Source organism: Rhizobium sp. FG113, assembly GCF_057809895.1.
In genome coordinates this window covers 57,672-171,467 of record NZ_JBMDKV010000005.1, presented here as the reverse complement: position 1 = coordinate 171,467, position 113,796 = coordinate 57,672, and the positions used below count along the sequence as shown (strand labels likewise).

At 61.9% G+C, this 113,796-nt stretch carries 105 protein-coding genes and 1 tRNA gene (2 of these 106 running past the window's edge); 60 read left to right on the top strand and 46 right to left on the bottom strand.

Features of this window, described 5'->3' with window-relative positions:
• On the top strand, positions 1-1,182 hold the 3' portion of the coding sequence (locus ACODTZ_RS15625; RefSeq protein ID WP_489026712.1) for an MATE family efflux transporter. The gene continues 207 nt to the left of window position 1, outside the view; only the last 1,182 of its 1,389 coding nucleotides appear in the window; its start codon lies off the left edge, out of view; the stop codon is at positions 1,180-1,182.
• A gap of 12 nt (positions 1,183-1,194) precedes the next feature.
• Here the strand turns inward: ACODTZ_RS15625 and ACODTZ_RS15620 are convergent, their stop codons facing one another.
• Positions 1,195-2,235: an acyltransferase family protein gene (locus ACODTZ_RS15620; protein ID WP_489026711.1), complete on the bottom strand. Its 1,041-nt coding sequence runs from the start codon at positions 2,233-2,235 to the stop codon at positions 1,195-1,197.
• Between the two features lie 168 nt (positions 2,236-2,403).
• Positions 2,404-3,609, bottom strand: a complete 1,206-nt coding sequence (gene carA / locus ACODTZ_RS15615) for a glutamine-hydrolyzing carbamoyl-phosphate synthase small subunit (RefSeq protein WP_489026710.1) — start codon at positions 3,607-3,609, stop codon at positions 2,404-2,406.
• A gap of 273 nt (positions 3,610-3,882) precedes the next feature.
• On the opposite strand from carA, the gene ACODTZ_RS15610 reads away from it, so the two are divergent.
• A complete protein-coding gene (locus ACODTZ_RS15610; protein ID WP_209191143.1) occupies positions 3,883-4,335 on the top strand; it encodes a GatB/YqeY domain-containing protein in 453 nt (150 codons plus the stop codon).
• Positions 4,336-4,339: 4 nt separating this feature from the next.
• Here the strand turns inward: ACODTZ_RS15610 and ACODTZ_RS15605 are convergent, their stop codons facing one another.
• Positions 4,340-5,218 carry a hypothetical protein gene (locus tag ACODTZ_RS15605; protein ID WP_489026709.1) on the bottom strand — a complete coding sequence of 293 codons (879 nt, stop codon included), beginning with the start codon at positions 5,216-5,218 and terminating at the stop codon, positions 4,340-4,342.
• Positions 5,219-5,870: 652 nt separating this feature from the next.
• On the opposite strand from ACODTZ_RS15605, the gene dnaG reads away from it, so the two are divergent.
• The 8 genes from dnaG to ACODTZ_RS15565 all read left to right on the top strand — a co-directional run bounded on the left by dnaG (position 5,871) and on the right by ACODTZ_RS15565 (position 17,729).
• Entirely contained in the window at positions 5,871-7,874 is a 2,004-nt protein-coding gene (gene dnaG, locus ACODTZ_RS15600) for a DNA primase (RefSeq protein ID WP_489026708.1), read from the top strand.
• Positions 7,874-9,730, top strand: a complete 1,857-nt coding sequence (gene recQ, locus ACODTZ_RS15595) for a DNA helicase RecQ (protein ID WP_489026707.1) — start codon at positions 7,874-7,876, stop codon at positions 9,728-9,730. Before dnaG ends, recQ begins: the two co-directional genes overlap by 1 nt.
• Before the next feature lie 91 nt (positions 9,731-9,821).
• Positions 9,822-10,652, top strand: a complete 831-nt coding sequence (locus ACODTZ_RS15590) for a DUF3800 domain-containing protein (RefSeq protein WP_489026706.1) — start codon at positions 9,822-9,824, stop codon at positions 10,650-10,652.
• Between the two features lie 291 nt (positions 10,653-10,943).
• The gene (locus tag ACODTZ_RS15585; RefSeq protein WP_113236392.1) at positions 10,944-12,131 is read left to right on the top strand and encodes a glycine C-acetyltransferase; all 1,188 of its coding nucleotides are present in this window, start codon (positions 10,944-10,946) and stop codon (positions 12,129-12,131) included.
• A 198-nt stretch (positions 12,132-12,329) separates the two neighbouring features.
• Positions 12,330-13,364 (top strand): L-threonine 3-dehydrogenase, encoded by a 1,035-nt coding sequence (tdh, locus tag ACODTZ_RS15580; protein ID WP_489026705.1) that lies wholly within the window; start codon positions 12,330-12,332, stop codon positions 13,362-13,364.
• Between the two features lie 15 nt (positions 13,365-13,379).
• Positions 13,380-13,727, top strand: coding sequence for a GFA family protein (locus tag ACODTZ_RS15575; protein WP_489026704.1), 348 nt, complete (start codon positions 13,380-13,382; stop codon positions 13,725-13,727).
• Between the two features lie 475 nt (positions 13,728-14,202).
• On the top strand, positions 14,203-16,257 hold the full coding sequence (gene rpoD / locus ACODTZ_RS15570) for an RNA polymerase sigma factor RpoD (protein WP_047505977.1): 2,055 nt from the start codon (positions 14,203-14,205) through the stop codon (positions 16,255-16,257).
• A 191-nt stretch (positions 16,258-16,448) separates the two neighbouring features.
• The gene (locus tag ACODTZ_RS15565; RefSeq protein WP_489026703.1) at positions 16,449-17,729 is read left to right on the top strand and encodes a DUF930 domain-containing protein; all 1,281 of its coding nucleotides are present in this window, start codon (positions 16,449-16,451) and stop codon (positions 17,727-17,729) included.
• 49 nt (positions 17,730-17,778) lie between these two features.
• Here the strand turns inward: ACODTZ_RS15565 and blaOXA are convergent, their stop codons facing one another.
• The gene (gene blaOXA / locus ACODTZ_RS15560) at positions 17,779-18,591 is read right to left on the bottom strand and encodes a class D beta-lactamase (RefSeq protein ID WP_489026702.1); all 813 of its coding nucleotides are present in this window, start codon (positions 18,589-18,591) and stop codon (positions 17,779-17,781) included.
• A gap of 106 nt (positions 18,592-18,697) precedes the next feature.
• Here blaOXA and ACODTZ_RS15555 point away from each other — a divergent pair, with 106 nt between their 5' ends.
• The 4 genes from ACODTZ_RS15555 to ACODTZ_RS15540 all read left to right on the top strand — a co-directional run bounded on the left by ACODTZ_RS15555 (position 18,698) and on the right by ACODTZ_RS15540 (position 21,249).
• Complete coding sequence (locus ACODTZ_RS15555) at positions 18,698-19,591, top strand: LysR family transcriptional regulator (RefSeq protein WP_489026701.1); 894 nt, start codon at positions 18,698-18,700, stop codon at positions 19,589-19,591.
• A 173-nt stretch (positions 19,592-19,764) separates the two neighbouring features.
• Positions 19,765-19,926: a hypothetical protein gene (locus tag ACODTZ_RS15550; protein WP_018897457.1), complete on the top strand. Its 162-nt coding sequence runs from the start codon at positions 19,765-19,767 to the stop codon at positions 19,924-19,926.
• A 34-nt stretch (positions 19,927-19,960) separates the two neighbouring features.
• Entirely contained in the window at positions 19,961-20,746 is a 786-nt protein-coding gene (locus ACODTZ_RS15545; protein ID WP_489026802.1) for an APH(3') family aminoglycoside O-phosphotransferase, read from the top strand.
• A gap of 122 nt (positions 20,747-20,868) precedes the next feature.
• A complete protein-coding gene (locus ACODTZ_RS15540) occupies positions 20,869-21,249 on the top strand; it encodes a DUF427 domain-containing protein (RefSeq protein WP_489026700.1) in 381 nt (126 codons plus the stop codon).
• A gap of 194 nt (positions 21,250-21,443) precedes the next feature.
• Here the strand turns inward: ACODTZ_RS15540 and ACODTZ_RS15535 are convergent, their stop codons facing one another.
• Complete coding sequence (locus tag ACODTZ_RS15535; RefSeq protein ID WP_047505956.1) at positions 21,444-22,472, bottom strand: porin; 1,029 nt, start codon at positions 22,470-22,472, stop codon at positions 21,444-21,446.
• 495 nt (positions 22,473-22,967) lie between these two features.
• Between ACODTZ_RS15535 and ACODTZ_RS15530 the strand changes: the two genes are divergently transcribed.
• From ACODTZ_RS15530 to ACODTZ_RS15510, 5 genes are all read left to right on the top strand, one after another.
• On the top strand, positions 22,968-23,933 hold the full coding sequence (locus ACODTZ_RS15530) for a LysR substrate-binding domain-containing protein (protein ID WP_111562176.1): 966 nt from the start codon (positions 22,968-22,970) through the stop codon (positions 23,931-23,933).
• A gap of 124 nt (positions 23,934-24,057) precedes the next feature.
• Positions 24,058-24,411: a DUF1428 domain-containing protein gene (locus ACODTZ_RS15525; protein WP_489026699.1), complete on the top strand. Its 354-nt coding sequence runs from the start codon at positions 24,058-24,060 to the stop codon at positions 24,409-24,411.
• Positions 24,412-24,492: 81 nt separating this feature from the next.
• Positions 24,493-24,915, top strand: coding sequence for a secondary thiamine-phosphate synthase enzyme YjbQ (locus ACODTZ_RS15520; RefSeq protein ID WP_489026698.1), 423 nt, complete (start codon positions 24,493-24,495; stop codon positions 24,913-24,915).
• Positions 24,916-25,016: 101 nt separating this feature from the next.
• Positions 25,017-25,331, top strand: a complete 315-nt coding sequence (locus ACODTZ_RS15515; RefSeq protein WP_489026697.1) for a hypothetical protein — start codon at positions 25,017-25,019, stop codon at positions 25,329-25,331.
• A gap of 165 nt (positions 25,332-25,496) precedes the next feature.
• Positions 25,497-25,892, top strand: coding sequence for a hypothetical protein (locus ACODTZ_RS15510; protein WP_047506436.1), 396 nt, complete (start codon positions 25,497-25,499; stop codon positions 25,890-25,892).
• A 107-nt stretch (positions 25,893-25,999) separates the two neighbouring features.
• On the opposite strand, the gene ACODTZ_RS15505 is transcribed toward ACODTZ_RS15510, so the two are convergent.
• Positions 26,000-26,956 (bottom strand): DMT family transporter, encoded by a 957-nt coding sequence (locus ACODTZ_RS15505; RefSeq protein ID WP_489026696.1) that lies wholly within the window; start codon positions 26,954-26,956, stop codon positions 26,000-26,002.
• Positions 26,957-27,148: 192 nt separating this feature from the next.
• A complete protein-coding gene (locus tag ACODTZ_RS15500; RefSeq protein WP_111562265.1) occupies positions 27,149-27,409 on the bottom strand; it encodes a hypothetical protein in 261 nt (86 codons plus the stop codon).
• Between the two features lie 386 nt (positions 27,410-27,795).
• Here ACODTZ_RS15500 and ACODTZ_RS15495 point away from each other — a divergent pair, with 386 nt between their 5' ends.
• Positions 27,796-28,284 carry a GAF domain-containing protein gene (locus tag ACODTZ_RS15495; protein ID WP_489026695.1) on the top strand — a complete coding sequence of 163 codons (489 nt, stop codon included), beginning with the start codon at positions 27,796-27,798 and terminating at the stop codon, positions 28,282-28,284.
• Between the two features lie 73 nt (positions 28,285-28,357).
• On the opposite strand, the gene cydX is transcribed toward ACODTZ_RS15495, so the two are convergent.
• The 7 genes from cydX to hemN form a co-directional block, all read right to left on the bottom strand.
• A complete protein-coding gene (cydX, locus tag ACODTZ_RS15490; protein ID WP_018897469.1) occupies positions 28,358-28,468 on the bottom strand; it encodes a cytochrome bd-I oxidase subunit CydX in 111 nt (36 codons plus the stop codon).
• 12 nt (positions 28,469-28,480) lie between these two features.
• Positions 28,481-29,635, bottom strand: a complete 1,155-nt coding sequence (gene cydB, locus ACODTZ_RS15485) for a cytochrome d ubiquinol oxidase subunit II (protein ID WP_489026694.1) — start codon at positions 29,633-29,635, stop codon at positions 28,481-28,483.
• 6 nt (positions 29,636-29,641) lie between these two features.
• Complete coding sequence (locus ACODTZ_RS15480; protein WP_111562172.1) at positions 29,642-31,222, bottom strand: cytochrome ubiquinol oxidase subunit I; 1,581 nt, start codon at positions 31,220-31,222, stop codon at positions 29,642-29,644.
• A gap of 74 nt (positions 31,223-31,296) precedes the next feature.
• Positions 31,297-32,988: a thiol reductant ABC exporter subunit CydC gene (gene cydC / locus ACODTZ_RS15475; protein ID WP_489026693.1), complete on the bottom strand. Its 1,692-nt coding sequence runs from the start codon at positions 32,986-32,988 to the stop codon at positions 31,297-31,299.
• Positions 32,985-34,673, bottom strand: a complete 1,689-nt coding sequence (gene cydD, locus ACODTZ_RS15470) for a thiol reductant ABC exporter subunit CydD (RefSeq protein ID WP_489026692.1) — start codon at positions 34,671-34,673, stop codon at positions 32,985-32,987. Before cydD ends, cydC begins: the two co-directional genes overlap by 4 nt.
• Before the next feature lie 4 nt (positions 34,674-34,677).
• Positions 34,678-35,256: a GbsR/MarR family transcriptional regulator gene (locus ACODTZ_RS15465; RefSeq protein WP_047506429.1), complete on the bottom strand. Its 579-nt coding sequence runs from the start codon at positions 35,254-35,256 to the stop codon at positions 34,678-34,680.
• 149 nt (positions 35,257-35,405) lie between these two features.
• Positions 35,406-36,749 (bottom strand): oxygen-independent coproporphyrinogen III oxidase, encoded by a 1,344-nt coding sequence (gene hemN, locus ACODTZ_RS15460; protein WP_489026691.1) that lies wholly within the window; start codon positions 36,747-36,749, stop codon positions 35,406-35,408.
• A 187-nt stretch (positions 36,750-36,936) separates the two neighbouring features.
• Here hemN and ACODTZ_RS15455 point away from each other — a divergent pair, with 187 nt between their 5' ends.
• The 3 genes from ACODTZ_RS15455 (at position 36,937) to ACODTZ_RS15445 (ending at position 39,455) form a co-directional block, all read left to right on the top strand.
• On the top strand, positions 36,937-37,584 hold the full coding sequence (locus tag ACODTZ_RS15455) for a Crp/Fnr family transcriptional regulator (RefSeq protein ID WP_081992950.1): 648 nt from the start codon (positions 36,937-36,939) through the stop codon (positions 37,582-37,584).
• Positions 37,585-37,676: 92 nt separating this feature from the next.
• On the top strand, positions 37,677-38,840 hold the full coding sequence (locus ACODTZ_RS15450; RefSeq protein ID WP_489026690.1) for an aminotransferase: 1,164 nt from the start codon (positions 37,677-37,679) through the stop codon (positions 38,838-38,840).
• Positions 38,841-39,116: 276 nt separating this feature from the next.
• The gene (locus ACODTZ_RS15445; protein WP_489026689.1) at positions 39,117-39,455 is read left to right on the top strand and encodes a hypothetical protein; all 339 of its coding nucleotides are present in this window, start codon (positions 39,117-39,119) and stop codon (positions 39,453-39,455) included.
• Between the two features lie 18 nt (positions 39,456-39,473).
• Here the strand turns inward: ACODTZ_RS15445 and ACODTZ_RS15440 are convergent, their stop codons facing one another.
• Positions 39,474-41,195, bottom strand: coding sequence for a sensor domain-containing diguanylate cyclase (locus tag ACODTZ_RS15440; RefSeq protein WP_489026688.1), 1,722 nt, complete (start codon positions 41,193-41,195; stop codon positions 39,474-39,476).
• Positions 41,196-41,398: 203 nt separating this feature from the next.
• Between ACODTZ_RS15440 and ACODTZ_RS15435 the strand changes: the two genes are divergently transcribed.
• Entirely contained in the window at positions 41,399-42,307 is a 909-nt protein-coding gene (locus tag ACODTZ_RS15435; RefSeq protein WP_112944355.1) for a DUF1003 domain-containing protein, read from the top strand.
• Positions 42,308-42,449: 142 nt separating this feature from the next.
• Entirely contained in the window at positions 42,450-42,710 is a 261-nt protein-coding gene (locus ACODTZ_RS15430; RefSeq protein ID WP_018897481.1) for a hypothetical protein, read from the top strand.
• 73 nt (positions 42,711-42,783) lie between these two features.
• On the opposite strand, the gene ACODTZ_RS15425 is transcribed toward ACODTZ_RS15430, so the two are convergent.
• Complete coding sequence (locus ACODTZ_RS15425; RefSeq protein ID WP_489026687.1) at positions 42,784-43,593, bottom strand: class I SAM-dependent methyltransferase; 810 nt, start codon at positions 43,591-43,593, stop codon at positions 42,784-42,786.
• Positions 43,594-43,997: 404 nt separating this feature from the next.
• Between ACODTZ_RS15425 and ACODTZ_RS15420 the strand changes: the two genes are divergently transcribed.
• The gene (locus tag ACODTZ_RS15420) at positions 43,998-45,299 is read left to right on the top strand and encodes a DUF2254 domain-containing protein (RefSeq protein ID WP_489026686.1); all 1,302 of its coding nucleotides are present in this window, start codon (positions 43,998-44,000) and stop codon (positions 45,297-45,299) included.
• A 210-nt stretch (positions 45,300-45,509) separates the two neighbouring features.
• Entirely contained in the window at positions 45,510-45,806 is a 297-nt protein-coding gene (locus ACODTZ_RS15415) for an HdeA/HdeB family chaperone (RefSeq protein ID WP_247750340.1), read from the top strand.
• A 164-nt stretch (positions 45,807-45,970) separates the two neighbouring features.
• Here ACODTZ_RS15415 and ACODTZ_RS15410 read toward each other — a convergent pair whose 3' ends face one another.
• The 6 genes from ACODTZ_RS15410 to ACODTZ_RS15385 form a co-directional block, all read right to left on the bottom strand.
• Positions 45,971-47,077: a Gfo/Idh/MocA family protein gene (locus tag ACODTZ_RS15410; RefSeq protein ID WP_489026685.1), complete on the bottom strand. Its 1,107-nt coding sequence runs from the start codon at positions 47,075-47,077 to the stop codon at positions 45,971-45,973.
• Between the two features lie 11 nt (positions 47,078-47,088).
• Positions 47,089-47,874, bottom strand: a complete 786-nt coding sequence (locus ACODTZ_RS15405) for a ThuA domain-containing protein (RefSeq protein WP_489026684.1) — start codon at positions 47,872-47,874, stop codon at positions 47,089-47,091.
• 74 nt (positions 47,875-47,948) lie between these two features.
• Positions 47,949-48,977, bottom strand: coding sequence for an ABC transporter ATP-binding protein (locus tag ACODTZ_RS15400; protein WP_489026683.1), 1,029 nt, complete (start codon positions 48,975-48,977; stop codon positions 47,949-47,951).
• Positions 48,978-48,989: 12 nt separating this feature from the next.
• A complete protein-coding gene (locus tag ACODTZ_RS15395; protein ID WP_018897486.1) occupies positions 48,990-49,820 on the bottom strand; it encodes a carbohydrate ABC transporter permease in 831 nt (276 codons plus the stop codon).
• Positions 49,820-50,806 (bottom strand): carbohydrate ABC transporter permease, encoded by a 987-nt coding sequence (locus ACODTZ_RS15390; protein WP_489026682.1) that lies wholly within the window; start codon positions 50,804-50,806, stop codon positions 49,820-49,822. Before ACODTZ_RS15390 ends, ACODTZ_RS15395 begins: the two co-directional genes overlap by 1 nt.
• 84 nt (positions 50,807-50,890) lie before the next feature.
• A complete protein-coding gene (locus ACODTZ_RS15385; protein ID WP_111562262.1) occupies positions 50,891-52,156 on the bottom strand; it encodes an ABC transporter substrate-binding protein in 1,266 nt (421 codons plus the stop codon).
• A 317-nt stretch (positions 52,157-52,473) separates the two neighbouring features.
• Here ACODTZ_RS15385 and ACODTZ_RS15380 point away from each other — a divergent pair, with 317 nt between their 5' ends.
• Together ACODTZ_RS15380 and ACODTZ_RS15375 are read left to right on the top strand one after the other, a co-directional pair.
• Positions 52,474-53,490: a substrate-binding domain-containing protein gene (locus ACODTZ_RS15380; RefSeq protein WP_489026681.1), complete on the top strand. Its 1,017-nt coding sequence runs from the start codon at positions 52,474-52,476 to the stop codon at positions 53,488-53,490.
• 361 nt (positions 53,491-53,851) lie between these two features.
• Positions 53,852-54,217, top strand: coding sequence for a hypothetical protein (locus ACODTZ_RS15375; protein WP_018897490.1), 366 nt, complete (start codon positions 53,852-53,854; stop codon positions 54,215-54,217).
• On the opposite strand, the gene ACODTZ_RS15370 is transcribed toward ACODTZ_RS15375, so the two are convergent.
• From ACODTZ_RS15370 to ACODTZ_RS15360, 3 genes are all read right to left on the bottom strand, one after another.
• The gene (locus ACODTZ_RS15370; RefSeq protein WP_489026680.1) at positions 54,214-54,603 is read right to left on the bottom strand and encodes a DUF779 domain-containing protein; all 390 of its coding nucleotides are present in this window, start codon (positions 54,601-54,603) and stop codon (positions 54,214-54,216) included. The two genes, ACODTZ_RS15375 and ACODTZ_RS15370, sit on opposite strands and share 4 nt — an antisense overlap.
• Positions 54,604-54,724: 121 nt before the next feature.
• Positions 54,725-56,233 carry an aldehyde dehydrogenase gene (adh, locus tag ACODTZ_RS15365; protein WP_018897492.1) on the bottom strand — a complete coding sequence of 503 codons (1,509 nt, stop codon included), beginning with the start codon at positions 56,231-56,233 and terminating at the stop codon, positions 54,725-54,727.
• Positions 56,234-56,380: 147 nt separating this feature from the next.
• Complete coding sequence (locus ACODTZ_RS15360) at positions 56,381-57,340, bottom strand: helix-turn-helix domain-containing protein (RefSeq protein ID WP_047505916.1); 960 nt, start codon at positions 57,338-57,340, stop codon at positions 56,381-56,383.
• A gap of 231 nt (positions 57,341-57,571) precedes the next feature.
• On the opposite strand from ACODTZ_RS15360, the gene ACODTZ_RS15355 reads away from it, so the two are divergent.
• From ACODTZ_RS15355 to ligD, 3 genes are read left to right on the top strand one after another with little or no spacing between them, the layout of a single operon-like run.
• Positions 57,572-57,838 carry a hypothetical protein gene (locus ACODTZ_RS15355; protein WP_489026679.1) on the top strand — a complete coding sequence of 89 codons (267 nt, stop codon included), beginning with the start codon at positions 57,572-57,574 and terminating at the stop codon, positions 57,836-57,838.
• A gap of 2 nt (positions 57,839-57,840) precedes the next feature.
• Positions 57,841-58,698: a non-homologous end joining protein Ku gene (gene ku, locus ACODTZ_RS15350; RefSeq protein WP_489026678.1), complete on the top strand. Its 858-nt coding sequence runs from the start codon at positions 57,841-57,843 to the stop codon at positions 58,696-58,698.
• A gap of 2 nt (positions 58,699-58,700) precedes the next feature.
• Positions 58,701-61,232, top strand: coding sequence for a DNA ligase D (gene ligD, locus ACODTZ_RS15345; protein WP_489026677.1), 2,532 nt, complete (start codon positions 58,701-58,703; stop codon positions 61,230-61,232).
• Positions 61,233-61,256: 24 nt separating this feature from the next.
• Here the strand turns inward: ligD and ku (ACODTZ_RS15340) are convergent, their stop codons facing one another.
• The gene (gene ku / locus ACODTZ_RS15340) at positions 61,257-62,060 is read right to left on the bottom strand and encodes a non-homologous end joining protein Ku (RefSeq protein ID WP_489026676.1); all 804 of its coding nucleotides are present in this window, start codon (positions 62,058-62,060) and stop codon (positions 61,257-61,259) included.
• A 685-nt stretch (positions 62,061-62,745) separates the two neighbouring features.
• On the opposite strand from ku (ACODTZ_RS15340), the gene ACODTZ_RS15335 reads away from it, so the two are divergent.
• Positions 62,746-63,666, top strand: a complete 921-nt coding sequence (locus ACODTZ_RS15335) for an MYG1 family protein (protein WP_489026675.1) — start codon at positions 62,746-62,748, stop codon at positions 63,664-63,666.
• Between the two features lie 67 nt (positions 63,667-63,733).
• Here the strand turns inward: ACODTZ_RS15335 and ACODTZ_RS15330 are convergent, their stop codons facing one another.
• Positions 63,734-64,216, bottom strand: a complete 483-nt coding sequence (locus tag ACODTZ_RS15330) for a hypothetical protein (RefSeq protein WP_209234912.1) — start codon at positions 64,214-64,216, stop codon at positions 63,734-63,736.
• A 200-nt stretch (positions 64,217-64,416) separates the two neighbouring features.
• Positions 64,417-64,492, bottom strand: a tRNA-Ile gene (locus tag ACODTZ_RS15325).
• A 152-nt stretch (positions 64,493-64,644) separates the two neighbouring features.
• Between ACODTZ_RS15325 and ACODTZ_RS15320 the strand changes: the two genes are divergently transcribed.
• Both ACODTZ_RS15320 and ACODTZ_RS15315 read left to right on the top strand, forming a co-directional pair.
• Positions 64,645-65,388, top strand: a complete 744-nt coding sequence (locus ACODTZ_RS15320; protein WP_489026674.1) for an SIMPL domain-containing protein — start codon at positions 64,645-64,647, stop codon at positions 65,386-65,388.
• Between the two features lie 250 nt (positions 65,389-65,638).
• Entirely contained in the window at positions 65,639-66,022 is a 384-nt protein-coding gene (locus ACODTZ_RS15315; RefSeq protein ID WP_489026673.1) for a BRA0787 family protein, read from the top strand.
• Between the two features lie 96 nt (positions 66,023-66,118).
• On the opposite strand, the gene ACODTZ_RS15310 is transcribed toward ACODTZ_RS15315, so the two are convergent.
• Positions 66,119-66,832, bottom strand: coding sequence for a GntR family transcriptional regulator (locus ACODTZ_RS15310; protein ID WP_245206025.1), 714 nt, complete (start codon positions 66,830-66,832; stop codon positions 66,119-66,121).
• Between the two features lie 267 nt (positions 66,833-67,099).
• Between ACODTZ_RS15310 and ACODTZ_RS15305 the strand changes: the two genes are divergently transcribed.
• The 6 genes from ACODTZ_RS15305 to ACODTZ_RS15280 all read left to right on the top strand — a co-directional run bounded on the left by ACODTZ_RS15305 (position 67,100) and on the right by ACODTZ_RS15280 (position 72,857).
• Positions 67,100-68,188: an ABC transporter ATP-binding protein gene (locus ACODTZ_RS15305; RefSeq protein ID WP_489026672.1), complete on the top strand. Its 1,089-nt coding sequence runs from the start codon at positions 67,100-67,102 to the stop codon at positions 68,186-68,188.
• Positions 68,189-68,222: 34 nt separating this feature from the next.
• Positions 68,223-69,530, top strand: a complete 1,308-nt coding sequence (locus ACODTZ_RS15300) for an ABC transporter substrate-binding protein (RefSeq protein ID WP_489026671.1) — start codon at positions 68,223-68,225, stop codon at positions 69,528-69,530.
• A 244-nt stretch (positions 69,531-69,774) separates the two neighbouring features.
• Positions 69,775-70,689, top strand: coding sequence for an ABC transporter permease (locus ACODTZ_RS15295; RefSeq protein ID WP_065693541.1), 915 nt, complete (start codon positions 69,775-69,777; stop codon positions 70,687-70,689).
• Between the two features lies 1 nt (position 70,690).
• Positions 70,691-71,512: an ABC transporter permease gene (locus ACODTZ_RS15290; RefSeq protein ID WP_209190900.1), complete on the top strand. Its 822-nt coding sequence runs from the start codon at positions 70,691-70,693 to the stop codon at positions 71,510-71,512.
• 4 nt (positions 71,513-71,516) lie between these two features.
• Positions 71,517-72,257 (top strand): aspartate/glutamate racemase family protein, encoded by a 741-nt coding sequence (locus tag ACODTZ_RS15285; RefSeq protein WP_489026670.1) that lies wholly within the window; start codon positions 71,517-71,519, stop codon positions 72,255-72,257.
• A 108-nt stretch (positions 72,258-72,365) separates the two neighbouring features.
• Positions 72,366-72,857 carry a heme-degrading domain-containing protein gene (locus ACODTZ_RS15280; RefSeq protein WP_489026669.1) on the top strand — a complete coding sequence of 164 codons (492 nt, stop codon included), beginning with the start codon at positions 72,366-72,368 and terminating at the stop codon, positions 72,855-72,857.
• A 53-nt stretch (positions 72,858-72,910) separates the two neighbouring features.
• Here the strand turns inward: ACODTZ_RS15280 and ACODTZ_RS15275 are convergent, their stop codons facing one another.
• Positions 72,911-73,180, bottom strand: coding sequence for an antibiotic biosynthesis monooxygenase (locus tag ACODTZ_RS15275; RefSeq protein WP_489026668.1), 270 nt, complete (start codon positions 73,178-73,180; stop codon positions 72,911-72,913).
• 165 nt (positions 73,181-73,345) lie between these two features.
• Here ACODTZ_RS15275 and ACODTZ_RS15270 point away from each other — a divergent pair, with 165 nt between their 5' ends.
• Positions 73,346-73,924 carry a hypothetical protein gene (locus ACODTZ_RS15270; protein WP_489026667.1) on the top strand — a complete coding sequence of 193 codons (579 nt, stop codon included), beginning with the start codon at positions 73,346-73,348 and terminating at the stop codon, positions 73,922-73,924.
• 41 nt (positions 73,925-73,965) lie between these two features.
• On the opposite strand, the gene ACODTZ_RS15265 is transcribed toward ACODTZ_RS15270, so the two are convergent.
• A complete protein-coding gene (locus ACODTZ_RS15265; protein ID WP_489026666.1) occupies positions 73,966-75,225 on the bottom strand; it encodes an AGE family epimerase/isomerase in 1,260 nt (419 codons plus the stop codon).
• Between the two features lie 173 nt (positions 75,226-75,398).
• On the opposite strand from ACODTZ_RS15265, the gene metH reads away from it, so the two are divergent.
• Entirely contained in the window at positions 75,399-79,172 is a 3,774-nt protein-coding gene (gene metH / locus ACODTZ_RS15260) for a methionine synthase (RefSeq protein WP_489026665.1), read from the top strand.
• A gap of 106 nt (positions 79,173-79,278) precedes the next feature.
• Here the strand turns inward: metH and ACODTZ_RS15255 are convergent, their stop codons facing one another.
• The 8 genes from ACODTZ_RS15255 to ACODTZ_RS15220 form a co-directional block, all read right to left on the bottom strand.
• On the bottom strand, positions 79,279-80,148 hold the full coding sequence (locus ACODTZ_RS15255) for a hypothetical protein (protein WP_489026664.1): 870 nt from the start codon (positions 80,146-80,148) through the stop codon (positions 79,279-79,281).
• Positions 80,149-80,224: 76 nt separating this feature from the next.
• Positions 80,225-80,530: an NIPSNAP family protein gene (locus ACODTZ_RS15250; protein WP_489026663.1), complete on the bottom strand. Its 306-nt coding sequence runs from the start codon at positions 80,528-80,530 to the stop codon at positions 80,225-80,227.
• A gap of 69 nt (positions 80,531-80,599) precedes the next feature.
• Positions 80,600-81,943 (bottom strand): MFS transporter, encoded by a 1,344-nt coding sequence (locus tag ACODTZ_RS15245; protein WP_489026662.1) that lies wholly within the window; start codon positions 81,941-81,943, stop codon positions 80,600-80,602.
• Positions 81,944-82,123: 180 nt separating this feature from the next.
• A complete protein-coding gene (locus tag ACODTZ_RS15240; protein ID WP_209190894.1) occupies positions 82,124-83,185 on the bottom strand; it encodes an ABC transporter ATP-binding protein in 1,062 nt (353 codons plus the stop codon).
• An 11-nt stretch (positions 83,186-83,196) separates the two neighbouring features.
• Positions 83,197-83,985, bottom strand: coding sequence for an ABC transporter permease (locus tag ACODTZ_RS15235; protein WP_018897520.1), 789 nt, complete (start codon positions 83,983-83,985; stop codon positions 83,197-83,199).
• A complete protein-coding gene (locus ACODTZ_RS15230; protein ID WP_111562140.1) occupies positions 83,982-84,878 on the bottom strand; it encodes an ABC transporter permease in 897 nt (298 codons plus the stop codon). The genes ACODTZ_RS15235 and ACODTZ_RS15230 overlap by 4 nt, the downstream gene beginning before the upstream one ends.
• Positions 84,879-84,955: 77 nt before the next feature.
• On the bottom strand, positions 84,956-86,059 hold the full coding sequence (locus ACODTZ_RS15225) for an ABC transporter substrate-binding protein (RefSeq protein WP_111562139.1): 1,104 nt from the start codon (positions 86,057-86,059) through the stop codon (positions 84,956-84,958).
• 179 nt (positions 86,060-86,238) lie between these two features.
• Complete coding sequence (locus tag ACODTZ_RS15220; protein ID WP_047505874.1) at positions 86,239-87,111, bottom strand: MurR/RpiR family transcriptional regulator; 873 nt, start codon at positions 87,109-87,111, stop codon at positions 86,239-86,241.
• A 180-nt stretch (positions 87,112-87,291) separates the two neighbouring features.
• Here ACODTZ_RS15220 and ACODTZ_RS15215 point away from each other — a divergent pair, with 180 nt between their 5' ends.
• The 9 genes from ACODTZ_RS15215 (at position 87,292) to ACODTZ_RS15175 (ending at position 97,037) form a co-directional block, all read left to right on the top strand.
• On the top strand, positions 87,292-88,062 hold the full coding sequence (locus ACODTZ_RS15215) for an N-formylglutamate amidohydrolase (protein ID WP_489026661.1): 771 nt from the start codon (positions 87,292-87,294) through the stop codon (positions 88,060-88,062).
• Positions 88,063-88,188: 126 nt separating this feature from the next.
• Positions 88,189-89,736: an amino acid permease gene (locus ACODTZ_RS15210; RefSeq protein ID WP_047505872.1), complete on the top strand. Its 1,548-nt coding sequence runs from the start codon at positions 88,189-88,191 to the stop codon at positions 89,734-89,736.
• Positions 89,737-89,883: 147 nt separating this feature from the next.
• Positions 89,884-91,251: a glutamine synthetase family protein gene (locus ACODTZ_RS15205; RefSeq protein ID WP_489026660.1), complete on the top strand. Its 1,368-nt coding sequence runs from the start codon at positions 89,884-89,886 to the stop codon at positions 91,249-91,251.
• Positions 91,252-91,330: 79 nt separating this feature from the next.
• Entirely contained in the window at positions 91,331-91,807 is a 477-nt protein-coding gene (locus tag ACODTZ_RS15200) for a helix-turn-helix domain-containing protein (protein WP_489026659.1), read from the top strand.
• Positions 91,800-92,213, top strand: a complete 414-nt coding sequence (locus ACODTZ_RS15195; RefSeq protein WP_289726821.1) for a type II toxin-antitoxin system VapC family toxin — start codon at positions 91,800-91,802, stop codon at positions 92,211-92,213. The genes ACODTZ_RS15200 and ACODTZ_RS15195 overlap by 8 nt, the downstream gene beginning before the upstream one ends.
• A gap of 16 nt (positions 92,214-92,229) precedes the next feature.
• Complete coding sequence (locus tag ACODTZ_RS15190) at positions 92,230-93,615, top strand: aldehyde dehydrogenase family protein (protein WP_489026658.1); 1,386 nt, start codon at positions 92,230-92,232, stop codon at positions 93,613-93,615.
• A complete protein-coding gene (locus ACODTZ_RS15185) occupies positions 93,612-94,763 on the top strand; it encodes an iron-containing alcohol dehydrogenase (RefSeq protein ID WP_489026657.1) in 1,152 nt (383 codons plus the stop codon). The genes ACODTZ_RS15190 and ACODTZ_RS15185 overlap by 4 nt, the downstream gene beginning before the upstream one ends.
• A gap of 241 nt (positions 94,764-95,004) precedes the next feature.
• Entirely contained in the window at positions 95,005-95,718 is a 714-nt protein-coding gene (locus ACODTZ_RS15180) for a ParA family protein (RefSeq protein ID WP_018897531.1), read from the top strand.
• 215 nt (positions 95,719-95,933) lie between these two features.
• A complete protein-coding gene (locus ACODTZ_RS15175) occupies positions 95,934-97,037 on the top strand; it encodes a helix-turn-helix transcriptional regulator (RefSeq protein WP_489026656.1) in 1,104 nt (367 codons plus the stop codon).
• 5 nt (positions 97,038-97,042) lie between these two features.
• On the opposite strand, the gene ACODTZ_RS15170 is transcribed toward ACODTZ_RS15175, so the two are convergent.
• Positions 97,043-98,404: a L,D-transpeptidase family protein gene (locus ACODTZ_RS15170; protein WP_489026655.1), complete on the bottom strand. Its 1,362-nt coding sequence runs from the start codon at positions 98,402-98,404 to the stop codon at positions 97,043-97,045.
• Positions 98,405-98,646: 242 nt separating this feature from the next.
• On the opposite strand from ACODTZ_RS15170, the gene ACODTZ_RS15165 reads away from it, so the two are divergent.
• The 3 genes from ACODTZ_RS15165 (at position 98,647) to ACODTZ_RS15155 (ending at position 100,328) form a co-directional block, all read left to right on the top strand.
• A complete protein-coding gene (locus ACODTZ_RS15165; RefSeq protein WP_489026654.1) occupies positions 98,647-99,486 on the top strand; it encodes a DUF4432 family protein in 840 nt (279 codons plus the stop codon).
• 84 nt (positions 99,487-99,570) lie between these two features.
• On the top strand, positions 99,571-99,909 hold the full coding sequence (locus ACODTZ_RS15160) for a protein tyrosine phosphatase family protein (RefSeq protein WP_018897535.1): 339 nt from the start codon (positions 99,571-99,573) through the stop codon (positions 99,907-99,909).
• A 77-nt stretch (positions 99,910-99,986) separates the two neighbouring features.
• Positions 99,987-100,328, top strand: a complete 342-nt coding sequence (locus ACODTZ_RS15155; RefSeq protein WP_112427250.1) for a RidA family protein — start codon at positions 99,987-99,989, stop codon at positions 100,326-100,328.
• Between the two features lie 89 nt (positions 100,329-100,417).
• Here the strand turns inward: ACODTZ_RS15155 and ACODTZ_RS15150 are convergent, their stop codons facing one another.
• Genes ACODTZ_RS15150 through ACODTZ_RS15135 form a run of 4 tightly spaced genes read right to left on the bottom strand, consistent with a single transcriptional unit; the run spans position 100,418 to position 105,220 of the window.
• The gene (locus ACODTZ_RS15150; RefSeq protein ID WP_489026653.1) at positions 100,418-102,076 is read right to left on the bottom strand and encodes a thiamine pyrophosphate-binding protein; all 1,659 of its coding nucleotides are present in this window, start codon (positions 102,074-102,076) and stop codon (positions 100,418-100,420) included.
• Positions 102,073-103,269, bottom strand: coding sequence for a succinate--glutarate CoA-transferase (gene caiB, locus ACODTZ_RS15145; protein WP_489026652.1), 1,197 nt, complete (start codon positions 103,267-103,269; stop codon positions 102,073-102,075). The genes ACODTZ_RS15150 and caiB overlap by 4 nt, the downstream gene beginning before the upstream one ends.
• 18 nt (positions 103,270-103,287) lie before the next feature.
• Positions 103,288-104,247, bottom strand: a complete 960-nt coding sequence (locus ACODTZ_RS15140) for a DMT family transporter (protein ID WP_489026651.1) — start codon at positions 104,245-104,247, stop codon at positions 103,288-103,290.
• Between the two features lie 34 nt (positions 104,248-104,281).
• Positions 104,282-105,220, bottom strand: a complete 939-nt coding sequence (locus ACODTZ_RS15135) for an alpha/beta hydrolase (protein WP_489026650.1) — start codon at positions 105,218-105,220, stop codon at positions 104,282-104,284.
• A gap of 154 nt (positions 105,221-105,374) precedes the next feature.
• Between ACODTZ_RS15135 and ACODTZ_RS15130 the strand changes: the two genes are divergently transcribed.
• The 5 genes from ACODTZ_RS15130 to metF all read left to right on the top strand — a co-directional run bounded on the left by ACODTZ_RS15130 (position 105,375) and on the right by metF (position 111,869).
• Positions 105,375-106,109, top strand: a complete 735-nt coding sequence (locus ACODTZ_RS15130) for a ribonuclease T2 family protein (protein WP_489026649.1) — start codon at positions 105,375-105,377, stop codon at positions 106,107-106,109.
• 74 nt (positions 106,110-106,183) lie between these two features.
• Positions 106,184-107,992: a hypothetical protein gene (locus ACODTZ_RS15125; protein WP_489026648.1), complete on the top strand. Its 1,809-nt coding sequence runs from the start codon at positions 106,184-106,186 to the stop codon at positions 107,990-107,992.
• Between the two features lie 134 nt (positions 107,993-108,126).
• Positions 108,127-109,776: an energy-dependent translational throttle protein EttA gene (ettA, locus tag ACODTZ_RS15120; protein ID WP_047505839.1), complete on the top strand. Its 1,650-nt coding sequence runs from the start codon at positions 108,127-108,129 to the stop codon at positions 109,774-109,776.
• Positions 109,777-109,942: 166 nt separating this feature from the next.
• Positions 109,943-110,968 carry an ArsR/SmtB family transcription factor gene (locus ACODTZ_RS15115; RefSeq protein WP_026282821.1) on the top strand — a complete coding sequence of 342 codons (1,026 nt, stop codon included), beginning with the start codon at positions 109,943-109,945 and terminating at the stop codon, positions 110,966-110,968.
• A gap of 1 nt (position 110,969) precedes the next feature.
• Positions 110,970-111,869: a methylenetetrahydrofolate reductase [NAD(P)H] gene (gene metF, locus ACODTZ_RS15110; protein ID WP_489026647.1), complete on the top strand. Its 900-nt coding sequence runs from the start codon at positions 110,970-110,972 to the stop codon at positions 111,867-111,869.
• A 524-nt stretch (positions 111,870-112,393) separates the two neighbouring features.
• Here metF and ACODTZ_RS15105 read toward each other — a convergent pair.
• Together ACODTZ_RS15105 and ACODTZ_RS15100 are read right to left on the bottom strand one after the other, a co-directional pair.
• Entirely contained in the window at positions 112,394-113,653 is a 1,260-nt protein-coding gene (locus tag ACODTZ_RS15105; protein WP_209234883.1) for a lytic murein transglycosylase, read from the bottom strand.
• Positions 113,654-113,735: 82 nt separating this feature from the next.
• Positions 113,736-113,796: the 3' end of a glycoside hydrolase family 25 protein gene (locus ACODTZ_RS15100; protein WP_026282822.1), read on the bottom strand. 737 nt of this gene lie beyond the right edge of the window; the window shows 61 of its 798 coding nt (coding positions 738-798); its start codon lies beyond the right edge, outside the window — the gene reads right to left on this strand; the stop codon is at positions 113,736-113,738.

The window sequence follows — 113,796 nt, the reverse complement described above, 5'->3', positions numbered from 1 at the left end:
ACGATCCTGGTTTTCGGCTCCGGTTTCTCGATCGCCGTCATTCCGATGGTGGCGCAAGCCTATGGCCGTGGCGACGTCGTCAGCGTGCGCCGGTCGCTGCGCATGGGCCTGTGGGTCGTTATCGCCTTCTGGGTGCTGATGCTGCCGGCCTTCTTCAATTCCGAGCACATCTTGCTTGCCGCCGGGCAGAAGCCCGAGGTGGCGGCGCTGGCGGATAGCTATATCGTCATCGGCCAGTTCGCCGTGCTGCCGGGGCTGCTCTACAACGTGCTGCGCGCGCTTGTGAGCGCCATCGGCAAGGCGGCCGTGATCCTCAACGTCACGATCGCCATGCTGGTGCTGAACGCCGTCTTCGCCTACGCGCTGGTGCTCGGCCATTTCGGCCTGCCGGCCATGGGGCTGCGCGGTGCGGCGATCGTCTCGGTGCTGGTGCAGACGGCGGGCTTCTTCTTCATCCTGGCTTACGTCCAGAGCCGGCCGGAGACACGGCGCTACGAGATCCTGGTTCGCTTCTGGCGGCCGGACTGGAAGGCTTTCTTCGAGGTCGTGCGCCTCGGGTTGCCGATCAGCGTCACCATCCTTGCCGAAGTCAGCCTGTTTACGATGGCGTCGCTGTTGATGGGCCGGATCGGCACGATCGAGCTTGCCGCGCACGGCATCGCGCTGCAGTGGGCGTCGATCGCCTTCATGATCCCGCTCGGCCTGTCGCAGGCGGCGACCGTCAGGGTCGGCGTCGCGCATGGGCAGGGGGATCGCGTGGCGCTGGTGCGCGCGGCCGTGTCGGTGTCGGTACTCGCCTGCGTCATCTCGGCTATCGGCGGGTTGCTGTTTGCGATCATGCCCGGTTTCTTCGCCGGCTGGTTCCTCGACACCCACTCGGCCGAGGCGCCGCAGGTGCTTGCCTATGCCGGACCGCTGATCGTGATCGCCGGGCTGTTCCAGCTGGTCGATGGTCTGCAGGCGATCGCCAACGGCCTGCTGCGCGGGCTGAAGGATGCGCGCGTCCCGATGATCCTGGCGTTGATCGCCTATTGGCCGATCGGCTTCTTCCTGGCTTGGGCGCTGGCGTTTCCGCTCGGGCTCGGCGGTATCGGCATCTGGCTCGGCTTCCTGATCGGATTGTTCACGGCCGCGCTGATGCTCTGCGCGCGGTTCTACATCTTGATGCGGCGCGAGGTTTAAACCTGGCGTCGCTCAGCTGCGGGTATTCGGCTGCGGATTGGCGAGGATCTTCGACCCGCGTTGATGCCAGAGCGATACCAGCGCCCGGCGGGCCGGGGTCTCGATGCACTCGTAGCTGATCCAGGCGATCAGCAGGGCGGCGGCGAGTGCCACTAGGACGACGATGTAAAGCGGCAGCGTTGATGACAGGGCGTTGCCCATCAGGAACATCACCGGCACGTGGAAGAGATAGAGCGAGAAGCTGATCTTGCCGAGAAAGCGCATCGGGGCGGCGGCGAAGACCGCTGCTGAAATCCGATGCTCCTGCGCCACCAATAGAACGGCGAGCGCGCCGGCGAAGGCGGGCGCCAATCCCCAGGCGTTGTCGGCATTGGGAAACAGGTGGTTCGATATCAGGATGAAGAAGGGCAGCGTCAGCGCCAAGATGCCCGTGGTGATGCCATCCAACCGGTTGTTCAGTAGCGGTTGGAGCCGGCCGACGGTGGCGCCGAGAAGGAAGAAAGCGAGCTTCGAGACCAGCAGGATGCCGGGACCCGGGAAGCCGTCTAGCGCGTCGAGCGCCAAAAGGCCTGCAAGCACCACGCCGATTGCCTGGTATCGCCTCATGTCGCTGAAGAAGAGCCAGATCACCGGAAAGAGCAGATAGAACTGGATCTCCGGCGGGACGGACCACAGCACGCCGGTGGACCCTAAGAGCAGGACATGGCGCAGGATTTCCTTGCCGCCGTGGATCGGGTTGATGAAGTCGAAGCCAGGAATGCTCGATAGAACCGCGACCACAAGAACCGCCACCAGGTAGACCGGATAGATGCGAGAGAAGCGGCTGACCAGGAAGTCGGCCACTGCCTTGCGGCTGATTGGCCGGTCACCGTAGAGATAGGCCATCAGGAAGCCGCTGAGGGCGAAGAAGATCGCCACGGCCCGGCCGCCGACGCCTGTTATCATGTAGGGCGCAAGCGAGGGGAAGATCAGATCGAGGTGCGAGAAGACCACTGCCGCGGCGGCCATGCCGCGCAAGCCGTCGAGACTGGCTATGTGCTTCTTTTCCTGCATCGATGGCACCTTCGGCCGGCGCTGCACGCGCCTGGGTGCGGATCATGAAATGCCGGCCTTAAATTGCTGTTAACAAATGACGGCAAGACCAGGCCCAAGGCCTGATATGAAGAGAGCGGCGCCGTGGTCTTCGGCGCCGCTCTCTTTAATTGATCTCTGTCTATCCGCTCAGCGTTCGGCCAGTGCCGCTTCGCCCTTCTTCTCGCGCACCATGTTGATGAAGCGGCGGAAGAGGTAGTGGCTGTCCTGCGGGCCGGGGGAGGCTTCCGGGTGGTGCTGGACGGAGAAGATCTGCTTGCCGGAAACGCGCAGGCCGCAGTTCGTGCCGTCGAAGAGCGAAACGTGAGTCTCCTCAACACCTTCCGGCAGCGACTTCGTGTCGACCGCGAAGCCGTGGTTCATCGAGACGATCTCGACCTTGCCCGTCGTGTGGTCCTTGACCGGATGGTTGGCGCCGTGGTGGCCCTGGTGCATCTTCTCGGTCTTGGCGCCGAGTGCCAGGCCCAGCATCTGGTGTCCTAGGCAGATGCCGAAGAGCGGGATATCCGTCTTGATCAGCGACTGGATGACCGGAACGGCGTATTCGCCTGTTGCTGCCGGGTCGCCCGGGCCGTTCGACAGGAAGATGCCGTCTGGCTGCATGGCGAGCACTTCCTCGGCGCTCGTCGTTGCCGGCATCACGGTGACCTTGCAGTCGAGGCCGGCAAACAGGCGCAGGATGTTGCGCTTGACGCCGTAGTCGAGGCAGACGACGTGGTACTTGGCATCCTCGGCTTTCAGTTCGCCGTAGCCTTCGTTCCAGACCCACGGGGTCTGCGACCACTGCGAGGACTGGCCGGAGGAGGCGATCTTGGCGAGGTCGAGGCCTTCGAGGCCGCTCCAGGCCTTGGCTTCGGCCTTCAGCGTGTCGACGTCGAAAACGCCGTTCGGGTCGTGGGCGATGACGGCGTTCGGGGCGCCGTTCTCGCGGATCCAGGCAGTCAGCGCGCGGGTATCGATGCCGCAAAGACCGATGACGCCGCGGGCCTTCAGCCAGGCGTCGAGATGCTTGGCGGCGCGGTAGTTGGACGAGTCGGTTATGTCGGCCTTGAAGATGACGCCGACTGCGCCGTGGCGTGCTGCCGGCGTCAGGTCTTCGATGTCTTCTTCGTTCGTGCCGATGTTGCCGATATGGGGGAAGGTGAATGTGACGATCTGGCCGAGGTAGGAGGGATCGGTCATGATCTCTTCGTAGCCGGTCAGCGCGGTGTTGAAGACCACTTCGGCCTGGACCTTGCCGGTCGCGCCGATGCCCTTGCCTTCGATCACTGTGCCATCCGCCAGAACGAGCAGGGCGGTCGGCTTTTCGGTTGTCCAGGGTGCTGTCGCGGTCATCTTCATCCCGTTTCCGGCCGCCAGACGTCCTTGGGCAACGTTGGCCGGCCATTTTGGTTCGCAAGCGTGTACGCGCTGCAAGGCGCGCGCTCTCAGGCCTGATCACGAATTTTGGTGCAGGTGGCGGTAAATAGCCACGCTATTTCCTGAGGTCAATCTTTGTACCGCAGATTCTAAGGGTTTTCTGCCGCTTTATGTCGCGCGTTTCGCAATTTATTTGATCCCACGCATTCGTCTGGTTTATGAAGCGGCATTCAAACAGGAGTGTTTATGATGTTGCGCGATCAACTCGCCGCCGCCCTCAAGGATGCGATGAAATCCAAGAATGCCGAGCGTCTTTCGACCGTTCGCCTGATCCAGGCCGCGATCAAGGACCGCGATATCGCCAATCGCGGCGCCGGCAAGGAAGAGGCCAGCGACGACGAAATCCTGCAGATCCTGGCAAAGATGGTGAAGCAGCGCGACGAATCGGCGAAGATCTACGACGAGAACAATCGTCCGGAACTCGCGGCCAAGGAGCGCGCCGAAATCAAGGTGGTGCAGGACTTCATGCCGAAGCAGCTCTCCGATTCGGATGTGCGCGCCAACATCGCGGCGATCATCGCCGAAACGGGCGCCGCGGGTCCGAAGGATATGGGCAAGGTGATGGCGGTGCTGAAAGAGCGCTATGCCGGCCAGATGGATTTCTCCAAGGCCTCGGGCGCCGTCAAGGAACTCCTGAACTGATCGATCAAGCCAGGCGCGCGGTCCTTGGGACCGCGGGCCCGAGCACGCTTGCCGCGGCCGCGTCGATGACGGCGAATTTCGCGGCCTGGTAGCCCCAATATTCCCGCACGAACTTCTTCGACATCCAGGTCTCGCCCTTGAACGAGGCCTCCGACCAGCCGATGCTGCCCATCTCGGCTGCCTGCGACAGCAGTCGCTTCAGATGCGTGTTGGAGATCATGAACTGGTCGCGGATTTCCTTCAGCGAGAGCCTTCCGATCGCGACGCGCTCCATCGACTGGTCGAACGAGGTTATGCGCGTCATCAGCAAGTCCATGACGAGGCCGCCGGAGTTCGCCCAGTTGAAGAGATTGTAGGTGGCGCCGGGATCGCGCACCGCGTCGCTGTCGATGATGCCCTTGGCGATCAGTGGCTGCATGCGGGCAAAAACCATCGGATCCTTCATCGCCGCCTCGAGACGATGGCCGCCATCGAGGTTGTCGAGGATCATCAGGTGGGCGGCGAGCCATTTGTGGAAATGCTCGAGCGCCGTTTCGGTCGGCTCCAGCAGGCGCGTGCGCTTGTCGGATGGGCTTTCGACGGGACGCAGGAAACGATAGGCGAGCATTTCCTGCATGAAGGCGGCGGCGGTGTTGCGGCTGGCGATCTTCTTTTCGATGGCGAATGCAATGAAGCGGCCGGAGTAGAGGCCACCCTTGGGATCATCAGGATAGCCGAAATAGAGCGCGAATCCGAGTTGCGCCATCAACCAGCGCTGCTGGGCGGCGAATATCGACGCGATGCGTGGGCTTTCGCGGTAGATCGCGAGCATTTCGCGCGCGAATTCCAGAACCAACGCGAAAAATGCGTCACTCTCTAAAAATTCTTCAACCTTATGTGGCATGCCTGGCAACCATCCGAAGTTGCCGCCTTCATTGGACTTGCGACCAACGACTGTCAATCAATTGCTGGTGGAATCTGCCTGTGATTGGCAGTCTAGATGCAAAATATAAAACGTCAGGTAGAAATTAAAGAAGGCAGGAACTGGGGGCGTTCCTGCCTTCTTGCTCTTTGCTCCGGCTGACGACGCAGGACCTGGGTCCTCATCAGCGGGTATTTGCAAAGGCACCCTTGCAAGGCGGCGCCGGGGGTAGGGATGGTGCCTTGCGAGGGGATCGCTTTGTTGAGACTGACGTTATTGCGATGCGGCATGAGATTCAAATTACAAAAAAATAATAATTGGCGGGAATCGTCGCCTTAAAGCGAACACCAGTTACGGTGTCCGGCTCGCAATCGGATTCGAGTCTCGGCCGTAAGGTATTGTTTTACTTATAGGGGGAGAGGTTGCTGCATCGCGGCTGGTCTCGTTCGTCCTGTTAAGCCAGCTCTTGGCGCGTGGTGAATGCCTTCGACAGTCACGCTTTGTTGAAAGTTTCAGGTGGCCGCGTTGTCGGGCATCGGTCATCGAAGCAACCTGTGTATAGCGTGGCTATCGGCCAAAGTTCGTGGCATGCGTCCGGGAACTTGCTTATATGGAGGATAGCCAAGAGGTAGAAATGCGCTTTTCAAACTCCTTTCTCGACGAGATACGCGACCGCGTCCTGATTTCGGACGTGATCGGCCGCCGTGTGAGCTGGGACAAGCGCAAGACCAACGTCTCGCGCGCCGATTACTGGGCATGCTGCCCGTTCCATGGCGAGAAGTCGCCGAGCTTCCACTGCGAGGACCGCAAGGGCCGCTACCATTGTTTCGGCTGCGGCGTGACGGGTGACCATTTCCGCTTCCTGACCGAACTCGAGGGCTTGAGCTTTCCCGAGGCGGTGCAGACGATCGCCGATATGGCCGGTGTGGCGATGCCCGTCGCCGATCCCGCCATGGAGAAGCGCGAGAAGGAGCGGACGACGCTTCTCGACGTGATGGAGATGGCGACACAGTTCTTCCAGGACCAGCTGCAGACGGCGAATGGCGCGCGGGCACGCGCCTATCTGCGCGACCGCGGGCTGACCGGCCGGACGATCGAAACCTTCCGTCTCGGCTTCGCGCCGGATAGCCGCAATGCGCTGAAGGAGCATCTGGCGGGCAAGGGGGCGTCAAAGGAGCAGATCGAGGCCTGCGGGCTGGTCGTGCACGGGCCGGAGATCCCGGTTTCCTACGATCGCTTCCGCGACCGCATCATGTTCCCGATCCTGTCGTCGCGCGAGAAGGTGATCGCCTTTGGCGGCCGCGCCATGTCGCCGGACGCGCCGGCCAAGTATCTCAATTCCAACGAGACGGAGCTCTTCCACAAGGGCAACGTGCTCTACAATTTCGCCCGCGCGCGACGCTCGACACAGGGCGCCAATGGCGAAGGCACGATCATTGCCGTCGAAGGCTACATGGACGTGATCGCGCTCTATCAGGCGGGCGTCGAGAACGCTGTCGCTCCGCTCGGCACGGCGCTCACCGAAAACCAGTTGGAGCTCCTCTGGAAGATGACGCCGCAGCCGGTGCTCTGCTTCGACGGCGACGGCGCCGGTATCCGCGCCGCCAACCGCGCGGCAGATCTTGCGCTGCCGCATATCAAGCCCGGCCGGACCGTGCGTTTCGCGCTGCTGCCTGACGGCAAGGACCCCGACGATCTCGTGCGCAACGAGGGGCGGGCGCCGTTCGACAAAGTGATGAGCCAGGCCAAGCCGCTGGCCGAGATGATCTGGGGCCGCGAATTGAAGACCGGCTCGTTCGAGACGCCGGAGGCGAAGGCCGAGCTCGAGGCGCGGCTGAGGCAGCTGGTCGCCGTCATCGCCGACGAGGATGTGCGCCGGCACTACCAGCAGGACATGCGCGACCGGCTGAACGGCTTTTTCCGGCCGCAGTTCCAGAACCGCGACGGCGGCGAGCGGCGCAATTTTGATCGCGGCGGTTTCGAGCGTGGCGGTGGCCAGGGGCGCGGACGCGGCAACGACGGCCCGCGCGGTGCGCGTGTTTCCGGCGGTGGTATTTCGGATCGGCTGGCTCGCTCCGGGCTGGTGCGCGGCCACCAGGAGACGCCGGCGCTGCGCGAGAGCGTATTGGCGCTGACCGTCGTCAACCACCCGGCGCTGATGCAGGACGAATATGACGAGATTGCCTCGATCGATTACGACAGCCGCGAGCTGCAGCGGCTCTGGTCGGGCATGCTCGGCGCTGCGGCGGCTGTCGCCGGTCCGCACCTGACGCGCGATTATCTGATCGAGCGCCTGGAAGAGCAGGGTTTTGGCGGGCTGATCCAGGCGCTGGAGCAGCAGATCCGCAATGCGCGGCTCTGGATCGCCACCGAGCAGGCGGCGATGGAGGATGCGCGCGAAGGCTATCGTCAGGCGCTTGCCTTCCACAAGCGGTCCAAGGCGCTGCGCTGGCAGAAGATCGAGCTGGAAAAAGAGATCGCCGAGGCCACCGAAAGCGGCAACGAAGAGGTGATCGACCAGCTGATGCGGGCGCTGCAGGAGGTTCATTTCGAGGGACTGCGGCTTGAGAACCAGGAAGCGATCATCGATGGCTTCGGCGTGCTCTCGGGCCGCGTCAAAGGGGCTGCGAGCCATTGATGGACGCGGCGGATACACGGTTTTCAGCGGGTGATGCGCTGTTTGGCGCCGAGCGCACGCCGCTCGGCATTCTCAACCACGTCTATGGCTATCCGGCCTTTCGCGGCAAGCAGCAGGCGGTCGTAGAGCATGTGGTCGATGGCGGCGATGCGCTGGTGTTGTTTCCGACGGGCGCCGGCAAATCGCTCTGCTTCCAGATCCCCGCACTCTGCCGCGATGGCGTCGGCATCGTCGTTTCGCCGCTGATCGCGCTGATGCGCGATCAGGTGGAGGCGATGAAGCAGCTCGGCATTCGCGCGGCCGCGCTCAACTCGTCGCTAACGCGCGAGGAGTATGTCGAGGTTCGCCGGGCGATCTCGTCGGGAAATCTCGACATGCTCTACGTGACGCCGGAACGCATCCTGATGGAGGGGTTCCGCGATATCATCGGCAATGCCAGGATCGCGCTCTTCGCCATCGATGAAGCCCACTGCGTCTCCCAATGGGGCCATGACTTCCGGCCTGAATATCGCGAACTCGGCAAGCTCGGCGAGCTTTATCCGGGCGTTCCCCGTATCGCGCTGACGGCGACCGCCGATCCGCATACGCGCGACGATATCGCCGCACGCCTGGGGCTGAACGGCGCGAAGATCTTCACCACCAGCTTCGACCGGCCGAATATCAGCTACGAAATCGTCGAGCGCGACCAGCCGCGCCAGCAGCTCCTGCGGTTTCTCGCCGGCCATAAGGGCAATAGCGGCATCGTCTATTGCCTGTCGCGCGCCAAGGTCGAGGATACGGCCGAGTGGCTGAACGGTCAGGGTATCCGGGCGCTCGCCTATCATGCCGGCATGGATCGCGCGGTGCGAGACGCCAACCAGGATGCCTTCCTCAAGGAAGAGGATCTCTGCCTTGTCGCCACCGTCGCCTTCGGCATGGGGATCGACAAGCCGAACGTGCGCTATGTCGCGCATCTTGACCTGCCGGGTTCCGTCGAAGCCTATTATCAGGAAACCGGCCGCGCAGGGCGCGACGGTCTGCCATCCGAGGTTTGGATGGCCTACGGCATGGCTGACGTCATCCAGCGCGGGCGGATGATCGACGAAGGCGGTGCCGCCGACGAGATCAAGCGCGTGGAACGTTCCAAGCTCAACGCGTTGCTGGCCATCTGCGAGACGGCATCGTGCCGGCGGCAGGCGATCCTATCGCATTTCGGCGAAAGCCACGCCGGCAATTGCGGCGGATGCGACACCTGCCTGAAGCCGGTCGAGACCTGGGATGGGACGGATGCGGCGATCAAGGCGCTGGCGGCGATCTATCGCACGGGCGAACGTTTCGGCACGGGTCATGTGGTCGATGTCCTGATCGGCAATGTCAACGAAAAGACTGAGCGCTTCGGCCACACCGAAATGCCGGTTTTCGGCGCCGGCAAGGATATCGCTGCGCGCACCTGGCAATCCGTGTTCCGGCAACTTCTCGCGATGGGACTCGTGCGCGTCGACCATGGAGCTTTCGGCGCGCTGAAGCTGGAGGAGGGCGCGCGCGCCGTGTTCAAGCGCGAACGCGAGGTGTTCTTCCGCAAGGACCGCCCGGCCTCCGAACGGCGGCCGAAGAGGGCAGCGCAGGCCGAGCGACGCTCGGTCTTGTCAGGCTCCGACGACGCGCTGTTCGAGGCGCTGCGCGCCGAGCGCACCGCGATCGCCCGCTCACTCAGCGTCCCACCCTACGTCGTCTTCCCCGACACGACGCTCATCGCATTCGCCACCGAGCGGCCGCGCACGCACAAGGAACTGCTCGGCATTTCCGGCGTCGGGCAGTCGAAGCTCGAGCGGTATGGGGATGCATTTCTGGAGGTGATTTTGGGGTTTGACGGGTGAGGTCTATCGCATCGCTTTGAACGTTGCTGCCGAATATAGATATCTGTACAACTTCAGATATTGTTTTTGGTGATTGCACGGCGCCGAGGCGGTGGCTGATTTGAAGCGATTTATTGCTTATGTTGACGAGGCCGGCGATGAAGGCTTCGGAAAATTGGGAAGCGATGAGCCGACTGCTCAATCGCAGTGGTTTTCGATCGGCGCCTGCATTGTGAGCGAGGACAATGATCGGCTGATCGTCGGTTGGCGCGATGAAATCATGAGCGCCTTCAAGAACAAGAACAACAGAGATTTGCATTTCCGCGATTTGAAGCATGACCAGCGCGTCCATGCCTGCGCTACAATCGCAAAGAAACCCATCGGCGCCTGCATCGTCTCATCCGCAAAGAAGACCTTGCTGGAAGCAGGTGAGCGCGACGTCTTCAAAACGAAGCAGCATCTCTACAACTATCTGACGCGGCTCCTGCTTGAGAGAATTACTGACGCCTGCAGCAAGCGCGCCGCCGCCATCGGCGAACAGGCTCATTTGCGCGTGGTGTTTTCGCGACGCAAGGGCACCGATTACGAGCAGATGCGAGATTACCTGAGGTTTCTTCGCGACGGCCGCGAGAAGCTGCAGCCTGTTCGATCAATCGATTGGTCTGTATTGGATCCAGAAGATATAGCCGTGGAGAACCATAAGGTGAGGGCCGGCTTGCAGGTGGCGGACCTCTTTACCAGCGCGGTCTGGAAAGCCCTTGAACCGAATGGTTACGGGCGCTGCGAGGATCGCTACGCTCGCGAGATTGCCTCCCGGCTTATTAAATCGGACGGAAACGCGCTGAACTACGGCTTCACACTCATCCCGCCATACTCGAAATGTCCGTTGAACCTCGAACAGCGGAGTTTCGTCGATTGGCTCATCGATCGAGCAAGGCATTGATTGTCGGGCGAAGATAAGATGTGGGCCCCCGGTCCCCTGTCCCACACTGCGAAGAGTGCTGCCACCTTTCGGCAACTTGGGGATTTTCCGACGCTTGCCCACGACCCTGATAATAGGGATTTCGCTTTATAATAGCAAATGAACTTTTCGACACACCCTTCGGCGTTCGAATGATGTTGGTACTGGTCCGAGCTCTGTCGTGTACCATCTATTCGACGGTTGGCGCTATCTTCATGATGGCTTACAAAGCAGTTGCTTCGTTTACCCGGATGAATACGAGAAGGGCCACCAATGACCTCGCAGTTCCTCTCCCATTTGCGTACAGAGCTTGCCGGCCTGAAGGAGGCCGGGCTTTATAAGGCGGAGCGCGTCATCACCTCGAAACAGGCGGGTGAGATCGCGATTGCTTCCGGCGAGCGGGTGCTGAATTTCTGCGCTAATAATTATCTCGGCCTTGCCGACAACGCGGAGCTGGCGGAAGCCGGCAAGAAGGCGCTTGATCGCTATGGCTATGGGATGGCCTCCGTGCGTTTCATCTGCGGTACGCAGGAGGAGCACAAGCAGCTTGAAGCAAGGATTTCGTCGTTTCTCGGGATGGAAGACACGATCCTTTATTCCTCCTGCTTCGATGCCAATGGCGGCTTGTTCGAGACGCTGCTTGGCGAGGAGGATGCGATCATTTCGGATGCGCTGAACCATGCCTCGATCATTGACGGCGTGCGGCTCTCCAAGGCCAAGCGTTTCCGCTACGCCAACAACGACATGGCGGCGCTCGAGGAGGAGTTGAAGAAGGCCGAGGGCAGCCGGTTCAAGCTGATCGCCACCGATGGCGTGTTTTCGATGGACGGGATCATCGCCAATCTCCAGGGCGTCTGCGATCTCGCCGAGAAATACGGCGCGATGGTCATGGTGGACGACAGCCATGCGGTCGGTTTTGTCGGCAAGCATGGGCGCGGCTCGGCGGAGCATTGCGGTGTCGAGGGCAGAGTCGATATCATCACCGGTACGCTCGGCAAGGCGCTGGGTGGCGCTTCGGGCGGCTATACGTCGGCGAAGGCCGAGGTGGTGGAGTGGCTGCGGCAGCGGTCTCGGCCCTATCTGTTTTCCAATACGCTGGCGCCTGTCATCGCGGCGGCATCACTGAAGGTCTTTGACCTGATCGATCATGGTGACGCACTGCGGGCGCGGTTGTCCGCCAATGCGGATCTGTTTCGCTCGGAGATGACGAAGCTCGGCTTCACGCTTGCGGGCGAGGGGCATCCGATCATTCCCGTCATGCTGGGTGACGCGAAGCTGGCGCAGGACATGGCGGCGCTGATGCTGAAGAAGGGCGTCTACGTGATCGGCTTCTCCTTCCCTGTGGTTCCCAAGGGGCAGGCGCGCATCCGCACGCAGATGTCGGCGGCGCATTCGGTCGAGGATGTCGAGCGGGCGATCGAGGCGTTTGCCGAGGCTGGGCGGGAGTTGGGTGTGATTTAGCCCGCGAGCACCCCTCTTCTCCCCGGCGGGGAGAAGATGTCCGCAGGACAGATGAGGGGGCGAGCGGAGCGAGGCTCTGAGCGAAAGCGAAGAGCAGTTGGTCTGGTTTAGGGCGTGCCGTGTGGCCCCCTCATCCGCCCTGACGGGCATCTTCTCCCCGCGGGGAGAAGGGGGAACGCGGCAATTGGGAGGAATTGAATGTCGAACATGATGAAGGCGCTGGTGAAGTCGAAGGCCGAGGTCGGGCTGTGGATGGAGCAGGTGCCGGTGCCCGAGGTCGGGCCGAACGATGTGCTGATCAAGGTTAAGAAGTCGGCGATCTGCGGCACCGACGTGCATATCTGGAACTGGGACCAGTGGGCGCAGAAGACCATTCCTGTGCCGATGGTGGTGGGGCACGAGTTCTGCGGCGTGATCGCCGAGGTGGGCTCCGCCGTCACCAAGTATCATGTCGGCGATCGGGTCTCGGGCGAGGGGCATATCGTCTGCGGCAAGTGCCGCAACTGTCGCGCCGGGCGCGGGCATCTCTGCCGCAATACACTGGGCGTCGGCGTCAATCGGCCGGGTTCGTTCGGTGAATTCGTTTGCATTCCCGAAGCCAATGTCGTGCCGATCCCCGATGATATTCCCGATGAGATCGCGGCGATCTTCGATCCGTTCGGCAATGCGGTGCATACGGCACTCTCTTTCGATCTCGTCGGCGAGGACGTGCTGGTCACCGGCGCGGGTCCGATCGGCATCATGGGGGCGCTGGTCGCCAAACGGTCGGGGGCGCGCAAGGTCGTGATCACCGATATCAATCCGCACCGGCTCGATCTCGCCCGCAAGCTCGGCATCGATCATGTCGTCGATGCGTCGAAAGAGAACCTCTCCGACGTGATGACCTCGATCGGGATGACCGAGGGCTTCGATGTCGGGCTGGAGATGTCGGGGGCCGCACCTGCCTTTCGCGACATGATCGACAAGATGAACAATGGCGGCAAGATCGCCATTCTCGGCATCGCGCCCGCCGGTTTCGAGATCGACTGGAACAAGGTGATCTTCAAGATGCTCAATCTCAAGGGCATCTACGGCCGCGAGATGTTCGAGACCTGGTACAAGATGATCGCCTTCGTGCAGGGCGGGCTCGACCTTGCGCCTGTGATTACCCACCGCATCGGCATCGACGATTTCCGCGAGGGCTTCGAGGCGATGCGGTCGGGCAACTCAGGCAAGGTGGTGATGGACTGGTAATGGGAGGAGAATGACATGAACTATGAAGGAAGCTGCCACTGCGGCCAGATCGCTTTCGATGTCGAGGGCGATTTTACATCGGCGATCGATTGCAACTGTTCGCTCTGCCGACGCCGCGGCGGGTTGCTCGCTTTCGTGCCGCGCGACAAGTTCAGCCTGAAGACGCCGCGCGAAGCACTATCGACCTATACGTTCAACACCCGTGTGATCCAGCATCACTTCTGCAGCAATTGCGGCGTCGGCCCGTTCAGCGAGGGCAAGATGCCTGACGGCACCGAGATGGCCTGCATCAATCTGCGCTGCGTGCCCGCCGTCGATCTCGCGACGATCGAGATTCAGCCATGGGACGGCAAGTCGCATTAGTCTGTCGGTTGGCTGGAGCCTCGGGGTGACCGCAGGTCGCGGCGGGGAGGTGTGGGTGATGTGTGCGACAACTGGTCGTTTCAGAAGAATGCGGCACGCTCTTGTCTTCCCGTGGTGACATCCTATCTATGCTTGGCAACCGCTTCGGCGGCTTGTGGCCTGTGGATAAGGCCTTTTCCAAGTTTTCTCGCGCTTTTTTGCTGGAAAAGCTTGACGAGAACTAAAATTGTGGGAATCACCGTTCGACTTGAATAGCGGTGAACTGGGTCAAGGGCAGATCGCACAACCATGGCCGGACATTTGGTGACATATGAACTCTGTCGTCCGGCGCCGGCAATCGTGGTTAATCAGGCATTAAATGTCATCCCGTTATCTGGGATCAGGTGATTCGAGACGGCCGTTTGCGGCGCGCCGGCTTTGATAGGGCCGTTTTACCGCAGCGAGTTTGAATAGCGTCAGGAAGGCGACGATATACATGGCAACGAAGGTCAAAGAGAACGAAGAAGCGGAAGTCGAACGCGACGGCGGTACCGACGGCCCTCTTCTCGATCTTTCCGATGACGCGGTCAAGAAAATGATCAAGGCCGCCAAGAAGCGCGGCTATGTGACGATGGACGAGCTCAATGCCGTTCTCCCGTCCGAGGAAGTGACATCCGAACAGATCGAAGACACGATGTCGATGCTGTCGGATATGGGCATCAACGTCATCGAGGATGAAGAAGCCGAAGAAGCTGGCGGCAACGACGGCGGCGACGACGATTCCGGTTCGGACGACGAAAGCGAAGGCGGCGAGCTTGCTCCCTCCGGTGGTACCGCACTTGCGACCGCCAAGAAGAAAGAGCCGACCGACCGCACCGACGACCCCGTGCGCATGTATCTGCGCGAAATGGGTTCGGTGGAGCTTCTGTCGCGCGAAGGCGAAATCGCCATCGCAAAGCGCATCGAGGCCGGCCGCGAAACGATGATCGGTGGTCTCTGTGAGAGCCCGCTGACCTTCCAGGCGATCATCATCTGGCGCGACGAACTCAACGAAGGCACGACGCTGCTGCGTGAGATCATCGATCTCGAAACGACCTATTCCGGTCCCGAGGCGAAGGCTGCTCCGCAGTTCCAGAGCCCTGAGAAGATCGAGGCTGATCGCAAGGCTGCTGAAGAGAAGGAAAAGACCCGCCGCACCCGTTCGGGCGACGACGACATCACCAATGTCGGCGGCGAGGGCCTGCCTCCGGAAGAGGAAGAAGAGGACGAGGACGAATCCAACCTGTCGCTGGCCGCCATGGAAGCGGAACTGCGTCCGCAGGTCATGGAAACGCTCGACATCATCGCCGAGACCTACAAGAAGCTGCGCAAGCTGCAGGACCAGCAGGTCGAGCAGCGTCTGGCTGCGACCGGCACGCTGTCTTCCGCTCAGGAACGCCGCTACAAGGAGCTCAAGGATGAGCTCATCAAGGCGGTGAAGTCTCTGTCGCTGAACCAGAACCGCGTCGACGCCCTCGTCGAGCAGCTCTACGACATCTCCAAGCGACTGATGCAGAACGAAGGCCGCCTGCTGCGTCTGGCCGAATCCTACGGCGTCAAGCGCGACTCGTTCCTGGAACAGTACCAGGGGGCCGAGCTCGATCCGAACTGGATGAAGTCGATCGCCAATCTGGCCGCACGCGGCTGGAAGGAGTTCGCCAAAGGCGAAAACACCACGATCCGCGACATCCGCCAGGAGATCCAGAACCTTGCAACGGAAACCGGCATCTCGATCGCCGAATTCCGTCGCATCGTGTCGATGGTGCAGAAGGGCGAGCGCGAAGCGCGTATCGCCAAGAAGGAAATGGTCGAAGCGAACCTTCGCCTCGTCATCTCCATCGCCAAGAAGTACACGAACCGTGGCCTGCAGTTCCTCGACCTCATTCAGGAAGGCAATATCGGCCTGATGAAGGCGGTCGACAAGTTCGAGTATCGCCGCGGCTACAAGTTCTCCACCTATGCGACATGGTGGATCCGGCAGGCGATCACCCGTTCGATCGCCGACCAGGCCCGCACGATCCGTATTCCGGTGCACATGATCGAGACGATCAACAAGATCGTTCGTACCTCGCGCCAGATGCTGCACGAGATCGGCCGCGAGCCGACGCCGGAAGAACTGGCTGAAAAGCTCGCCATGCCGCTCGAAAAGGTCCGCAAGGTCCTGAAGATCGCCAAGGAGCCGATCTCGCTCGAAACGCCTGTCGGTGACGAAGAAGATTCGCATCTCGGCGATTTCATCGAGGACAAGAACGCGCTTCTGCCGATCGACGCGGCCATTCAGGCGAACCTGCGCGAAACGACGACGCGTGTTCTGGCATCGCTCACGCCGCGCGAAGAGCGCGTGCTGCGCATGCGCTTCGGCATCGGCATGAACACCGACCATACGCTCGAAGAAGTCGGCCAGCAGTTCTCGGTTACCCGCGAACGTATCCGTCAGATCGAAGCGAAGGCGCTGCGCAAGCTGAAGCATCCGAGCCGCTCCAGGAAGCTGCGGTCGTTCCTCGACAGCTAAGTCGCGGACATATGTCATTCGAAAAGCCGGGCCGTTGGTCCGGCTTTTCTCGTTTCTGACGGTGTCTGGCTGGGGATTATGTGCCCTGGCGTTCACGCCCTTGTCAGGTGTGCGTGTTTTTTGCCTTTAAGGCTTGATGATGCCTTCTTAAAAGGCCACATCGACAACTTGTCGTTCAGCATTGCGTGGGTATGGCCAAGGCAACGGAAAAGCAATTGGGAGTGTTCGGCTGGGGCGTCATCGCCTCGGTGCTGCTTCATATTGTCGTCGTTGCCGGCTTCCTGATCAAGCTGCCGCAGCCGGCGCCGCCTCCTCAGGAGGAGACGGTCAATGTCGAGATGGTGCCGCCACCGGAAGAGAAAAAGCCCGAAGAGAAGAAGCCGGAGGAGCAGGCTGCGCTGAAGGTGCCGGAAGAGCCGAAGCCCGAGGAGAAGAAACCCGAGCAGCCGGCTGCGGCCGAAAAGCCTGCCGACGAACAGAAGCCGGAAGAAAAGAAGGCCGAGCAAAAGCCACCGGAGCCCAAGCAGGAAGAGGCCAAGGCCGAACCGCCACCGCCGCCACCAAAGCCGCCGGAGGAGAAGCCGCCGGAAGCGCCCAAACCGCCTGAAGAAAAGCCGCCCGAGCCGCCGCCGCCTGAAAAGCCTCCGGAAGAAAAGCCGCCGGAGGAGAAGAAGGCCGAGGAGCCGCCGAAGCCGGATCCGGCCGAACAGGCAAAGGCCGACCAGCAGTCGAAGGGCCCTGACGGCAAGCCGCAGCCGATCCAGCCCTTGCGTCCCGTCTTCGAGTTCGGCGACAAGGCGAGCGGCCCGAGGAAAGCCGAGGATGGCGATGCTTCCACCGAGACGGGCAAGCCCGCGGGCGCGCCTGATGCGGAAAAACCCACGGATGATCCCGCATCGGCTGGGAAGCCCAATGCCGACGACAAGCCGCCGGCCAAGCCGATGCCTGACGATATCAACCTGCCGCAGGTCGATGTCGCCGATGCGCATCAGGAAAACAACGGGCCGGCGGCCGAGGCAACCGGCGTGGTGACGACCGAGATCACGCAGGCCAAGCCGAAGGAGGTCGCCAAGGCGGATCCCGCCGCCAGTGCCGCTCCGGCGGCAGATCCGCTGACCAAGGTCAAGAAGCTCTATTCGCAGAGCGACACGGGCGGCGACGTGGCGCGGACGGCGATCGACGGCATGCCGCGCGGTATGCGTGTTGCCGAACTCTGCACGACGGAACTGCGCGAGCAGCTCAGGCACTCGCCGCAGGGGTTCCGGCCGGAGCTATTGCCGTCCTACCGGCTGCAGCAGGGCAATGTGCTGGAGATCAAGCGCGGCGCCTTTCGTGCCAGTGCGCGCTGGTACGATATGAGCTTCCGCTGCGAGGTCGATACCGACGGAACCAAGGTGCTAAATTTCGCCTATGACGTGGGCGCCGCTATCCCGAAGTCGCAGTGGCGCAGCCGCGGGTTCCCCGATTTCTGATGGGTGGATGCGGGCGCCGTTGTAGCGCCCGATTTAGCCTGATCGAGACTTACTTGCCACTGCTCGCTAGCAGCGACGGCAATTCGGTGATGAGGGCGTCGCGCGTCCGGACGCCGGGTGTGCCTGCCGTTTTCCGATCGTCTTGAATGAGGCGCGCGAAGACCACAGTCCGATCGCCCTTCGTCGCCCAGCCGACATACCAGCCCCAGGGGTGCTCTTCATCGAAGCTATAGTCAGCATTCCTGGGCATGGCGGCGCCGGTCTTGCCTTGGATCGTCCAGCCGTCCTGTTCGGGCATCGTCTCGACAACCTTCAACGTCATGTCCGTCGCATGGGTGCTGACGGGAAGCTGGCGGTTTACCAGCTTGCGGAGGAAGGCCACCTGTTCCAGCGGCGATATCTTCAGCGACGAGGCGATCCATGCCCGGTCGAGGCCGTTGTTCTTGCCCTTGTCGCCGGAGAAATCGGCATTGCCGTAGTTCAGCTTCGTCGCGTAATCGTGCAGCACCTTTTCGCCGAGCGCGTGGGTGATGCGCTGCGAGAACCAGACGACCGAATATTTCAGCCAGCGAATGGCATCCGTCGGCTTCTTCCAGTTCTCGCCGCCCCAATCGGGATCGCCCTTGCGAAAGTTCAGGGTCGGGGTGTGCTCGTCCTTCAGGAAGCCGCTGTCATAGCCGATGACGCTCAGCGCCACCTTGAAGGTCGAGGCCGGCGTGACGCGGCCTTTGCAATCACCCTCTTGGACAATCGTCTCTCCGGTCTTGGCGTCGGCCACGACAGTACAAATAGTCTTGGCTTGTGCGGTCGTGCCTATTGTGGCGATCACTGCGGCGGCAAGCAGGGTGGAGCGGAGATACATGGAATGGCCCTTTCTTGGTGGCTTTCGCAGGATAGCTACCAGTCGTTTGACCCCGCGACAAAGGACCAATACTAGATGAAGCCATTAGAAAAATTGGGGCTTCATCATGGTCCGGCCATATCTTCCGCTGAACGCCTTCAGGGCTTTCGAGGCGTCTGCGCGGCATCTGAGCTTCACCAAGGCGGCGATCGAGCTCAACGTCACGCAGGCGGCCGTCAGCCACCAGGTGAACGCTCTTGAGGCGCAGCTTGGCGTGACGTTGTTTCGGCGGCTGCCGCGGGGGCTGATGATTACGGCGGAGGGCGACAGTCTGCTGCCGGTGCTGCGCGACAGCTTCGACCGCATCGCTGATGCTGTCGAGCGGCTGCGCGACGGGCATGTGCGCGAAGTGCTGACGGTTGGGGCGGTCGGAACCTTTGCCGTCGGCTGGCTGCTGCCGCGCTTGCCGTCGTTTCGGGAACGCTATCCCTATGTCGACCTTAGGCTTTCCACCAACAACAACCGGGTGGACTTGGCGGCCGAAGGGCTCGATCTCGCCATCCGTTTTGGCGGCGGGGCATGGCATGCGACGGAGGCGACGCGGCTCTTCGAGGCGCCGCTGTCGGTGCTCTGCAGGCCAGATCTTGCGGACGGGCTAAAACGACCGGAAGACCTCATGGGGCAGACGCTCCTGCGCTCTTATCGGCCGGACGAGTGGACGCGGTGGTTCGAGGCTGCTGGCGTTTCGCATCCGGGGTTGATGCAGAAGAGCATCGTCTTCGACACCTCGCTGGCGATGATGGAGGCGATCCAGCAGGGGATCGGTGTCGGGCTTGCGCCGCCGAAGATGTTCGAGCGCTATCTGGCGTCGGGTCTGGTGTCGCAGCCCTTTGCGATCACGGTATCGATGGGGAGTTACTGGCTGACGCGGCTGCACTCGCGCCCCGTGCCGCCCGCGATGGCGGCGTTCTCGCTGTGGATCACGTCGGCGATTGCACAAAGTGATGAGGCAGGATGTTAGGGAAATAACAGAAGTTTTGCTTAACGGTCTGGAAGCGTTTTCGAAATGCGCTAAGTTGGGTGTGTCGAAGTGAAACGGAATCGTTAATCGTCTTCCGCTCCAGTCCGACACAAGCATGACCGCCTAGCTTTGTCCCATCGCCGGATGTTAGCGGCACAAGAGGGGACAATGACATGTCGAACGAAATCGAGCGCTTTTTCGAACAGCAGGATGAAGCCACCAAGGTGGCGATCATCGAAAGCCGTGGCGACGAGTTGACCGACATGCTGGTATCCGCGCTGGAAGACGCGCTTTCCATCCTCCATGGCGAAATGCAGCCCGAAACATTGCACTGATCGCTGACGCCTCGATAGAGGCGGGCACAACTGCCTGAGGTCTTGCTTGGCTCATCCCGTTGCATTGGACAGCTTCATTGCGGGCTATTCCTGGGACCGTGATCCTGTGGGCCGGTCTCCCTCCGAAGTGTTTCGCCTGGAGCGCGAAGGTGCGCCTGCGCTCTATCTCAAGCGCGAGGCGCAGAGCGCCTATGGCGAGTTGGCGGATGAGGCGGCACGCTTGCGGTGGTTGTCTGGGCAGGGGCTGCCGTGTCCCGAGATTATCGCTTCCACCACGGACGATGGTTATGATTGGCTGCTGATGAGTGCCCTGTCAGGCCGCGATCTTGCGTCGGATTCGGCTGTTGATGCCGAGGCGCGGGTGGTCATGCTGGCTGCAGCGTTGCGTGCGCTTCATTCTCTCGACATTGCCTCGTGCCCCTTCGATCACCGTTGGTCGAAGCGGCTAGCCGTCGCCGAGCGGCGTATGCGTGCCGGGCTTGTCGATGAAGAGGATTTCGACGAGACACGGCTTGGGCGGAGCGCCGCGGATCTCTATTTAGAGCTTTGCCGGATGCCCGCTGGCGATGAGGATCTGGTCGTCACCCATGGTGACGCCTGTCTGCCGAACTTCGTGGCATCGGGTGATGTCTTCGCGGGCTATATCGATTGTGGTCGCCTCGGTGTCGCGGATCGCTACCAGGATATCGCGCTTTCCTGCCGCAGCATCGCTGCGAATTTCGGCGAGGCGTTCGTTGGGCCGTTTTGCCGGCACTATGGCATCGCATCTTTGGATTCTGGCAAAATGCTGCGATATCAGATGCTTGATGAGTTCTTCTGACCAGCTGATTCAAGCTGCTCACGACGCCCGCACGTTTCGATCACCGCAACGTTATGCCGTGTTGCCTGTAAACGAGCGCGGCACTCCCCATATGCATGTCATGAGCATCCAGGGAGCCGCCGATGTCCGCCCAGCCGATGAAGATACCCGGTCCGGATCATCCGATTACGATTACGCCCAATCCTAAGCGTGTGATGGTCACATGGAGCGGCCGCGTGATTGCCGATAGCCGCAAGGCATTGACGTTGAAGGAGGCGAGCTATCCCGCCGTCTTCTATATTCCTCGCAGTGACGTGGATATGACCTTGCTGGCCCACAGTACGCACAAGAGCTTTTGCCCCTACAAGGGCGAGGCGTCCTATTACAGCATCGCGTCGGACGGCGAGCGTTCGGAGAATGCGGTGTGGAGCTATGAAGATCCCTCGGATGCCGTCAGCGAGATCAAAGGCTATGTCGCCTTCTACCCTGATCGTGTCGATTCCATCGAGGAGCTGACGATCTAGGGGAGGCGAGACGCCGACGGCTTAGCGAGACGTGGGTTCGGCGATCGGTCGCGGCAAACCTGTCTCTGAAAAATCAAGGATCGGTCCGGCAGGGAAACCGGACCAATCCCCGTAACTGATCGGAGGTCAATCGGATCAGAAAAGGCAAACTTGTGAAAGGTGCCCCGGCCTAGACCGGGGCGCCGATAGTCAGATTAGAAAGCGCGCTGCAGGCGGAAGAAGCCCTTGGTTACGCTGTCTTCGTGGTCAACGTCGGTGTAGTCGACGGTAGCCTTGGCGTAGAGGTTGTCTACGATCTGGTAGTCAACAGTTACGCCGACCTTCCAAGCGTCGCCGAGACCGTCGAACGAGGACGGGATAGCGCCGTTGTCCATGTCGGAAACGTAGTTGCCGAAGTACTGAGCCATCGGGGTGATGGTCCACTTGTCGGTGATCTTTGCTGCGTATTCAGCAGCAACGGTCCACTCAGACTGCGAGTAGTAGGAGTTCGGGCCAGTTGCGTAAACTGCAGCCAGGCCGAGCGTGCCAGGACCGATGTCAGCGAAGAGCATACCACGGATGGCGCCTTCTTCGTTGTCGGAGTCATAGCTGCCGATAACCTGGTAGCTGATGGCGCCAAACTTGCCGCCGACTGCTGCGCCAACGCCGAAGTTGTTCGAGCCTTCGCCGGTCTTGTAGTAGCCGTCTTCCAGTTCGTCGATCGAAACGCCAGCGTAGAAGTCGCCGGATTCGTACTGGTAACGAATGGAGTTGTGCAGAGTTTCGAAGCTGGACAGAACGTCCGGCTCGCCGCTCAAATCGTCATCCCACCAGCTGTAGAACAGACCAGCGCGCAGGCCAGCGATGTCGATGTAAGCGGAGTCGAGCGTCGAGGTCGTGGAAGCGTTGTCGCCGTTGTTACGGAGAACGATAACGCCGGTCAGAGGACCGTATTCCGTGTCGCTCTTGGCGGTGAACTGAACCTGAGCGCGCGTACGAGCGTTCCAGTCCGAGGTACCCTTCTGGTTCGGGCCGCCGTATACTTCAAAACGCAGGTAACCGCCGACCTTGAGGCAGGTTTCGGTGCCCGGGATGTAGAAGTAGCCGGTGCCGTAAGCGTCGCAGACGCGAACGTATTCTACTGCTTCAGGCTCAGCTGCTACGATAGCGTCGGCAGCGAAGACGGGGGACGCGGCGGCAGCGAGAGCTGCTGCGGACGTCAGCATAACCATCCGAATGTTCATTTGAAATCCATTTCCTTTTAGAAGAGACCGTCGCCACACACTGGGAGGTGATAGGCAACCGTTCCGGTAACAGCCTTTCGGCACGCGGATCAGCGAACCGCTGACACTCTTCTCTCATCCCTCAGTAATTCTATCAATTCAGATAGTGCCGAAATCGTTGTTTGTGAAACTTCTTAGGCATGAAATGTGGCGAATATGCCACAATATCAAATAGTTAGACAAATAGACGCAATGCCCCGGCAGCTGCGGAGCAACATAATATCAAAGCCATTTCGGTTGCTCGCGAGAGCACAGTAATGCCGCCATGCAAACACATTGACGCCAATGTCGGCGAGATAATGTCGCGCCGCAGCAAAATGAAGAGGGGCGATTGGAACGCTATGTTCCAAATTTGGAACGAAAGGTTTTCAGGCGGCAGTTGGCATCTTGAGCTAAGCGGCGTAAGCGACTCGCCCAGGGAGGCATTTTAGCATCCCGTTGCAAAAGGAATAACTAATGCCGGCGGCTGACAATATTTTCCCGGACATGAACGATTTTGCTTATTTTGCAGCGGTTGTACGCTACGGTGGCTTCTCCGCCGCGGGGCGCGTGCTTGGCTTGCCGAAGTCAAAACTCAGCCGGCACATCAATGCGCTCGAAGATCGGCTGGGGGTCCGATTGATCGAAAGAACGGTGCACAGGTTCCGTGTAACCGAGATTGGTCAATCACTATATATTTACTGTGAGAACATGCTCCGTGAAGCGGAACGGGCCACGAAAGCTGTTGCCGACGTCAATGGTGAACCGCAGGGCACGATCAGACTCAGCGTTCCCACGGGCCTGCTCGAAGGGTCGCTTGGTGCAATCTTCCCCGAATTCCTGCTGCTTCACCCGAAGATCCAGCTGCAGATTCTCGCGACCGACCAGCGAGTCGACATCATCAATGACCGACTCGATCTCGCAATCCGGGCGCAATTGACCGAAGAAACCGATGCCGAGCTCACGATGCGGGTTCTGAGCAAGGTCGATCTCATCCTTGTTGCCAACAAGGAGATGGCGGCGCAGATGCCAAAGGGGGAGGGCATCGAATCGCTTGATGGCGTGCCGACCGTTTCTTTTACCAGCGGCATGGCCGAGTGGCGCGAGGTCGATGTCTGGGACTTCACCGGCCCCGATGGTGCACTGCACAGGCATGAGCATCGACCGCGCATGAGCTGTCGCAGTGTGCCCGCCGTTCTGGAAGCCATTCATGCGGGTGTGGGCGTCGGGTTGCTTCCCGATATCGTTTGCGCGGAGGGACTGCGGCACGGAACGCTGGTCCGCCTGTTGCCTGACTATCAGATGTCGCAGGCGACCATCTATCTGGTGTTCACGGCATCGCGAGGCCTGCCGACGGCGGTGCGCACGCTTGTCGATTTCCTCGTCGAACGCTTCCGCACCTTCAACGCGGCCATCGAGGGCGATCGAGCGGGCGCGGCATGAGTCGATTATGCTCCTCACGTCCATATCTTGCCCAACGCGTATGACGCCTATTTTGAAAGAGGTGTCGGTTCGGGTGCGTCTCGTTCGTCCTTGAAGCGATGCCAACGTTCAAGGGAGAGAGAGCATGTCCTATGTCGACGGTTTTATCGTTGCCGTGCCGAAGAAGAATATCGAGGCCTACAAGGCGCTCTCGGCCAAGGCCGGCGCGATCTGGAAATCACATGGCGCCAAGGATTATGTCGAATGCGTCGCGGACGACGTGCCTTATGGCGAGCTGACGTCGTTTCCGCGCGCGGTTCAGGCGACCGATGACGAGGTCGTGGTGTTCTCGTGGATCACCTATGATTCTCGCGAGCAGCGCGATGAGATCAATGCGAAGGTCATGGCGGATCCTGAACTGCAGGTCACTGAATGCCTTGATATCTTCGATGCCAAGCGGATGATCTATGGCGGCTTCGTTCCGCTGCTTTGGCTCTGATGTTTCGCCGATTACCGGCATTGACATGACGGCGGGTGCGCGCGACCTCTGGGCGAAGTTTCGTCGTCCGGAGGTGCTGCCATGCCACAGAAGATTCTAAGCCTGCAAACGCGCGGGCAGGGCCTTTATGAATTCACCGATCAGATCTCTGCATTCGTGCGTTCCGCAGATGTCGAATCCGGGCTGCTTACCGTTTTCGTGCGGCACACATCCTGCTCGCTGCTCATTCAGGAGAATGCCGATCCGGATGTACGCACCGACCTCAACGGATTCTTTCGCCGTCTCGTGCCGCCATCGTCCGATCCGTCGATGCGCTGGATCGTCCACACGATGGAGGGGCCGGATGACATGCCTGCCCATATCAAGGCGGCGCTGACGCAGGTTTCGATCGGGATTCCCGTTATGGACGGGCGGCTTGTTCTTGGCACCTGGCAGGGGGTCTATCTGTTCGAACACCGCGAAAGTCCGCACCGGCGCGAGGTCGTGCTGCACCTTGGCAACTGAACCAAATGTGAACGGGCGGTTCGAACATCGTTCATTTTCAGGCGTTTATCGTTTGTCCAATCCCGCAAGGGAGACCATCGATAACAAATGAAAGCATGAACATGACCCGTTTTATCGCCAAAGCTTCGTTCGCCGCCATCCTTGCCATTGCGTCCATTCCCGCGACGTTCTCGGTTGCGTCAGCCGCCAGCCCCGAGCGTGCATCGGTCATCGAGATTCAATATCACCGTCCCGCTCCGCCGCGTGCATGCTCGCCGATCCGGGCTGTCGAGAAGGCGCGTTATGCCGGTCTGCGCAATGCGCGCGTTACCGATATCACGCCGCGTCGCGTCGTCGTTTCCGGCCGTGGCTATCGCGGCCATTGGGACCGCATGTTCTTCGCGAATGTTCGCGGTTGCCCTGAGATTCGCCGCTAATCGGGTCTAGCCAACTGTAGGAACTGCATCGCCTTGGCCGCGCCATTTTCAGCCTGCTTTGTGCGAATCGCATAACAATGCGTTTATCCGGGAGGGCCCTTCCTCTGACCGGCCGAGAGAATCGAAAAAGGAGCGCGGTCGCAACCGCGTGATATGGAGATTTCGATGATGCAGTTTCTGACCAAGGCGGGGATTGCCCTGGTACTGGGCGTCGGCACGCTTGCCGGCGCTACGGTTCCGGCCTCCGCTCAGGTGGACATCTATATAGATGATGGTCGTCCGCCACCGCCTCCGGGCTATGGACGTCCACCACCGCCTCCAGGCTATGGCCGTCCGCCACCGCCGCCGGTTTATGGTCGCCCACCGCCGCCGCCGTATTATGGCGGCCGGCCGCGCGGTTGCGATCCGCGTCTGGCTGAAGACAAGGCGATGGACTACGGTTTCCGCCGTGCCCGCGTGGTCGATATCACGCCGCGCCGGGTGATCGTGCAGGGCTTCACGCGTCGTGGGCCTGACGAGATCACCTTCGGCAACGTTCGCGGTTGCCCGGTTCTGCGCTGACCGGCCGGGTTTCGCCAATTTGAAATGAAACCACCCCTGCCTGCGTGGAGACGCGGACAGGGGTGGTTTTCGTTTTGGGGTGATGTTTCGGCTGTCGCCGATGCCTGTCAGGCCTTCGGCGCGCTCGGACCTTCGCCGGCGGCAGAGGTCGCAAGCGGCGCCTGGCTGTCGGAGGAGACGACGGATGTCGGCAGCGGCGTGCCGCGCTTGCGTTCGCGTGCCAGCGTCAGCAGGCCGGAGCAGATGATCAGCAAGATGCCGCCGGCCATCGGCAGGTCGATTGCGTCGTCGAAGATCAGGTAGCCGAAGGCGATTGCCCAGAGCATCTGGCTGTATTGCGGCGGCGCCACGAGGTTGGCGGGCGCAATGCGCGCTGCGGTCATCAAGAGCACGTTGCCGGCGGCGCCGAGCAGGCCGTAGCTTGCGATGAACAGCCACTGCCGTGGTGTCGGCATGACGAATTGCGAGGCCATCAGGATGCCGCTGAAGATGATGGTGCCGAGCAGGGCAGCACCGTAGAGCGACAGGCGCTTTTCGGCCGGTCCCATTTTTCTCAACACAACGATCGAGATCGCCGCCGTCAGGCCGCCGATTGCCGCTGCGAGATGGCCGACGGAGAGTTCTCGGAAGCCGGGGCGCAGCACCACCAGAACGCCGAGGAAGCCGACGATGACGGCCGCCCAACGCTGCCAGCGGACATCTTCCTTGAGGAAGATGACGGACAAGATCGTCACGAAGGAAGGCAGCAGGAAGAGCAGGCAGAAGGCTTCCGCCATCGGCAGCAGCGTGAAGGTGATGATCGAGGCAATCGCGCCGATCGCGCCGCAGACGAAGCGCAGCAGCCACAATGTGCGGTTCGTGGTGCGCACGACATCCAGCCAGGAATCGTCTTTGGCCTTGATGAAGGGCAGGGCGGCGGTACCGAACAGCGCGCCGATGAAGGCGATCTCGTAGGATGGGATGCTGCCGTGGAGGATCTTGATCGAAGCGTCGCTGAACGCGAATACGGCATAGGCGGCAAACGCGATGAGAACGCCGCGCGCGGGCGAATGGGGAGCAGTCATGGGAGCAGTTTCAATTTGAAGAGAGCTTGGGGCGCCGGGGCATCGTTGCCGACAACAGGCGGTATAGTTGAGAATGCTGCCCTGCACAATTGAGGAGAAGGCCGCGCCCATCTTAATGCGAAGGGTGTGATAGCCGCGCCACGCTGTGCCTGCGTGGCGGCGATCCGCCACCACGTATTGTTGGCTATATCCTCAGTTGGAGCCGCGTCGGAGCGCCGGGCCGTAGTCACGGTAGATGCTGAGGCAATCGGTATAGCTCAGCGATTCGTTGGCGCCGTAGATCACATGCGCGCTTGATGCGTTTGTAGACGCTTCCTCTGATACGAAGAGGATGGCCTCGCCCAGCGACTTGCCGGTGATCGGCGCATCGGTGCCATCGTCGAGCGTTATTCCCTTTATGACTGCGGCAATCTCGCGGTGGCTGAAAACTGCCTGTCTGTCTTCCGGTGTCATTGCCTTTACCTCGAACTGAAACTGAAAATGGATGGTTCTATCGTTGCCGGCCAATAACTGCGCCGACGGTCGCGCGATGCCATCGCCTTGCGGGTTCGATGGCGGGCAGACGTGCGCGAGCACGGCCTTTTCGCGTCTGTATTCATCGACCGAGTGTCGCCGGCGGCCGCCAGCGTCGGATATCCGATCGACATATTATGGACATATGGCCCGATCGCCGCCGGACAAGATCGCTTTCTTCAATCCCCTGTGAATTTAAAAGGAGCCGGCGTGAATTCGCGCGGTGATTGCCGGGCAAGGCTACACTGCTGCGATTTGGCAAGCGCTATCGGGATCGCTATATCAGGCCTCAACGCATGCAAGCATCGGCTGGAAGGTGAACGGACATGTTTCAAACGGCGAAGATCGATCAGGCCGACAAGAAGGAATTCTATCGCGAGCTCGCGCAGCAGCTGACCGGGCTGCTTCATGGCGAGCGCGATGTGATCGCCAACGCGGCCAACACCTCGGCGCTGATGTTCGAGATGATGCCGGAGCTCAACTGGGCTGGCTTCTACTTCCTGAAGTCTAGGGACGAGTTGGTGCTCGGGCCGTTCCAGGGGCGCACCGCCTGCGTGCGGATCGCGGTCGGGCGCGGGGTCTGCGGGACGGCGGTCGAGAAGGGCCAGTCGATCCTCGTCGAGGACGTCCATGCCTTTCCCGGCCATATCGCCTGCGACGCTGCCTCGCGTTCGGAGCTGGTCGTGCCGTTCAGCCACAATGGCGAGATCCTCGGCGTCATCGATCTCGACAGCCCTGTCACGTCACGCTTCGATACGGATGATCAGGCGGGGATCGAGGCTTTGGCTAAGATCTTCGTCTCGGCCAGCTACTGACGTCTATTTGACTGCTTGAACGAGAAGAGGCTGCGCCCGGATTGAGCGCAGCCTCGTCTGTTTGTCCTGTCACTCAGGACTTCTTCTTCTTGGCCTCATCGTCGATCAGCTCGTACCACATGGCGTTGAGGACGGCGAAGGCGGCCGCGAGCGGCAGGCCAAGGATCCATGCGAAATACCACATCCTATTTCTCCTTCAGTATGCGTGACCGCTTTTGTCAGTGACCTGCTTCTCATCGACCTTGCCCCAGAGCACTTTGTAGACCCAGGCGGTGTAGGCCAGGATGATCGGCAGGAAGATCAGCGTGACGACGAGCATGATGAACAGCGTCAGGTGGCTCGACGATGCATCCCAGACCGTCAGGCTCGACTTCGGATCGAGCGAGGAGGGCAGGATGAAGGGGAACATCGAGACGCCCACGGTCGAGATGATGCCGAAGATCGACAGCTTGCTGAAGAGCAGCGTGCCGACCTCCAGCCTGGCGCGCATTGCGATCAGGGTGGCGAGGGCACCGGCGAAGCCGGCGACCGGGGCGATCATCATCCAGGGGTAGGTGCCGTAATTGGCGAGCCAAGAGCCCTCATGCGCCGCCGTCTTCAGAAGCGGGTTCGAGGGGCCGTCGGTGACGATGGCGCTCGAGATCGTGTAGCCGTTGACACCAAGCGCCAGGAAGATGCCGCCGAGCGCGAAGAGTGCGATAACGAGGATGGCTGCGATGCTGCCATAGCCACGCGCGCGCGCCGCCACGGGACCGCTCGACTTCAGCACCAGCCAGGCGGCGCCGTGCATGCTGAGCATCGCGACGGAGAGCAGACCACAGAGTAGGGCATAGGGGTTGAGCAGGCCGATGAAGGTGCCTTCATAGAAGATGCGCATGTCGGCAGGATCGAAGCGGAAGGGCACGCCCTGCAGCACGTTGCCGACGGCAACGCCGAAGATCAGCGACGGAACGAAGCCGCCGATGAAGAGCGCGAGGTCCCAATTGCCGCGCCAGCGGGCGCTCTCACGCTTCGAGCGGTATTTGAAGGCGACAGGTCGCAGGATGAGCGCCAGCAGGATGGCGAACATCGCGAGATAGAAGCCGGAGAACGAGACCGCGTAAAGCGGCGGCCATGCGGCGAAGACGGCGCCACCGCCGAGGATCAGCCAGACCTGGTTTCCTTCCCAGACAGGGCCGATGGTGTTGATGGCGACGCGCCGCTCCGTATCCGTCCTGGCGACGAAGGGGAGCAGCATGCCGACGCCGAGGTCGAAGCCATCGGTGACGGCGAAGCCGATGAGGAGGACGCCGAGAAGCAGCCACCAGATGAGGCGCAAGGTTTCATAGTCGATGAGTTCGTGCAGGATCATGATCAATCACTCCGCGGCAGGAACGAGGGTTTCGGAAATCAGCTCGGCTTCCGGCTCGTTGTCCGGTTCCGGGCCCTTCTTGATGGCCTTCACCATCAGCGTCATCTCGATGATGATCAGCACCGTGTAGAGCGCCGCGAAGCCGAGAATGGTCAAAAGCACGGTGCTGGCGCCGAGGCTCGAGACCGCGGCGGCCGTCGGCAGCACGCCTTCGATGATCCAGGGCTGGCGTCCGACCTCGGCAACCACCCAGCCGAACTCGATGGCGATGAAGGGCAGCGGGATCGCCAGGACCGCGACGCGCAGCAGCCAGGGATGGGCGTCGAGACGGCGGCGGGCCGAGAGCCAGAAGAAGGTCGCCGTCAGCACGATGAAGAATACGCCGAGCCCGACCATGATGCGGAACGACCAGAAGAGGGTCGGCACATGCGGGATGGTGTCTCGGGCGGCCTGGTCGATCTGCTGATCGGTGGCGGTGCGGGGATCATCGACGTAGCGCTTCAAGAGAAGGGCATAGCCGAGCTGATGGCCGAGATCCTCGAATGCGCTCTTGGTTTCCGCCGTGATCTTGTCCGGCGAGCCGGCGGCGCGGATCTGCATCAGCGCGTCATAGGCCTTGATGCCTTCGCGGATGCGGGTCTTTGCGTGTTCCTCGAGCTCGTTGATCCCGGGAATGACCGTATCCAGCGAGCGGGTGCCGATCAGGCCCATGACCCAGGGGATATGGACGGCGAAGTGGGTCTCGCGTGCCTGCTGATCCGGGAAGCCGATGGCGGTGAAGGGGGCCGGTGCCGGCTCCGTTTCCCACATGGCTTCGATGGCGGCGAGCTTCATCTTCTGGTTTTCGGTGGCCAGATAGCCGCTTTCGTCACCCAGCACGACAACCGAGAGCGCGGAAGCCAGGCCGAAGGAGGCGGCGACTGTCATCGATCGCTTGGCGATCTCGATGTGCCGGCCCTTGAGCAGGTACCAGGCCGAGACGCCGAGCACGAAGATGGAGGCACAGACGTAGCCGGCCGAGACCGTGTGTACGAACTTCGCCTGGGCGACCGGATTGAAGACCACGTCGAAGAAGCTCGTCACTTCCATGCGCATGGTCTGCGGGTTGAGCGCCGATCCCACCGGGTTCTGCATCCAGCCATTGGCGACGAGAATCCAGAGCGCGGAGAAGTTCGAGCCGAGCGCCACGCACCATGTCGCCACGAGGTGACCGACCTTGGAGAGCTTGTCCCAGCCGAAGAAGAACAGGCCGACGAAGGTGGCTTCGAGGAAGAAGGCCATCAGCCCTTCGATCGCCAGGGGCGCCCCGAAGATGTCGCCGACATAGTAGCTGTAGTAGCTCCAGTTCATGCCGAACTGGAATTCCATGACGATGCCGGTGGCGACGCCGATGGCGAAGTTGATGCCGAAGAGCACGCCCCAGAACTTCGTCATCTGCCGCCAGATCTGGCGACCGGTCATGACGTAGACGGTCTCCATGATGGCGAGCAGCACGGCGAGGCCGAGCGTCAGCGGTACGAACAGGAAGTGATAGAGCGCTGTCAGCGCGAATTGAAAACGCGATAAGTCGACAATGTCTAGTTCCATAGTCTTTCTCCCACGCCCCATGGGGGTACGAAGATTTTCCGCCGGGCCGGATTGCCTGGCGGTCATGCACGCGCTCAGTCCGGTCTCAGCCGATTCAGAGCTTCTTCGAACGCCGTCTCTCCGCGGCGCGAAATGCTGCCGATGCGACCGCCATCGAGCGTGGCGATCACATCTGATATCTCCGCCTCACGGCGGATATGGGTGGCGATAACGAGCGAACGGCCGTTCGCCCTCTCGGACAGGCGGGCCATGACATCGAGTGCCGTGGCACGGTCGAGGCCCTCGGTCGGCTCGTCGAGCAGCCAGAGCGGCGTGTCGCGCAGGAAGAGGCGGGCGAGCGCCAGCCGGCGCGACTGGCCGCCCGAGAGGCCCATGCCGCCTTCGCCGAGACGGGTGTCGAGGCCATCGGGTAGGGCGGCGATATCAGCGAGCAGGCCGGCGGCGGCGAGCGCGGACTTGAGATCGCTTTCGGTCGCGTTGGGACAGGCCAGACGCAAATTGCCGGCGACCGTGTCCTGGAAGAGCTCGGTGCGTTGGGTCAGAAGGGTGGCCGTGTCGTTGGCGACCGTGCCCTCGAGTGGTTCGATCTCGCCGGCCAGCAGGGCCAGCAGTGTCGACTTGCCGGCGCCGCTGGTGCCGATGACCGCAAGCTTTTCGCCCGTTTTCAGCGCGAGGTTGATGTCGACGAGAACAGGCGCTGCGGCTGCGTCATAGGCGGCGCTAACACCGGCGAGTTGGACCGCTAGGTCGGTGGCGGGGGCCGGGTGTCGGCAAGCTGATGTCTCGCCTGCCAGCCGAGGGCCGATGCGCTTTGCCGCCAGCAGTGTGCGTCCGAGTTCCAGCGCACCGCGACGCAGCGTGCCGAAGGGTTCGACTGAGGCGAAGGCGATCAGGATGCCGAGGGCGGCAACCGGCGCGGTGATGGTGCCGGCGCCGGCCAGCGCCGCGACGGTGAGCAGCGCGCCGGTGAGAAGGAGTGTCGAGGCGATGCCGAAGCCGAAGGTCACGGTGCTCTCGATGCGGTTCAGCTTGTTGTCGGCATCTTCGGTATAGCGGTCGGCGGCTGTTATGGCTGCCGTCTGCGCCTCGATCCTGCCTGCCATCAAGAGGTCCGACTGGCCGGCGACGAGGTCGACTGTGCGGGCGCGCAGTGCCTCGATGCCATAGGCGCGGCGCCGTGCATGGGCGGCGGCGAGGCGGCCGGCGCAAAGGGGGATGCCGAGGCCGGCGACGATGAGTATGAGTGCCGCCGAGAAGCCGAACAGGGGATGCATCAGGCCAAGCGCGATGCCTGCGGCGATGGCGGCGAGGATTGCGACGCCTGCGGGTACCAGCACGCGGAGATAGAGAGAATCGAGCGCATCGATATCGCCGGTGAGGCGAAAGAGCAGGCGGGCCGGGCGTCTTGCGTGATCACGGGCAGCACCGGCGTGCGCCCAGCCGCGGAACAGGCGTTCGCGCAGGGCGGCGAGCACGCTCAGCGTTGCGTCATGCGTCGTCAGCCGCTCGCCATAGCGCGAGGCGGTGCGGCCGATCGCCAGCAGCCTGATGCCGGCCGAGGGGGCGAAGACATCGAAGGTGATGGCGGTTGCCACTGAGGTGCCGGCGATCGCCGTTGCCGTTATGAACCAGCCGGAGAGGCCGAGCAGGGCGATGCCGGCGCCTGCCGTCGCGGCCGACAAGACGGCGCCCAGCAGTAGGCCGCGCTTCTTCTCCCTGGCGAAGAGCTTGAGTATGGGCTTCAGATTGGTCAGCGACGCTCTCATTCGGCGGCCTCCCGTGCGGGTTCCGGATTGAGATGGATCGTCCTGCCCATGCGGGCGGCGAGACGCGGGTCATGGGTGGCGACGAGCAAGGTCTTGCCCTTGGCCAGTGCAAGCAGGCTCCCGGTGATGTCGTCGGCGGTTGCGCTGTCGAGGTGGGCGGTCGGTTCGTCGGCGAGGACGATCAGCGTCTCGGGGGCCACGGCGGCGCGGGCGATGGCGAGCCGCAGCGCCTCACCACCCGAGAGGCCGGCTCCGCCATCGCCGAGCGGACGGTTGCGGTAGGCGCTTGCGAGCCTTCCGAGTTGGGCAGCGTCGAGTGAGGCGGCGGCCTGTTGCGCGGAGACCTGCGGGCGGCCGAGCGAGACATTGCGGGTGATGCTGCCGGCGAAGATATGCGGCTTCTGGCCGATCCAGGCGATCCGTGCCCGTGACGATTGACCGGCCGGTTGCCCGCCGATCTCGACGTGGCCGCTTTCACAGGGTGCAAGGCCGGCGGCGAGTGCCAGCAGGGTCGACTTGCCCGAGCCGCTTGGGCCCAGCAGGGCGACATGTTCGCCGGCGCGGATATGGAGATCGAAGTCCTCGATGGCTGAAGTATCGCTGCCGGGATAGCGGAAGGTGGCGGTGTGGAAGCGGATATCCGCGCCAAGGGGGCCTTGAGCGGCCTCTCCCTGCGGCAGCAGCATGCCGTCTTCGCTGAGCGCATCGAGTGCCTTCATCGCCGCTTCGCCCGAGGCGCGGTCGTGCCAGACGGCCGAGAGTTCGCGCAGCGGCTCGAAGAAGGCGGGTGCGAGCAGCAGCACGAAGAGGCCCGATGTGAGGTTCAGTCCGCCAGTCCAGGCGCCGAAGCGGATCTCGCCGAGCAGCGAGAAGCCGACATAGACGGCGACCATGGCGACTCCGAGCGCGGCGAAGAGCTCGAGAACAGCCGACGACAGGAAGGCGATGCGGAGCACGGCCATGGTGCGGGCCTTCAGGTCCTCGGCATCGGCGCGAAGGCGCGTTGCCGTGGCATCGACTGCATCAAGCGCGCGGATGGTGGCAAGGCCGCGCAGGCGGTCGAGCAGGAAGCCGTTGAGGCCGCCGGTCGCGGCCAGCTGCTTTTCACTGGCGGCCTGCGCGCGCCAGCCGATCAGCGCCATGAAGACAGGGATGAGGGGCATGGCGAAGAGCAGCACGAGGGCGGCGATCCATGAGATCGGGAAGACACAGGCGAGGATCACCAGCGGCACTGCGCTGGCCTTGAAGCGGGCAGGCTGGAAGCGCGCGAGATAGGGGACGATGAGTTCTGCCTGTTCGCCGACTATGCTGGCGGCCTCGCCAGATGTGTGGCGGGTGCTGTCGACCGGCGATCGGCGCGCCAGGGCCTCGACGGCGCGGGCGCGCCGCAGGGTGAGTTCGGCACGGGCGGCGCGGAAGGCGAGGCGGCCGCCAACCGCGTCGAGACAGCTTTTTAAGACGCCGAGCAAGGCGATGACGATCGCCGGCCAGATGACGGCCTCGATCCCGCCGCCATTTGCGATGCGGCCGATAGCGACGGAGAGAAGACCGGCTTGCGGAATCCAGAGGAGGGCGGCGAGCGTCTGGACCAGCGCTGCGCTGCGCAGACCAGAGGGCTGGCGGGCGCGCTTGCGCCGTCCGTCGCGGGCCTTATCTTGCTTGGCATCGAGAAAGGCACTGGTCATGGCGCTAACTCTTGTTCGCAGGATTGGGACGGCGGCCACGGCCGAGCGAGATGACCCGGTCCTTGGCCTCAAGCAGCTTCGTCACTTTCGCGCCTAGCGAGAGTAGCGTTGCAAGTCTTTCGGTTTCAAGTTGTTTCACATCGTCATACCAATGTGTCAGCTGTTCAATCAGCGCATGCATTTCGCTCATGCGTTCCTGGGCATGGCGCTCGGCCTCGCTCGCCGGCCGCTGCATCAGGATTTCGCGCAGCACCGAGAGCGTCGGATCGACCTCGCGCTTCTTACGTTCCTCGGCGAGCGTGCGCAGGATCAGCCAGACATCGTCGGGCGTGGTGAAGAAGTCGCGGCGGTCGTCCGGCCGGTGCCTGAGCAGCACCAGGTTCCAGGTCTGCAGCTCGCGCAGGCTCATCGAGACGTTCGAGCGCGAAATGCCCAGCGCGTCGGCGATCTCCTCGGCGCAGAGCGGCTGCGGGGAGACGTAGAGCAGCGCGTAGATCTGGCTCACCGTCCTGTTGATGCCCCAGCGCGAGCCCATCTCACCGAAGTGCAGGACGAAGGATTGGACGAGCGGCGCAAGGTTCATCATCTGGTTTCCGTTATGACTGTGATTTCAGAAATTTCTGAAATCACTATAACTGGCAGTGCGTGGCTAACAATCGGCAAGTCGGGGCTGCGGCAATTGGCGCCGGATTTGACGATAGTCAGCTTTTCGCCCGAGTTTATTGATTCAGATCAAATGGCCGAGGAATGTTTGGCCTTGCCCTCAGCGAGGTAGCGATCGAACTTGGCGGCGATGGTGCGCACGAAGGGGCGGCCTTCATCGGTAACCACGAACCTGTCGCCGTCGAAGGAGACAAAGCCATCCTCGTTGAAGCTCGCATGCAGGGCGTCGTTGCAGGCATCGTCGGCGGCCTTGCCGAAGCGGGCGCGCAGCTCTGTGACCGAGAAGGCATACTGGCACATCAGCTCTTCGATCGCCTGGGCGCTCGCGCGGTCGGCATCAGAGAGCGCGAAACCCCGGGCAACGGGAAGGCGGCCTTCCGAGATCGCCCGGCAATATTGTCCCGTCGCGACGATGTTCTGGACATAACCCTGCGGCAGCTTGCCGATCGAGGAGGCGCCAAGGCCGATCAGCGTATCGGCGCCATCGGTCGTGTAGCCCTGGAAGTTGCGCTTGAGCGCGCCGTCGCGCAGTTTGCGGGCCATGCTGTCGTCGGGCTTCGCGAAGTGGTCGATGCCGACGGCGTCATAGCCTGCGGCAAGGATGGCGCCGGCGCCGGCCGCAGCCATTGCGAAGCGGTCGGCAGGGCCGGCAAGTGTCGCGGTATCGATCACCGACTGGTGCTTCTTGACCCAGGGCACGTGCGCGTAGCCGAACATGGCGATGCGATCGGGCTGCATCGACAGCGACAGGTCGATCGTTCGCAGCAGCATGTCGCGATCCTGATGCGGCAGGCCGTAGACGATGTCGAGATTGATGGAGCCGATGCCGAGCGCGCGCAAGGTCCGCACTACCATCGCCGTCTGCTCGAAGCTCTGCGGCCGGTTGATCGCCGTCTGGACGATCGGCTCGAAATCCTGCACGCCGACGCTTGCCCGCGTCATGCCGAAATCTCGCCATGCCCTCAGCTTTTCGGCATCGACATGCGTCGGGTCGATCTCGACGCTGATCTCGCAATCGGGACCGATGTCGAAATTGGCATCGAACGTGGTGCGCAGGCGCATGAGGTCGGCGGGGCTTACAATCGTCGGCGAACCGCCGCCGAAATGGATGGCTGCGACCTTTCGCCGTAGCGGGAGATATGTCGCAACGAGCGCGATCTCGCTATTCAAGGCTTCCAGGTAGGTCGCGATGGGGTCGTAGCGGCGCACCTGCTTGGTATGGCAACCGCAGTAGAAACAGAGCCGGTCGCAGAACGGAATATGCACGTATAGCGATAGTGCGCCTTGTGGATTTGCTTCGAGCCACTGCCGGTAATCCATCTCGCCGACGCCCTCGTGGAAGTGCGGCGCGGTCGGATAGCTGGTGTAGCGGGGGACGGGGGCGGAATAGCGGGCGATGAGATCGGCGTTCATGAGCGTGTCCTTTCAAGGACCGAAATAATGGGGGTTTTCGATGACTGCCTTGATCTCGATCAAGAAAACGCTGTTCTCCGAAGATGAGCTTGGCTATGCTTCAGGCGGAGCCGGGTGTATGCGAAAAGATATACATAATTCTAATATTCCAGTACGTTGCGTCAGTTGCGAGGTCCGCCACAAGGGGATGTGCGGGGCGCTGACGTCTGACGAATTGCTGTTGCTGTCGGCCCATACGCGGCTGGTCACGCATGATGCCGGCGAGGAACTGGCCGGCGAAAAGATGCCCGTCGAATCCTACGCCACCGTCATCAGCGGCGTGGTGAAACTGACGAAGACGCTCGAAGATGGGCGCCAGCAGATCGTCGGCCTGCAGTTCGCTCCCGATTTCCTCGGCCGGTTGCATGCCAATGAAAACGGCGTCTCGGCGGAGGCGGCGTCGGACGTGCATCTCTGCCGGGTTCCGAAGGCCGCCATGGAGCGCCTGGTCAAGAGCACGCCGGCACTCGCTGAAAGGTTGATGGACCAGACGATGCGCGAGCTCGACGAAGCGCGCGACTGGATGGTGACGCTGGGGCGCAAGACGGCGGCGGAGAAGGTCGCGAGCTTCCTGTTTCTGATCGCGACGCATCTCGATCCCGAAGCGAAGGGCGATAGCCGTCGCTTCGACCTGCCGCTGTCGCGCGCCGATATCGCCGATTTTCTCGGGCTGACGATCGAGACCGTGTCGCGGCAAATGTCGAAGCTGAAGGCCGATGGGGTCATCTCCATCGTTGCTAACAGGCATATCGAAGTGCCCAAGCTCTCCAAGCTCAAGGCCTGCTGCGGCGCCTGACGGCGTTCACCGCGCGCGCTTCGAATGCGTGTTGCCGAGGCGCGGTGTTTTGTGCAGGAGTGATGGTTTCCATCATTGATTTGAGAGCCTCCATGCCCGCCGCGAAAGCCAATCTCCTCGTCTCCCGCCTGTCTCCGCCGCCCATCCCATCGGTGCTTGCCTGGGCACGCGAGTACAAGGGCGCCAAGGGGCCGCTGGTCGATCTCTCGCAGGCGGTTCCGGGCTATCCCGCGCATCCCGAGATGCTGCGGCTGCTGGGCGAGGCGGCATCATCGCCCGCGACCACCGGCTACGGACCGATCGAGGGCGAGAGCGTGCTGCGCGAGGCCTATGCCCGGCAAATGTCCGACGTTTACGGCGCGCCGGTCGCTGCGCATAACGTCCAGATCACCGCCGGCTGCAACCAGGCCTTCATGGCGGCGGCCATCGCGCTTGCCCGGACCGGAGACAGCGTGGCGCTGACCAATCCCTTCTACTTCAACCAGGAAACGACGCTGTCGATGCTTGGCATTAACAGGGTGCTGGTCGAATGCGACGCTCATAACGGCTTCCTGCCCGATATCGCCTCGGCCGAGCAGGCGCTCGCCTCGGGCGCTAAGGTGCTGGCGATCGTGACGCCGAACAATCCGACGGGCGCGATCTATCCGCCGGAGCTGTTGCGCGCGCTGTTCGATCTCTGCCGCAGCCATGGGGCGTGGCTGATCGTCGACGAGACCTACCGCGACTTCTTGCCGGAGGGCTACGGCGCGCCGCATCCGCTGCTTGCCATCCCCGGCTGGGAGGAGACGCTGATCCTGCTCTACAGCTTCTCCAAATCCTTCTGCATTCCCGGCCACCGGCTAGGCGCGATCACCGCCGGGGAGCGTGTCATCGACGAGATCGTCAAGGTGATGGACAACATGCAGATCTGCGCGCCGAGGGCTGCGCAGGTGGCGGTTGCCGAGGCGATGCCGATTTTGGCCGACTGGCGGGCCGCGAACCGGCTGGAGATCACCCGGCGGGCCGATGCGCTGCGGGCGGTGATGGCTGAGTTGCCTGGCTGGGAGATCGGCGCGCTTGGCGCGTACTTCGCGTTTATCCGGCATCCGTTCGCGGATTTGAGTTCGTCTGCGGTTGCCGAGAGGCTGGCCAAGGAGACTGGCGTGGTTTGTCTGCCGGGGAGCTATTTCGGGGTGGGGCAGGAGCGGTATTTGCGGTTGGCGTTTGCCAATGCGGATGCGGTGTCGATCGGGCGGTTGGTGGAGCGGTTGCGCTGACGTTGCTGTGGACGGGGCGCGCCGGAGATTGGGCGTGGTGGGATACCCCCCTCTGTCCTGCCGGACATCTCCCCCACAAGGGGGGAGATCGACTTGTGGCTTGCTTTATCACCAAACAGTGAGGCGGAGCGAGTGGATGCGCCCAGCCAATCTCCCCCCTTGTGGGGGAGATGCCCGGCAGGGCAGAGGGGGGTATCCCATGGCAGAACCTCTCTTTAGGCACCTCACAGCGGTATGCTATGTTCCAGCACACGACGCGTCATCACAGAGGTCCCCATGCCCCGATTTCTTGCCGTCTACACCATGAAACACGAGGACTTCGACGCTTTCAGGCGTCTTCCGAAAGCCGAGCAAGACGCCATCGATGCAAAGGGCGTGCCGCTATGGATGGCCTGGGAGGAGCGGAATGCTGCGGTTATTCTCGATCGCGGCGGCATGGTGGGGAAGACGACGCGGGTCAACAAGGCGGGCATCGCGGCGGCCTCCAATGCGCTCTGCGGCTATCTGGTCGTCGAGGCAGAGAATGCCGAGGCCGCGGCACGGCTTTTCCTCGATCATCCCCATATCACCGTCTTTCCCGGAGACGGCGTGGATATCATGCCGTTCGTGACCTGACACAAAGGGCGCGTCGATCTAGGCGATCATCGCCCGATCATCCGGAAAGTCTCGCAGCGCTGGCGTGTTGTTGATCGCGCCGCGGGTTCGATTGCGGCCCGCGCTCTTGGCTTCGTAGAGCAGCTTGTCGGCCCGTTCATAGAGCGTTGCGAAATTCTCGTCGCCGACGATGCCAGTCACGCCCATGCTTGCTGTCACCGGGCGTTTGAGGCCGGGCACCGTGCGGGCGACGATGGCGGGAATGGCTTGGCGGCGGAGTTCGGCCTGGGTGTCGGCGTCTTCGCCGCGCAGGAGAAGCACGAATTCCTCGCCGCCGAGGCGGTAGGCGCGAACGATCGGGCCGGGCTGGAGCGCCTTGGCGACGGCCTTCAGCACCTCGTCGCCGACGCTGTGGCCGTTGATGTCGTTGATCGCCTTGAAATGATCGATGTCGATAACGGCAAGGGCCACGAAGCCTTTGGCTCGGAGCTGCTCGAATTGTTGTTCGATCGCACGCCGGTTCAGCAATCCGGTCAGCGGGTCGGTTTCGGACAGGCGTTCGAGCAATTCGGCGTCGTTGCGCGCACCGTCGCGCTCGCGCTTCATGGTGACGAAGCGCTCGGCCACGCCAAGGGTCGTGAACACGACCTCGCACATGCAGCCGATATAGAAGAGCAGCGTGGCATCGGTGCTGTGTAGCCAGGGAACGACACCCGTCACCAGACGGATCAGGCCGACCACGACCATCGGCGCATAACCGACCGCCTGGAACCGCGCGGCGCGGCTTCCGCGACGCAGGGCATCGATCATCGACAGAATGAAGATGGCAAGCACCGGCGCGAAGGCCGCCGTATAGGCGCTCGACTGAATGGGGCGGGCGACGAAGGGGAAGGCGGCGTGAAGGACGCTCAGCGCTATCGCCCATGCCGCGCAATAGGGGAGCACGCGGCGCAGCAGCGGATGCATCAGGCCGGGCTCGACGAAGCTATAGGTGAACATCGCTCCCGATGCGATGGTCATGCCGAAGATCACCGTCGTCATCCAGCTCAAGGTCATCGCCGGCGGATCGAACAGCATGACTGCCAGGCCGGATGTCACGAGAATGGTCATCAGCAGCGAGAATGTCAGCGCCGAGTGCCAGAGAACGAAGGGTTCTCGCAGCGCCCGGTAGAAGGCGGCATTGAAGATCAGCGGCATGACGAGCATGCCTGCAAGCCCGGCCAGAACAAGCATCAAGCGCATGTCGCCGATGCCGCTAGCGGCGTCCGTTGGCGCCAGATAGGCGCGCTCCAGCGTCATCCGGTGGCTTGGGAGGTCGATTGCGGCGATCACCTGCCGCGTTTCGCTGGTCACATCCGGCAGGGGCGCCTTGAAGTAGCCGCCGGCCATGGAGCTTTGTAGGGCCGCGGCGGGAATGGTGTCCTGGCGCACCGTGCCATCCAGGTCGATGGCAAGCAGATGCACCGCCTGAAGTGCCGCGCGCCTGGAGAGCAGATAGTGGGGAAGGGGCGCGCTCGCGTTGATATCGAAGCGTAGCAGCACTCGTTCGGCATCGATGGAGCGAGCTTGGTCGCCGCAGGACCATCGATCCTCGTTCCTGGCGATCGCGACCACGTCTTCCGACAGGCTGGCGGATGCCCAGCAGGAACTGTGTGTCTCGAAAGAATCCGCCGGCCCAGCCGATGCGGCGCTGAATTGCAGCAGCATCACCAGGAACAGAAGGGCCGCCGGAAGGCTATTTCGAAATCCACTCGAAGTCATGGCTTTAGCCTAGGGCGGAAAGCTTTTGATGCCGTTAATCGGGGCCATCGACTTGGCGGAGCGGTCGATCACGTTATCGGGAGGGCGTGCAGTCGGTCATTAACACCGCTCCAACAAATGGCCTCGCCCGGATCGCCAAGCAATGTCACAATCCTGTTCGATTTGATGTTTAGAGCGCAGGAATCGGCACAGAGGATCGTCGGATGGCAGAAGAGAAGTCGCTTGAGTTCGCGGGTGGGATCGTGGATTTCGATGCCGGGCACGGCGAGGCCGCCACCGTCGAGATGAAGGACTACAGCGACAGTCTGGAGCGCGCCAAGGCGAAGTCCGTGCGGCTCGTCGATGCGATCACCGGCGCCGCATTGAAGAAGAAGGACGCCATCCACTTCGACGACCTGCGGCCTGCGCTGGCCGAGTTCATGCGGCAGAAGCATCCGGGGCTGCACTCGGACGATTATATCAATCGCAAGGTGGTCGACGATTATCGCGGCCAGTATATCGCGGAATTGTTGCGCGACGAACGCGGCGAGCTTTCCAACCTCGAGGACGAGGTCGTCGAAAGCCTTCGCAGCCACGATACGCTGGCCGAAAACATCGAAGAGGACTACGAAGAGCATCGCTCGATCGGCGACCGCGTGGCAGATGTCGTCGCCACTTTCGGCGGCAGTTGGACCTTCATCATCTCCTTCTGTCTTTTCCTGGCCGTCTGGATGGGCATCAACCTCCTGATGGGCGAGCGGCAGGCCTTCGATGCCTATCCCTTCATCCTGCTCAACCTCATCCTCTCGACCATCGCCGCACTGCAGGCGCCGATCATCATGATGAGCCAGCGCCGCCAGGAATCGAAGGATCGCCTGCGTGCGCTGAACGACTACAAGGTCAACCTCAAGGCCGAACTGGAAATCCGCCATCTGCACGAAAAGGTGGATCATCTTCTGAACCGGCAGTGGGAGCGGCTGACGGAGATTCAGCAGATCCAGATCGAGATGATGCTGGAGCAAGCCAAGGCCGCCAACCGCGCGTTGAAGCTCAGCAAGGCGCAGAAGACCAAGACCAGTGCCTTGAAAAACCTCTTCAGCGCCGCGCCGAAGACGGACGAGACGGACGGCTAAATCGCAGTGCTGCCGGCATCATCCTCATTGTACAGTTGCCCCAAAATAGCCTATAAGATTCCGCTAGATAGCTGCTCCTGATGGTTCAACATCAGGTAGCGGTTTCGATGCTGATAACGGCAAATTGTGGGAGGAATAGACGATGAAAACGGTTCTCATTGCAGCAGCCTTGATCCTGTCGGCTGCGACGGCGCATGCCGCCGACACATGCGCCTCCAAGGCAGTTGACAAGAACGGCAAGCCATTGGCCGGCGCTGCGCTGACGTCGTCGATGAACAAATGCCAGAAGGATGCCGCCGCCGCTTGCGACATGTCCGCCAAGGACAAGAACGGCAAGGCGCTGGCTGGTGCCGCGAAGACCGCCTACACCAAGAAATGCGTGAGCGATGCCGTCGGCGGCTGACGCTGTCTGAGACGAGCACGACCGCTGTCGGTCGCGGGCCGCTTAGATTTGGCCGGTTATCGGGCGCGTCTGTCTAGCTTCGGTCCGATCGCTGGAAGATGTGGGCTGCGGATATGCGGGTTGTCCGGATCGTCGGGCCGACCAAGGTGCTGAGGTTTTCGATCAGCGCCTTGGCTATCTCTGGCTGCTTTTCTGGAGCCAAAGCCAGAAAGGGCGAGAGGCTGCGATGAAGGGCGACGAAGCGCTCGACGATGTGGTCGTCAGCGACCTCGACGTGGCAGAAGAGCCTCTCGGTAAAAGCTGCCTTCTGTAGCGGTTCGGAAAGTCCCCAAAACACCTGGGCGACCTCGTCGCGGGATTGCCGCTTGATCGGCTGCGGGTAGCCCGAGCGCTGGAATGCCTCGTCAACGGTATTGGCCTGCAGCGCGACGGGCTGGGGTTCCTTGTTCCAGAGCAGCACGACAAATCCGTTCGGCGCGAGCAATTCCTCGATCCGCTGGACACCGCGTTTCTGATCGATCCAATGAAACGAGGATGCCGCCAGAATGATATCGAACGGGGCGGAGAGATCGGCCTGCTCAAGCGTGCTGGTCTGGAAGGTGATGTCCGGGAAAGGGGCCAGAACGTCATGGGCGATGGTGACGAAGTCGGCGTTCGGTTCGACACAGGTAAACCGGCCGCCCAAGGCGGCGAAGTCCTGCGTGGCCGTGCCTGGGCCGCTGCCGATTTCGAGGACACGACTGTCTTGTCGCCAGTCCGCGGCCGCTGCCGACGCTGCTATCAGGGCGGCCGGATAGCGTGGTCGCCCTTCGACATAAAACCGTGCGCCGTTGGAATACCAGCGTGCCTTTTCGTCGTCGGTCTGTTCGTCGTAGATCGCCACGTTTGATCCTCCGCGTTGGGGATGCGGACAATTTAGTTCAGGACTTGGGCTTGGCGATGGTTCGTGTGCCGGCTTTCGGGATGATCCGACGGGCCCAGCTTGTAAAACAAGGCCGATCGCTTCTGTTCCCGAGGCGGCCGTGACACGGGTAGGGGGTAGGCTCCATCGCAGGTTTTCGGTTCCCCGCTACGGCAAAGCCTTCGCGGCGGTGTCTCATACCGTAACATACATTACAGGCTTGGTTGCCTCCTGTATGATTGCGACCTTGTCATGGCCAGCGCCGGCGCGTCCATTCAGCGGCAGGGTCATCCTTCGTGCAGCTTTGGAGATACACGATTTAGGGCCGAAACGAAGGCCGGGGGACGGAAATGGCCTGGAACCGACTGTATAGCTTGAAGAGCTACATGAGGTCGTCCTTGTGGCTGGTTCCGTTCTTTGCCTTGCTCATCTATATCGGCGCAATTCGGCTCGTCTATCTGCTTGAGCCATGGTTGGTGCAGATAGAGCCATGGCCCCCATGGGGTGTTGCAGGCTCCCAGCGCTTGCTCGAGACAATCATCACGATGACGCTGACCTTCGTCGTCTTCACCTTCGGCTCGCTTCTTGTTGCAATTCAGATCGCGGGCGGGCAGTTGACGCCCCGGATCATCGCAACGACATTGCTGCGCGACAACGCCATCCGATTTACCGTTGGACTGTTCATATTCACCCTGCTGTTTGCAACCGGATCGCTGGCCCGGCTCGAGACAGATGTCCATCATGCCGTTGTCGGCATCGCGGGGGTCTTTGGCTTCTTGTCCATCATCGCCTTCCTCTATCTGATCGACTACGCGGCTCGGCTGCTGCGGCCCGTCAGTATCGTCCTGCGTGTCAGCCAGTTGGGTCGCGATGTTATCGAAGACGTTTTTCCGACCACGGTTGGAGACGAGGTCGACCTCATGCCGGCGCCCTCCTTGCCGAACGGGCAGCCGGATAAAGTCATCCGCTATCAGGGGCGGCCCGCCATCATCGTCGCTGTAAACAAGAGCGCGCTCCTGAAAATGGCGCAGAAGACCCATTCGGTCGTGGAACTGGTGCCGAGGATTGGCGACTTCGTGGCATCCGGCGAACCGCTCTTCCGGTTGTATGGCGCCACGCTTCCCGACGAGACGCTGCTGAGGACGATGATTGCCTTCGGTCCGGAGCGAACCTTGGAAGAGGATGCCACCTTCGCTTTCAGGATTATCGTCGACATCGCGATCAAGGCGCTGTCGAAAGCGATCAATGATCCAACCACAGCGGTGCTCGCGATCGATCAGTTGCAGCGCCTTCTTTGTTTCGTCGGAAAGCGGAGCCTGCGCGAGGAAGCAACGCTGGATCAATCCGGAGAGTTGCGGGTGCTTTGTCGGACGCCTGATTGGGATGATTTCGTCAAGCTGACCTTCAGTGAAATTCGCCTCTACGGCGCTGGAAACTTCCAGATCGCCCGACGCCTGCGGGCGGTTCTGGAATCCGGCCTGCAGGTCCTGCCGGCGTGCCGCAGGCCGGCGCTCGAAGCCGAGTTGGTGCTGCTCGATCAGCAACTGGCTGAGCTCTATCGTTTTCCGGAGGATCTGGCGCTCGCCCGCGTTGCCGACGCCCAGGGCCTGGGCGGCTCGAAACCTCTGCCGGATGAAGCCAGAATCCGGATGGAGAATGCCCAGTGGGAACCGCGACGCAGCGCGTGAGCGGGACGTCCGGACACCCAGCGCTGATCCTGCATGCTGAACATACAATCGGAGATATCGGGCGTTCGAAACTCCGGGACAATTCATAGTCGAAATGCTATATTTTGGCGTCTTCGAGGCTGCCACTCCCTGCCCGGGGCTGGTGGTTTTGAAGCGGATACTGATGACAACCTCAAGCTCCGAAACGGAGCGGTTTCTAGGGAGTGAACGATGATGAAATTCTGTCTTTCAATCGCACTCGCAGTCGCAAGTATCAGTTTGGGAAGTCATGCGTTCGCCGCGGAAGCGGATATGTCGAAGTTAACGTGTAAGCAAGTTGGCGCCATGTCCGCCGCCAAGACCATCGGCGTCGCCATGTGGGTGAACGGCTATGTTCACGGCAAGGCGGGCAACCCAATGATCGATGGCGAAAAGGCGCACGCCAATGCCGAAAAGGTCGCGACGTATTGCAAAAGCAATCCGACCACCACATTGGCGGATGCGATAGAAGCCGTCAGCAAGTCCTAGCCGCGGCTGGCACTGCGGAAATCCTCAAAGCATCCGAAGCGATACGAAAGGGGCGTCCACATCCGGACGCCCTAGAGGCGGTGAGTGCCGCGAGGGCTTCGTTTCTCTGCTAGAGACGCCGCGGCAAGGCCCGCTTTCGCGGGCCCTGCATACTCAATCTACCCTTACACCACCACCGTCAGCGGCGGGATGCGCTTGTCGGGGGCGCTGTCCTGCTCTTGCGCGGCCAGCAGGTTGAGCTCGCGGCGTTCGCGTTCGGAGACGATCGCGAGGTCGATGACCTTCTGCAGGTTGGCGGCGTGGCGGAAGGTGGGGTCGTCCTGTTTGCCGGTGCGCACGGCTTCGGCGAAGCGCTGGTAGTTGGTCAGCACCGGCGGCACTTCGATGTCGCGCCAGGTGGCGCTTTCGATGTCCTCGCCGAAGCAGCCGCGGAGATCCGAGCCATCGGGGCGATGGGTGACTTCGAGGCTGCCCTTTTCGCCGTAGATGCGCAGCTTCAGCTCGTTGAGGTGGCCGGTTGCCCAGCGCGTGGCGTGGATGACGCCGAGCGCGCCGTTGGTGAAATCCACCGACATGGTGAAGCTGTCGTTGGCATCCAGCAGATACTCGCCGATCTGGCCGCCCGGGGCCTTGTTGAAGGTCTTGAGGCGGGCGAAGACGTGGTCGATGTCGGTCGCCGCACCATAGGCCGCGAAGTCGAGGATGTGGATGCCGACGTCGCCGAGCACGCCGTTGGAGCCGTGGCCGGTCGAAAGGCGCCACAGCCAGCGCGATTCCGTACGCCAGTCGCCCCATGCGCGGGAAACGAGCCAGCTCTGGAGGTAGGAGGCCTCGACGTGCCTGATGGTGCCGAGTTCGCCGGCCAAGACCATCTCGCGGGCGCGCTGCAGGGGCGCGACGTTGCGGTATGTCAGGTTGACCATGTTGATGACGCCGGCGGCTTCCGCCGCTTCCGTCATCTCCAGGGCGTGGTCGTAATGCTCGGCCAGCGGCTTTTCGCAGAAGACGTGCTTGCCGGCCGCGATCAGCGCCAGGCTGGTCGCGTAGTGGATGCGATCAGGGGTGACGTTGGTGGCGCTGTCGAATTCGCCCCATTCGATTGCTTCTTCCAACGTGCGGAAGCGCTTTTCGATGTGGAAGTGATCGGCGAATTCGGTCAGCCGGGCCAGATCCGTATCGACGGCGCCGACAACCTCGACGCCATCGATGGCCAGAAAATTGGCGACCTGGTTTTTGGCCATGACGCCTGTGCCAAGAACGAGTAGACGCATTGCTGTTCTCCTCAGCGGTAACCGGCTTCGCCGGCCTGGTGCAGTCTCGGGCCGCGTTCGGTGATCGGCTCCAGCGCCTTCTCGACCGGGACATTCGGGGCATCGGTGATGCTCTTCAGGTCGCCCTCAGGATTATAGGCCCATTTGACGCCGTTGATCAGCACCTTCTGGACGTTGGCGTCGTGGTAGGTCGGATAGGTCTCGTGGCCTGGGCGGAAGTAGAAGATGTTGCCGGCGCCGCGGCGCCAGGTCAGGCCCGAGCGGAAGACTTCGCCGCCCTGGAACCAGGAGATGAACACCGTTTCGAGCGGCTCCGGAACGGAGAACTGCTCGCCGTACATCTCTTCGTTTTCGAGCACGAAGTTCTCGCCGATGCCAGCTGCGATCGGGTGGCGCTGGTTGATCGTCCACAGGCGCTCGCGCTCGCCGGCCTCGCGCCATTTCAGCGCGCAGGGCGTACCCATCAGGCGCTTGAAGATCTTCGAGAAGTGGCCGGAATGCAGGACGAGCAGGCCCATGCCTTCCCATACGCGCTTGGCCACGCGCTCGACGACGACGTCGGAGACGGCGCCGTGATCCTTGTGGCCCCACCAGGTCAGAACGTCTGTCTCGGCAAGTCGCGCTTCGGTCAGACCGTGTTCCGGCTCCTGCAGCGTTGCCGTCGTGGCGGTGATATCAGGATCGGTGTTCAGCGCGTTGGCGATCGTCGTGTGCATGCCATCGGGATAGATGCCGCGGACGATCTCGTTGGTGTTCTCGTGGATGTTTTCACCCCATACGATGGTGCGAATAGCCAAAGTCATGCTCCTTCATGCGCGTGGTGGATCGAAACCGTTGGGAAGCGGCCGGGATCCGGTTGTTTGGGTTGGTTTCAGGCGGCGCCCTTCAAGGGGATCCTTTCGAGCGCGCGTCCGGATGGATCGAAACGGTGGATGGCACCGGCAACCGGCGAAACGCCGAGACTGTCGCCGGGCTGGTGGCGCGAAACGCCGGTTTCGCGAACGACCAGCGGTTCCGGCGTGCCGATGTCGAGATAGACGAAGCTGTCGGAACCGAGGATCTCGGAGTGGATCACCGTGCCCTTCCAGGCGGGGTCGCGGTTGGTGATCTCGATGTGTTCGGCGCGCACCCCGATGGTGTGGGCGTTGTAGGGGCTTGCGTGTTCGCCAGTGAGGAAGTTCATCTTCGGCGAGCCGATGAAGCCGGCGACGAAGAGGGAATTCGGGGTCTCGTAGAGCTCCAGCGGCGTGCCGATCTGCTCAACGACGCCATCGCGCAGCACGCAGATGCGGTCGGCGAGCGTCATTGCCTCGACCTGATCGTGGGTGACGTAGATCATCGTCGTGTCGTGCATGCTACGGTGAAGCTTGGCGATTTCCAGGCGTGTCGCGACGCGCAGCGCTGCATCGAGGTTCGACAGCGGCTCGTCGAAGAGGAAGACCTTGGGATCGCGGACGATGGCGCGGCCGATCGCGACGCGCTGGCGCTGGCCGCCGGAGAGCTGGCGGGGCAGGCGCTCCAGATAAGGCGAGAGCTGCAGCATGCCGGCTGCCTGTTCGACGCGGGCCTTGCACTCTTCCTTCGTGCGGCCCGACAGTTTCATGCCGAAGGCCATGTTGTCGAAGACGGTCATGTGCGGATAGAGCGCGTAGGACTGGAAGACCATGGCGATGCCGCGCTTGGAAGGCGAGAGCTGGTTTACCGCCTGGCCATCGAAGGAAAGCGTGCCCTCGGAGATGTCCTCCAGGCCGGAGATCAAGCGCAGAAGCGTGGACTTGCCGCAGCCGGACGGGCCGACGAAGACCATGAACTCTCCCTTGCGGATATCCATGGTGACGCCCTTGATGACTTCGAGAGCGCCGAAGCTCTTTCTGATATTGTCGAGTCTAATCTGTGCCATATCGTGCTTTCTTCAACCTTTGACGCCGCCGGCGGTGAGGCCGGAAATGATCCGGCGCTGGAATATGAGCACCAGGACAACGACAGGGACCGTGACGATGACGGATGCCGCCATGATGTTGCCCCACGGAATCTCGAACTGGCTCCCGCCCGACAGGAGGGCGATTGCGACCGGCACGGTTCGCTGCGCGTCCGAAGACGTAAAGGTTAGGGCGAAAAGGAATTCGTTCCAGGCCGTAATGAAGGCGAGCAGCCCGGTCGTGACCAAAGCCGGCCACATCAGCGGCATGAAAACCTGCGTGATGATGACCCATGGAGAGGCCCCATCGACGATCGCTGCTTCCTCGATTTCGATGGGCAGATCACGCATGAAGGTGGTCAGAACCCAGACCGTGAAGGGCAGGGTAAAGATCATGTAGGAGAAGATCAGCGCAAACGGCGTGTTGAAGATGCCGATCCAGCGGATCAATTCGAACAGGCCGGCCAGCACGGCGATCTGCGGAAACATCGAGACCGAGAGGATAGTCAGCATCAGCAGCGCGCGGCCGCGAAAGTGCACGCGGGCGAGAGCATAGGATGCGGTGACGGCAAGCAGCAGCGAGGCGGCGACGACGCAGACGGCGACCAGCAGCGAATTGCCGAGGCTGTGGATGAAGCTGCCTGTCGTCAGCACGTTGGCGTAGTTCGCAAACGAGATCGAGGTCGGCCAGTATTCGATTGCGAACAGCGCCGTGCCGGATTTGAAGCTGGTCAGGATCGCGTAGTAGAAGGGGAAGACCGCGATGATGACGATGACGCCGACGAGGAGATAAAAGAGGGTGTTCTTGGTGGCTGTGAGAAGCATCAGCGTTCACTCCCGCCGAGGTTGACGCGGCCGAGCCACATGTAGAGCACGGTGACGGTAGCAATGAGCAGGAAGAGAACCGTCGAGGCGGTTGCGCCATAGGCGAACTTGTCGAAGTCGAAGAGGTTCTCTCTTGCCATCACCGACATGGTCTTGGTCTGCGCGTTGTTCGGCGTCAGCACGTAGATCAGGTCGAAGATGCGCATGGCGTCGAGCATGCGGAAGATGACGGCGACCATGATCGCGGGACGGATCAGCGGCAGCGTCAGGCGCCAGAAGACCTTGATCGGATTGATCCCGTCGATCTTGGCGGCCTCGTAGATATCGCCGGGCACCATCTGCAGGCCGGCGAGAATGAGAAGCGCCATGAAGGGCGTGGTCTTCCAGATGTCGACGATCAGGACGGCGATCATCGCGGTTTCAGGATTGGCGGTCCAGGCGATCTTCTGGCTGATCAGGCCGAGCGCCATGAAGAGATCGTTCAGGATGCCGAACTGGTCGTTGAGCATCCAGGCCCACATCTTGGCCGAGACGATCGTCGGGATCGCCCAGGGGATGAGGATGGCGGCGCGCACGATGCCGCGGCCGACAAACTGGGCGTTGAGGACAAGCGCGACGATGAGGCCGAGGGCCGTTTCGATCAGCACGGAAAGCACGGTGAATTTCATCGTGTTCCACACCGCATTCCACCAGGCGGGATCAGCGAGCAGGCCTTTGTAGACCGTGCGGCCGCTCTTCAGCGTGATCCAGGTGAGGTAGTTGTCGAAGCCGACGAACTTGGCGTCGCCGAGACTGGTGAGCGAGGCGTTGGTGAAGCTGAAATAGATGGTGCGAAACAGCGGCCAGCCGGCGACGACGGCGAGGATGAACAGCGTCGGCGCCAGGAACATCCAGGCGGAACGGACGCGGTCGGCCTTCAGGTCCGACGAGGTGGCCCTGGCGCGCGTCTGCGCTTTCAGGCCTTCAGAAACTGCAACTTCACTCATGAGATACCCGCTTCCTGAGACGATTGACGGTGGCGTCCTTCGGAGCGCCGGCAGCGGATAGCCCGCCGCCGGCGCATCGATGGATTACCAGTTGTCGCCCTTGAGCGACGTCAGGTCGGCTTCGAGAAGCTCGAGGTTTTCAGCGGCCGTGCCATTGCCCGACAGCGTGTTGTGGACGGCGGTCCAGAACTTGGCGGAGACCTCGTTGTACTTGACCTTGGCCGAAGCCGAGGGACGCGGCACGGCGTTTTCGAAGATCGGCTTCCAGTTCGGCATGAAGGGGGCTGCTGCTGCGATGTCCTTGTCGTCGTAGAGCGCGGACAGCGTCGGCAGGTTGGAGAGCTCGATGGCGCGCTGCTTCTGGCTTTCCTTTGAGGTCAGGAACTTCACGAGTTCGATCGCGACCTCGGGGTTCTGCGAATACTTGGAGACGGCGAGGTTCCAGCCGCCGAGCGTCGAGGACGGCTTGTCGCCATCGGCCGCTGCCGGCAGCGTGGTGACGTCGAACTTGCCCTTCACGGCGCTGTCAGGGCCGTTGCCGAGCGCATAGGCGTAAGGCCAGTTGCGCATGAAGACGGCATTGCCAGTCTGCCAGACGCCGCGCGATTCTTCTTCCTGGTAGGCGAGGACGCCGCCCGGCGAGATGGTGCCGACCCAGCCCTTGGCGCGCTCGATGGCGGCCGCGGCCTTCTCGTTGTTGATCGAGATGGTGCCGTCGGTCTCGATGATCTGGCCGCCGCCGGAGGATTTGATCCATTCCAGCGCGTTGCAGGTCAGGCCTTCATAGGCGTTGCCCTGGAAGACGTAGCCCCAGAGATCCTTCTGGCCGGCTTCGCGTTCCTTGTCCTGGATTTCCTTGGCGGTCGCCGCCATCTCGTCCCAGGTCTTCGGCGGCTGCTTGCCGTATTTGTCGAGCAGGTCCTTGCGGTAGAAGAGGGCGGGCGCGTCGGTATAGAGCGGCATGGCCACGAGGCGGCCGTTGACGGTCTGCGACTGGATGATCGAGGGGAAGAAATCGCCCACGACGTCCTTGGCGGCATCCTTCAGATCGAGGAACTGGTCGGCCAGCTGCGGCGCCCAGATCACGTCGGTCTGGTAGACGTCGACGTCCTTGTTGCCGGCGGCAAGCCACAGGCGGTACTGCGAGAACTGCTCGGTCGACGAGGACGGCATGGTGACGATGCTGACCTTGTTGCCGGTCGCCTTTTCGAAGGCGTCGAGCTGCTTGCGGAACAGGTCGAGGTTTTTACCGGTGGAGCTTGCAGAGATGCTGATGTTGGCGGCGTAGGACGGCATGGCCACGCCGATGAGCGCGGCTGCGATGACGGCCGTCGTGAAACGAAACTTCATGATCTTCCTCCCAAAAAGAACCATTGCGTCCTCAAATTTGAAAACGATTTGGTTGGAAAAAATTGTCAGAAGCGCGATATCAAGTCAAGCGGGTAGTTTAGTGGTGGCTTTAACTTGCGGAGGGTGGCTATTTTCCCTGTGAAAACAATGGAATGTGGCGTTGCTCGCATGTGGAGAACATCGGGCACGACACATCGATTGTGATTGAACATTGAAATCGGTTTGGCTGATGTGCGGTTTTTGTGCCAAATATCGACGGATTGGCTTATAGGGTGTGTGAAGGGTCCAATAGCGGGCGATGAAAGACGTGTCGGTGCATGAAGCTTAGAGAGTTCGCAAAACAGCTCGGATTGTCGCCGACGACGGTCAGCCGCGCGCTGAGCGGCTATCCCGAGGTGAGCGAAGTGACCCGCGCGCGCGTGGCGGAGGAGGCCGTTCGGCTCGGCTATCGGCCGAACGTCAATGCCGTCAGATTGAAGACCGGGCGGGCCGGTGCGATCGGCGTGGTGATGGGGCGGTCGGGCGAATTCCACTTCGCCGAATTCATGGCGGGCATGGCCGAGAGGCTGCTGACCGAGGACACCGACATTCTCGTCATTCCGATGGCCGATCCTGATCATAATGACGAGATGCAGCTTTACCGGCGCCTGGTGGAAAGCCAGCGGGTAGATGCGATCATCGTGCATTCGCCGCGCCCCAACGACGATCGGATCGCGCTGCTCCACAAGCTCGGCATGCCGTTCTTGGTCCACGGCCGCTCGGATATCGACGTGCCGCATGCCTGGCTCGACATTGACAACGAGGGTGCGGTGCGTCGCGCGACCTCGCATCTCATCGATCTCGGACATACCAGGATCGCCATGATCAACGGCCGCCCGGGCGCGACCTATGCGCTGCATCGTGACAAGGGTTACCGCGAGGCTTTGCAAAGCCGGGGTATCGAACTCGATCCCCAGTTGATCGCCAGCGGCAATTTCACCGACGAACTCGGCTTCCGTTTTGCGCGCTCGCTGCTTGAACAGGCCAATCCGCCGACCGCGATCGTCGCCGGCTCGATGATGACGGCGCTTGGTGTCTATCGTGCGGTTCGCTCGCTTGGGTTGCGGGTCGGTCGTGAGGTTTCCGTCATCGCCCATGACGACGTGTTTCCCTATCTGACCGCCGACAACATGGCGCCTTCGCTCTCGGCGACGCGCTCGTCGATGCGCGCGGCGGGCACGCGGTGCGCGGATCTGGTACTGCAGCTGGTATCCGGCCGCTCGCCGCTCGAGATCCACGAGCTATGGCCGGTCGAGCTTATCCTGCGCGAATCAACGGCGCCGGTGCAGCGCTAATTTTCACGGGCGACGCAGGTCGCTGAGTGCCGGTTTGCTGGGTTGCAACCTGAAAGTGGTGAATTATCCCTCGTTTCCGGGCGGATCTGGAAATTTGATTTACGTCCCTCGATAAATTCAGCCGCCAATTGATTGAATTTTTACGATAGGGGACTAATATTACCTATAGTTGCTTATGCAGTCGGCCGGCCCGCTGGTCGATGACGCAACTGTTCCCCTCTGGAGGTTTTGAAGACCTTCATGACTACGGCCACCGTCACGAGCGGTGGCTTTTTTTTGGCCGCGCGATGGCGCGTGGCCGGTCGCGGAACTTTGTCGAATGGCCGCCGTTGTCTCCTCAGATGTGCAAAGGAGACAGTTCATGCAGGTCATCGGCACGCAGGTCATTCCAGAGCAGGGCGGGAGACGAGGATTTACGGTCGAGTTCGTCGGGAAGGGCGGCGAGGTCGTGTCCGTGCTGTTGCGCAAGGACATGGACCGGACGCTCACGTCGAACAATGCGATCGATCGGGCCAAGGCCGTGATGGGCGAGTTGGCGTCGTTCGATGAGACCGCCGCGCTTTCGAGCGTGGAAACCGGCGCGGCGCAACCGAGCGCGCGGGCAGCCGGCGATGTGGACGAGATGGAGGATCAGCTGGCGCAGGGGCTGGAGGACAGCTTTCCGGCAAGCGATCCGGTTTCGGTCACCTCATCCGCCATTCCGACGGGCAAAGTGCGCAAGCACTAAATGGCCTTCTCCACGCCTGGGATCGCGCAGGCCTCGCCACCGCCGAACATGCGTGAGCGGGTGAGAAAGCGCTTTTCCCGGCCATTATCCAGCGAGAACATTCCGCCGCGACCGGCAACGACGTCGATGATCAGCTGCGTGTGCTTCCAGGCTTCGAACTGGCTGGCGCTGATGTAGACGGGTACGCCTGATATTTCGCCAAGCTTCACGTCATGGTCGCCGACGATGAAATCATCGGCCGGGTAGCACATGGGCGAAGACCCGTCGCAACAGCCGCCGGATTGATGGAAGAGGATGTCGGGATAATCGCGCCTGATCTCGTCGATCAGGGCGACGGCGGCGTCTGTTGCGAGAACGCGGGGTTCTCCGTTGACTGTGTTGTCCATTGTTTCCTCCCAAATGGTCCCGCTCCCACATGATATCGTTCCCTCAAACGAAAATCCCCTCCCTTTTCAGGGAGGGGTTTGGGAGGGGTGTTGCGGATGCCCTCCCTGCTGTCGAAAAGGCTCAGAAGAAGCCGAGCTTCTTTTCGCTGTAGCTGACCAGCATGTTCTTGGTCTGCTGGTAGTGGTCGAGCATCATCTTGTGGGTCTCGCGGCCGATGCCGGATTGCTTGTAGCCGCCGAAGGCCGCGTGGGCCGGGTAGGCGTGGTAGCAATTGGTCCAGACGCGGCCGGCCTGGATTTCACGGCCGAAGCGATAGGCGCGGTTGCCGTTGCGGGTCCAGACGCCTGCGCCGAGGCCGTAGAGCGTGTCATTGGCGATCGACAGCGCTTCTGCTTCGTCCTTGAAGGTGGTGACAGACACGACCGGGCCGAAGATTTCTTCCTGGAACACGCGCATCTTGTTGTGGCCGGCAAAGATCGTCGGCTTGATGTAGTAGCCGCTCGCCAGCTCGCCGCCGAGGTCGTTGCGCGAGCCGCCGGTCAGCACTTTTGCGCCTTCCTGCTTGCCGATGTCGAGATAAGCGAGGATCTTCTCCATCTGCTCGTTGGAGGCCTGGGCGCCGATCATCGTAGCACTATCGAGCGGGTTGCCCTGGACGATGGCTTCCACGCGCTTGACGGCGCGTTCCATGAAGCGGTCGTAGATCTTCTCATGCACCAGCGCGCGGCTCGGGCATGTGCAGACCTCGCCCTGGTTGAGCGCGAACATTGCAAAGCCTTCCAGCGCCTTGTCGAAGAAGTCGTCGTCCTCGTCGGCCACGTCGGCGAAGAAGATGTTGGGCGATTTGCCGCCGAGTTCGAGCGTGACGGGGATGAGGTTCTGGCTGGCATATTGCATGATCAGCCGGCCCGTCGTGGTTTCGCCGGTAAACGCGATCTTGGCGATGCGTGGGCTGGATGCCAGCGGCTTGCCGGCTTCGAGGCCGAAACCGTTGACGATGTTGAGAACGCCTGGTGGCAGCAGGTCGCCGATGATTTCGGCCCAGACGAGCAGCGAGGCGGGGGTCTGTTCTGCCGGCTTGATGACGACGCAGTTGCCGGCGGCAAGAGCGGGCGCCAGTTTCCAGGCGGCCATCAGGATCGGGAAGTTCCAGGGAATGATCTGGCCGACGACGCCGAGCGGTTCATGGAAGTGATAGGCGACGGTGTCGTTGTCGATCTCGCCGATCGAGCCTTCCTGAGCGCGTACGCAGGAGGCGAAGTATCGGAAGTGGTCGATGGCGAGCGGAATGTCGGCAGCCATGGTCTCGCGGATCGGCTTGCCGTTGTCCCAGGTCTCGGCCTGAGCCAGAACTTCCAGCTTGTCCTCCATCCGCTGGGCGATCTTCATCAGGATGTTGGCGCGCTCGGTGACCGAGGTGCGGGCCCACTTGTCCTTGGCGGCATGGGCGGCATCGAGCGCTGCGTTGATGTCCTTTTCGCTGGAACGGGGAATTTCGCAGAGCTTGCCGCCGGTGACCGGGGTGATGTTGTCGAAATATTTGCCTTCGATCGGCTCGCGCCATTCGCCGCCGATATAGTTCCCGTATTTCAGCTTGAACGGCGACTCGACGATTTTCTGATGCAGCATGTCATCCTCCCTTGAGATGAGCCAGGTTCGGACGTGAACCCGTGGGAGGAAATCTGCGCGTCTTTTGTGTCGAGATACAGCGTCACCGAGCGATACCGCAGCGCACAGTGTCGCATCGCTGCTACATCAGTGCCGCCTACAACAGGATCAGTGCAGATTGAGCTTCTTCATCTTGCGATGCAGCGTCGCGCGGCTCATGCCGAGCGCGATCGCCGCCTGCGAGACGTTGCCGCTGGAGCGCGTCAGCGCCCGCAGCAGTGCCGCGCGTTCGGCCTCGATGAGGTCCTCGTCGTCGGACATGCGGGTCTCGTGCAGGGCATCGGCGGCCGGAATGCCGGCGGCGATGCTGCGGTCGTCGAGCTTTAGTGCCAGGCGCGCGGCGCGGGTGGCGCCGAGAACGAGGTCGTGGCGATCGACGGCGAGGAGGGCGGCCGCCGGGTTGGCGCCGGCCGGCACCATCACGAAGCGGGCGCCGGCATAGGCGCTGCGGAAGAGGTTGATCTCGATGCGCATGGCGGCATCGCGCACCATCTGCGCGAGGATGCCGAGCGTCATTTCGTTGACGTCGTCGCGGCAGGTGGAAATGTCGAGTGCGGCCGCGAGTTGCCCGCGATGATCGCGGATCGGCGAGGTCGTGCAGCTGAGCTTGATGTTGGAGCAGAAGAAGTGCTGGTCGCGGAAGATCGAAACCGAGCGCTCGTCTGCCAGCGCCGTGCCGATGCCGTTGGTGCCGATGCTGGCTTCCGTCCAGACCGAACCGGTCCAAAGGCCAAGATCGTGAAACTCCTTGTCGTCACCGATCGCACCGCGGCGTTCGAGCGCTATACCATCGCGGTCGGTCAACAGCAGGCAGCAGCCGGCTTTGCCCGCGGTCGTAAACAGGCGGTCGAGTTCGTCGGTGGCGTTGGCGATCAGCTGCTCGGATTGTTCGCGGGCCCGCTTGAACTCCTGGTCCATGAGGCGGAGCGGCGTGCGCCTCTCTTCGGGCGCTAGCTGGTGCATGGCGATGCAACGGCGCCAGGAGGCGACGACCGAAGAACTTGCCGCGGCTGAATCGCGCTGCGTGCACGTATAGACATGCTCCGCATGGGCAGAGTGTTCGTGCATCGGGGTTCCTCCCATCAAAGAGCTGCAGCTCCTACCACCACAGATCATCGACAGGAGTGTGACGAAAACTAATGTTCTTGGCAACTCGCGGCAATGCGAGCGACCGCTGGGGCTTTCACGGCGCTCATCGGACCTGTCTCAGATTTGCGACAGTTGGACATATGAGGGATGCGCGGAACTTTCCTGCCGCTGCGCTGTTTCTGCTCCAATCGGCAAGGGAGGCAGGTTTGGATGACGCATGTCCGCAAGACCGAGCAGAAACGCAGCCATTTCGACGCGCGCGACAGGCTGATCATCGCGCTCTACGCGCAGCTGAAGGCCGAGCGCGAGACCCGTGAGACGCTGGAATGGGTGATCCGCCACGGCGCGCTGTCGAGCGAGGTGCTGGAGGCGATCGCCGGCGATCCGGTTCCTGTCGTCACGAGCGAGGATATCGCTTCGGTGGAAAAGATCGTGGCGCTGGATCAGCGGCGGCGCAGCAAGGGGCGGGAGGAATAGACATGGCAGCGCGGGCAAGCTGGAAGGGGCATCTGAAGGTGGGCGATCTCGTCTGCGCGGTGGGGCTCTACACCGCGGTATCGGTTGCCGACCGCATCTCCTTCAACATCATCAATCGCAAGACCGGCCATCGCGTCGAGCGCCAGTTCGTCGACAGCGAGACCGGAAAGCCGGTGGAGCGCGATGACCAGGTGAAGGGCTACCGGCTGGATAGCGGCGACTATGTCATGATCGAGGGCGAGGAGCTTGCGGCGTTCGCGCCCGAGAGCGACAAGCTCCTGACAGTGCAGGGCTTCGTTCCCTATGACGAGATCAACAAGCTCTATTTCGACCGGCCTTATTATCTGGCGCCTGTTAGCGAGGATGACGAGGAGGCGCTGGGGCTGATCGCGCGGGCGATGCGCGACCAGAAAGTCGCCGCACTGGGGGAAGCGGTTCTGTTTCGCAAGACGCGGACGGTGCTCATCAGGCCGCAGAACGACTGCATCGTCGCGACCACGCTGAACTATGATTACGAGGTGCGCAACGCCGAGACGGTGTTCAAGGATATTCCCGACATCAAGTTCGACAAGGAAATGATCGAGCTCGCTGGCCATATCATCGGCACCAAGAAGGGCAGCTTCAATCCCCGGGACTACGAGGATCGTTATGAGGCGGCACTCGCCGAACTGGTGCAGGCGAAGATCGAGGGCAGGGCGCTGGCCAAACGCAAGGCCGAGCCGAAGGGCAAGGTGATCGACCTCATGGAGGCGCTGCGTGAAAGCGCGAAGATGAGCGGCAAGACGAGCGGGAAAGCGGCGGGCAAGACCGCTGCCAAGAGTGCTGCGCGCGGTAACGGCGGCTCGAAGAAGGCGAGCTGACGATGGCGCTCGAGACTTATCACGCCAAGCGCGATTTCAAGCGGACGCCGGAGCCGCGGGGCGGCAAACGCGCCAGTGCGGCGCGCGACAGCAATGCACTGAGCTTCGTGATCCAGAAACACGACGCGACGAGGCTACATTACGATTTCAGGCTGGAAATGGACGGGGTGCTGAAAAGCTGGGCGGTGACGCGCGGGCCGAGCCTCAACCCCGACGACAAGCGTCTGGCCGTGCATGTGGAAGACCATCCGCTGGACTATGGCGACTTCGAGGGCATCATCCCGAAGGGCGAGTATGGCGGCGGCACCGTCATCGTCTGGGATCGCGGCATATGGGCGCCGCATGGCGACATGCACAAGGCCTACAAGAAGGGCCATATGGAATTCGATCTCGATGGCGACAAGCTGAAGGGGCGCTGGCATCTGGTGCGGATGCACGGCAAGCCCGGCGAAACCAGGGAGAACTGGCTGCTGATCAAGGCCGAAGACGAGGAGGCGCGCGCCAAGGGCGATATCCTGAAGCTGCGGCCTGAATCGGCAAAGACCGGCCGGAAGATCGAAGAGGTGGCCAAGAATCCGGATGCCGCGTGGCACTCACGGCCCAAGGGGGCGGGGAACGCGAATAATGCGAAGGCGTCCGCTCCCCGACCGACGGCGGCCAGGGCCAAGGCGACTTCGCGCCAATGGCCGGATGGCGCGGTCAAGGCTGATCTGCCCGAATTTATCGAGCCGGCGCTTGCCAAGCTGAAGCCGAAGCCGCCTGCCGGCGAGGAGTGGGTGCACGAGATCAAGTTCGACGGCTACAGGCTGCAGATCAGGATAGACCACGGCAAGGTGACGATGCTGACCCGCACGGGGCTCGACTGGACGGCGCGGTTTGGCGAGACGCTTGCAAGGGCATTCTCGGAGCTGCCGGCGCAATCGGCCTTGATCGACGGCGAAGTGGTGGTCGAGCGCGACAATGGCGCTTCGGATTTCTCCGCGCTGCAGAGCGATCTCAGCGACGGGCGCAAGGACCGTTTCGTGTTCTACGCCTTCGACCTGCTGCACCTCGATGGGCACGACATGCGCGAGGTGTCGTTGCTATCGCGCAAGGCGTTGTTGGAAACGCTTCTGGCTCCCGACGATCCGACGTTGCGCTACAGCAGCCATTTCACGGAGAAAGGGTCTCTGGTGCTCGACCACGCCTGCGGGCTCGGGCTGGAGGGCGTGATCTCCAAGCGCGGCGACAGCGCCTATAGCTCGGGGCGCACGGGCGAGTGGATCAAGTCCAAATGCTCGAAGCGGCAGGAGTTCGTCATCGGCGGCTTCGTGCCCTCGACGGCGACGAAGAACGCCATCGGTTCGCTCGCCATGGGCTATTACAAGGGCGGCAAGCTTCACTATGTCGGGCGGGTCGGCACCGGATTTTCGGTCGCGACGGCCAAGATGCTGCACGATCGGCTCTCCGAGGACCGGCAGACGAAAACCGCCTTCGACGATGCGCTTTCGGCCGAGGCCCGGCGCGGGCTTGTCCACGTCAAGCCGAAGCTTGTGGCGGATGTGGAGTTTCAGGCATGGTCGGCGGACGGCAATCTGCGGCATGCGGCATTTCGCGGGCTGCGCGAGGACAAGGCGGCGGGGGATGTGATGCGCGAGACCGAGAAAAGCAAGGCCGAGCCGGCGCCGCAATCGAGCGTCACGCTCACCCACCCCGATCGCATCTATTGGCCGAACGAGGGTGTCACCAAACAGGGACTTGCGGATTATTACGCGCAGGTGTGGCGCTTCATGGAGCCCTTCGTGGTCAATCGCCCGCTGGCGCTGCTGCGCTGCCCTGACGGTATCGCCGGGCACCAGCGTTTCTTCCAGAAGCATGCCTGGAAGGGGATGAACGCCCATATCGAGGAGATATCAGACCCGAAGGACAGGGGCGGCGAGAAGCTGCTACGGATCGGCGATTTCGACGGGCTCATCGCGCTCGTGCAATCGGCCGTGCTGGAGATCCACCCCTGGGGGGCGACGACCGCGAGCTTTGAGAAGCCCGACATGATCACCATGGACCTCGATCCGGCCGACGATGTCGCCTGGGCCGAGGTGATCGCGGCGGCGCAAGAACTCAAGCAGCGGCTGGAAGCTGCGGGGCTGGCTGCCTTCGTCAAGACCTCCGGCGGCAAGGGTCTCCATGTGGTGACGCCGCTGAAACCGAAGGCCGGGTGGGTGCAGGTCAAGGCTTTCGCGAAGGGGTTGGCGGACGCGATGACGAAAGATCAGCCGGACAAATATCTGGCGACCGCCACAAAGGCAAAACGCAACGGCAAGATCTTCATCGATTATCTCCGCAACGGCCGCGGCAACACCGCCGTCGCCGCCTATTCGACCCGCGCCCGGCCGGGCGCTGCCGTATCGATGCCGCTCGATTGGAAGGAGCTGACGGAAGAGATCGGCCCGGCCTATTTCACGGTGGACAACACGCCGTCGCGGATGAATTCGCTGGTAAGCGATCCCTGGGCCGATTTCTTCAAGGCCGCCGCGCCGCTTGAAAAGCGCAAGTGAGGATGGCCTGACATATGCGTCGGGCTAGTGCTTCGGCCGTCCGCCATCCTTGGCAATGCTCTTCTTCAGCGCATCCATGATGTTGACGACGTTGCCGGTGGATTTGACCGGCGTGCGCTTCGATGCCGCCACGGGCTTCGGAAGGCTCTTCTGCTTGGCGCGGATCATCGCCCTTATGCGCTTCTGCACGGGATCGGTGACCATCGAGGGTTTCCATTCCTCGGTGCGGTCCTTCACCAGCTTGCTCATCAGCGCCAGCACCCTCTGATCCGCTTTGGCGGCCAGATCGACCGTTCCGGCCGGCTCGCGGACTTCGTCGCCGAAATGCAGCGTCCAGAGCACGATGCCCTTGCCCTGCGGCTCGAGCAGCACGGCGCGTTCGCGGCGGTAGAGCACGAGGCGCGCGATACCGACGACGTCGTTTGCCTTCATCGCCTCGCGGATGACACAGAAGGCCTCGACGCCGACCTTGTCTTCCGGCGCCAGGAAATGCGGCTTGTCGTACCAGATCCAATCGATCGAGCCGCGCGGCACGAAGCTCGATATATCGATTGTGCGGGTGCTCTCCAGCCCGACCTCGCTGATCTCGTCATCCTCCAGGATGACGTAATCGTCCTCGCTGCGCGGATAGCCCTTGACCTGGTCCTTGTCCGATATCGGCTTGTGGGTGACGCTGTCGACGTAGCGGCTTTCGACGCGATTTCTGGTCTTGCGGTTCAGCACATGAAACCGCAGCTGGTTACTGTCAGTGGTCGCCGGCGTCAGCGATACCGACGCGGTCACGAGCGACAGCTTGAGATAACCCTTCCAATAGGTCTGACGCGCCATCCGATGCCGGCGCCTTGGCGCCCCTCCAAGCCGCAATGCGGCGATGCCGCTTCAACGGTCGGCCTGCGGATTTTGTTCCCTCGATTGGTGCTCGGCGCCACATCTCCCAAGGGCGTCGAGCATCATATGGAGGTCAGCGGATCAGCTGAAGGCGCGTCTCGAACTCTCAGATCCAGCGAAACGTCGCATTGCCGCGTTTATCGACCTTGCCGAGTTCGATGGAGGCCCATCTTCCGCTCGACGTGTCAGCGAGACGGACGCTCGGCTTCCCGAAAATCATCCCGAGAAAGCGTGGACAGCCGCGGATTTTTCCGCCGCCGTCATCGGCTGTGAAAATGCACTGACGGGACATGGATGTCCCGGATACTGCTATTATTCCAGTCTTTGGCATGTGTGGTTCCCGTCACTATCATGCTCCCGACACGAATAGTTGCGCGGCTTTTTCCCGATGGCAAGCGTAAAATTCACGGGTTTGTCATATTCAGAAGCTTCGTATGAAAGCAAACGTTAACCTTCAGCTATGTTCAAGGACATAGCCGGCGGTCGCTGACAATACACCCAATTGGATGATGCGGTGCAGCATCAGTAGGAGAAAATGCTGCGCCTGCGGGTTGAGGTGATTTGCGCCAACAGCTATCTGGTGCCTGCATGTGCGGATGATCCGCAGACAAGAGGGCGCCGCTACATGATTCCTGAATTTCTCGTCACGCATTCCGGTGGCTTCCACGCCGACGAACTGCTCTCCACCGTCGTTCTGACCCGGCTTTTTCCAGAGGCGCGCATCATGCGCAGCCGTGCGCCGGAATGGATCACGCCCGGACCCGACCGGATCATCTATGATGTCGGCGGCGCCTATGACGCGGCCGCGGGTATCTTCGACCATCACCAGCGCGGCGCGCCGCTGCGTGACGACGGCCAGCCCTACAGCTCGTTCGGCCTGATCTGGAAGCACTACGGGCGCGATTATCTCGCTGCATCGGGTGTTCCCGAGGCAGACATCGAGGACATCCACGCCTCCTTCGACGGCAGCTTCGTGCTGCCGATCGACCTCACCGACAATGGCGCGCTCAGCCCCTCCGGCCCGCTGGCCGGACTGACGCTGCCGGCACTTCTGGAAACGCTGAAGCCCGTCTTCGACGAGACCGATCCCGGCGCCGACGACCGCGCCTTTCATGCGGCACTCGCGATTGCCCGCAGCTTCGTCGAGGCGCGGATCGGCAAGAGTGCCGCGAAGCGCAGGGCCGAGGCGCTGGTGCACAAGGCGATCGTCGCCGCCGGTGAGAACCGCGTTCTGGAACTGCCGATGGGCATGCCTTTCCGCCCGGCCATCGTAAAGGCCGGCGCCGACCACCTGCTCTTCGTCGTCCACCCGCGTGACAAGGACTGGTGCGTGACCGGCATTCGCCGCGAGGAAGAAGGCTTCGCGCTGCGCGCCGACCTGCCGGCCGCATGGGCAGGCCTCACCAACGGCGACCTCGAAGCCGCCTCCGGCGTCCAAGGCGCCAGCTTCTGCCACAACGGCCGCTTCATCGCCGCCGCCAAGAGCCGCGAAGCGGCGCTGAAGATGGCGGAGATCGCGGTGGGGGAGGCGTTGGGGGGCGTGTAGGGGGCGATAGTGGGGCGACGTTGTGGCGGCAAGCTGAAAGCCGCCACTCTTCTCCCGGCCAGACCTTTTAGTTGCAGAGGTTGACGCCGTCTTTAACGATCACCGCCCATTTAGGGCCGAGTACCTCACGGGCAGATATAGCTTGGCTGCTGCCCGGCTCACCGTCCTTGAACATCACGACTCCAATCGATTGGTCGTGTGAGCCGCCGTAGATGATCGGTCCGGGCGTATAGGTTGTTGTTGCATTGACCGTGCCGTATCCGCCATAGGAGTTCACGGTGCCATAGGTGTTGTAGTGCCCTGGCATCTGGGTTGCGGTCACATTGTTGGCGGCTGCCGCAGACGTTATGATGTAGCGATCATAACCCGACTTGATGGTCTCGACCGCGGCCTGCTTTTGTGCCGCCTTGGCGGCGCCAACGCTACCGCACATCGGCTCGGCGCTGGTCTGGATGATCATTTGGTTCTTAGACACTCGCATGGTGCTGGACTGCACACAGGAGGTGAGCAGTACCGCGAAGGTCGCTGCTGCGACCGTTGTTTTCAACATTAGAGATTCCCCAACCTTAACGCGAGCCACATTGCCAAGAACGCGTGGCCTGTCAACCGGAGGGGACGGAATTCACCGTTTCTTTTCATCATCATAGCTCAGCTATGTCCGCTATCTTCCGAGCAGATCGATGTCGCGAACTATATGCATGGTGTGAAGCGCCGTGTTGCCAATCTCTAGGGTCGGACAACAGAAGAAGATGGTGGGCCCGGAGGGACTCGAACCCCCAACCAAGCGGTTATGAGCCGCCGGCTCTAACCATTGAGCTACAGGCCCTGGCGGCCTTTGCGGCGCCGTGCAGCGGCGCAATGGTTCGCCGGTGCTCGTTGCGTCTAACGCAATTTCAGAGCGGTCACAAGTCATTGCCGCAATAGCTTCACAATCAAACGGCAAGAGGGATCGGTAAGTCACAATCGGGGAGTGAAACAATGCCATTGCTGAACACCAAGAGCTTTGCCGCCGGTCTCTTTCTCAGCCTGCCGGTGCTTGCTGCCGCAGGCCTGCCCGCATTCGCGGCCGATGCGCCGCGCCAGGCGGTTATCACCGTGATCGGCGAGGGGCGGGCGACGATGGCGCCGGATATGGCGGTCTTGACCTTCTCCGTCGTCAAGCAGGAGAAGACAGCGCGCGAGGCGCTCGACAATAACAACAAGGCGATGAGCGACGTGCTCGCGGCGCTGAAGAAGGCCGGTATCGCCGAGCGGGATCTGCAGACGTCGGGCTTTTCCGTGCAGCCGCAATATCGCTATCCGCAGGGGACCGACGGGCAGCAGTTGCCGCCGGAGCTCATCGGCTACCAGGTTTCCAACGCGCTGACGGTGCGGGTCCGCGATCTCTCCAAGCTCGGCGGGATCATCGATCAGTCGGTGACGCTCGGCGTCAATCAGGGCGGCGATATCCAGTTCACCAATGACAAGCCCGACAGCGCGGTCGAAGAGGCGCGCAAGAATGCGGTGGCTGATGCCATGGCGCGGGCAAAGACGCTTGCGTCCGCCGCCGGCGTCAAGCTCGGCAATGTCATCGAGATCAACGAAAACGGTCCGCGTCCGCAGCCGATGCCGGTCATGCGGGCGGCGATGATGAAGTCGGAGGCCGATTCAGCCGTGCCGATCCAGGGCGGCGAGAGCAGCTACAATATCCAGGTGAACGTTACATTCGCGATCGCCCAGTAGCGCGATCGGCCCCTTCGTTAATCTAAGTTACCAAAAGATTGCCGTTGATATTCGCTTGGATATCAACGGCTTATCTTTTTGCGGCCGCAGCTGTGGCCAGGCTGCGGCAGAAAAGCGCTTTATCACGCGTATATTACACTATAACATCGATCGTGTTATTCGGTCCGGCCGGGAACTTGAGTTCTGCTTTCGGCGTTAGTGCGGACCGATGAGGAGGAATTGGCTTTATCCCTGCAAAGAGGAGACAGACATGTCGAATGCCTTGCCGCCACTTCACAATGGGCACGCCCCGTTCACCCTTCAAGAGCTCTTTCGCGACGCTCTTTATGCGTTTGAAGAGTGGGATGCGGAACTGACCGAACCGATCGTCACGTTCGAAGGCCGGGTGGTTCCGATCAGCAGCGTCTTCGAGGCCATGCGCCAATGCGACGACATCGTGCCGATGAATATCGTCGGCGCCGTTACCGAGCGACTGACGAAACCCTGGGAGGGCGAAGGCCCGCTGGACCAGATGACGTTTTCGACCGCCGCCCGCGTCATGGGCGTGCTGGTGCGTAAGCGCCTGCACGTGACGGGAACGCCCGATATCGTGGCCGTTGCCGCCGTTCCGGACGAACGCCGCTCGCGCGGCTGATTTTACGATGCCGCGGTCGCTTCGGCGGCCGCGTCTCGCACAAGAGCCCTTAATATCTGGGCTCTTTCGGCGCTCGATTGATGCGCTACACGCGACCTAGAGGTCGAACGCTTCCTTCAGTCCCTGTCCCTTACGCTCACGCAGATCGAGGTCGGCCTCGATATGTGCGATGTGATGCAGCATGAGATGACAGGCGCGGTCGAGATCCTTGGCTTCGATCGCCGAGACGATGTCGCCATGCTCGTTGTGACCGCAGCTCGATATGGTGGACTGGCCGTAGAGCGCGATGACAAGCGAGGAGCGGGCCACGAGCTCCTCCATGAAACGCTGCATGATTGTATTGCCGGAGATGGCGGCGAGCGTCAGGTGAAAATCGCCGGATGCCTTGATTTCGGCACGCCGGGCCGTCTGGCCACGCTCGCTTATCAGGCGGCTTTCTTCCAGCAGCAGTTGCCGCAGGTGCTGGATCTCTGATGTCGTGATCCTTGCCGCCGCCTCGCGCAGAATGCCGGGCTCGATCAGCCGGCGGGCGGCGAAGATCTGGCGGGCCTCGTCAGGCGAGGGGTAGGCCACGAAGGCGCCGCGGTTCTTCTCGACGCTGACCAGCCCCTCATACGAGAGAGCCTGCAGGGCCGCGCGCGCCAGCGTGCGGCTGACGTTGAAGAGATTGCCGACATCGCTTTCCGACAGCTTGGTTCCCGGCGACAGGCGACGTTCGACGATCGCGTCGCGAATGGCGTCGCGGATCTGCTGCGCGCCGGTCTCGGTGGGCTCTTCGGTCGTCAGAAGCGCATTGGCTGCGGAGTTCATGAGGCGGGATGTCCTGTGATCGGCCGATGATAGCCATATTCAGCCGAAAAGTTAAACGGAATTTGCGAGCAATGCAGCGGTCAAATTGTATACGATTATTTGCGCAAATCGTAGACGAAAGCCTATTTCATGTGCAGACATATCCGAGGGTTGAATTTTAGTCATTTGGGGATTTCCAAGAAAATTCAATATTCGTAATGACTTGATGCACTGCGGCAGAAACTGGCACGGCGAATGCATCGTATTCCTCGAACAGGGGAAGACACGATGTCGAAAGCGGCAGAGATCGATATAGCATCCGTTTCGAAGGTGTATGGCGCCACCACCGCCGTGCACGCAATCAGCCTGAAGATACCGGCTGGTTCCTATTGCTGCTTCCTGGGGCCATCGGGCTGCGGCAAGACGTCGACGCTTCGGATGATTGCCGGGCACGAGAGCATTTCGTCGGGCGATATTCGCCTCGGCAATACCGTCGTCACCGATTTTCCGCCGGCCAAGCGCGGCACGGCGATGATGTTCCAGTCCTACGCGCTCTTCCCGCATCTCGACCTGATCGACAACGTCGCCTTCAGCCTGAAGATGAAGGGCATCGAGAAGGAGGAGCGGCGGGCCAAGGCGCTGGAGATGCTGAAGCTGATGCAGATGGAGGCCTATGCCAACAGGCGTCCGGCGCAGCTTTCCGGCGGCCAGCAGCAGCGCGTGGCGCTTGCCCGCGCGCTGATCACCGATCCCGAGGCGCTGCTGCTCGACGAGCCGCTGTCGGCGCTCGATCCGTTTCTCAAGATCCGCATGCGCGCGGAGCTGAAGAAGCTGCAGAAGACGCTGGGGATCACCTTCGTGCATGTGACGCACAGCCAGGAAGAGGCGATGGCGCTTGCCGATATCATCGTGATCATGAACGACGGCAAGATCGAGCAGGCGGCCACCCCACGCAAGGTGTTCGAGGAGCCGGCCACCGCCTTCGTGGCCCGCTTCATGGGTGATCACAACGTGCTGACGGGCCGCGTGACATCCGCCAAGGACGGCCTGATCACGCTCGAGGTTCCGGAGGGGCAGAGCTTCACGGTGCGCGGCGCGGGCAGGGAGGTCGGCGAGGTCATCGATATCGGCATCCGCACCGACCGGGTACGTCTCGCCAGCGCCACCGACAAGACGCTCGGCTTCAACGGCATCATATCCAACATCGAATATCGCGGCGCCTCGGTGAAGATCACCGTGGTCGGCGCGGGCAGCGATGACTTCACCGTCATTGCGTCCGACGGCGATTATTTCGCCAACCCCGCATCGGTCGGCGATGCGGTGTCCCTGAGTTGGGCCCTGGAGGACGCCGTTCTCCTGGGCCGCGTTTCGGCATGAATCTCAATTACCACAAAAACCAGAGGGAACTGACATGACTGATACAACGAAAACCACCAAGAAGGGTCTGCTCGACAAGGGCGTATCGCGCCGCGGCCTGCTGAAGACGGGCGCCGCCGCCCTTGGTGCGGCCGCCGGCTCCGGGCTCATCACCGGTTTCCCGACCATCTGGGCGCAGTCGAACATCACGCTTCGCCAGTTCGGCACCGGCGTTTCCAACATCAACGCCATTGCCGAGCAGTGCAAGAAGGACCTCGGCATCACGCTCGAGATGACGGCGACCGATTCCGACGCCGCCGCCCAGCGCGCCGTCACGCAGCCCGATAGCTACGACATTGCCGACATCGAATACTGGATCCTGAAGAAGGTCTATCCGACCGGCGTCATCCAGCCGATGGATGTGAAGAAGCTGAAGTATTACGACAAGGTCGTTCCGCTCTTCAAGAACGGCAAACTGAAGCCGGATAGCGTGATTGCGCAGGGTACCGCGCCGCACACGGTCGGCTATGTCGAGAGCGCGGACGCCAAGACCTTCGCCAAGGGCGAGACCGAACTCTTCACCATGATGCCGACGATCTACAATGCCGACACGCTCGGCATCCGTCCCGACCTCGTCGGCCGGGAGATTGGCAGTTGGGCCGATATCATGGACCCGAAGTTCAAGGGCAAGACCTCGATCCTCAACATTCCGTCGATCGGCATCATGGATGCCGCGATGATCATGGAAGCGCTCGGCAACATCAAATACGCCGACAAGGGCAACATGACCAAGGAAGAGATCGACAAGACGATCGAGTTCCTGATCAAGGCCAAGCAGGACGGCCAGTTCCGCGCCTTCTGGAAGTCGTTCGACGAGTCGGTCAACCTGATGGCATCGGGCGAAGTCGTCATCCAGTCCATGTGGTCGCCGGCGGTTGCCGCCGTCCGCTCCAAGGGCATCGCCTGCAAGTATCAGCCGCTCAAGGAAGGCTATCGCTCGTGGGGCGGCGGTCTTGGCCTTGCCGCGCACCTCAAGGGCGCCGAGCTCGACGCGGCCTATGAGTACATCAACTGGTACACATCCGGTTGGGTCGGCGGCTACCTCAACCGCCAGGGCTACTACTCGGCCTGCATGGACACCGCCAAGGGCTTCATGACCGAGGACGAGTGGGGCTACTGGATCGAAGGCAAGGCCGCCAAGGGCGATATCCTTTCGCCCGAAGGCAAGGTCATGGAGAAGGCCGGTGCGGTTCGCGACGGCGGCTCGTTCGAAGAGCGCATGGGCCATGTCGCGTGCTGGAACTCCGTCATGGACGAGGACCGCTACATGGTTCGCCGCTGGAACGAGTTCATCGCGGCTTAAGGCGATCTGGGATCTCCCCTTCCAATCGCGGGAGGGGAGGTTCCGCCGTGGGTTACCCCCCCCTCTGTCCTGCCGAACATCTCCCCCACAAGGGGGGAGATCGATCCGTTGTTAGCCGCTCGCCAACCAATAAAGGTCGGACGAGCGGTTGCGCCCAGCCAATCTCCCCACCTGTGGGGGAGATGCCCGGCAGGGCAGAGGGGGGCGCCACGCAACGCAATGCCAACTGAAAAAGGGATCAGCGATGGCGACGATCGCTTCAGCAGAGACAAATGAGACGACTGAGCGGGTGCGCAGCCCGGGCTTTCGGCTGGCGCCGTGGGCGGCCTCCTATCTCCAGGCGACGCCGCTGATCCTCATCCTCGGCTTCTTCTTCATCCTGCCGATTTTGATGATCGCGGTGGTCAGCTTCTGGGATTACGACTTCGCAGGTCTCTATCCTGATTTCCTGACGATGAACTACACCGAGACGCTCGGCTCGTGGGTCACGTGGAAGACCTATCTGAACACGCTGAAATTCACCGTCATCGTCTGGGCGCTCACCGTCTTCATCGGTTTCTGGGTCGCTTATTTCCTTGCCTTCCACATCCGCCGCACGTCGACGCAGATGATCCTGTTTCTGGTTTGCACCGTGCCGTTCATGACGTCGAACATCATCCGCATGATCTCGTGGATCCCGGTTCTCGGCCGCAATGGGCTGGTCAATTCGGCACTGATCGAGATGGGGATCATCCCGCAGCCGATCGAATGGCTGCTCTATTCCGATTTCGCCGTGGTGCTTGCCATGGTGCATCTCTACACGCTGTTCATGGTGACGCCGATCTTCAACACGCTGATGCGCATCGACCGCTCGCTGTTCGAGGCGGCGCGCGATGCCGGCGCCAGCGGCTGGCAGATTCTCTGGAACGTCGTCATCCCGCTCGCCAAGCCCGGCATCGCCATCGGCTCGATCTTCGTCGTCACGCTCGTCATGGCCGACTTCTCGACGGTGCAGGTCATGTCCGGCGGGCAGAGCGCCTCGGTGGCGCTGATGATGAAGAACCAGATGTCGCTGCTGCAGTATCCGGCCGCCGCCGCCAATGCCGTGGTGCTTCTGATCGTCGTGCTGATGATGGTCGCCGCCATCCTGCGCGTCGTCGATATCCGCAAGGAGCTTTGAGATGAGCCACGAAAAGCGCACGCTCGAATTCTACGTGCTCGCCGCCTTCTTCATCGTCTTCGTGCTGTTCCTCTACGGCCCGCTGTCGGCGATCCTCATCCTCTCCTTCCAGGGGCCGGATGGCGGCCTGACATTCCCGCTCAACGGGGTCTCGGTCCACTGGTTTTTCAACCTGTTCGAAAAGCAGGCGGTGGGCGATTTCGGGGCATCCTTCCGCCGCTCCTTCTCGCTCGGCCTGATGGTCATGGTCGTCACCGTCGTCGTGTCGCTGCTGGCGGGCCTTGCCTTCCGCCGCCGCTTCCGTGGCGCCACCTTGCTGTTCTACGCGACGGTCGCCAGCCTCGTGGTGCCGTCGATCATCATCTCGCTCGGCATCGGCGTGGTGTTCCAGCAGGGCGGCTTGAAGCCGGCATGGTATTCGTCGGCCTTCGGCGCGCATCTGACATGGACGCTGCCTTTCGGCGTGCTCATCATGTTCGCCGTCTTCAACCGCTTCTCGCCGGCCTACGAAGAGGCGGCGCGCGATCTAGGGGCGACGTCGTGGCAGACCTTCGTGCATGTCGTGCTGCCGATGATCGCGCCCAGCCTGATCGGCGTCGGCCTGTTCGGCTTCACGCTCTCCTATGACGAATTCGCCCGCACGCTGATGACATCAGGCAGCTACAACACGCTGCCGCTGGAGATCTACGGGATGACGACCAACGTGACGACGCCGGTGCTCTATGCGCTCGGTACGGTGACGACGCTGTTTTCCTTCACCATCATTCTCGTTGCGCTCGGCATCATGATGATGCTGCGCGGACGCCAGGCAAAGACAAGCTGATCTCATGCGCATTCTGATCGTCAATCCGAACACGACATCAAGCATGACCGAGAAGGCAGCGAGCGCCGCACGGCTCGTCGCCGCCACCGGCACCGAGATCATCGCCGCCACTTCGAGAATGGGGCCGGTGTCGATCGAGGGGCACTATGACGGGGCGCTCGCCATTCCCGGTCTGCTGATGGAGCTGAAGGAGCGGGCAGGGACCTATGACGCCGCCGTCATCGCCTGCTTCGATGATACGGGGCTGGAGGCGGCGCGCAGTTTCGCCGACGTACCTGTGCTCGGGCTTTGCGAGGCCGCCGTCGCCACCGCCGGGTTTCTTGCGCAGCGCTTCACCGTGGTGACGACGCTGGAGCGTTCGCGGGTGCTGATCGACAATCTCGTGCGCCGCTATGGCATGGGCGACCGGGCGAAGGTCCGCGCGTCTGACATTCCGGTGCTGGAACTCGAGGATGAGGCGTCGGGCGCGATCGGCAAGCTGCGCGCCGAGATCGAGCGGGCGCTTGATGAGGACGGCGCCGAGGCGATCGTGCTCGGCTGCGCGGGGATGACCGATCTGGCGCGCGAGCTGCAGGAGATCTACGGCGTGCCCGTGGTCGATGGTGTAGCGGCGGCCGTCAAGCAGGCCGAGGCGCTGGTGTCGCTTGGTCTGTCGACGAGCAAGCGCGGCTCCTACGCGGCGCCGCTTGCCAAGCCGTTTATCGGCGAGATGAGCCGGTTCGCACCGATGCAGGCAGGGGGCTGAGGCTGTCCCTGGGCCGTCGCCCCACATGGCGTATCACCACGATTCCGCTTTACTTTTCCGCTCTCCTGACGATGCTCAGCAAAAAGCATTCAAGGAGAGGAAGTAGACATGACCATGCCGGACGACGATCTTGCGCGTATTGCCGAACAGGAGAAGGTGCTGAGCTTCGACAGTTTCGATCTGTCGACCGCATGGCAGCTGGGCAAGCTGCTGCAGGAGCTGGGTTCGGAGCGTCGCCTGGGTATCGCGATCGATATCAACCTGCATTCGATGCCGGTCTTCTACGTGGCACTTCCCGGCGTGACGCCTGATAACGTGCAGTGGGTGCGCCGCAAGCGCAATCTGGTGCTGCGCTATTTCCGCAGCAGCTATGCCATCGGCCTCGACCTCAAGTCCAAGGGCAAGACCGTTGCGGACAACGGTCTTTCGGACGCAGACTATGCGCCGCATGGCGGCAGCTTCCCGATCAACGTCAAGGGCACGGGCTGCATCGGCTCGGTGACCGTCTCCGGCCTGCCGCAGCGCGACGACCACAATCTCGTCGTCGAGGCGCTGGCGCTGATGCTGGCCAAGGATCTGGACGCGCTGCGTCTGGCGTAAAGCGTCGTACGGAAGATTACCGGCCCGTTTTGTGTAGATCGGGCCGGAACGGTCTACGCCTTCTCCACGACCCAGACGGTGGGGGCGCCGAGGATGCCGCCGGTGCGCATGGCAGAGCGGAGTTCCTCGAGTTGCATGAAGGCCTTGGCGGCCTCTGGTGTCGCGAATTCATGGGTGACGGTGATGTCGTTGGGGTTGTCGGCGGATTTGTAGACCGCCTCTGATATCACGCCGTTTGCCGCCTGCACCGAGCGGAAGCCGTCATACACCTTGCGCCAGGCCGCATAGTCCGAAACCTCATGCCGTACGAACACTGTCGTCATGTTCCGCTCCTGCGTTGCATTCACATGTTTCGTTGGGATGCCCAGGCGTCAGCGTATCACCGATGAGGGGTTCGCGCGCGTGAAAATCGGCTCGCGGGCATTGCGCATCGCACGCCGCTGAAATTGCATGTATGTTGCTGACATCTCGATCGGGGAACAGGATCGATGACGCGTCGTTTGCGCATTCTTGCGGCGTTGCTCTCCCTGGCGCTGATCAGCGCCGGGCCGGCCGATGACGGGCGGTGGTATGCGGGAAGCTACTCGTTTTCCGACGAACTTGGCGGCTTCCGCATCCTGTCCATATCAGGCGCTGGCACTCGTGAGGATCCGATCGAGATCCGCGAGGCGTTTGACAGCCTTGCGCCGGTGACGCTGGTGATCCGCTTCGCAAAGCCTTCCGAGCTGAAGACAACGGTGCCCGGCTCGTTTCATCTGCGCGTGGTGGCGGTGAACCGGAGCGGGCTGGCGTGGATCGGCTTCGGCTTCGAACTTCAGGAAATCCGCGGCAAGCCCAGCGATTTCTATGACGGGCTGTCCTTTGGGCAGGCCGATCCCAATCCGTCGCTGATCTCGTCCAGCCGTTTCATGCATTTCGAAAGCCGCTTCGAGAGTTTCGACCGGCTGAATTTCGACGAAGGGCATCTCGATCCCGGTGAGCAATCGAGCTTCGGCTTCTTCGTCTCCGACGTCACGCCGGTTCCGGAATTCTATCTCGTCGAGGAACCCCGCATTCCGTCGTCATGAACGAAGGCGGCGCCGTGGATGCGGCGCCGTCTTTTTCATTGTCAGATCTTGCCGCCAGCTTCGGGGATCACCTTGGTCAGGCTGCCGGTCGCCGGGAAGAGGGGGATGAGGCAGGCCTGCAGGGCGTGGTAGATGTCGCCCTTGCCGGGGAAGATGGTGTGGGCGGGGACCATGTCTTCCGTCAGTTCCTCGTGCCAGCCGCCGTTTTTGTGGTCAATGAAGCGGCGCTCGATGACGTTCCAGATCTTGCGGTAGCTTTCCTCGTGGTAATCGCTCGGCAGGTGTTCGTTGAGGTAGTGGGCAGCGGCCGCACCCTCGCAGGCGGGCCACCACATCTTCTGACGCTTGTCCGGGCGGTCTTCCCAGTCGAGCGTGTAGAAGAAGCTGCCCTTTTCGTCGTCCCAGCCGAGCGCCATTGCCTGCGAGAACAGGCCCTTGGCGGCATCCGGCAGCCATTCGAGCTTCTTGCCGCCGAGCGCCCAGAGCTGCAGCAGCAGGCGCGCCCATTCCAGCGAGTGGCCGGGCGTGGTGCCAGCCGGGCGGAACATCTCGTTCGGGTGATAGTAGTTCTTGTCGAGCGTCCAGTTCGTGTCGAAGTGCTCGGCGACGCGCCAGTCGACGGAGCCGGCCGCGCGGCGGATGACGAGGTCGGCGATGCTTTCGGCCTTGGTGAGGTAGTCGCGGTTGCCAGTTGCCTCGAAGGCGGCCATCAGGGCTTCGGTCAGGTGCATGTTGGAGTTCTGGCCATGATAGGTGCCGCCGTCTAGCGGCTGCCAGTCGGCGGTGAATTCCTCGGCGATGGCGCCGTGCTTTGCTTCCCAGAAGCGGGTGTTCAGGACTTCGGTGATATCCGCGAGCATGCCGTCGGCGAGCGGATGGCCGATGGTCTTGGCGGAGGAGGCGGCGAGCAGCACGAAGGCGTGGCCGTAGCCCTGCTTGTTGGTGTCGACCGGGCCGTCATTGTTCAGCGACCAGAAATAGCCGCCATTCTTCTGATCACGGTGGTGGTTCCAGATGTACTGCATGCCGTGGTCGACGACATCGGATGCGCCGGGCCGGCCAAGCAGAGTGCCGATCGAGAAGCAATGGACGGCGCGGGCGGCGATGTGGATGCCGCGCACCTGGCCCTCGGCGTCGAGCGGCTTGCCGGTATCGTCGAGATCGTAGAACCCACCCTTGGGATTGATGGAGTCATGTTGGAAGAAATCGAACAGGCCGTTCGCCTGGGCGACGAGCCAGTCGCGGTGGTAGGTGCGCGTCGTCCAGTTGCCGAGCGCGGCGTCGCCGATTGCAGGTGCCATGATACTCCTCCGATTTCACACACAATGCTTTGAAATTGCCTATATAGGGGGCGTTCGAGTCTGTCATCCGCCGTGCGCCGGCAATGGCGAAATTGTCGCTGATATATTGACATAAAGATATCTTTATGTGATTTGGGCGGCTTGTCTTTATAATGACGTCAAGGAGTCCGCCCGTGTTCAACAATCTGTTTGGCCCCGAAGGGGAAAAGCGCGACGGCAGTGAAGTGTTTGCAGCGCTCAGGAAAGCCGCCAGCGAACGCATTCTCGTCCTTGACGGCGCCATGGGCACGCAGATCCAGGGGCTGGGTTTCGACGAGGACCACTTCCGCGGCGATCGCTTCATCGGCTGCGCCTGCCACCAGAAGGGCAATAACGACCTTCTCATCCTCTCGCAGCCGGATGCGATCGAGGAGATCCATTACAAATACGCCAAGGCCGGCGCCGACATTCTCGAGACCAACACGTTTTCCTCAACCCGCATCGCGCAGGCCGACTACGCGATGGAAGGCGAGGTCTATGCGCTGAATAAGGAAGGTGCCGAAGTCGTGCGCCGCGCCTGCATCCGCGCCGAGCGCGAGGATGGCCGCCGCCGTTTCGTGGCCGGCGCCATCGGCCCGACCAACCGTACGGCCTCGATCTCGCCTGACGTCAACAATCCGGGCTTCCGCGCCGTCACCTTCGACGACCTGCGGATCGCCTATGCCGAGCAGATCGACGGCCTCATCGACGGCGGCGCCGATATCATCTTGATCGAGACGATCTTCGATACGCTGAACGCCAAGGCTGCGATCTTTGCCTGCGAAGAGCGCTTCGAGGTCAAGGGCATCCGCCTTCCTGTGATGATCTCGGGTACGATCACCGACCTTTCCGGCCGCACGCTGTCGGGGCAGACGCCGTCGGCCTTCTGGAACTCGGTGCGCCATGCCAACCCGTTCACGATCGGCCTCAACTGCGCGCTCGGCGCCAACGCCATGCGTCCGCACCTGCAGGAGCTGTCGGGCGTTGCCGATACCTTCATCTGCGCCTATCCGAATGCCGGCCTGCCCAACGAGTTCGGCCAGTATGACGAGACGCCCGAGCTGATGGCAGCACAGATCGACGAGTTCGCTCGCGAAGGCCTCGTCAACATCGTCGGCGGCTGCTGCGGCTCGACGCCGGAGCATATCAAGGCGATCGCCGAGGTCGTCGCCAAGTACAAGCCGCGCCCGATCCCCGAGCACCGTCCCTTCATGTCGCTGTCGGGCCTCGAGCCCTTCGAACTCACCAAGGACATCCCCTTCGTCAACGTCGGCGAGCGCACCAACGTCACGGGCTCGGCTCGCTTCCGCAAGCTGATCACCAATGCCGATTATACGGCGGCGCTCGATGTCGCGCGCGACCAGGTGGAGAACGGCGCGCAGATCATCGATATCAACATGGACGAAGGCCTGATCGATTCCGAAAAGGCGATGGTCGAGTTCCTGAACCTGATCGCCGCCGAGCCGGATATCGCGCGCGTGCCCGTCATGATCGACAGCTCCAAGTTCTCGATCATCGAATCCGGCCTGAAGCGCGTTCAGGGCAAGCCGATCGTCAACTCGATCTCGCTGAAAGAGGGCGAAGAGAATTTTCTCGCGCAGGCGAGGTTGCTGCATGCCTATGGCGCGGCTGTCGTCGTCATGGCCTTCGACGAGACCGGCCAGGCGGATACCTATGACCGCAAGGTCGAGATCTGCACGCGCGCCTACAAGCTGCTCACCGAAAAGGCCGGCTTCCCGCCTGAGGACATCATCTTCGATCCGAACGTCTTTGCTGTCGCGACCGGTATCGAAGAGCACAACAATTACGGCGTCGACTTCATCGAGGCGACGCGCACGATCCGCAAGACAATGCCGCTGGTGCATATTTCGGGCGGTGTTTCGAACCTCTCCTTCTCGTTCCGCGGCAACGAGCCGGTGCGCGAGGCGATGCATGCCGTGTTCCTCTACCACGCCATCCAGGCGGGCATGGACATGGGCATCGTCAACGCCGGCCAGCTCGCGGTCTACGACCAGATCGACGCCGAGCTGCGCGAGGCCTGCGAGGACGTGGTGCTGAACCGCCGAAGCGACGCCACCGAGCGGCTGCTCGAAGTGGCCGAGAAGTTCCGTGGCGGGGCTGCGCGCGAGGGACGTGTGCAGGATCTCTCCTGGCGTGAATGGTCGGTCGAGAAGCGGCTTGAACACGCTTTGGTCAACGGCATTACCGAATATATCGATGCCGATACCGAAGAGGCGCGCCTTGCAGCGGCCCGTCCGCTGCATGTCATCGAAGGCCCGCTGATGGCCGGCATGAACGTGGTTGGCGATCTGTTCGGCTCTGGCAAGATGTTCCTGCCGCAGGTCGTCAAGTCGGCGCGCGTGATGAAGCAGGCCGTGGCCGTGCTCCTTCCCTACATGGAAGAGGAGAAGCGGCTGAATGGCGGCGACGACCGCAAGTCGGCCGGCAAAATCCTGATGGCGACCGTGAAGGGCGATGTCCACGATATCGGCAAGAACATCGTCGGCGTCGTGCTCGCCTGCAACAATTACGAGATCATCGACCTCGGCGTCATGGTGCCGGCGACGAAGATCCTGGAGACGGCGGTGGCCGAGAAGGTCGACGTCATCGGGCTCTCAGGTCTGATCACGCCGTCGCTCGACGAGATGGTGCATGTGGCGGCCGAAATGGAGCGCCAGGGTCTGGACCTGCCGCTCCTGATTGGCGGCGCCACGACCAGTCGTGTCCACACGGCGGTGAAGATCCATCCTGGCTATAGCAAGGGCCAGACGGTCTACGTCACCGATGCCAGCCGCGCGGTCGGCGTGGTCTCGTCGCTGTTGTCGCCGGAGAACCGTGATGGCTACATCACCGATATCCGCGCCGAATACGCGAAGGTCGCCGCGGCTCACGCCCGCAGCGAGGCCGAGAAGGTGCGCCTGCCGTTGTCTCGTGCCCGCGAGAACGCGCAGAAGGTCGATTGGGCTGCTTACGCGCCCGCCAAGCCGAGTTTCCTGGGCACCAAGGTGTTCGAGGATTACGATCTGGCGACGCTGGCCGAATACATCGACTGGACGCCGTTCTTCCAGACCTGGGAGCTGAAGGGCCGCTATCCCGCCATTCTCGAGGATGAGAAGCAGGGCGAGGCGGCACGCGCGCTCTGGGCGGATGCGCAGGGGATGCTGAAGAAGATCATCGACGAGAAGTGGTTCCGCCCGCGCGCCGTCATCGGCTTCTGGCCGGCCGGCACCGTCGGCGACGATATCCGCCTGTTCAAGGACGATAGCCGCAAGGAAGAATTGGCTACCTTCTACACGCTGCGCCAGCAGCTCTCGAAGCGCGACGGCCGGCCGAACGTGGCGCTGTCGGACTTCGTGGCGCCTGTCGACAGCGGCGTCCAGGATTATGTCGGCGGCTTCGTCGTCACGGCCGGTATCGAGGAAGTGGCGATCGCCGAGCGTTTCGAGCGCGCCAACGACGATTACTCGTCGATCCTCGTCAAGGCGCTGGCCGACCGCTTCGCGGAAGCCTTTGCCGAGCGCATGCACGAAGAGGTGCGTCGCGAATATTGGGGCTATGCCAAGGGCGAGGCGTTCAGCAAGGAGCAGCTGATCACCGAGGAATATGCCGGTATCCGCCCGGCGCCCGGCTATCCGGCGCAGCCTGATCACACCGAGAAGAAGACGCTGTTCGCACTTCTCGATGCCGAGAATGCCGCCGGCGTGAAGCTCACCGAGAGCTACGCCATGTGGCCGGGTTCGTCCGTGTCGGGCATCTATATCGGCCATCCCGACGCCTATTACTTCGGCGTTGCCAAGGTGGAGCGCGATCAGGTCGAGGATTATGCCGGCCGCAAGGGCATGGAGATCTCCGAGGTCGAGCGCTGGCTCGGGCCGGTGCTCAACTACGTACCTTCGAAGCCGCGCGAAGACGTGGAAGACGCGGCCTGATCGGGCGCGTCTTCAGACACTGATTCAATTGCCGGAGAAAATGATTCAGGATCATCGGCCAAGGGCCCGATCCTGAATCGGAAATTGTCGTTTCGCCAAATGGCGATCAGGCCGTGAGTTCGACCAGGATCGCGGTCGTGTCGTCGCTCTGCTTGAAGCGGGGATAGCGCAGGCCCTCAGGATCGGTCTCGCGCTCGAAGCGGCGGAGTTCCTCGATCATGGGGGCGAGGCCCTTGTCGAGTGCCGCGCGCACCAGGCTTGCGGCGTCATAGGCTTCGTAGAGCACGACAAGATCGGCGAAGCCGTCGCTGCAGATGATGGCGTGGGCGCGGCCCTTGATCTTCAATTCTTCCGAAAGGAGATGATCGGCCGCGCCGGGCACCAGCCCGAGCGTCCAGATGTCGCCCTCGGTATTCTGAGCCTCGCGCCGCCGCCGCAGGGCGGCAAGCGTCTGCGTGTCGCCAAGCGCGCCTCCAGCTTTTGTGATGCCGCCGGTGCGGGCGATGTGGCTTGCGGCCGCCGCCTGTTCCTGGGTGAAGGCGTTCGGGATCGCCGCGTGAAAGCTCACCGATCCATCTTCCTGCAATAGGAAGACGCAGGAATCGCCGAGGCCGTAGAAGGTCAGGCGATCGTCGGTGGCGTGGATCATCGAGAAGGCGGAGAGCGGCCAGGCGTAGCGCGGCACATCGGGGTTGGTGCCGAGGAATGCGGCCCTGGCATCCTGCGACACGGCGCGCGCGACATCCGAGACCGGCGTCTGGTGCGTGATCTGCTGCCTGAAACCATCCGCGAAGCGTGCCGCGACCCAGGCGGCGTCGCTGCCTGATACGTCCATGTATTGGCGGTCGCCAAGGCCGGTTGCGCCATCGATCACGAAGGCGCAGGCCTCGTTATAGCCGAAGCGGTCGTCGTTCGGCTTGGCCGGGTTTCCCGGCACGGAGAGCGTGTCGAGGATCTTGATCTGAGGTGCCGGCATCGTTCTTCAGTTCCTCGTCATGGGAGCCAGTGGAAGGCCGATGAGGTCGGCCTTCGCGGATGTGGTGACGTCTCGGTCAGCCGAGAACCGGGCGCATGAAGCTGCGCTCATAGCTGATGATGCTGCGTTTGCGCTTGTCCAGATCGAATGCCGCTTGGCACTCGGGATCGACGGCCATGCGCGTGCGGTAGTCTTCGTATGCGGCAAGGCTCGGGAAAGAGAACAAGGCGACCGCGATGTTGTTGGCACCTTCGGAGGGCAGGAAATAGCCGTGATGGTTGCCGCCCATGCGGTTGACGATGGGGATCCAGAGCCTGGCGTATTCCTCGAATTCGGCGACCTTATAGGGGTCGATGACATAACGCAGATGGCAAGTAATCATTGAAATATCTCTCATTGATCGAGCCGGCTGAAATGCCTGCCGGCCCGTTAATGGCTTATTGTGCTGCTCTCAGGCGCCTGCGGCAAGCCGCTGGTTGAGTTCCTCGATGCCCACATCGGCCTCCACCGTGTCGCCCTTGACGAGCAGGTAGACGCCGAGCGCGAAGGCAAGGGCTGCGATGAACAGCAGGTAATAGGCATGCGCCATCGGGTTCAACGGGAGAGCCGAGGCGACCGCCAGCGGCGTCAGGCCGCCGAAGATGGCGTAGGAGACGTTGTAGGAGAAGGAGAGGCCGGTGAAGCGGACGCGGGCCGGGAAGGCGCGGACCATCACGTAGGGCACAGCGCCGACGAGGCCGACGGAGAGGCCCATGATCGCATAGAGCACGAAGAGCACGGTGAGCGACGTCGCGGCGTAGGTGTAGAAGGCGAAGGTGGCGGCGCCGAAGAAGATGCTGGCGACGATGAAGAAGCGGCCCGAGCCGACGCGATCGACGATCGCACCCGCGGCCGCCGTGCCGAAGATCAGGAACAGCGTGCCGAAGCTGGTCGCTGCCAGCGATTGCTGCGCGGTGTAGCCATAGAGCTTCTGCAGGAAGGTCGCGGTCATCAGCGTGGTGACGACGATGCCGGCGGAGAGAATCCAGGTGAGCAGCATCGAGATGATGACGCCGCGCGGATAGTCGCGCAGCACGGCCTTCAGCGGCAGTTCGCGCATCAGCGACCGGCTCTGTTTCATCTCCGAGAAGATCGGCGTCTCCTGCAGCCAGCGGCGGAGATAGACGGCGACGAGACCGAAGATGCCGCCGAGGAAGAAGGGGATGCGCCAGGCGTAGGCGGCGACATCCTCGGGCGTGAAGGCCGAGTTGATGATGGTGGCGATGAAGGAGCCGAGCAGGATGCCGAGCGTCAGGCCCGAGCAGAGGAAGCCGCAGGCAAAGCCGACACGGCGGAAGGGAACGTGTTCGGCAACGAACGTCCAGGCGCCGGGCACCTCGCCACCGATCGCCGCACCCTGCAGGACGCGCATCAGGATCAGCAGGATGGGGGCTGCGATGCCGATCGTGGCATAGGTCGGCATGGCGGCCATGCCGAGTGTCGACAACGCCATCAGCATGATCGAGAAGGCAAAGACGCGCTTGCGGCCGAACATGTCGCCGAAATGGGCCAACACGATGCCGCCGATCGGGCGCACCAGATAGCCGGCGGCGAAGATACCGAAGGTCTGGATCGTCACCAGCCAGTCGGGCATGTCGGGCGGGAAGAACAGGTGGCCGATCACACCAGCGAAGAAGACGAAGATGATGAAATCATAGAACTCCAGCGCGCCGCCGAGGGCGGAGAGGCCGAGCGTCTTGAAATCCTGGGCGGTGAGTCGGCGAGGGGCGGCTGCGGGCGTGGTGGTGGGGGACATGATGCGGGCTTCTTGCGGTATGACTTCGGTTGTGCCGTCGTCGCGCAATGGGGTGGGGATTTCAAGCGTTTTCTGGTGTTTTCGCGTCATGTTGCGGTGTCGGCGCGCCCGCTGTGGCAAAGCCGCAAACGGAAAAGGCGCCGCCATGGGCGACGCCTTCAAGATCAGGAGATTGGGTGATCAATCCCGGATCACCAGCAGATCCGCCGCCATGAAGCGCAGGGTCACCGTTTCGCCGGTGGCCGGCGGCTTGACGCCGGGGCTGTTGAACATGTCGAAGGAGATGACGTTGCCGCCGACGTTCATGCGGGTGCGGATGACGGAGCCGAGGAAGTGGGCGGAGACGACTTCGCCCGTGAGCTTGGTGTCGCTCGGGGTGCTTTCGGCAAGCGATCCGGCTTCCGGGCGCAGCGCCAGCGAGACGGTGTCGCCGGCCTTGTAGGTGGAGATGTTTTCGCGGAGCGTCACGCCCTGGTCGCCGATCTGGATGCGGTTGACCGAGGGGTCTACGACCTTGGCCTCGATGATGTTCAACGTGCCGACGAAGGATGCGACGAAGCGCGTGGCCGGCGTGTTGTAGATCTCGAAGGGGGTGCCGATCTGGTCGGCGCGGCCGCCGTTCATGACGACGATGCGGTCGGAGATCGACAGCGCCTCTTCCTGGTCGTGGGTCACGAAGATCGTGGTGATGCCCAGCGACTGCTGGATCTGGCGGATTTCCTCGCGCAACGAGACGCGGATCTTGGCGTCGAGGGCAGACAGCGGTTCGTCGAGCAGCAGCACCTGCGGCTTGGCGGCAAGGGCGCGGGCGAGAGCGACGCGCTGCTGCTGGCCGCCTGACATCTGGTAGGGGTAGCGGTCGGCGAGGTGCCCGAGGTGGATCAGCGCCAGCATCTCCTTGACGCGGGCGTCGATCTCGGGCTTCGGCTTGCCGGCGATCTTCAGGCCGAAGGCGACGTTGTCATGCACCGTCATGTTCGGGAAGAGCGCGTAGGCCTGGAAGACCATGCCGATGTTGCGCTGGTTGGGCTTCAGCGGCGCGATGTCCTTGCCGGCGATGCTGAGATTGCCGCCGGTCGGGTTCTCGAAGCCGGCGATCATGCGCAGGACCGTGGTCTTGCCACAGCCCGACGGGCCGAGGAAGGAGACGAATTCTCCCTTCTCAATGTTCATGTTGAAGTTCTTGACGACCTGAACCTGGCCGAAGGATTTCTGAATGTTGGTCAGCGAGAGAAATGACATGTCGAAATACCTTAAGCCTTGGCCGGGCGGGATCTGCCGATGCGCGAGACGAGATTGAGCAGGCCCATGCTGAGCCAGGTGATGGAGAATGCGATCACGGCGAGCGCCGAGGGCTCGTAGGCCCTGTTGGCGCCGACCAGCTGCAGGTAGGGGCCGAAGGCCGGACGGCTCAGAAGTGCCGCGAAGGTGAATTCGCCCATGACGATCGCCAGTGTGATGAAGGCGCCGGAGAGGATGCCGCTCATCACGTTCGGGAAAATGCACTTGAACATGATCGTCCACCAGCTGGCGCCGAGGCTCTGGGCGGCTTCGGTCAGCGTTCTGACGTCGATGGCGCGCATGGCGGTATCGACGGAGCGGTACATGTAGGGCAGCGACAGCGTGATGTAGGAGAAGACGAGCAGGATGTTGGTGCCCGTCGTCGAGCCGGTCATCGGCAGGTAGGAGGATGAATTATACATCCTCAAATAGCCGAAGACGATGACGATGGCCGGGATGACCAACGGCAGCAGTGTGATGAACTCCACGACCTGACGCATCTGCGGCATGCGCAGGCGCACCCAGTAAGCCGTCGGCACGATCAGCAGCATGCCGAAGACGATGGTCAGAAGCGCCATCATCATCGAATAGCCGAAGGTGGCGCGGAAGCGCTCGTCGGAGAAGACCGAGAGGTAGGCGTCGAAACTGTAGGCATCGCGGCGCATGCGCAGCGAGAACTCGATGGTTCCGAGCAGAGGCACGATGAAATAGGTCGCGCCGATGGCGATGGCGATCCAGGCGCCGAGTTTTTGAGCCTTCATTTCTGCCACCGTTCAGCGCGCATGCGCAGCATGAGATAGAGGATGTTGGATACGCCGGTGATGACGATCATGCCGAGCGCGATCGCATAGCCGAGGTTCGCATTGTGAAGGACGTCGCCGCGGATCTGCGCATAGAGCAGGATGGGGACGATGTTGAGCGAGGAACCGGTCAGTGCATAGGCCGTCGCGATGGCGCCGAAGGCGTTGGCGAAAAGCAGCAGCGTGGTGCCGAGAAGGCTCGGCCAGAGGATTGGCAGGGCGACCTTGGTCCAATATTGCAGATTGCTGGCGCCGAGGATTTCGGCCGCTTCGCGCCATTCCTTCTTCATGCCGTCCAGCGCCGGCGTCAGGATCAGCACCATCAGCGGGATCTGGAAGTACATGTAGGTGATGGTGAGGCCGAAGAAGGAGAGCAGGTTGAAGCCGGTGCCATAGAGGTTGAAGCCGAACCAGTCCCGCAGGAAAACCGTCACGAGGCCGGTGCGGCCGAGCGTTGCCAGGAACGAGAAGGCGAGCGGGATGCCCGCGAAGTTCGAGGCGACGCCGGAGAAGGTCAGAAGCGTCGAGCGCACCGATGTCGGCAAGCCGCCGAGCACCACGGCCCAGGCGAGGAAGAAGCCGATCAGCGCGCCGCCGAGTGCCGAGGCGACGGAGACGCGGATACTGATCCAATAGGCGCTGAGGATCGACGGGGTGAAGAGATCCCCGATGTTCTTCAGCGTGAAGTTACCCTCGGGCGTCAAAAAGGCGCCGACCACAAGGTAGAGCGTGGGAATAATAAGAAAAAGCAGGGCAAAAATAATGAAGGGTGTAATGCCGAGCCAGTCGATCACGCGGTCCTTGGTGATCAGCGGGGCCGTGCTCACCACGGGCGTCGTCGAAACAGTGCTCATTGAAAAAGCTCTTCTTGCGGCGTCGGAGGGGCAAAAGCCTCCCCGCGATAAGACGGGGAGGCCGGTTTCATGCTGTATTACTGGACGTTGGCGCCGACGACGCTATCCCACTTGCCGGTGATAGCGGTCTTGCCGGCTTCCTGCTCTTCGAGCGTCGGGAAGACAGCCTTTTCATAGGCAGCAGCCGGCGGCAGCTTGTCGAGAAGGTCCTGCGGGATCTTCTTGTTCTTCGCCAGATCGTTGAAGCGGATCGGGTGGCAATAGCCCTTCAGGTAGCCGAGCTGACCTTCGTCCGAATAGAGGTATTCCATCCAGAGCTTGGCAGCGTTCGGGTGCGGAGCGAAAGCGGAGATCGCCTGGACGTAAACGCCGGCGTTGACGCCCGATGCCGGAACGACGACTTCAACCGGCGGGTTGCCCTTCAGCGTATCGCGCCAGGACAGGCCGTTATAGTCCCATGCGATGACGATCGGGGTCGAGCCCTGTGCCAGCGAAGCGGACTTGCCGATTACAGGAACGAGGTTGCCTGCCTTGTTGAGTTCACCGAAGAAGGCGAGACCGGCTTCACCAGCCTTGGTCGCGTCCTTTTCACCAGCAGCGATGCCGGCAGCGTAAACAGCCTGAACGGCCTGGTTGGACGCGCGCGGGTCACCGGCGAGAGCAACGCTGTTGGCGTAGTCCGACTTCTTCAGGTCGGCCCAGTCCTTCGGCACTTCCTTGACGATGTCGGTGTTCACGACGAAGGAGAGAACGCCGTAGTAATCGCCGTACCAGAAGCCGTCGGCATCCTTGGCGCTGTCAGGGATCGAATCCCAGGTCGAAACCTTGTAAGCCTGGATCAGGCCGTCAGCCTTTGCGGTCGGGCCGAAGGAGAGGCCGACGTCGATGACGTCAGGAGCCTGCGGGCCGGTGTTGCCCTTGTTGGCCTTGATGGCTTCGATTTCGTCGCCCGAACCAGCGTCCGGGTTCAGTTCGTTCACTTCCAGACCATACTTCGCCTTGAAGCCGGCAATGACGTCGCCATAGCCGCACCAGTCGTGCGGGAGAGCGATCGTGGTCAGCGTGCCTTCCTTCTTGGCGGCGGCGATGAGTTCAGCGCTTGGCTCTGCGGCAGCAATTGCGGTTGAAGCCACAACAATTGCTGTAGAGAGCGAGAGCAGTCGAGAAAGATTAGAGATCACTGTTGTTCTCCTTCGGGTTTCAGTGTCCGACGATGCTGTTACTGACGTTACGTGAAGCTTGTGTGACAGTTGGATGACGCTATTTTTTCTTTGTATCGCGGGCGTTTGGCAAGGATGTTTCGATTGCGACACGTCCTTGTTTGCTGCCCGTTACATCTTCGCTGTCGTAATTGTCCCTCCTAACCAAGTTTGCGGAAGAGCCGCGTCTGTTCGAAAAGGCCTTCCAGCGTTTTCATGCGCTCCTTCGTTTCGTCCCATGTCGAGTTCTGAACCGCTTCGATCAGCGCCTCGACGATGAAAAGGGTGACGACGGAGCTGTCCCATGCCGACGGCGCCTCGATCTGCACGCGAAACGTATGGCGTGCCAGCTTCGCGGCGGGAGAGGCCCACTGGTCGGTGAAGATGATGATCTCGGCGCCGCTGTTTTTGGCGGCGGTGGCAAGGCTGACGAGCTCCTGCTCGTAGCGCCTGATGTCGAAGATGATCAGCAGATCGCCTGGGTTCATGTTCAGGACATATTGCGGCCAGCTGCTCGAATTGGCCGACAGAAGCGCCGTATTGGGGCGAATGACCTGCATATGCGTGAAGAAATACTCGGCCAGCGCGCCGGTGATGCGGCCGCCGACGAAATAGAGGTTGCGCTTGCGGTCCGACAGAAGCGTCGCGACGCTATCGAAGGTCGCGGTATCGAGACCGGTCAGCGTCTGGCGCAGATTGTCGATGATGGCGTCGGCAAAACGGTTGAGGATGTGAGTTCCTGGCGCGTTGGACGCCCAGCGGTCATGCTTGGCGATAGGATTGGAGATCGTCGCCTCGACCTCCTGGTGCAGATGCGCCTGGAAATCCGGATAGCCCTTGAAACCGAGTTTCTGGACCATGCGCACGACCGTTGGGGTCGATACGCCGGCGTTTTCGGCAATCGTCGTGATGCTCCCCAGTCCCGAGACAGGGTAGTTGTCCAACAGACTTTCAGCCAACTGCTTTTCGGCGCGCGTGAGCACGCCAAAATGCGAGTGGATTACGTCCGAAACTGTCTTCGACGCAACGGTCACGCGATCTTGCTCCCCGGGATTGGTCTTGTGCCACTTTCCCACTCAAAGTTAACAACGCTGTCACAATCCATGTCAACCACTGTCATGAAAAGATTTTTTCAGTACGTGCTTGACACTTATGGAAAGCTGAAGAATTCTTTTCTTAATAAGTATTTTATTAACAGTTGTGGTGGAGCGACTGTGGTGCTTGCTCGGTTGGAAGTGCTCGGCAAAGGGGAAGGGGAGTGCGTCGCGGTCGAAAGGCCAGATGGCACCAGCCCGGTGCTTATCGTCTGCGAACATGCATCGCGGGTTCTGCCTGCCAGCTTCGGAACGCTTGGTCTTTCCGAGGAGGCGCTCAACAGTCACATTGCCTGGGATCCCGGCGCTCTTGCGGTCGCAAGGGGCATGTCCGAGGCGCTCGATGCCACGCTGGTTCACCAGCGGTTTTCACGACTGATCTACGATTGCAACAGGCCGCCGGAATCGGCCGGCGCCATGCCTGAGAAAAGCGAGGTCTACGACATCCCGGGAAATGCAGGCCTGAGCGCGGAAGAAAAGACGGCGCGCACCGAGGCTCTCTACATCCCGTTTCATGATGCCATTCGCGCACTCATTCGTGATCGCAAGACGCGGGGACAGGAGACCGTTATCGTCACCGTCCACAGCTTTACGCCTGTCTTCCACGGAAAGACGCGCGCGGTCGAGGTTGGCGTGCTGCACGATGACGATACCCGTCTGGCGGATGCTATGCTTGCCGCTGCGGGTGAGACGACGCACTATAGAGTTGAGCGCAACGAGCCTTACGGCCCCTCAGACGGCGTGACGCATACGCTGATCCTGCACGGGCTGTCGAACGGATTGCGCAATGTAATGATCGAGGTCCGCAACGACCTCATCGCAGACCCGGCTGGCCAAGGGGTCATGGCCAGCTATCTGACAAGGCTGCTCCAGCAGAGCCGGGACGCCTGACGACGAAAGATAAGACCCCAGGGAGCAGTCTAACTGCGATCCGCCCGCAGGCGAACACGTCGCGGGCACTTTGGCACTGGATAATCAGCCGCAATTCCGCGGTTGATGGCTAAACAGGGGGACGTCATGTCCGATTATTCGGAACTCGACAAGAAGCAGGATGTGCACATCCTGCATTCCATGGGCTATGCCCAGGAACTCGAACGGCGCATGAGCTCGTTTTCGAATTTTGCCGTTTCATTCTCGATCATTTGCATTCTTTCCGGTGGTATCAATTCGCTGGCGCAGGCAACGGCCGGCGCGGGTGGTGCCGCTATCGGCATCGGCTGGCCGATCGGCTGCTTCGTTTCGCTGGTGTTCGCCGTCGCCATGGCGCAGATCAGCTCGGCCTATCCGACGGCCGGCGGCCTCTATCACTGGGGTTCGATCCTCGGCAACCGCTTCACCGGCTGGCTGACGGCATGGTTCAACCTGCTCGGCCTTGTCACGGTTCTCGGCGCCATCAACGTCGGCACCTATTACTTCTTCATGGGCTCGTTCGGCACCACCTATTTCGGGCTGACCGATACGACGACGGTGCGCATCCTGTTCCTCGTGATCATCACCGGCGCGCAGGCGCTCGTGAACCACATGGGCATCGGCCTGACCGCCAAGCTCACCGACTTCTCGGGCTACCTGATCTTCGCATCGGCGATCGCGCTGTCGGCCGTGTGCCTCTACTTCGCGCCGTCCTACGAGATCGGCCGCCTGTTCACCTTCGCCAACTATTCCGGCGAAGCCGGTGGCAATGTCTGGCCGGCAACGTCGGGCACCTGGGTGTTCCTGCTCGGTCTGCTGCTACCGATCTACACGATCACCGGTTATGACGCCTCGGCGCATACGTCGGAAGAAACGGTCAAGGCCGCCCATTCCGTTCCGCGCGGCATGGTCTCCTCCGTGCTCTGGTCGGCGCTGTTCGGCTACATCATGCTTTGCTCGTTCGTGCTGATGCTGCCGAACATGGATGACGCCGCCAAGCAGGGCTGGAACGTGTTCTTCTGGGCGATGGACACGCAGGTCAATGCGACCGTCAAGGATATCCTCTACTTCGCGATCCTCGTGTGCCAGTGGCTGTGCGGCCTTGCGACCGTCACCTCCGTTTCGCGCATGATCTTTGCCTTCTCGCGCGACGGTGGCCTTCCGGCCTCCAAGGCGCTCGCCAAGGTCAGCCCGAAGTACCGCACGCCGGTATCGGCCATCTGGACCGGATCGATCCTCTCGGTGCTCTTCGTCTGGGGCTCTTCGCTCGTTTCGATCGGTGACACGCCGGTTTACACGATCGTGGTCTCCTGCACGGTCATCTTCCTGTTCTTCTCCTTCGCGATCCCGATCACGCTCGGCCTCTTCGCCTGGGGGACTTCGAAGTGGGACAAGATGGGTCCGTGGAACATCGGCGAGGGCATGTACAAGCTGTTCTCGGTGCTCACCATCCTGGCGATGATCCTGATCTTCGTTCTCGGCGTGCAGCCGCCGAACGGCCCGGCACTCTACGTGACCGTCGGCTTCCTGGTGCTGACCGCGATCGTCTGGTTCGGCTTCGAGAGCCGCCGCTTCAAGGGCCCGCCGATCGGCGAGGAAGTGGCACGCCGCCAGGCCGAGATCGCAGCTGCCGAAAAGGCTGTCGGCGAGGGCTGACATATTCTTCCAAGAAAGCGGGGCCGCGTCCGGCGGCCCTGCATTGCGGTTGACCGACATTAGACTGCGCAGTCCGGCGCGGCGTTGCCGCACGGAGCATGCCGTTTCGTTGGCCCGATTTCAGTTTAAATTTATGGGGAGGTCCATATGAGCATCTATACTCTCGACGATCTGAAGCGGGACGTTGCCGACGGACGCATCGATACCGTGCTGGCATGCCAGGTCGACATGCAGGGGCGGCTTATGGGCAAGCGTTTCCAGGCCGAATACTTCGTCGAAAGCGCCTGGAAGGAAACACACAGCTGCAACTATCTCGTCGCCACCGACATGGAGATGGAGACCGTCTCCGGCTACAAGGCGACCAGCTGGGAAAAGGGCTACGGCGACTACACGATGAAGCCGGATCTCTCGACGCTTCGGCGCATTCCTTGGCTTGAGGGGACAGCGCTTGTGCTCTGCGACCTGCTCGACCACCACACGCACGAGGAAGTGCCGCATTCGCCGCGCGCGATCCTGAAGAAGCAGGTGAAGCGGCTGGAAGACATGGGCATGAAGGCCTTCATGGCCTCGGAGCTCGAGTTTTTCCTGTTCGACCAGACCTACGAATCCGCGCAGGCATCCGGCTATCGCAACCTCAAGCTCGCCAGCGCCTATAACGAGGACTACCACATCTTCCAGACCACCAAGGAGGAAGAGGTGATGCGGGCGATCCGCACCGGGCTGCAGGGCGCCGGCATTCCCGTCGAGAACTCCAAGGGCGAGGCTTCGGCAGGCCAGGAGGAGATCAACGTGCGCTACGCCGACGCGCTCGCCATGGCCGATCGTCACTCGATCATCAAGAACGGCTGCAAGGAAATCGCCTGGGCCAAGGGCAAGGCCATCACCTTCCTCGCCAAGTGGCACTACAACGCCGCCGGCAGCTCGTCGCATATCCACCAGTCACTCTGGAGCGCCGACGGCAAGACGCCGTTGTTTGCCGACGACAAGGGCAAGTACGGGATGTCCAGCCTGATGGAAAACTACATCGCAGGCCTGCTCGCGCATGCCAGCGAGATCACCTATTTCCTGGCGCCCTACATCAACTCCTACAAGCGCTTCATGGCCGGCACGTTCGCGCCGACCAAGGCGATCTGGAGCAAGGACAACCGCACGGCCGGCTATCGCCTCTGCGGTGACGGCACCAAGGCGATCCGTATTGAATGCCGCGTCGGCGGCTCCGACCTCAACCCCTATCTCGCCTTCGCCGCGCTGCTGGCAGCAGGGATCGACGGGATCGAGAACAAGATGGAGCTGGAAGCGCCCTTCGTCGGCGACGCCTATGGTGCGCGAAAGGTGCGCGAGATTCCGCGGACGCTCCGGGCCGCGACCACGGCCATGACAAAGTCCAAGATGCTGCGCAATGCTTTCGGCGACGACGTCATCGACCACTACACGCGCGCAGCGGAATGGGAGCAGGAGGAGTATGACCGCAGGATCACGGACTGGGAGGTGGCGCGCGGTTTCGAGCGAGCATGAGATAATCGCAACACTCGCTCTGATTGTTGCGTTGGTCGCATTGTGCTAATGTGCTCCGGCGTTTCCAGAGGAGATCGACATGGGTGTGATCGACAGCGCATGGTTCTACGAAAAGCTTTCAGCGCGCGACGCGTCGCTTCGAGACATGGCCCGTTTCATGGGGCTTGATCCGAGTGCGGTCTCGCGCATGCTGAGCGGCGAACGGAAGATGAGCGCGGAAGAGCAGGACCAGATCGCGGATTATCTCAGCGTTCCGTTGGAAGAGGTAGCAGCGCATCGCCGTGGCAACGCGACCGGTTTCGCGGAGAAGAAGCAGGCGGGCTATGAGGGCGGAAGTGCCGCACCGGTTTTGCCTGACGAGCCGCCGGTCAAGATGTTTACGGAGGACGACGTCATCTACAAGGATGGCAAGCGCTGGATGGAGCTGGAGGATGGGACGCTGATCGAGGTGCACCCCGCCTGGGGATGCATGAAGGGGACGCTGACCATCATGCCGGGGGTCGATCTGACCGCGCCTGCCGATCCGGATTGGGGTAAAGTCTACGACGATGACTGACCGCTTCCTCCTCGATACCTGCACTGTTCTCTGGCTTGTCGAGGGAGCGCCACTCAGCAGAGATGCGAATGTTGCGCTTAGTAGTGGACGTGAAAAGCGCGGCCTGTTTGTTTCGTCGATGTCGGCGTGGGAGATTGGAATATTGATCAGCAAGGGGCGGCTGCCAACGACGAAGGATGCGATGTCCTGGTTCGAGGACGCTATCGACATGATCGGTGCGCAGACCGCCGACGTTTCTCTGCAGGCGCTTGTCGCGTCATCTTTTCTACCGCAGCCCGTTCACAACGATCCCGCAGACCGCATCCTGATCGCCACGGCGCGGGAGAACGACCTGACCATCATCACGCGCGACCGCGCGATCCTTTCCTATGGCGTCGCGGGGCATGTCCGCACGCTGGCCTGTTAATGACTGGAGTTTGGAAATGACTGTAATTCAATGCATATCGCCGATCGACGGATCGGTTTACGCCGAGCGTCCGGCGCTGCCGCTTGAGGCGGCGAAGGAGGTCGTGGCGCGGGCGCGAAAGGCGCAGAAGGCCTGGGCGAAGCGGCCGCTGGAAGATCGTGTCCAGCTGGTGCTGAAGGGTACTGCGCGGCTGAACGAGATGTCCGACGTCGTCGTTCCCGAGCTTGCCTGGCAGATGGGCCGGCCGATCCGCTATGGCGGCGAGTACAAGGGCTTCAACGAGCGCTCCAACTACGTGGCCTCGATCGCGGCCGATGCGCTGGCGCCGCTGGTTGTTGAAGAGAGCGACAAGTTCGCGCGCCGCATCGAGCGCGAGGCGCATGGTGTCGTCTTCGTCGTCGCGCCATGGAATTACCCCTACATGACCGCGATCAACACGATTGCGCCGGCGCTGATGGCGGGCAATACGGTTGTCTTGAAGCACGCCTCGCAGACGCTTCTCGTCGGCGAGCGGCTGGTGCAGGCCTTCGTGGAGGCCGGGGTTCCCGATGATGTATTCCAGAACGTGGTTCTCGACCATGAGACGACCTCGGCGCTGATCGCGGCCGGCAGCTTCAACTTCGTGAACTTCACCGGTTCTGTCGAAGGCGGGCGCTCGATGGAGCGGGCGGCTGCAGGCACGTTTACCGGTCTCGGCCTCGAACTCGGCGGCAAGGATCCTGGTTACGTCATGGAAGACGCCGATCTCGATGCGGCGGTCGATACGCTGATGGACGGCGCGACCTATAATTCTGGGCAGTGCTGCTGCGGGATCGAACGCATCTATGTGCATGAATCGCTCTATGACAGCTTCGTCGAGAAGTCGGTCGCATGGGTGTCGAACTACAAGCTCGGCAATCCCCTTGATCCGGAAACGTCGCTCGGCCCGATGGCGAACAAGCGTTTCGCCAAGGTCGTGCGCGAGCAGATCGCCGATGCGGTCGGGAAGGGCGCCAAGGCACTGGTCGATCCGAAGCTGTTCCCTCAGGATGATGGCGGCGCCTATCTCGCGCCGCAGATCCTTGTCAATGTCGATCACTCCATGGCCTTCATGCGCGAGGAAACCTTCGGTCCCGCCGTCGGCATCATGAAGGTGAAGAGCGACGACGAGGCGCTGGCGCTGATGAACGACAGCCAGTACGGGCTGACGGCCTCGCTCTGGACCAAGGATGCGGAACGGGCAGGGCGGCTTGGCCGCGAGATCGAAACCGGCACCGTGTTCATGAACCGCGCCGACTATCTCGATCCGGCACTGTGCTGGACCGGCGTCAAGGAAACCGGCCGCGGCGGCTCGCTGTCGATCATCGGCTTCCAGAACCTGACGCGTCCGAAATCCTACCATCTGAAGAAAGTGACAGCATGAGCGCGCATATCACAGCCAACTGGAGCTACCCGACTTCATTCAAGCTCGGCCGCGGCCGGATCAAGGAACTTGCGGACGCCGCCAAGAGCCTCGGCATGAAGAAGCCGCTCCTGATCACCGATCGCGGTCTGGCGTCGATGGCGATCACATCAAACGCGCTCGACATTCTCGAAGCGGCCGGGCTTGGCCGCGCGATCTTCGCCGATGTCGATCCGAACCCGAACGAGAAAAACCTTGCCGCCGGCGTCAAGGCGTTCAAGGATGGCGGCCATGACGGCGTCATCGCCTTTGGCGGCGGCTCGGGCCTCGATCTCGGCAAGTGCGTGGCCTTCATGGCCGGCCAGACGCGTCCCGTGTGGGACTTTGAGGACATCGGCGACTGGTGGACGCGCGCTTCGGTCGAGGGTATCGCGCCGATCATGGCGGTGCCGACGACGGCGGGCACCGGCTCGGAAGTCGGCCGCGCCAGCGTCATCACCAATTCCGAAACGCATGTGAAGAAGATCATCTTCCATCCGAAGTTCCTGCCCGGCGTCGTCATCGCCGATCCGGAACTGACTGTTGGTATGCCGAAGATCATCACGGCAGGCACCGGCATGGATGCCTTCGCGCATTGCCTGGAAGCCTATTCCTCGCCCTTCTACCACCCGATGTCTGCCGGCATCGCGCTTGAGGGGATGCGGCTGGTCAAGGAGTTCTTGCCGCGCGCATATAAGGAAGGCACGGATCTCGAAGCCCGCGCCAACATGATGTCGGCCGCCGCGATGGGCGCGGTCGCGTTCCAGAAGGGGCTCGGCGCCATCCATGCGCTGTCGCATCCGATCGGCGCCGTCTACAACACCCACCACGGCATGACCAATGCGGTCGTGATGCCTGCGGTACTGCGCTTCAACCGCGCCGTCATCGAAGATAAGATCGCGCGTGCGGCCGCCTATCTCGGCATCGCAGGCGGCTTCGACGGGTTCTATGATTACGTGCTGAAGCTGCGTTCCGAACTGGGCGTACCCGATAGCCTTTCGGCGATGGGGATCAAGCCGGATCGAATCGATGAACTCTCGGCGATGGCGATCGAAGACCCGAGCGCTGGCGGAAACCCTGTCGCGATGACGCTCGAGAACACCAAGGCGCTTTTCAAGGACTGCTTCTGATACAAAATGCGGACCTGAGATTTGGCCCGGAAAGCACTGCGCTTTCCGGGTCTTTTTCGTTGTGGCGCAGGGCGTTCAGGCGAAGTGGCGATGGCTGCTGCAAGAAATGCGGACCGGGATTTTGGATGCCTTGTTTAGATATTGTTAACCATGTTTGGAAAGGATGCAGTAACCGCACGATGCATCCCGATGTGCGCAACAGAGCGATCCCGGCTCGCGACATTTCCCCCGAGGAACGAACATGGCAGTCATCACATTTGCAAACACCAAGGGCGGCGCCGGGAAGACCACCGCTGTTCTGTTGCTGGCCACCGAGCTTGCCCGCAAGGGCTACCGGGTCACCATCCTCGATGCCGATCCGCAGCACTGGATTTCCCGCTGGCACGAAATCTCCGGCCACGTGCCGAACGTCTCCGTGATCGATTTCGTGACCTCGGCGTCCCTGCCGCAGCATATCTCCGAGAACAAGCACAACACCGACTATTTCATCATCGACCTGCCGGGCGCCCGCAATCCGATGCTGGCCACGGCAATCGGTCTCTCGGACCATGTTCTGATCCCGATCCAGGGATGCGCCATGGACGCGCGCGGTGGGGCGCAGGTGCTGGAACTGCTGCAGTATCTCGATGAGAAGGCGGGTATCCGCATCGGTCACTCCGTCGTGCTGACGCGCGTCAACTCGATGGTAACGACGCGGGCGCTCGCGATTGTGAAGACGCTTCTCAACCAGCGGCAGGTGCCGGTCCTCGATACCGCGATCATCGAGCGTTCGGCCTTCCGCGATATCTTCGATTGCGGCGGCACGCTGCATACGCTCGATCCGGCGCGTGCCAGCAACCTCGACAAGGCGCGCGAGAACGCGCTCTGTTTCGCCGAGGAGATCATGCGCAAGCTGCCGGTGAGACTGCCGGCCGCGGCGCGCATGACCGGTCCGCTGATCCGTTCGGCTGCCTGATCACTCATTCTGTGATTGAAAATGCGCCCCGGTCCGCTGGGGCGCATTTTCATTGATGCAAGGTCGGTCTCCTCGTTTCGACGCGACCATGTATCTCTGCATCAGTGCCTGTTTTTCCCCCGGGTGGGTATCACCCGAAAAGGGTAATTTTCGTTGTTTCCAGAAGCTTTACACTGGTATCCTCGCCTGCGGTGCGGGCGCTTGCCGGGGGAACAATGATCGTCGCTGAAGATACCTATGACAGTCTGGTCGACACCATCTACGGTGTCATTTTCGGCGAGGCGACCTGGGACATGTTTCTTGGCCGGTGGAACGAGATCGTTCCCGGCGGCAAGACCACGCTGTTCTACCACGACCCGATGCGGGCGGAGGGAGCGTCTCATATAGACAAGGGTTTCAGCGATGAATGGGTTGAAAGTTACTCCGATCATTTCGCGAGCATAAACCCCTGGGCGCCGGCCATGAGCGTGATGCCGATGTGGCGGGGCTTCCTGTCCGAGGAGTTGCTGCCGCGTGAACAGTTCGTGAAGACAGAGTTCTACAACGACTTCTGGAAGCAATGCGGCGAGACCGCCATCGGCATGGCGCTGGTCAAGCGAGACGGCCGGATGTTCAATATCTCGAGTTCGATCGCAAACGGCGGACCGGAGGACAACAGGGTTTACGCCGATACCTTCACCCGGCTTGCGCCGCATCTGCACCGGGCGGTGCGCTATTTCGAGGCTGGAAAGGGCGAGAAGAGCGCGGATGAGCTCGGTGGCCGTCTGTTCGACGCGATCGGCGTCGGCGTCCTATTGGTTGGGGACGGCGGCAAGCTGCTGTCGGCCAGCGCGGTTGGTGAGCAGGCACTGACCGAGGGGCGGTCCGTGCGGCTCGATCTGCAGGGAAAGGTCTGGCTCGCCGATGCCGACGCCAATGCGTGCCTTGGTCGATTGCTATCGCAATGGCGTGACGGCGAGCGGCAGCAGGTGCTTGATGTGAACGGCGTCAAGCTTACCCTCGTCCGTCTGCAGAAGAGTGCCCGCATTCAATTCTTCGATGCGCCGAGCATTGCGATCATCATCGAGCCATCAGCCAAGCCCGTGGCGATGGATGTGCCGGGGCTTGGAGGCAAGTTCGGGCTGACCAAAGCGGAGATCAAGATCATGCAGGGGTTGCTGCACGGATCGTCGATCACCGATATTGCCATTGAGAGCAATCGGTCGCGCGAGACGATCCGCAGTCAGCTGAAGTCGGTGTTTGCGAAGACAGGGGTCAATTCACAGTCTGAATTGTTGCGGCTCGTCTATTTCAGTGAGCAGGCGCGCCGCAACAACTAACGCTATCAGTCGACGAACTCGACCGTGACGCCGGGCTTGACCATCTTGGCGAGTTCGGTGGCATCCCAGTTGGTGAGGCGGATACAGCCGTGGCTCTGGGTGCGGCCGATCTTAGACGGTTCCGGCGTGCCGTGAATGCCGTAGGTCGGCTTCGACAGCGCCATCCACACGGTGCCGACAGGACCGTTCGGGCCCGGCGGGATGTTGAGGATCTTGTCGTTGGCGCCCTGCTGGAAGTTGATCTTCGGATTGTAGGTATAGCCCGGATTGAAGGCGACGCGCTCGACCGTCACCGTGCCCGAAGGCGAGGGCGTGTCGGTGGAGCCGATCGAGGCCGGGTAGGCGGAGATCAGGTTGCCGGAGGCGTCATAGGCGAAGACCTGCTTCTTGCCCTTGTCGGCGATGATGCGGGCCACACTGCCGGTCTTCACCTCACCTGGATTGACCACCTTGATGATGGTGCCGGGGACGGTGAAGTCGGCGCCTGCGTTCAATTCCTTCAGGAAGCCTTCGTCCATGTGGAAGCGTTCAGCGAGCGCCTCGGTTACCGAGGTGAAGGCAAGCGAGGTCATCTGCGACTTGTGCGCATAATCCTCGGGGATCTCGGCGACATAAGGGCCAGCCGCGTCTGCGGGTGTGATGGTGTAGCTGACGACAGGCAGGCCGCCGGACATGCGCAGCTGCTCGAGGATCGCGTCGGTATTGTTCGGATCGAGCGTCTCGCCGGTCATCTGCTCATAGGCGTAGACCGCCTTGGTGACGTTGGCGCCCATGTGGCCATCGATGGCGCCGGGCGAAACGCCAGCGCGGTCGAGGAAGACCTGCAGGGCGACGATCTCGGATTTCGACTTGTTCTTCAGCGTGATGACGGGATCGGCCGGACGGGTCGGCTGGGTGACCTGCGGCTGCTGCTGGTCAGGATCGATCGATGCGTAGTCGCCATCGTTCTGCGGGTAGGGCTGATCCAGCTGCTGGCGGTCGATCGATGCCTCGCGCGGGATGGCGCCCGTGACCGCGCCGCGCTCTGAATAGCGCGTGTCGCCGTACTGGTCTTCACTGTAATAGGGATCGTTGTTGTAGGCATCGCGGCCGTAGACCTGGCGCGAGGGCGGCGGCGGATAGTAGCCGCGCGAACGCGCTTCGGTGGCGATGATGTTGCCGTAGCCGTCGACCAGCACGCGGTTGCCGGCGCGATCGCGCGTGTAGCCGCTGCCTTGAGGCATGTAATCGAGAATCTCGCCGTTCGGCGTGACGAAGACGACGCTGCCCTGGCGGCGATATTGTTGCGCGGACGCATCGTGAACCGCAGCCGACATGGCCAGCACGATAACGGTCCCAGATAATGCCGATTTCAGAAAGCGATTCACGTCTTCGTATCCTTCAGTGACTTGGCGACACACACCCGCGAATTTTGACGCTAGTGTGGAATTTATGAAATCGTGCTGAACAAAAAATGAAAAAACCAATAAATTTCCCTTTACTCATAAACATTTGAGAGGGCCAGCTGGTTCCAATCAAAATCTCGTTGGCGGTGGCGACACCTTGGATTGACGAAACAGCGGGTGCCGCCTAACCCTACGGAAGTTCATTTTGAGGGGGAGACGGGATCATGATGGAATTCGCCGCAGCGACCGGGCCGAAGCTGATGCTGGACGAGACGTCGCTGATGGATATCTGCGGCTGCGTGGTCGAGGGCATCGATATCGCGCCGAAGGAAGCCGTTCCCGATGACGGAGATGCGCGCATCTCGCATTCGGTTCAGGGGTTCCTGTTTACCTGCGGCCCTGACCACATCCGCCATCGCGAACCGATCCCCGGCCGGTCCGACGGAAAGGTGTTTCCGCTGCACGGCTCGGCCGCCGGCCATGCCGCCAAGGTGGTCTGGACGAAGTTCGAAAACGGCAATGCCGAATGCCGCGCCGATATCGATATCGTGATCGTCGAAGGGCTGCCTGCCCGGATCGAGCGCCACTGGTTCATCGACGGCACGACCGGCGAGGCGCATCTGAAGGACAAGGTGATCAACACCAGCGACAAGACCGTGCCGACGTTCCTGATGTATCATATGAATATCGGCGGCAAATGGTTCGACGAGAGCACGCGGCTCGAAGGCGCGATGCTTGAGGGTGGCGGCTTCCCCTGGCGCTTCGGCAAGGATGGCGGCGATATCTTCTGCGTGGAAGCGCCGGCGACACGCGATGGCCTGGCGGAAGTGCGTCTCGGGCCGATGGCCGCAATATCAGGCAAGACGCTGCGGGTGCGGGTGAAGGTCGATACGCTGCCGCATCTGCAGGTCTGGCGCAACCAGACGGCGCCTGCCGATGTGCTCGGCATCGAGCCGGTCTCGCATCGCTGGGTGCCGCGCGCGGAGCTTCAGGAAGCCGGCGAATTCAACATGCTCAAGCCCGGCGAAAGCCGCGAGTATGGGCTCAGCTTTGCTTTCGTCTAAGTGGCGGTTTTCACAGTGATCCGCGGTTGACGGCATTGATCGGGCGGCGTAGTCATTCAGCCCATAATTTCAGGAGTATTTGCGATGGACATCCGCCAGATCGACGACGAATATTCGGTTTCCGGCCAGATCACGGTCGATGAGCTCGACGAGATCAAGGCCATGGGCTTCAAGTCCATCGTCTGCCATCGTCCGGACCAGGAAAGCATGGACCAGACCCCGTTCGCCGATATCGCCGCGCGGGCCAAGGAGCTCGGTCTCGAGATCGCCCACGTTCCCGTCGGCCCCATGGGCGTGACGGAAGAGGCTGTCGCCGGCATGGTCGACGCGCTCGACGAATTCCCGCGCCCGATGCTCGGCTACTGCCGCTCCGGCGCCCGCTCTACGGCGATCTACCAGAAGACCCATCACATCCGCACCTGATCCAAGGCGCGGGCTGTAAAGTCCGGCGCTGCGCTTGAGGTGCGGCGCCTCTTTCATATCATGACAAGGAGAATACCATGAGCATCAAGCGTATCGACGCCGGCGCCCGCATGAGCGGCGCGGTCATCCACGGCAACACCGTTTACCTCGCCGGCCAGGTTGGCGAAGGCGCAACCGTGACCGACCAGTGCAAGGACGCGCTCGGCGAAGTCGATCGCCTGCTGGCCGCTGCCGGCTCCGACAAGTCGAAGATCCTGCAGACGCTGATCTACCTCTCCGACATCTCGGACTTCGCTGAAATGAACGCTGCCTGGGAAGCCTGGGTCGACCCGGCCAACACGCCGGCCCGCGCCACCAGCGAAGCCAAGCTGGCCGCTCCGAAGTACAAGGTCGAGTTCATCGTCACGGCTGCGATCTAAGATCGTTTCCATTGCGGTTTGAGAGCCGGTGAGCATGTGAACTGCCCCGGACGCTGGATCTTTCCAGCGTCCGGGGACAGCTCACGGTCTCACCGGCTTTTTGTTTGCGCGATTTCTGAGAGCGTGCGCGTCGGCGTGATCGCCTCGGGATCGAGTTTGATATCGATGATAGCGGGCAGGCCGCTTTCGCGGGCGCGCTGGAAGGCGGGCGCGAAGTCCTCGGTCTTTTCCACCGTCTCGCCATGGCCGCCATAGGCGCGGGCAAGGGCCGCGAAATCGGGGTTGGTGAGGCCGGTGCCGCTGACCCGGCCGGGATATTCGCGCTCCTGATGCATGCGGATCGTGCCGTACATGCCGTTGTTGATCAGAAGCGTGATGAACGGCAGCTTGTAGCGGATGGCGGTGGCGAATTCCTGGCCATGCATGAGAAAGCAGCCGTCTCCGGCAAAGCAGATCACCTCGCGATCCGGAAACAGCGCCTTGGCGGCCACGGCTGAGGGGACGCTGTAGCCCATGGAGCCCGAGGTCGGGGCCGCCTGGGTGTTGAACTGGCGGAAGCGGTGGTAGCGATGCTGCCAGGTTGCGTAGTTGCCGGCGCCGTTGGTGAAGATGGCATCGGGCCGCGTGTTCTCTTCGATCCACGCCATGATCGGGCCCATGTGGACGTCGCCCGGTCCCGTTTGCGGCGGTGTCGACCAGGCGAGATAGGATTGATGCATGCGCTCGGTGCGGTCCGCCCATCGCGCTTGCGTGGGTGCTTCGAGATCGGCAAGTGCTGCGACGAAGTCCTGCGGGCTGGCTGATATGGCGAGATCCGGGCGATAGACACGGCCGAGCTCGGACGGGTCTGGATGGATGTGGACGAGCTGCTGCTGCGGGTAGGGGATATCGATCAGCGTATAGCCCGAGGATGGCATTTCGGACATGCGGCAGCCGAGCAGGATCAGCAGATCGCTTTCCTTGATCTCCCGCGCCAGCTCGGGATTGATGCCGACGCCGATATCGCCGGCATAGCCGGGGTGCAGATGATCGAACAGCATCTGGCGGCGGAAGGAGCAGCCGACCGGGAGACTGAAGCGTTCGGCGAAGGTCTTGAAGTCGGCCACCGCATCGGCATCCCAGCGCGAGCCGCCGAGGATCACCATGGGGCGCTCGGCCTTCAGCAGACGCAGATAGAAGTCGTCGACCTGGCTGCGGCCGGGATGGGCTTCGACGCGCGAGTAGCGCCTGGCGCGGGGCGCCTCGACCGTGTCGCGCAGCATGTCCTCGGGTAGTGACAGGACGACGGGGCCGGGCCGGCCGGAGGTGGCAAGCGCGAAGGCGCGGGTGACGAATTCGGGAATGCGGGCCGCGTCGTCGATCTCGCCGACCCACTTGGCGTATTCAGTGAGCGCGCGGCGAAACTCGACTTCCTGGAAAGCTTCGCGCTCGCGGGCATCGCGCTGGACCTGGCCGATGAAGAGGATCATCGGGATCGAATCCTGCCGTGATATATGCAGGCCAGCCGTCGCGTTGGTGGCGCCGGGGCCGCGGGTGACCATGCAGATGCCGGGTTCGCCGGTGAGCCGGCCCCAGGTGTCGGCCATCATCGCGGCACCACCCTCCTGGCGGCAGACGATGACCTCGATGTCGCTGTCATGGAGCGCGTCGAGGACGGCGAGGAAACTCTCGCCGGGAACGCAGGAGAGGCGTTTCACCCCATTTGCCTTCAATGCCTCGACGATCAGTTCTCCGCCTGTCCGTTTCATTTGTTCCCCTCCCATTGGATGAGTTCCGCGAGCACCTCCTCCTGGTGCTCTCCCAGTCTCGGACTGGGCCTTTCATAGCTGAGCGGCGTCCGCGAGAGGACGACCGGCGTCCTCACGCCGGGAATGACGGTGCCGGCGCTATCCTCGAGATCGATGCGCAGGCCGCGCGCGACAATCTGCGGATCGTTGAACATGTCCTCGATGGTGTTGATCGCGCCTGACGGGACCGCGTTCGCCTCGCAGGCTGAGAGAAGATCGGACTTCGCCCATTTCAGCGTTTCGGTCGAGACCAGCCGCCGGACTTCGTCGCGATTGGCGACGCGGGCCTTGTTGGTGGCGAAGCGTTCGTCGTCGGCGATGCCAGGAAGATCAAGAATGGCGCAGAGGCGGCGGAACTGGCCGTCATTACCGATGGCGAGGATGAGGTAGCCGTCGGCGGTCGGGACGACCTCGTAGGGCGAGATGTTGGGATGGGCATTGCCGAGGCGCGTCGGCGGGCGGCCGGATATGAGGTAGTTCATGTTCTGGTTGGCAAGCACGGCCGACTGCACATCGAGCAGCGCCATGTCGACCAGCTGGCCTTCGCCCGTCTTCAGCGCGTGGATGAGGGCCGCCTCGATCGCCGAGACCGCGTAGATGCCGGTGAAGATATCGGCGATGGCAACGCCCGCCTTCATCGGCTGTCCATCGGGCTCGCCTGTTATCGACATGAAGCCCGACATGCCCTGGACGATGTAGTCGTAGCCGGCGAGGCTGGCGTAAGGGCCCGTCTGGCCAAAGCCGGTTATCGAGCAATAGACGAGCTTGGGATTGATCTGGCGCAGGCTCTCGTAGTCGAGCCCGTATTTGACGAGGCCGCCGAGCTTGAAGTTCTCGATGACGACATCGGCGGTGGCGACCAGCCGGCGGACCAGCGCCTGGCCTTCCTCGCTGCGGAGATCCGCTGTGATCGAGCGCTTGCCGCGATTGGCGGCGTGGTAATAGGCGGCCGAGAGGTTCTCTCCATCGGCACCCTCGACGAAGGGGGGACCCCAGTGTCTGGTATCATCCCCGCCATCCGGGTTTTCGACCTTGATGACATCGGCGCCGAGATCGGCCAGCATCTGGCCGGCCCAGGGGCCAGCAAGAACGCGCGCGAGTTCGATGACACGAATGCCTGCGAGCGGCGCTCTGTTAGGCTGGGTCTGCGTCATGTTCCTCCCACGATCAGATCAGGGTGCCCGCGTCTCCTCAGATGTATCGGATACGGGCTTGGATGCAAAGCGGCGCTCGCGCCAGATGATGTAGAAGCCGGAGCCCATGATGATGGATATGCCGAGCCATTTCAGCGCATCCGGGAAGTCGCCGAAGACCAGCCAGGCGAAGGCCGTGGCCGAGACGATCTCGAAATATTGCAGCGGGGCCAGCGTCGAGGCCGGCGCCGAGCGGTAGGCATAGACGCCGAAGATGCCGGCGATCGCGGCTGTGACGCCGACGCCGAGAAGATAGAGCCAGGCGCGGGTGTCGGGGATGACGGGGTCGAGGATATCGGAGCCGCTGCCATGGCCGAGATAGAGCAGGACGGTGCAGATGAGCAGGCCCCAGAGGCTCATGTGGAACTGCATGACCCATGGGTCTTCGCGCTGCGCCAGCGCCCGGTTCATCATCGCGGAGATGGCGATGCAGACCGCGCAGACGACGGGCAGAAGCGCGACATAGCCGACTTCCTGGAAGCTCGGCTGAATGATGAGGATCGCGCCGAAAAAGCCGACGCCGCAGGCCGTATATCTGCGCCAGCCGATCTTTTCCTTGAGGAAGATGCTGCTCAGGATCGTCAGGATGATCGGCTCGACGAAGAAGATGGCGATGGCATCGGCGACCGCCATGTATTTCAGCGCGGTGACGAAGGAGATCATCGAGACGGTGATGATGGCGCCGCGGATGGCGTGGAAGAAGCTCTGCTTCCAGGTGATGTCGGTGAGGTTTCCGCGCCAGAGCACGATGGGCAGCATGCAGAGCGCCTGCACGCCGAAGCGCGCCGCGGTGATCTGGGCGGAGGGGACCGTGCTGATCGCAAGCTTGGAGAAGATGTCGATGATGGGCGACAGCAGCACCGAGACGAACATCAGGATCAGCCCCATCATCACTTCCGATGGGGTGTTGCTGGTGCCGGGTGCCGCGTTGCTGCTCATGACGGAATTCTCTGATTAGGGTAGGGGACCGGGATCAGCCGTTCACGGGCCGAGCGGTTGCCTGATCGCACCAATCGGCGAATGCCGATATGGCCGCGTCGGCGCCGATCTCGTTCAAGGTCTCGTGGCGCATGTCCTGATATATCTCAGTGCTAATACGGGAGAAGCCATGCGTTTTCAAATGGTTTGAGAGCCAGAGGATGGCTTTTCCATTCTCCGTCGCCGGATCCTGGCCGCCGCCGACCAGATGGATCGGCGTCTCGGTCGGCAGGCGGGCGAGATGTTCTTTCTGCGGCGCGCGGAAGGTGAGTTCGAAGACGTCGAGCCAGAGCGAGACGGAGGCACCGAAGCCGCAGAGCGGATCGGCCACATACTTGTCGACCTCTTCGGGATCGCGCGACAACCAGTCGAAATCCGTGCGGCGGTTGGCGACCGATTTCGCCCAGGTGCCGAAGGTGAGCTTCGGCAACAGGTCGCTCGGGACGTCGGAGCCTTTCAGGGCGCGCTCGATCAAGAGGATCGCCTGCGCGGCGCGGCCGGCGAGGCCGGGATTGAAGTTCGAGTTCCAAACGGCGACGGCATCGAATTTTCGCGGGTAGGTGACGGCTGCGTTGAGCGCGATCAGCCCGCCCATGGAGTGGCCGAAGAGGATGATCGGCAGGCCCGGATGCTCGGTCGCCGCTTCGTCGCGGATCGCCTCGATATCGCCGATGACAAGGTTCGCGCCATTACGCCTTGCGAAGCGACCGATCGGCGCGTCCGGTGCGGTGGTCTCGCCATGGCCGCGATGGTCGTGGGCGTAGACGTGATAGCCGCGCGCGGCCATCGCTTCCGCGAAGCGCTGGTAGCGTTTCGAGTGCTCGGCCAATCCGTGGCTGATCAACAGAATGCCGCGCTCGGCACCTTCGGGCTGCTGATAGTGATAGGCCAGTGAAGCGCCTGTATGATCGAGGCGCCGGGTTTCTGAAAACATGATTTCCTCCGTGGCGGGAGAAGACCAGAACATCCGCCAAATGCAACAGCCGGAGCGGGTTGTGCCGGAGATTTTCGCTTGCCTCGTTTTGCCGCTTGCCTGTCGAAGCGCCGCATGCTTTGATGTTCATGAATTGTTCCTTGTGGGGATGGGTATGGGCAATCTCGGTTTTCGCGTCATCGCATTGTTCTTGCTGTCGATCATGGCCGGCTCCGCTTTTGCGCAGGAGGGCGGCGGGCGCACGCGCTTCATTCTCGCGGCCAGCTGGCAACCGGCCTTCTGCCAGACCAACCAGCGCAAGGCCGAATGCGCCAGCCAAGGCAGCGACCGCTACGACGCCAAGAACTTCTCGCTGCACGGGCTCTGGCCGATGCGCAAGGATTACTGCGGTGTTTCCGACGCGGATCGCTCCGCCGACAAGGATGGCGACTGGAGGGATCTGCCGGAGGTGAAACTCTCGGCCGAGACGAAGGCATCGCTCGACAAGGTGATGCCCGGCACGCAATCGGCGCTCGAGCGGCATGAATGGATCAAGCACGGCACCTGCACCGGCATGAGCGCCGACGCCTATTTCGGCGATGCCGTGCGGCTGATCGAGGACCTGAACGGATCCGCCGTGCAGGAACTGTTCGCCGCCAATATCGGCAAGTCACTATCAGGAGACGCGATCAAGGCGGCATTCGACAAGAGCTTCGGCCCCGGCGCCGGCGACCGGGTGAAGATGAGCTGCCGCCGCGCCGGCAACAGCCGCGTCATCAGCGAACTGACGATCGGTCTTTCAGCGGATGCGAGGGATGGGAAGGGCAAGGATCTCGGCGATCTCATCCAGGGAGCGGGCCGGACATCCTTTGGCTGCAACGAGGGGATCGTCGACGCTGCGGGATTTTGAGGTCGTAGGATAATCTCAATTTTTGACGTCTATCGTCTCGGGCTGGTGGTGACCAATAGCATGAGTGGCGACTGATGTCCGAGATGGTGGCATGTGAAAGCGATCAGACTGCTGCAGGCGAGATGCCGTTATGGCGCATGTTCCTGATCGTTTACGCGACCGCCCTGGCAATGGTGCTGTTCGATCTCGTTGATGGGATAAGGTTCGTCAGCGATATCGACGATCAGTTGCGCGAACTCCAGATCCGGCACCTGCTGTCCCCGCAGGGGCATTGGTTCGATCTGTCGCTTCCCTTCATCTCGATGCCGACGACTTACGTGTCGCCCTGGTCACGGCTGGTCGATCTCCCTTATGTCGCAATCGCCTGGTTGCTGCAGCCTTTCATGCCGACCGCGCAGGCGCTCTCCGTTGCCTTCCAGGTCTGGCCGCCGATATTGCTCTCGCTCTGCTGCCTGCTGGTCGCAACGACCGCACGGCGCCTGCTTGCGGGGTTTTCGCTGACGGAAACGACGCTCACGCTGTCGTTGATGCTCGCCACCGTTCTCATGAGCATGGGCGTGCTGGAGTTCACGCCGGGACGCATTGATCACCATAACGTCCAGATCGTCGCTCTCATGATGATCACCGCGGGGCTGGTGCGATGGGATCGGGCAGGGGGGCTGATGATCGGTGCCGGTGCTGCGATCTCGACGGTGATCGGGCTTGAGTGTCTTCCGCTCGTCGTGATCGCCTATGCCGGGCTCGTTGTCTGCTACATCGGAAATGTCGCCGGGGTGCGCACCGTCCTTGTCGCCGCATCCGTCTCGATGGTGATCGTCACGCTTATGTCCGCCATGGCGTTCCTCGGCCCCGCCGCTGCCGTTTCGACGCAATGCGACGCCTTCTCCGCCCCTTACATTTTCCTGCTGTCGGCATTTTCCGTCGTTCTCGGTGCGGGCGTGGCGATCCAGAGTGATCGCGCGGGGCCTTTCATGCGGCTCGTTGGCCTGGCAATTCCGGCCGTTGCCGTCCTGATCGTGGCCGCCTACCTCTTTCCATCCTGCATTTCTGGGCCTTACGGCATCATAGACCCGGTGTCGCGGGAGCTGTGGTTCGACCGGGTATGGCAGGAAAAAAGCATCCGGTATTTCTACGAGAACGGTCAATATGATCTGTTGCTCCTCCTGGCATTGACGGCTGCCGTCGGCGCCTATGTCGGTCCGCTGGTGTGGTTCAAAATGCGGGAGCGGTCGTTTGGACCAGCAATCGCCTATCTCATGGCGTTGGGCGCCCTCGTTCTCACCTTATTCGTGACGCGCAACATTCGCTTTCCGATCGCGCTAATGCCGGTGTTCCTTCCCGTCGTCATCGCGACGATGACGATGAAATCACAGGCGTTCGACAAAATGTACCGGTTTTCCGCGGTTGCCGCTGCTGCGGTTGCGGCCGCGCTTTGTGTCTTCTTCGTGCTGGTGCCGTCGGTTCAGCATAAATTCGACGAGGTCGACTATATGGTGGCGAGCGAGTGCGAGCGGCAGGATTTCTCCGTGCTTCAAACCGTCCCGCCGGGCCGTGTCGCCGCGCCGCAAGGGATCGCCATGCCTCTGATCCTGGCGGCGCCATCGGGCTTTTCGGTCGCCGCCATGCCGTTCCATCGTGCATCTCCCGGAATGAAGCGGATCTTCCAGGCGTTCATGACCTCGGACCCGCAGCTGCGCCGCGAAGCGCTGGCGCCTTTCGACTATGTCGCCGTCTGCCGCTTTCCCCTCGAAGCCGATCCGAAGCAGGCGCCGCTTTATGCCGCATTGGCGCGTGGGGATGGCTGGCCGGGGTTGGAGCGGGTCAATCCGCCCACACGCAGCGATTTCCAGCTTTTCCGGATCGATCATGCCGCGCTGCGGTAGAGCGGGCTGATTTTCAGCCTCAAACTGCGGGTGATCTGCGACAAAGCGGTTGGATTTTGCCGCTGGCGCGTTGCCCCCGGGCGCCAATTCGCCTACATAGCGGCAAACCAATTTCCCCCGGAGCAGAATTACCGATGGCACGTCAGTTCATCTACCACATGTCGGGACTGAACAAGTCCTACGGCGCCAAGAAGATCCTCGAAAACGTCAACCTGTCGTTCTACCCGGATGCCAAGATCGGTATCCTCGGCCCGAACGGCGCCGGTAAGTCGACCGTGCTGCGTATTATCGCCGGCCAGGACAAGGAATTCACCGGGGAAGCCTGGCTCGCGGAGGGTGCGACCGTCGGCTACCTCGAGCAGGAGCCGCATCTCGATCCTGCCAAGAACGCCTTTGAAAACGTCATGGAAGGCGTGGCCGACAAGCAGGCCGTGCTCGACCGCTACAACGAACTGATGATGAACTATTCCGACGAGACCGCTGACGAAGGCGCCAAGCTCCAGGACATCATCGACAGCCAGAACCTCTGGGACCTCGAACAGCAGGTCGAGATGGCGATGGAAGCACTGCGCTGCCCGCCGAAGGACGCCGACGTCACGCTGCTTTCGGGTGGTGAGCGTCGCCGTATCGCGCTTTGCCGGCTGCTGCTCTCGCAGCCGGACCTGCTGCTCCTCGACGAACCGACCAATCACCTCGACGCCGAGACGATCGCCTGGCTTGAAAAGCACCTGCGCGACTATCCGGGCGCCGTGATGATGATTACCCACGATCGCTACTTCCTCGACAACGTCACGGGCTGGATTCTCGAGCTCGACCGCGGCCGTGGCATTCCTTACGAAGGCAACTACTCCGCCTACCTGCAGGCGAAGGCCAAGCGCATGCAGCAGGAAGCCCGCGAAGAAGCCGGCCGCCAGAAGGCGCTGTCGCGTGAACAGGAGTGGATCGCCTCCAGCCCGAAAGCCCGTCAGGCGAAGTCGAAGGCCCGTATCAAGGCCTACGAACAGCTGGTCGACGCGGCCGAAAACATCCGCCCCGGCGATGCGCAGATCATCATCCCTGTGTCCGAGCGTCTCGGCCAGGTGGTCATCGAGCTCGAAGGCATCAACAAGGGCTTCGAAGGCCGCACGCTGATCAACGATCTCACGATCAAGCTGCCGCCGGGTGGTATCGTCGGCATCATCGGCCCGAACGGCGCCGGCAAGTCGACGCTGTTCAAGATGATCACCGGCCAGGAAAAGCCGGATGCCGGCTCGATCCGCATCGGTGACACCGTTCATCTCGGCTATGTCGACCAGAGCCGCGATGCGCTTGACGGTAACAAGACCGTCTGGGAAGAAATCTCGGGCGGCGCCGAAGTCATCAAGCTCGGCAAGTTCGACATGAACTCGCGTGCTTATTGCGGCGCCTTTAACTTCAAGGGCGGCGATCAGCAGCAGAAGGTCGGCAATCTCTCGGGTGGTCAGCGCAACCGCGTTCACCTCGCCAAGATGCTTAAGGCCGGCGGCAACGTTCTGCTGCTCGACGAACCCACCAACGACCTCGATACGGAAACGCTCGGTGCGCTGGAAAGCGCGCTCGAAGCCTTCGCCGGTTGCGCCATCATCATCAGCCACGATCGCATGTTCCTCGACCGCCTGGCGACGCATATCCTCGCCTTTGAAGGCGACGGCCATGTCGAATGGTTCGAAGGCAACTTCGAGGACTATGAAGAAGACAAGGTTCGCCGCCTCGGCCCCGACGCGCTGAACCCAGGCAGCCAGGCCTACAAGCGCCTGACGCGATAAGGTTTGTTCAGAAGAGCAACTCGAGAAAAGCCCCGGTTCGCCGGGGCTTTTTTGTAAGGAGAGATGTCGCGATTTGCGCAGGGAATTTCGTGAACCGATCGAAATCCCGCTTGCACGACCAAATCATTTCACATAAAGATATCTTTATATGTTGATTGGATCGGATATGGGTGAACCCGTCAGGCTAGGTTTGGATGCGTTGGTGGACGTGCTGCGGGCGGCGGGTGAGCCGACGCGCTTACGTCTTCTGGCGCTGCTTGCCGCCGGCGACGTGACCGTGACCGATCTTACCGAAATTCTCGGACAATCCCAACCGCGTATCTCGCGCCATCTCAAGCTGCTTGGCGAAGCCGATCTCATCGATCGCTATCAGGAGGGCGCCTGGGCCTATTTCCGGCTGCGGCAGGAGGGGAAGGCGGCGAGCTTCGTTCGCAATCTTCTGGCGCATGCATCCGACAACGATCCTGTCATTCTGCGCGATGGAGAGCGGCTCGATGCCGTCAAGCGTCAGCGCTCGGAGCGGGCGCAGGCCTATTTCAGCCGCAATGCCGCCGAGTGGGACGAGCTTCGCCGCCTGCACGCCGCCGACGAGGAGGTCGATGCCGCCGTGATCCGGCTGCTCGGCAGCCAGCCGATCGATTCGCTGCTCGATCTCGGAACCGGCACCGGCCGCATCCTGGAGCTTCTTTCAGGCCTCTACCGCCGCGCGATCGGCGTCGATGCCAGCCGCGACATGCTGAGCGTCGCCCGTGCCAATCTCGACCGGACAGGCATCACCAAGGCTTCGGTGCGCCATGCCGATATCCTGAACCTGCCTTTCGAGGCGCAGGATTTCGATCTGGTGACGATCCATCAGGTTCTGCACTTCTTCGACCAGCCGGAAATCGCCATTGGGGAAGCGGCACGCATGTTGCGCCCGGGCGGACGGCTCGTCATCATCGATCTGGCGCCTCACACGCTGGAATATCTTCGTGACGACCACGCGCATGTGCGTCTCGGCTTCTCGCACCAGTCGATGACCGACTGGCTGCGCAAGGCGGGGCTCGATATCGAGCAGGTCGTCGATCTTCATCCGGGGCACGAGAGCGGGCAGGGGCTTACAGTCACCATCTGGCTCGCGCGCGACCCCAGGCGCCTGATGGCCTCCGCCGAGAGCGATCACGCCGCACCCACATTTGCCGGGAGAGACTGACATGGCTTTGAACCAGGACGCGCGCAACAGGATCGGCATCTCGTTCGAGTTCTTTCCGCCCAAGTCGGAAGAGGCCGAGGGCCAGCTCTGGAAGACGGTCAGCGAGTTGCAGGACTGGAACCCCGACTTCGTGTCGGTGACCTACGGCGCTGGCGGTACGACCAAGGCGCCGACGCTGGCGACCGTGTCGCGCTTCATCAGCTCCACGCCGCTTGCCACCGCCTCGCACCTCACCTGCGTGGGCGCCACCAAGGAAGAGACGCACAGCGTCGTCGAGAGCTTCCGCAAGGCTGGCGTGAAGCACTTCGTGGCGCTGCGTGGCGACACACCCGATGGCGTCGGTGCGCCCTACACGCCGCATCCGGGTGGCTACGCCAACGCCTCCGAGCTGGTCGCTGGCCTGCGCGAGCTCGGTGATTTCGAAATCTCGGTTTCGGCCTATCCGGAAAAGCATCCCGAGAGCCGCGACGTCGCCGCCGATATCGACATGCTGAAGCGCAAGGCCGACAATGGCGCCAACCGGGCGCTGACGCAGTTCTTCTTCGACAACGACAATTTCGAGCGCTACCTGGAAAAGGTGCGGGCGGCCGGGATCACCATTCCCGTCGTTCCCGGCATCATGCCGATCATGAACCTGACGCAGCTGAAGCGCTTCGCGGGCGCCTGCGGCACGGTCATTCCGGCGTTTCTCGACGAGCGCTTCGACGGTTATGACGACAAGCCGGAAGAGCGCGCCAAGGTCGCGGCCGATGTCGCCGCCGAGCAGATCGAGGACCTGGCCCGTCGTGGTATCTCGGATTTCCATCTCTATACGATGAACCGCGCGCCGCTCGTCTCGGCGGTTCTGACGAACCTCGGCTTCAAGCGCAATGCCGCCAAGAGCGCGGGTGCTGCCGCCTGATCAAGGCGAAGTTTACAGTCTATAGAACTGAAAAAGCGCAGACCGCGATGGCCTGCGCTTTTTCTGTTTCATGAACTCTGCGCTATCTAGGAGTTTCGGCATAGTCCGTTTGAAGCGGCATCCTGTGTCAGATGAAAAGCATCGACAGCACGAAAAGAAACGCCGCACCGATCAAAAGGACATTCAAGGATCGTGTCAGTCCCATGTCTGTCTCCTCGCGTTAACGAGCTGATAATATGTCGGGACTGTGGCAGTTGGAAAGCGCTTTTTTTGCTGCGATGCGGCGAAAATGTCACATCTCTCCCTGGTGACAAAAGCTAGTTCGCTGAATCCTCACGACAAAATCGCTCGGAAAAATATTCACACATTTTAACGGAGCGTAAAAAAGGGCGACCCGCCATTTACGCCTGTGGCGGATTGCAGGCGCAGTACAGGCCGCTGAAAACGCTCACGAAATCGGAAAACGAAAAAGCCGTGCGCTTGGCCCGGCTCTTGTCGTCGTTTTTCAGCTTTCTCGCGGGCGCTCAGAGCGCGTTGAGGAGGGCGGGCGTTGCCCAGCCGTCGGCCGGCATGCCGAGGCGCTGCTGCTGCTTCTGGATGGCGACGCGGGTGCCGGAGCCGAGGATGCCGTCGATGGCGCCGACGTCGTGGCCCATCGTGTCGAGCTTGGTCTGCAGTTCCTTCATCTGGTCGTTGGTCAGGCCCTGCTCAGGCGTGCCCTTGAGATAGGGCTCGGCGCCGGAGAGGCGGGTCGCGAAATAGGCGGCCGAGGTCGTGTAGATGAAGGACTTGTTCCACTCGAGATAGATGCCGAAGTTCGGATAGGCGATGAAGGCCGGTCCTAGGCGGCCCTGCGGCAGGACGAGATCGCCGCGCAGCGTGCCGAAGCTTACGTCGCCGTTGCGCGGCTTGACGCCGAGCGCGAACCATTCGCCCGCCGTCATGGTGCCGCCGAGGCCCGACTTCTCGAAGGGCAGGTCCTGCGGGATGGTGACTTCCTGCAGCCAGGGCTGGCCCTTCTGGAAGCCGAGGTGCTGGATGAACTTGGCGGCGGTCAGAATGGCGTCCGGGCCGCTCTGCTTCAGGCGCACATGGCCGTCGCCGTCGCCGTCCATGCCGTAGGCGATGATATCGCGCGGCAGCATCTGCACCTGGCCGATTTCACCGGCCCAGGCACCCGTGTTGGTTTCAGGGTCGAGGTCGCCGTGCTGGACCATCTCGATCAGCGCGATCAGCTGCGGGCGGAAGAGTTCCGGACGGCGGCAATCATGAGCCAGCGTCACGAGCGCGTTGCGGGTGTTGAAATCGCCCTGCACGGCGCCGAAATCGGTCTCCATCGCCCAGAAGGCGGTGATGACGCCCGGGGGAACGCCGTATTCCTGTTCGGCGCGAGCAAAGACGTCGGCGAACTGCTTCATCTTCTGGCGGCCGATGTCGAGGCGGGCCTGGCTGACGGTGCGCTGCGAGAACTCGAGGAAGGTCTGCTTGAACACGCCCTGGGCGCGGTCGCGGCTCAGCACCTTCGGGTCGATCTGGGCACCGGCAAGCGCCTTGTCGGCTGCTTCGGCGGAAGCGCCGGCTGCGATCGCTTCGGCCTTGACGCCGGCGAGGAAGGTGGAGAGATCGCCGTCACATGCGACAGCCGGGGCGGCGGGGGCCGCTGCCGTCGCGGGCGCCTGACCGGCCGGTGCGGCCGGGGCCGGTGTTTGCGCTGCCGCGCCGGTCGCCAGACCAGCGGCAAGGAGGAGAGCGAGCGCAGAACGGCTTGCAGGCGTGCGGTGCATGGAGTGTATCCTCGTCATTGCTTGAATTGCTGTCGATGTCCCAAATGATTGTGACAGAAGCAAGAAAGAAAACGGGACGTTACTAAGAATTCCTATCCTTGGATACGGCCGCGACCCAGTTATTCCAGTTCTTCGCCGAACCC

Bases quoted from the DNA above. Each gene is read 5' to 3' on its own strand.
- ku (WP_489026678.1), top strand. From the start codon at position 57,841: ATGGCAGCGCGGGCAAGCTGGAAGGGGCATCTGAAGGTGGGCGATCTC.
- ACODTZ_RS15610 (WP_209191143.1), top strand. From the start codon at position 3,883: ATGTTGCGCGATCAACTCGCCGCCGCCCTCAAGGATGCGATGAAATCC.
- ACODTZ_RS15155 (WP_112427250.1), top strand. From the start codon at position 99,987: ATGAGCATCAAGCGTATCGACGCCGGCGCCCGCATGAGCGGCGCGGTC.
- ACODTZ_RS15495 (WP_489026695.1), top strand. From the start codon at position 27,796: ATGTTTCAAACGGCGAAGATCGATCAGGCCGACAAGAAGGAATTCTAT.
- tdh (WP_489026705.1), top strand. From the start codon at position 12,330: ATGTCGAACATGATGAAGGCGCTGGTGAAGTCGAAGGCCGAGGTCGGG.
- ACODTZ_RS15410 (WP_489026685.1), bottom strand. From the start codon at position 47,077: ATGCGTCTACTCGTTCTTGGCACAGGCGTCATGGCCAAAAACCAGGTC.
- ACODTZ_RS15315 (WP_489026673.1), top strand. From the start codon at position 65,639: ATGTCGAATGCCTTGCCGCCACTTCACAATGGGCACGCCCCGTTCACC.
- ACODTZ_RS15255 (WP_489026664.1), bottom strand. From the start codon at position 80,148: ATGCCGGCACCTCAGATCAAGATCCTCGACACGCTCTCCGTGCCGGGA.
- ACODTZ_RS15295 (WP_065693541.1), top strand. From the start codon at position 69,775: ATGGCGACGATCGCTTCAGCAGAGACAAATGAGACGACTGAGCGGGTG.
- ACODTZ_RS15515 (WP_489026697.1), top strand. From the start codon at position 25,017: ATGACCCGTTTTATCGCCAAAGCTTCGTTCGCCGCCATCCTTGCCATT.
- cydB (WP_489026694.1), bottom strand. From the start codon at position 29,635: ATGATCCTGCACGAACTCATCGACTATGAAACCTTGCGCCTCATCTGG.
- ACODTZ_RS15185 (WP_489026657.1), top strand. From the start codon at position 93,612: ATGAGCGCGCATATCACAGCCAACTGGAGCTACCCGACTTCATTCAAG.
- ACODTZ_RS15235 (WP_018897520.1), bottom strand. From the start codon at position 83,985: ATGAAGGCTCAAAAACTCGGCGCCTGGATCGCCATCGCCATCGGCGCG.
- ACODTZ_RS15320 (WP_489026674.1), top strand. From the start codon at position 64,645: ATGCCATTGCTGAACACCAAGAGCTTTGCCGCCGGTCTCTTTCTCAGC.
- ACODTZ_RS15540 (WP_489026700.1), top strand. From the start codon at position 20,869: ATGTCCGCCCAGCCGATGAAGATACCCGGTCCGGATCATCCGATTACG.
- ACODTZ_RS15285 (WP_489026670.1), top strand. From the start codon at position 71,517: ATGCGCATTCTGATCGTCAATCCGAACACGACATCAAGCATGACCGAG.
- hemN (WP_489026691.1), bottom strand. From the start codon at position 36,749: ATGAACGCCGATCTCATCGCCCGCTATTCCGCCCCCGTCCCCCGCTAC.
- metF (WP_489026647.1), top strand. From the start codon at position 110,970: ATGGCTTTGAACCAGGACGCGCGCAACAGGATCGGCATCTCGTTCGAG.
- ACODTZ_RS15505 (WP_489026696.1), bottom strand. From the start codon at position 26,956: ATGACTGCTCCCCATTCGCCCGCGCGCGGCGTTCTCATCGCGTTTGCC.
- ACODTZ_RS15240 (WP_209190894.1), bottom strand. From the start codon at position 83,185: ATGTCATTTCTCTCGCTGACCAACATTCAGAAATCCTTCGGCCAGGTT.
- ACODTZ_RS15355 (WP_489026679.1), top strand. From the start codon at position 57,572: ATGACGCATGTCCGCAAGACCGAGCAGAAACGCAGCCATTTCGACGCG.
- ACODTZ_RS15130 (WP_489026649.1), top strand. From the start codon at position 105,375: ATGGGCAATCTCGGTTTTCGCGTCATCGCATTGTTCTTGCTGTCGATC.
- ACODTZ_RS15420 (WP_489026686.1), top strand. From the start codon at position 43,998: ATGAGGTCGTCCTTGTGGCTGGTTCCGTTCTTTGCCTTGCTCATCTAT.
- ACODTZ_RS15135 (WP_489026650.1), bottom strand. From the start codon at position 105,220: ATGTTTTCAGAAACCCGGCGCCTCGATCATACAGGCGCTTCACTGGCC.
- ACODTZ_RS15435 (WP_112944355.1), top strand. From the start codon at position 41,399: ATGGCAGAAGAGAAGTCGCTTGAGTTCGCGGGTGGGATCGTGGATTTC.
- ACODTZ_RS15305 (WP_489026672.1), top strand. From the start codon at position 67,100: ATGTCGAAAGCGGCAGAGATCGATATAGCATCCGTTTCGAAGGTGTAT.
- ACODTZ_RS15360 (WP_047505916.1), bottom strand. From the start codon at position 57,340: ATGCACGAACACTCTGCCCATGCGGAGCATGTCTATACGTGCACGCAG.
- ACODTZ_RS15510 (WP_047506436.1), top strand. From the start codon at position 25,497: ATGATGCAGTTTCTGACCAAGGCGGGGATTGCCCTGGTACTGGGCGTC.
- ACODTZ_RS15575 (WP_489026704.1), top strand. From the start codon at position 13,380: ATGAACTATGAAGGAAGCTGCCACTGCGGCCAGATCGCTTTCGATGTC.
- ACODTZ_RS15385 (WP_111562262.1), bottom strand. From the start codon at position 52,156: ATGAAGTTTCGTTTCACGACGGCCGTCATCGCAGCCGCGCTCATCGGC.
- ACODTZ_RS15205 (WP_489026660.1), top strand. From the start codon at position 89,884: ATGAGCATCTATACTCTCGACGATCTGAAGCGGGACGTTGCCGACGGA.
- ACODTZ_RS15530 (WP_111562176.1), top strand. From the start codon at position 22,968: ATGCCGGCGGCTGACAATATTTTCCCGGACATGAACGATTTTGCTTAT.
- ACODTZ_RS15620 (WP_489026711.1), bottom strand. From the start codon at position 2,235: ATGCAGGAAAAGAAGCACATAGCCAGTCTCGACGGCTTGCGCGGCATG.
- ACODTZ_RS15250 (WP_489026663.1), bottom strand. From the start codon at position 80,530: ATGATTACTTGCCATCTGCGTTATGTCATCGACCCCTATAAGGTCGCC.
- ACODTZ_RS15395 (WP_018897486.1), bottom strand. From the start codon at position 49,820: ATGCTTCTCACAGCCACCAAGAACACCCTCTTTTATCTCCTCGTCGGC.
- ACODTZ_RS15430 (WP_018897481.1), top strand. From the start codon at position 42,450: ATGAAAACGGTTCTCATTGCAGCAGCCTTGATCCTGTCGGCTGCGACG.
- ACODTZ_RS15275 (WP_489026668.1), bottom strand. From the start codon at position 73,180: ATGACGACAGTGTTCGTACGGCATGAGGTTTCGGACTATGCGGCCTGG.
- ACODTZ_RS15195 (WP_289726821.1), top strand. From the start codon at position 91,800: ATGACTGACCGCTTCCTCCTCGATACCTGCACTGTTCTCTGGCTTGTC.
- caiB (WP_489026652.1), bottom strand. From the start codon at position 103,269: ATGACGCAGACCCAGCCTAACAGAGCGCCGCTCGCAGGCATTCGTGTC.
- ACODTZ_RS15160 (WP_018897535.1), top strand. From the start codon at position 99,571: ATGGACATCCGCCAGATCGACGACGAATATTCGGTTTCCGGCCAGATC.
- ACODTZ_RS15280 (WP_489026669.1), top strand. From the start codon at position 72,366: ATGACCATGCCGGACGACGATCTTGCGCGTATTGCCGAACAGGAGAAG.
- blaOXA (WP_489026702.1), bottom strand. From the start codon at position 18,591: ATGTATCTCCGCTCCACCCTGCTTGCCGCCGCAGTGATCGCCACAATA.
- ACODTZ_RS15300 (WP_489026671.1), top strand. From the start codon at position 68,223: ATGACTGATACAACGAAAACCACCAAGAAGGGTCTGCTCGACAAGGGC.
- ACODTZ_RS15455 (WP_081992950.1), top strand. From the start codon at position 36,937: ATGTGCGGGGCGCTGACGTCTGACGAATTGCTGTTGCTGTCGGCCCAT.
- ACODTZ_RS15450 (WP_489026690.1), top strand. From the start codon at position 37,677: ATGCCCGCCGCGAAAGCCAATCTCCTCGTCTCCCGCCTGTCTCCGCCG.
- ACODTZ_RS15440 (WP_489026688.1), bottom strand. From the start codon at position 41,195: ATGACTTCGAGTGGATTTCGAAATAGCCTTCCGGCGGCCCTTCTGTTC.
- ACODTZ_RS15105 (WP_209234883.1), bottom strand. From the start codon at position 113,653: ATGCACCGCACGCCTGCAAGCCGTTCTGCGCTCGCTCTCCTCCTTGCC.
- ACODTZ_RS15500 (WP_111562265.1), bottom strand. From the start codon at position 27,409: ATGACACCGGAAGACAGACAGGCAGTTTTCAGCCACCGCGAGATTGCC.
- ACODTZ_RS15565 (WP_489026703.1), top strand. From the start codon at position 16,449: ATGGCCAAGGCAACGGAAAAGCAATTGGGAGTGTTCGGCTGGGGCGTC.
- ACODTZ_RS15525 (WP_489026699.1), top strand. From the start codon at position 24,058: ATGTCCTATGTCGACGGTTTTATCGTTGCCGTGCCGAAGAAGAATATC.
- ACODTZ_RS15265 (WP_489026666.1), bottom strand. From the start codon at position 75,225: ATGGCACCTGCAATCGGCGACGCCGCGCTCGGCAACTGGACGACGCGC.
- ACODTZ_RS15370 (WP_489026680.1), bottom strand. From the start codon at position 54,603: ATGGACAACACAGTCAACGGAGAACCCCGCGTTCTCGCAACAGACGCC.
- cydC (WP_489026693.1), bottom strand. From the start codon at position 32,988: ATGAGAGCGTCGCTGACCAATCTGAAGCCCATACTCAAGCTCTTCGCC.
- ACODTZ_RS15520 (WP_489026698.1), top strand. From the start codon at position 24,493: ATGCCACAGAAGATTCTAAGCCTGCAAACGCGCGGGCAGGGCCTTTAT.
- ACODTZ_RS15380 (WP_489026681.1), top strand. From the start codon at position 52,474: ATGAAGCTTAGAGAGTTCGCAAAACAGCTCGGATTGTCGCCGACGACG.
- ACODTZ_RS15555 (WP_489026701.1), top strand. From the start codon at position 18,698: ATGGTCCGGCCATATCTTCCGCTGAACGCCTTCAGGGCTTTCGAGGCG.
- ACODTZ_RS15150 (WP_489026653.1), bottom strand. From the start codon at position 102,076: ATGAAACGGACAGGCGGAGAACTGATCGTCGAGGCATTGAAGGCAAAT.
- ACODTZ_RS15290 (WP_209190900.1), top strand. From the start codon at position 70,691: ATGAGCCACGAAAAGCGCACGCTCGAATTCTACGTGCTCGCCGCCTTC.
- ACODTZ_RS15245 (WP_489026662.1), bottom strand. From the start codon at position 81,943: ATGTCCCCCACCACCACGCCCGCAGCCGCCCCTCGCCGACTCACCGCC.
- ACODTZ_RS15335 (WP_489026675.1), top strand. From the start codon at position 62,746: ATGATTCCTGAATTTCTCGTCACGCATTCCGGTGGCTTCCACGCCGAC.
- rpoD (WP_047505977.1), top strand. From the start codon at position 14,203: ATGGCAACGAAGGTCAAAGAGAACGAAGAAGCGGAAGTCGAACGCGAC.
- ACODTZ_RS15550 (WP_018897457.1), top strand. From the start codon at position 19,765: ATGTCGAACGAAATCGAGCGCTTTTTCGAACAGCAGGATGAAGCCACC.
- dnaG (WP_489026708.1), top strand. From the start codon at position 5,871: ATGCGCTTTTCAAACTCCTTTCTCGACGAGATACGCGACCGCGTCCTG.
- ACODTZ_RS15330 (WP_209234912.1), bottom strand. From the start codon at position 64,216: ATGTTGAAAACAACGGTCGCAGCAGCGACCTTCGCGGTACTGCTCACC.
- ACODTZ_RS15210 (WP_047505872.1), top strand. From the start codon at position 88,189: ATGTCCGATTATTCGGAACTCGACAAGAAGCAGGATGTGCACATCCTG.
- ku (WP_489026676.1), bottom strand. From the start codon at position 62,060: ATGGCGCGTCAGACCTATTGGAAGGGTTATCTCAAGCTGTCGCTCGTG.
- ACODTZ_RS15390 (WP_489026682.1), bottom strand. From the start codon at position 50,806: ATGAGTGAAGTTGCAGTTTCTGAAGGCCTGAAAGCGCAGACGCGCGCC.
- ACODTZ_RS15605 (WP_489026709.1), bottom strand. From the start codon at position 5,218: ATGCCACATAAGGTTGAAGAATTTTTAGAGAGTGACGCATTTTTCGCG.
- ACODTZ_RS15180 (WP_018897531.1), top strand. From the start codon at position 95,005: ATGGCAGTCATCACATTTGCAAACACCAAGGGCGGCGCCGGGAAGACC.
- ettA (WP_047505839.1), top strand. From the start codon at position 108,127: ATGGCACGTCAGTTCATCTACCACATGTCGGGACTGAACAAGTCCTAC.
- ACODTZ_RS15200 (WP_489026659.1), top strand. From the start codon at position 91,331: ATGGGTGTGATCGACAGCGCATGGTTCTACGAAAAGCTTTCAGCGCGC.
- adh (WP_018897492.1), bottom strand. From the start codon at position 56,233: ATGCTGCATCAGAAAATCGTCGAGTCGCCGTTCAAGCTGAAATACGGG.
- ACODTZ_RS15115 (WP_026282821.1), top strand. From the start codon at position 109,943: ATGGGTGAACCCGTCAGGCTAGGTTTGGATGCGTTGGTGGACGTGCTG.
- ACODTZ_RS15375 (WP_018897490.1), top strand. From the start codon at position 53,852: ATGCAGGTCATCGGCACGCAGGTCATTCCAGAGCAGGGCGGGAGACGA.
- carA (WP_489026710.1), bottom strand. From the start codon at position 3,609: ATGACCGCGACAGCACCCTGGACAACCGAAAAGCCGACCGCCCTGCTC.
- ACODTZ_RS15400 (WP_489026683.1), bottom strand. From the start codon at position 48,977: ATGGCACAGATTAGACTCGACAATATCAGAAAGAGCTTCGGCGCTCTC.
- ligD (WP_489026677.1), top strand. From the start codon at position 58,701: ATGGCGCTCGAGACTTATCACGCCAAGCGCGATTTCAAGCGGACGCCG.
- ACODTZ_RS15165 (WP_489026654.1), top strand. From the start codon at position 98,647: ATGATGGAATTCGCCGCAGCGACCGGGCCGAAGCTGATGCTGGACGAG.
- ACODTZ_RS15480 (WP_111562172.1), bottom strand. From the start codon at position 31,222: ATGGAACTAGACATTGTCGACTTATCGCGTTTTCAATTCGCGCTGACA.
- ACODTZ_RS15310 (WP_245206025.1), bottom strand. From the start codon at position 66,832: ATGAACTCCGCAGCCAATGCGCTTCTGACGACCGAAGAGCCCACCGAG.
- ACODTZ_RS15230 (WP_111562140.1), bottom strand. From the start codon at position 84,878: ATGAGCACTGTTTCGACGACGCCCGTGGTGAGCACGGCCCCGCTGATC.
- recQ (WP_489026707.1), top strand. From the start codon at position 7,874: ATGGACGCGGCGGATACACGGTTTTCAGCGGGTGATGCGCTGTTTGGC.
- ACODTZ_RS15270 (WP_489026667.1), top strand. From the start codon at position 73,346: ATGACGCGTCGTTTGCGCATTCTTGCGGCGTTGCTCTCCCTGGCGCTG.
- ACODTZ_RS15445 (WP_489026689.1), top strand. From the start codon at position 39,117: ATGCCCCGATTTCTTGCCGTCTACACCATGAAACACGAGGACTTCGAC.
- ACODTZ_RS15140 (WP_489026651.1), bottom strand. From the start codon at position 104,247: ATGAGCAGCAACGCGGCACCCGGCACCAGCAACACCCCATCGGAAGTG.
- ACODTZ_RS15125 (WP_489026648.1), top strand. From the start codon at position 106,184: ATGTCCGAGATGGTGGCATGTGAAAGCGATCAGACTGCTGCAGGCGAG.
- ACODTZ_RS15415 (WP_247750340.1), top strand. From the start codon at position 45,510: ATGATGAAATTCTGTCTTTCAATCGCACTCGCAGTCGCAAGTATCAGT.
- cydD (WP_489026692.1), bottom strand. From the start codon at position 34,673: ATGACCAGTGCCTTTCTCGATGCCAAGCAAGATAAGGCCCGCGACGGA.
- ACODTZ_RS15175 (WP_489026656.1), top strand. From the start codon at position 95,934: ATGATCGTCGCTGAAGATACCTATGACAGTCTGGTCGACACCATCTAC.
- ACODTZ_RS15190 (WP_489026658.1), top strand. From the start codon at position 92,230: ATGACTGTAATTCAATGCATATCGCCGATCGACGGATCGGTTTACGCC.
- cydX (WP_018897469.1), bottom strand. From the start codon at position 28,468: ATGTGGTATTTCGCATGGATCCTTGGCCTGCCGCTCGCGGCCGCCTTC.
- ACODTZ_RS15535 (WP_047505956.1), bottom strand. From the start codon at position 22,472: ATGAACATTCGGATGGTTATGCTGACGTCCGCAGCAGCTCTCGCTGCC.
- ACODTZ_RS15585 (WP_113236392.1), top strand. From the start codon at position 10,944: ATGACCTCGCAGTTCCTCTCCCATTTGCGTACAGAGCTTGCCGGCCTG.
- ACODTZ_RS15465 (WP_047506429.1), bottom strand. From the start codon at position 35,256: ATGAACCTTGCGCCGCTCGTCCAATCCTTCGTCCTGCACTTCGGTGAG.